The sequence below is a fragment of the Stenotrophomonas sp. SbOxS2 genome, from assembly GCF_013416715.1.
Classification (GTDB): Bacteria; Pseudomonadota; Gammaproteobacteria; order Xanthomonadales; family Xanthomonadaceae; genus Stenotrophomonas; species Stenotrophomonas lactitubi.
Window position 1 is genome coordinate 632,799 of record NZ_JAAVXD010000007.1, and the last position, 114,961, is coordinate 747,759.

Annotated in this window: 100 protein-coding genes and 1 pseudogene (1 of these 101 running past the window's edge); 43 read left to right on the forward strand and 58 right to left on the reverse strand. The window is 66.6% G+C overall.

Annotation, left to right across the window (positions count from 1 at the left end):
* The 3 genes from HFK18_RS17530 to HFK18_RS17540 all read right to left on the reverse strand — a co-directional run.
* Positions 1–548 carry the 5' portion of a FecR domain-containing protein gene (locus tag HFK18_RS17530; RefSeq protein ID WP_180167230.1) on the reverse strand. It extends 406 nt beyond the left edge of the window, so the window shows 548 of its 954 coding nt (coding positions 1–548); the start codon lies at positions 546–548; its stop codon lies beyond the left edge, outside the window.
* 82 nt (positions 549–630) lie between these two features.
* Positions 631–1,134 carry an RNA polymerase sigma factor gene (locus HFK18_RS17535; protein WP_180167231.1) on the reverse strand — a complete coding sequence of 168 codons (504 nt, stop codon included), beginning with the start codon at positions 1,132–1,134 and terminating at the stop codon, positions 631–633.
* 173 nt (positions 1,135–1,307) lie between these two features.
* A complete protein-coding gene (locus HFK18_RS17540; protein WP_180167232.1) occupies positions 1,308–2,234 on the reverse strand; it encodes a LysR family transcriptional regulator in 927 nt (308 codons plus the stop codon).
* A gap of 150 nt (positions 2,235–2,384) precedes the next feature.
* On the opposite strand from HFK18_RS17540, the gene HFK18_RS17545 reads away from it, so the two are divergent.
* The 4 genes from HFK18_RS17545 to HFK18_RS17560 all read left to right on the forward strand — a co-directional run bounded on the left by HFK18_RS17545 (position 2,385) and on the right by HFK18_RS17560 (position 5,201).
* Positions 2,385–3,251, forward strand: coding sequence for a pirin family protein (locus HFK18_RS17545; protein WP_180167233.1), 867 nt, complete (start codon positions 2,385–2,387; stop codon positions 3,249–3,251).
* A gap of 69 nt (positions 3,252–3,320) precedes the next feature.
* The gene (locus tag HFK18_RS17550) at positions 3,321–4,001 is read left to right on the forward strand and encodes a hydrolase (protein ID WP_100465562.1); all 681 of its coding nucleotides are present in this window, start codon (positions 3,321–3,323) and stop codon (positions 3,999–4,001) included.
* A gap of 79 nt (positions 4,002–4,080) precedes the next feature.
* Positions 4,081–4,722, forward strand: coding sequence for a hydrolase (locus HFK18_RS17555; protein ID WP_100465563.1), 642 nt, complete (start codon positions 4,081–4,083; stop codon positions 4,720–4,722).
* A gap of 80 nt (positions 4,723–4,802) precedes the next feature.
* A complete protein-coding gene (locus tag HFK18_RS17560) occupies positions 4,803–5,201 on the forward strand; it encodes an OsmC family protein (RefSeq protein ID WP_180167234.1) in 399 nt (132 codons plus the stop codon).
* A 78-nt stretch (positions 5,202–5,279) separates the two neighbouring features.
* Here HFK18_RS17560 and HFK18_RS17565 read toward each other — a convergent pair whose 3' ends face one another.
* From HFK18_RS17565 to HFK18_RS17590, 6 genes are all read right to left on the reverse strand, one after another.
* A complete protein-coding gene (locus HFK18_RS17565) occupies positions 5,280–5,609 on the reverse strand; it encodes a hypothetical protein (protein WP_100465565.1) in 330 nt (109 codons plus the stop codon).
* 97 nt (positions 5,610–5,706) lie between these two features.
* Positions 5,707–7,446 (reverse strand): putative porin, encoded by a 1,740-nt coding sequence (locus HFK18_RS17570; RefSeq protein WP_180167235.1) that lies wholly within the window; start codon positions 7,444–7,446, stop codon positions 5,707–5,709.
* Positions 7,447–7,488: 42 nt separating this feature from the next.
* Positions 7,489–8,187 carry a cell envelope integrity protein TolA gene (locus tag HFK18_RS17575; protein ID WP_180167236.1) on the reverse strand — a complete coding sequence of 233 codons (699 nt, stop codon included), beginning with the start codon at positions 8,185–8,187 and terminating at the stop codon, positions 7,489–7,491.
* Between the two features lie 3 nt (positions 8,188–8,190).
* Positions 8,191–8,604: a biopolymer transporter ExbD gene (locus HFK18_RS17580; protein ID WP_180167237.1), complete on the reverse strand. Its 414-nt coding sequence runs from the start codon at positions 8,602–8,604 to the stop codon at positions 8,191–8,193.
* 10 nt (positions 8,605–8,614) lie between these two features.
* On the reverse strand, positions 8,615–10,399 hold the full coding sequence (locus HFK18_RS17585; protein ID WP_180167238.1) for a MotA/TolQ/ExbB proton channel family protein: 1,785 nt from the start codon (positions 10,397–10,399) through the stop codon (positions 8,615–8,617).
* 37 nt (positions 10,400–10,436) lie between these two features.
* Complete coding sequence (locus tag HFK18_RS17590) at positions 10,437–12,059, reverse strand: ShlB/FhaC/HecB family hemolysin secretion/activation protein (protein ID WP_180167239.1); 1,623 nt, start codon at positions 12,057–12,059, stop codon at positions 10,437–10,439.
* A 201-nt stretch (positions 12,060–12,260) separates the two neighbouring features.
* Between HFK18_RS17590 and HFK18_RS17595 the strand changes: the two genes are divergently transcribed.
* Positions 12,261–12,602, forward strand: a complete 342-nt coding sequence (locus HFK18_RS17595) for a hypothetical protein (RefSeq protein WP_180167240.1) — start codon at positions 12,261–12,263, stop codon at positions 12,600–12,602.
* 7 nt (positions 12,603–12,609) lie between these two features.
* On the opposite strand, the gene HFK18_RS17600 is transcribed toward HFK18_RS17595, so the two are convergent.
* Entirely contained in the window at positions 12,610–13,068 is a 459-nt protein-coding gene (locus tag HFK18_RS17600; RefSeq protein WP_180167241.1) for a general secretion pathway protein, read from the reverse strand.
* Between the two features lie 116 nt (positions 13,069–13,184).
* Here HFK18_RS17600 and gspH point away from each other — a divergent pair, with 116 nt between their 5' ends.
* The 8 genes and pseudogenes from gspH (at position 13,185) to HFK18_RS17640 (ending at position 19,738) form a co-directional block, all read left to right on the forward strand.
* Positions 13,185–13,631 (forward strand): type II secretion system minor pseudopilin GspH, encoded by a 447-nt coding sequence (gene gspH / locus HFK18_RS17605; RefSeq protein WP_180167242.1) that lies wholly within the window; start codon positions 13,185–13,187, stop codon positions 13,629–13,631.
* Positions 13,628–13,990, forward strand: coding sequence for a type II secretion system minor pseudopilin GspI (gene gspI / locus HFK18_RS17610; protein ID WP_180167243.1), 363 nt, complete (start codon positions 13,628–13,630; stop codon positions 13,988–13,990). The genes gspH and gspI overlap by 4 nt, the downstream gene beginning before the upstream one ends.
* Positions 13,987–14,601, forward strand: coding sequence for a prepilin-type N-terminal cleavage/methylation domain-containing protein (locus HFK18_RS17615; RefSeq protein WP_180167244.1), 615 nt, complete (start codon positions 13,987–13,989; stop codon positions 14,599–14,601). The genes gspI and HFK18_RS17615 overlap by 4 nt, the downstream gene beginning before the upstream one ends.
* A 390-nt stretch (positions 14,602–14,991) precedes the next feature.
* A pseudogene (locus HFK18_RS17620) lies at positions 14,992–15,249 on the forward strand (GNAT family N-acetyltransferase); the annotation flags it as partial.
* A 215-nt stretch (positions 15,250–15,464) separates the two neighbouring features.
* Complete coding sequence (locus tag HFK18_RS17625; protein ID WP_180167245.1) at positions 15,465–16,712, forward strand: HlyD family efflux transporter periplasmic adaptor subunit; 1,248 nt, start codon at positions 15,465–15,467, stop codon at positions 16,710–16,712.
* Between the two features lie 82 nt (positions 16,713–16,794).
* Positions 16,795–16,971 (forward strand): hypothetical protein, encoded by a 177-nt coding sequence (locus HFK18_RS17630; protein ID WP_180167246.1) that lies wholly within the window; start codon positions 16,795–16,797, stop codon positions 16,969–16,971.
* 51 nt (positions 16,972–17,022) lie between these two features.
* A complete protein-coding gene (locus HFK18_RS17635; protein WP_053505629.1) occupies positions 17,023–17,211 on the forward strand; it encodes a Blp family class II bacteriocin in 189 nt (62 codons plus the stop codon).
* Between the two features lie 400 nt (positions 17,212–17,611).
* Positions 17,612–19,738 (forward strand): peptidase domain-containing ABC transporter, encoded by a 2,127-nt coding sequence (locus tag HFK18_RS17640; RefSeq protein WP_180167247.1) that lies wholly within the window; start codon positions 17,612–17,614, stop codon positions 19,736–19,738.
* Positions 19,739–19,809: 71 nt separating this feature from the next.
* On the opposite strand, the gene HFK18_RS17645 is transcribed toward HFK18_RS17640, so the two are convergent.
* The 16 genes from HFK18_RS17645 to HFK18_RS17720 all read right to left on the reverse strand — a co-directional run bounded on the left by HFK18_RS17645 (position 19,810) and on the right by HFK18_RS17720 (position 46,538).
* Positions 19,810–19,974: a hypothetical protein gene (locus HFK18_RS17645; RefSeq protein WP_257216291.1), complete on the reverse strand. Its 165-nt coding sequence runs from the start codon at positions 19,972–19,974 to the stop codon at positions 19,810–19,812.
* 242 nt (positions 19,975–20,216) lie between these two features.
* Positions 20,217–32,603 carry a filamentous haemagglutinin family protein gene (locus tag HFK18_RS17650; RefSeq protein WP_180167248.1) on the reverse strand — a complete coding sequence of 4,129 codons (12,387 nt, stop codon included), beginning with the start codon at positions 32,601–32,603 and terminating at the stop codon, positions 20,217–20,219.
* 201 nt (positions 32,604–32,804) lie between these two features.
* The gene (locus tag HFK18_RS17655; protein WP_089235825.1) at positions 32,805–33,995 is read right to left on the reverse strand and encodes a substrate-binding domain-containing protein; all 1,191 of its coding nucleotides are present in this window, start codon (positions 33,993–33,995) and stop codon (positions 32,805–32,807) included.
* Positions 33,996–34,222: 227 nt separating this feature from the next.
* Complete coding sequence (gene gspF, locus HFK18_RS17660; protein WP_180167249.1) at positions 34,223–35,422, reverse strand: type II secretion system inner membrane protein GspF; 1,200 nt, start codon at positions 35,420–35,422, stop codon at positions 34,223–34,225.
* A 7-nt stretch (positions 35,423–35,429) separates the two neighbouring features.
* On the reverse strand, positions 35,430–36,872 hold the full coding sequence (gene gspE, locus HFK18_RS17665) for a type II secretion system ATPase GspE (protein WP_180167250.1): 1,443 nt from the start codon (positions 36,870–36,872) through the stop codon (positions 35,430–35,432).
* The gene (gene gspD / locus HFK18_RS17670) at positions 36,869–39,244 is read right to left on the reverse strand and encodes a type II secretion system secretin GspD (RefSeq protein WP_180167251.1); all 2,376 of its coding nucleotides are present in this window, start codon (positions 39,242–39,244) and stop codon (positions 36,869–36,871) included. The genes gspE and gspD overlap by 4 nt, the downstream gene beginning before the upstream one ends.
* Positions 39,241–39,768 carry a type II secretion system protein GspM gene (gene gspM, locus HFK18_RS17675; RefSeq protein ID WP_180167252.1) on the reverse strand — a complete coding sequence of 176 codons (528 nt, stop codon included), beginning with the start codon at positions 39,766–39,768 and terminating at the stop codon, positions 39,241–39,243. The genes gspD and gspM overlap by 4 nt, the downstream gene beginning before the upstream one ends.
* Positions 39,765–40,931 carry a type II secretion system protein GspL gene (gspL, locus tag HFK18_RS17680; RefSeq protein ID WP_180167253.1) on the reverse strand — a complete coding sequence of 389 codons (1,167 nt, stop codon included), beginning with the start codon at positions 40,929–40,931 and terminating at the stop codon, positions 39,765–39,767. The genes gspM and gspL overlap by 4 nt, the downstream gene beginning before the upstream one ends.
* Positions 40,928–41,833, reverse strand: coding sequence for a type II secretion system minor pseudopilin GspK (gene gspK / locus HFK18_RS17685; protein ID WP_257216293.1), 906 nt, complete (start codon positions 41,831–41,833; stop codon positions 40,928–40,930). Before gspK ends, gspL begins: the two co-directional genes overlap by 4 nt.
* 9 nt (positions 41,834–41,842) lie before the next feature.
* Positions 41,843–42,280 carry a type II secretion system major pseudopilin GspG gene (gspG, locus tag HFK18_RS17690; protein ID WP_180167254.1) on the reverse strand — a complete coding sequence of 146 codons (438 nt, stop codon included), beginning with the start codon at positions 42,278–42,280 and terminating at the stop codon, positions 41,843–41,845.
* A 57-nt stretch (positions 42,281–42,337) separates the two neighbouring features.
* Positions 42,338–42,922, reverse strand: coding sequence for a hypothetical protein (locus HFK18_RS17695; RefSeq protein ID WP_180167255.1), 585 nt, complete (start codon positions 42,920–42,922; stop codon positions 42,338–42,340).
* 119 nt (positions 42,923–43,041) lie between these two features.
* Positions 43,042–43,593 carry a hypothetical protein gene (locus HFK18_RS17700; RefSeq protein ID WP_180167256.1) on the reverse strand — a complete coding sequence of 184 codons (552 nt, stop codon included), beginning with the start codon at positions 43,591–43,593 and terminating at the stop codon, positions 43,042–43,044.
* 53 nt (positions 43,594–43,646) lie between these two features.
* Positions 43,647–44,627: a DUF4880 domain-containing protein gene (locus HFK18_RS17705; RefSeq protein WP_180167257.1), complete on the reverse strand. Its 981-nt coding sequence runs from the start codon at positions 44,625–44,627 to the stop codon at positions 43,647–43,649.
* 69 nt (positions 44,628–44,696) lie between these two features.
* The gene (locus HFK18_RS17710) at positions 44,697–45,227 is read right to left on the reverse strand and encodes a sigma-70 family RNA polymerase sigma factor (RefSeq protein WP_089237960.1); all 531 of its coding nucleotides are present in this window, start codon (positions 45,225–45,227) and stop codon (positions 44,697–44,699) included.
* A 16-nt stretch (positions 45,228–45,243) separates the two neighbouring features.
* Positions 45,244–45,924, reverse strand: coding sequence for an STN domain-containing protein (locus HFK18_RS17715; protein ID WP_180167464.1), 681 nt, complete (start codon positions 45,922–45,924; stop codon positions 45,244–45,246).
* A 149-nt stretch (positions 45,925–46,073) separates the two neighbouring features.
* A complete protein-coding gene (locus HFK18_RS17720; RefSeq protein ID WP_025874361.1) occupies positions 46,074–46,538 on the reverse strand; it encodes an Lrp/AsnC family transcriptional regulator in 465 nt (154 codons plus the stop codon).
* A 124-nt stretch (positions 46,539–46,662) separates the two neighbouring features.
* Here HFK18_RS17720 and HFK18_RS17725 point away from each other — a divergent pair, with 124 nt between their 5' ends.
* From HFK18_RS17725 to HFK18_RS17745, 5 genes are all read left to right on the forward strand, one after another.
* The gene (locus tag HFK18_RS17725; RefSeq protein ID WP_180167258.1) at positions 46,663–47,397 is read left to right on the forward strand and encodes an AzlC family ABC transporter permease; all 735 of its coding nucleotides are present in this window, start codon (positions 46,663–46,665) and stop codon (positions 47,395–47,397) included.
* Complete coding sequence (locus HFK18_RS17730) at positions 47,394–47,708, forward strand: AzlD family protein (protein WP_049463977.1); 315 nt, start codon at positions 47,394–47,396, stop codon at positions 47,706–47,708. Before HFK18_RS17725 ends, HFK18_RS17730 begins: the two co-directional genes overlap by 4 nt.
* 117 nt (positions 47,709–47,825) lie before the next feature.
* On the forward strand, positions 47,826–48,653 hold the full coding sequence (locus HFK18_RS17735; RefSeq protein ID WP_180167259.1) for a hypothetical protein: 828 nt from the start codon (positions 47,826–47,828) through the stop codon (positions 48,651–48,653).
* Between the two features lie 147 nt (positions 48,654–48,800).
* Positions 48,801–49,229, forward strand: coding sequence for a PAS sensor domain-containing protein (locus HFK18_RS17740; protein ID WP_005409905.1), 429 nt, complete (start codon positions 48,801–48,803; stop codon positions 49,227–49,229).
* Positions 49,226–50,761, forward strand: a complete 1,536-nt coding sequence (locus tag HFK18_RS17745; RefSeq protein WP_180167260.1) for a sulfite reductase flavoprotein subunit alpha — start codon at positions 49,226–49,228, stop codon at positions 50,759–50,761. Before HFK18_RS17740 ends, HFK18_RS17745 begins: the two co-directional genes overlap by 4 nt.
* Before the next feature lie 92 nt (positions 50,762–50,853).
* Here HFK18_RS17745 and HFK18_RS17750 read toward each other — a convergent pair whose 3' ends face one another.
* The 11 genes from HFK18_RS17750 to moaA form a co-directional block, all read right to left on the reverse strand.
* Positions 50,854–51,522, reverse strand: coding sequence for an ATP-binding cassette domain-containing protein (locus tag HFK18_RS17750; protein ID WP_180167261.1), 669 nt, complete (start codon positions 51,520–51,522; stop codon positions 50,854–50,856).
* Positions 51,512–52,195 carry a molybdate ABC transporter permease subunit gene (gene modB / locus HFK18_RS17755; protein ID WP_089235839.1) on the reverse strand — a complete coding sequence of 228 codons (684 nt, stop codon included), beginning with the start codon at positions 52,193–52,195 and terminating at the stop codon, positions 51,512–51,514. The genes HFK18_RS17750 and modB overlap by 11 nt, the downstream gene beginning before the upstream one ends.
* Before the next feature lie 3 nt (positions 52,196–52,198).
* The gene (gene modA / locus HFK18_RS17760; protein ID WP_180167262.1) at positions 52,199–52,942 is read right to left on the reverse strand and encodes a molybdate ABC transporter substrate-binding protein; all 744 of its coding nucleotides are present in this window, start codon (positions 52,940–52,942) and stop codon (positions 52,199–52,201) included.
* A gap of 19 nt (positions 52,943–52,961) precedes the next feature.
* Positions 52,962–53,738 (reverse strand): helix-turn-helix domain-containing protein, encoded by a 777-nt coding sequence (locus HFK18_RS17765; RefSeq protein WP_180167263.1) that lies wholly within the window; start codon positions 53,736–53,738, stop codon positions 52,962–52,964.
* Positions 53,739–53,806: 68 nt separating this feature from the next.
* Positions 53,807–54,172, reverse strand: a complete 366-nt coding sequence (locus HFK18_RS17770; RefSeq protein WP_180167264.1) for a hypothetical protein — start codon at positions 54,170–54,172, stop codon at positions 53,807–53,809.
* Positions 54,169–54,717, reverse strand: a complete 549-nt coding sequence (locus HFK18_RS17775; RefSeq protein ID WP_343202976.1) for a molybdenum cofactor guanylyltransferase — start codon at positions 54,715–54,717, stop codon at positions 54,169–54,171. The genes HFK18_RS17770 and HFK18_RS17775 overlap by 4 nt, the downstream gene beginning before the upstream one ends.
* Before the next feature lie 174 nt (positions 54,718–54,891).
* A complete protein-coding gene (locus tag HFK18_RS17780; RefSeq protein ID WP_180167265.1) occupies positions 54,892–55,368 on the reverse strand; it encodes a molybdenum cofactor biosynthesis protein MoaE in 477 nt (158 codons plus the stop codon).
* Between the two features lie 3 nt (positions 55,369–55,371).
* Entirely contained in the window at positions 55,372–55,632 is a 261-nt protein-coding gene (locus HFK18_RS17785; RefSeq protein WP_100552692.1) for a MoaD/ThiS family protein, read from the reverse strand.
* Between the two features lie 2 nt (positions 55,633–55,634).
* Entirely contained in the window at positions 55,635–56,885 is a 1,251-nt protein-coding gene (gene glp / locus HFK18_RS17790; protein WP_180167266.1) for a gephyrin-like molybdotransferase Glp, read from the reverse strand.
* Entirely contained in the window at positions 56,882–57,880 is a 999-nt protein-coding gene (gene moaCB, locus HFK18_RS17795) for a bifunctional molybdenum cofactor biosynthesis protein MoaC/MoaB (protein ID WP_180167267.1), read from the reverse strand. The genes glp and moaCB overlap by 4 nt, the downstream gene beginning before the upstream one ends.
* An 8-nt stretch (positions 57,881–57,888) precedes the next feature.
* Positions 57,889–58,869 (reverse strand): GTP 3',8-cyclase MoaA, encoded by a 981-nt coding sequence (gene moaA, locus HFK18_RS17800; protein ID WP_180167268.1) that lies wholly within the window; start codon positions 58,867–58,869, stop codon positions 57,889–57,891.
* 577 nt (positions 58,870–59,446) lie between these two features.
* On the opposite strand from moaA, the gene HFK18_RS17805 reads away from it, so the two are divergent.
* The gene (locus tag HFK18_RS17805) at positions 59,447–59,821 is read left to right on the forward strand and encodes a hypothetical protein (RefSeq protein ID WP_180167269.1); all 375 of its coding nucleotides are present in this window, start codon (positions 59,447–59,449) and stop codon (positions 59,819–59,821) included.
* Positions 59,822–60,743: 922 nt separating this feature from the next.
* Here the strand turns inward: HFK18_RS17805 and HFK18_RS17810 are convergent.
* Both HFK18_RS17810 and HFK18_RS17815 read right to left on the reverse strand, forming a co-directional pair.
* Entirely contained in the window at positions 60,744–61,235 is a 492-nt protein-coding gene (locus HFK18_RS17810; protein WP_133120075.1) for a hypothetical protein, read from the reverse strand.
* Positions 61,220–65,935, reverse strand: coding sequence for an RHS repeat-associated core domain-containing protein (locus tag HFK18_RS17815; protein ID WP_180167270.1), 4,716 nt, complete (start codon positions 65,933–65,935; stop codon positions 61,220–61,222). The genes HFK18_RS17810 and HFK18_RS17815 overlap by 16 nt, the downstream gene beginning before the upstream one ends.
* A gap of 395 nt (positions 65,936–66,330) precedes the next feature.
* Here HFK18_RS17815 and HFK18_RS17820 point away from each other — a divergent pair, with 395 nt between their 5' ends.
* Positions 66,331–66,699 (forward strand): hypothetical protein, encoded by a 369-nt coding sequence (locus HFK18_RS17820; protein ID WP_257216298.1) that lies wholly within the window; start codon positions 66,331–66,333, stop codon positions 66,697–66,699.
* 38 nt (positions 66,700–66,737) lie between these two features.
* Positions 66,738–67,268, forward strand: a complete 531-nt coding sequence (locus HFK18_RS17825; RefSeq protein WP_180167467.1) for a nuclear transport factor 2 family protein — start codon at positions 66,738–66,740, stop codon at positions 67,266–67,268.
* Positions 67,269–67,305: 37 nt separating this feature from the next.
* Here HFK18_RS17825 and HFK18_RS17830 read toward each other — a convergent pair whose 3' ends face one another.
* On the reverse strand, positions 67,306–68,121 hold the full coding sequence (locus HFK18_RS17830; RefSeq protein ID WP_180167271.1) for a helix-turn-helix transcriptional regulator: 816 nt from the start codon (positions 68,119–68,121) through the stop codon (positions 67,306–67,308).
* Between the two features lie 77 nt (positions 68,122–68,198).
* Between HFK18_RS17830 and HFK18_RS17835 the strand changes: the two genes are divergently transcribed.
* The 5 genes from HFK18_RS17835 (at position 68,199) to HFK18_RS17855 (ending at position 73,147) form a co-directional block, all read left to right on the forward strand.
* Positions 68,199–70,133 (forward strand): FUSC family protein, encoded by a 1,935-nt coding sequence (locus HFK18_RS17835; RefSeq protein ID WP_180167272.1) that lies wholly within the window; start codon positions 68,199–68,201, stop codon positions 70,131–70,133.
* A gap of 4 nt (positions 70,134–70,137) precedes the next feature.
* Positions 70,138–70,353 carry a DUF1656 domain-containing protein gene (locus tag HFK18_RS17840; protein ID WP_099818682.1) on the forward strand — a complete coding sequence of 72 codons (216 nt, stop codon included), beginning with the start codon at positions 70,138–70,140 and terminating at the stop codon, positions 70,351–70,353.
* Complete coding sequence (locus HFK18_RS17845; protein ID WP_180167273.1) at positions 70,350–71,234, forward strand: biotin/lipoyl-binding protein; 885 nt, start codon at positions 70,350–70,352, stop codon at positions 71,232–71,234. Before HFK18_RS17840 ends, HFK18_RS17845 begins: the two co-directional genes overlap by 4 nt.
* Positions 71,231–72,673 carry an efflux transporter outer membrane subunit gene (locus HFK18_RS17850; RefSeq protein WP_343202977.1) on the forward strand — a complete coding sequence of 481 codons (1,443 nt, stop codon included), beginning with the start codon at positions 71,231–71,233 and terminating at the stop codon, positions 72,671–72,673. Before HFK18_RS17845 ends, HFK18_RS17850 begins: the two co-directional genes overlap by 4 nt.
* A gap of 123 nt (positions 72,674–72,796) precedes the next feature.
* On the forward strand, positions 72,797–73,147 hold the full coding sequence (locus HFK18_RS17855) for a hypothetical protein (protein ID WP_180167274.1): 351 nt from the start codon (positions 72,797–72,799) through the stop codon (positions 73,145–73,147).
* A gap of 52 nt (positions 73,148–73,199) precedes the next feature.
* Here the strand turns inward: HFK18_RS17855 and HFK18_RS17860 are convergent, their stop codons facing one another.
* Entirely contained in the window at positions 73,200–74,117 is a 918-nt protein-coding gene (locus HFK18_RS17860; RefSeq protein ID WP_180167275.1) for a M14 family metallocarboxypeptidase, read from the reverse strand.
* A 144-nt stretch (positions 74,118–74,261) separates the two neighbouring features.
* Between HFK18_RS17860 and HFK18_RS17865 the strand changes: the two genes are divergently transcribed.
* From HFK18_RS17865 to HFK18_RS17890, 6 genes are all read left to right on the forward strand, one after another.
* Positions 74,262–74,915 carry a DUF3348 family protein gene (locus tag HFK18_RS17865; protein ID WP_180167276.1) on the forward strand — a complete coding sequence of 218 codons (654 nt, stop codon included), beginning with the start codon at positions 74,262–74,264 and terminating at the stop codon, positions 74,913–74,915.
* A 10-nt stretch (positions 74,916–74,925) separates the two neighbouring features.
* Positions 74,926–77,190 (forward strand): DUF802 domain-containing protein, encoded by a 2,265-nt coding sequence (locus HFK18_RS17870; protein ID WP_180167277.1) that lies wholly within the window; start codon positions 74,926–74,928, stop codon positions 77,188–77,190.
* Positions 77,187–77,846, forward strand: coding sequence for an OmpA family protein (locus HFK18_RS17875; protein WP_180167278.1), 660 nt, complete (start codon positions 77,187–77,189; stop codon positions 77,844–77,846). The genes HFK18_RS17870 and HFK18_RS17875 overlap by 4 nt, the downstream gene beginning before the upstream one ends.
* Positions 77,836–78,213: a DUF2894 domain-containing protein gene (locus tag HFK18_RS17880; protein ID WP_180167279.1), complete on the forward strand. Its 378-nt coding sequence runs from the start codon at positions 77,836–77,838 to the stop codon at positions 78,211–78,213. Before HFK18_RS17875 ends, HFK18_RS17880 begins: the two co-directional genes overlap by 11 nt.
* A gap of 374 nt (positions 78,214–78,587) precedes the next feature.
* Entirely contained in the window at positions 78,588–80,888 is a 2,301-nt protein-coding gene (locus tag HFK18_RS17885; RefSeq protein WP_180167280.1) for a TonB-dependent receptor, read from the forward strand.
* A 22-nt stretch (positions 80,889–80,910) separates the two neighbouring features.
* Positions 80,911–82,371, forward strand: coding sequence for an esterase-like activity of phytase family protein (locus tag HFK18_RS17890; RefSeq protein ID WP_180167281.1), 1,461 nt, complete (start codon positions 80,911–80,913; stop codon positions 82,369–82,371).
* 158 nt (positions 82,372–82,529) lie between these two features.
* On the opposite strand, the gene HFK18_RS17895 is transcribed toward HFK18_RS17890, so the two are convergent.
* The 10 genes from HFK18_RS17895 to HFK18_RS17940 form a co-directional block, all read right to left on the reverse strand.
* On the reverse strand, positions 82,530–82,973 hold the full coding sequence (locus HFK18_RS17895; RefSeq protein WP_180167282.1) for a transposase: 444 nt from the start codon (positions 82,971–82,973) through the stop codon (positions 82,530–82,532).
* A 244-nt stretch (positions 82,974–83,217) separates the two neighbouring features.
* A complete protein-coding gene (locus HFK18_RS17900; protein ID WP_180167283.1) occupies positions 83,218–83,982 on the reverse strand; it encodes a 2,3-dihydro-2,3-dihydroxybenzoate dehydrogenase in 765 nt (254 codons plus the stop codon).
* The gene (locus HFK18_RS17905) at positions 83,973–87,851 is read right to left on the reverse strand and encodes a non-ribosomal peptide synthetase (RefSeq protein WP_180167284.1); all 3,879 of its coding nucleotides are present in this window, start codon (positions 87,849–87,851) and stop codon (positions 83,973–83,975) included. Before HFK18_RS17905 ends, HFK18_RS17900 begins: the two co-directional genes overlap by 10 nt.
* Positions 87,848–88,105, reverse strand: a complete 258-nt coding sequence (locus tag HFK18_RS17910) for a phosphopantetheine-binding protein (RefSeq protein WP_099818699.1) — start codon at positions 88,103–88,105, stop codon at positions 87,848–87,850. Before HFK18_RS17910 ends, HFK18_RS17905 begins: the two co-directional genes overlap by 4 nt.
* Complete coding sequence (locus HFK18_RS17915; RefSeq protein WP_180167285.1) at positions 88,105–88,737, reverse strand: isochorismatase family protein; 633 nt, start codon at positions 88,735–88,737, stop codon at positions 88,105–88,107. Before HFK18_RS17915 ends, HFK18_RS17910 begins: the two co-directional genes overlap by 1 nt.
* The gene (locus HFK18_RS17920; protein WP_180167286.1) at positions 88,737–90,389 is read right to left on the reverse strand and encodes an AMP-binding protein; all 1,653 of its coding nucleotides are present in this window, start codon (positions 90,387–90,389) and stop codon (positions 88,737–88,739) included. Before HFK18_RS17920 ends, HFK18_RS17915 begins: the two co-directional genes overlap by 1 nt.
* Positions 90,386–91,579, reverse strand: a complete 1,194-nt coding sequence (locus HFK18_RS17925) for an isochorismate synthase (protein WP_180167287.1) — start codon at positions 91,577–91,579, stop codon at positions 90,386–90,388. The genes HFK18_RS17920 and HFK18_RS17925 overlap by 4 nt, the downstream gene beginning before the upstream one ends.
* Positions 91,576–92,772 (reverse strand): MFS transporter, encoded by a 1,197-nt coding sequence (locus HFK18_RS17930; RefSeq protein WP_180167288.1) that lies wholly within the window; start codon positions 92,770–92,772, stop codon positions 91,576–91,578. Before HFK18_RS17930 ends, HFK18_RS17925 begins: the two co-directional genes overlap by 4 nt.
* A gap of 152 nt (positions 92,773–92,924) precedes the next feature.
* A complete protein-coding gene (locus HFK18_RS17935; RefSeq protein ID WP_343202978.1) occupies positions 92,925–93,254 on the reverse strand; it encodes a DUF3817 domain-containing protein in 330 nt (109 codons plus the stop codon).
* Between the two features lie 134 nt (positions 93,255–93,388).
* A complete protein-coding gene (locus tag HFK18_RS17940) occupies positions 93,389–94,324 on the reverse strand; it encodes a TIGR03571 family LLM class oxidoreductase (protein WP_180167289.1) in 936 nt (311 codons plus the stop codon).
* Positions 94,325–94,378: 54 nt separating this feature from the next.
* Between HFK18_RS17940 and HFK18_RS17945 the strand changes: the two genes are divergently transcribed.
* From HFK18_RS17945 to HFK18_RS17965, 5 genes are all read left to right on the forward strand, one after another.
* On the forward strand, positions 94,379–94,858 hold the full coding sequence (locus tag HFK18_RS17945; RefSeq protein ID WP_180167290.1) for a GNAT family N-acetyltransferase: 480 nt from the start codon (positions 94,379–94,381) through the stop codon (positions 94,856–94,858).
* Between the two features lie 98 nt (positions 94,859–94,956).
* Positions 94,957–96,480 carry a thioredoxin family protein gene (locus HFK18_RS17950; protein ID WP_180167291.1) on the forward strand — a complete coding sequence of 508 codons (1,524 nt, stop codon included), beginning with the start codon at positions 94,957–94,959 and terminating at the stop codon, positions 96,478–96,480.
* A gap of 221 nt (positions 96,481–96,701) precedes the next feature.
* Positions 96,702–97,331 (forward strand): superoxide dismutase, encoded by a 630-nt coding sequence (locus tag HFK18_RS17955; protein ID WP_180167292.1) that lies wholly within the window; start codon positions 96,702–96,704, stop codon positions 97,329–97,331.
* Positions 97,328–97,903, forward strand: coding sequence for a flavin reductase family protein (locus HFK18_RS17960; RefSeq protein WP_100552729.1), 576 nt, complete (start codon positions 97,328–97,330; stop codon positions 97,901–97,903). Before HFK18_RS17955 ends, HFK18_RS17960 begins: the two co-directional genes overlap by 4 nt.
* Positions 97,903–98,241, forward strand: a complete 339-nt coding sequence (locus HFK18_RS17965) for a hypothetical protein (RefSeq protein WP_180167293.1) — start codon at positions 97,903–97,905, stop codon at positions 98,239–98,241. Before HFK18_RS17960 ends, HFK18_RS17965 begins: the two co-directional genes overlap by 1 nt.
* A 4-nt stretch (positions 98,242–98,245) precedes the next feature.
* Here HFK18_RS17965 and HFK18_RS17970 read toward each other — a convergent pair whose 3' ends face one another.
* Positions 98,246–99,394, reverse strand: a complete 1,149-nt coding sequence (locus HFK18_RS17970) for an acyl-CoA desaturase (protein WP_100552731.1) — start codon at positions 99,392–99,394, stop codon at positions 98,246–98,248.
* A gap of 13 nt (positions 99,395–99,407) precedes the next feature.
* On the reverse strand, positions 99,408–100,517 hold the full coding sequence (locus HFK18_RS17975) for a ferredoxin reductase (RefSeq protein WP_180167294.1): 1,110 nt from the start codon (positions 100,515–100,517) through the stop codon (positions 99,408–99,410).
* 53 nt (positions 100,518–100,570) lie between these two features.
* Between HFK18_RS17975 and fabR the strand changes: the two genes are divergently transcribed.
* The 3 genes from fabR (at position 100,571) to HFK18_RS17990 (ending at position 104,109) form a co-directional block, all read left to right on the forward strand.
* A complete protein-coding gene (gene fabR, locus HFK18_RS17980) occupies positions 100,571–101,227 on the forward strand; it encodes an HTH-type transcriptional repressor FabR (protein WP_180167295.1) in 657 nt (218 codons plus the stop codon).
* 196 nt (positions 101,228–101,423) lie between these two features.
* Positions 101,424–103,583, forward strand: a complete 2,160-nt coding sequence (locus HFK18_RS17985) for a TonB-dependent receptor (protein ID WP_180167296.1) — start codon at positions 101,424–101,426, stop codon at positions 103,581–103,583.
* Positions 103,573–104,109 carry a thioredoxin-like domain-containing protein gene (locus HFK18_RS17990; protein ID WP_180167297.1) on the forward strand — a complete coding sequence of 179 codons (537 nt, stop codon included), beginning with the start codon at positions 103,573–103,575 and terminating at the stop codon, positions 104,107–104,109. Before HFK18_RS17985 ends, HFK18_RS17990 begins: the two co-directional genes overlap by 11 nt.
* 150 nt (positions 104,110–104,259) lie before the next feature.
* Here HFK18_RS17990 and mntR read toward each other — a convergent pair whose 3' ends face one another.
* Complete coding sequence (gene mntR / locus HFK18_RS17995) at positions 104,260–104,724, reverse strand: manganese-binding transcriptional regulator MntR (protein ID WP_180167298.1); 465 nt, start codon at positions 104,722–104,724, stop codon at positions 104,260–104,262.
* Between the two features lie 116 nt (positions 104,725–104,840).
* Here mntR and HFK18_RS18000 point away from each other — a divergent pair, with 116 nt between their 5' ends.
* Positions 104,841–106,172, forward strand: a complete 1,332-nt coding sequence (locus HFK18_RS18000) for an Nramp family divalent metal transporter (protein WP_180167299.1) — start codon at positions 104,841–104,843, stop codon at positions 106,170–106,172.
* Between the two features lie 89 nt (positions 106,173–106,261).
* Here HFK18_RS18000 and HFK18_RS18005 read toward each other — a convergent pair whose 3' ends face one another.
* From HFK18_RS18005 to HFK18_RS18020, 4 genes are all read right to left on the reverse strand, one after another.
* The gene (locus tag HFK18_RS18005) at positions 106,262–106,588 is read right to left on the reverse strand and encodes a thioredoxin family protein (RefSeq protein ID WP_089235895.1); all 327 of its coding nucleotides are present in this window, start codon (positions 106,586–106,588) and stop codon (positions 106,262–106,264) included.
* Positions 106,560–107,039 (reverse strand): flavodoxin, encoded by a 480-nt coding sequence (locus HFK18_RS18010; RefSeq protein WP_240196432.1) that lies wholly within the window; start codon positions 107,037–107,039, stop codon positions 106,560–106,562. Before HFK18_RS18010 ends, HFK18_RS18005 begins: the two co-directional genes overlap by 29 nt.
* Before the next feature lie 13 nt (positions 107,040–107,052).
* Positions 107,053–108,093: a ribonucleotide-diphosphate reductase subunit beta gene (locus HFK18_RS18015; protein WP_025878567.1), complete on the reverse strand. Its 1,041-nt coding sequence runs from the start codon at positions 108,091–108,093 to the stop codon at positions 107,053–107,055.
* 110 nt (positions 108,094–108,203) lie between these two features.
* Positions 108,204–110,531 (reverse strand): ribonucleoside-diphosphate reductase subunit alpha, encoded by a 2,328-nt coding sequence (locus HFK18_RS18020; RefSeq protein ID WP_257216330.1) that lies wholly within the window; start codon positions 110,529–110,531, stop codon positions 108,204–108,206.
* Between the two features lie 481 nt (positions 110,532–111,012).
* Between HFK18_RS18020 and HFK18_RS18025 the strand changes: the two genes are divergently transcribed.
* Positions 111,013–111,990, forward strand: coding sequence for a zinc-binding dehydrogenase (locus HFK18_RS18025; protein ID WP_180167302.1), 978 nt, complete (start codon positions 111,013–111,015; stop codon positions 111,988–111,990).
* 223 nt (positions 111,991–112,213) lie between these two features.
* On the forward strand, positions 112,214–114,835 hold the full coding sequence (locus HFK18_RS18030; protein ID WP_180167303.1) for a TonB-dependent receptor: 2,622 nt from the start codon (positions 112,214–112,216) through the stop codon (positions 114,833–114,835).
* Positions 114,836–114,961 lie beyond the last annotated feature (126 nt).

The following is a 114,961-nucleotide window of genomic DNA, read 5'->3' on the forward strand; positions in this document are numbered from 1 at the left end:
GTGCCGATGTCACGGATCTCGCCGCCGCCGGCCTGCACCCGGAACGGTCGTGCTTCGTGCGCGACCTGGAACCAGGCGCTGCCACGCAGCAGCTGCAGGCGGCGCTGGCCGGCGCTGAAATCAAGCGCCAGCGCGCTGCCTGCATCCAATATGGCGGTGCTGCCATCCTGCAGCTGCACCGTGCGCGGCGCGTTGCCGCTTCGCACATCGCTGCGGACCAGCAGCCACGCGTGCGGCGCCACCGTCACCGAAAGCAGCAGCACCGCCGCACTGGCCAGCAGCCAAGGCAGTCGACGACGCGGCTGCAGCGGCCGCAGCGCGGGTTCGGCGGTCAGTTCGGGAAGCGCAGCCAGGACATCCGGGCCGGCGGCATCCAGGCCTTGCCAGAAGGCCTGCTGCTGGCGCCAGGCATCGGCATGCCGGGGATCGGCCTGCAGCCAACGCTGCAGGGCGCGTTGCTGGCGCTCCGGCAACCGGCCCGCATTGCACCGTATCACCCAGCGCAACGCCTGCCTGGCCTGACGCGGCGAGGGTATGGACGTAGTCATGATTGTGGCCTGCGGCACCACCAACGGGTGCGCCTTACAGTTGAGACAACGGTAAGCGGCATCTGCCCACGGCACCTGCAGGTCATGCGCGGCTTCCCCGCTGGTGCTGCTGGATGAGCAGGGCCGCGCGCAGCACGTACTTGCCCACCACACTCTTGGAAATACCCAGGCGCAGAGCGATCTCGCGCTCGCTCAGGCCAAGGTAGCGGTTGAGCACGAAGCACTCGCGCACCTGTGGCGGCAACGCCAGGATGGTCTGGCTGATCTCGCGCAGCTGGGCCTGGTCCAACGCCTGCGCCTCGCCATCATTGCTGGTATCGGCCAGGTCGCTGGCGTACTCCGCCATCGCCCGCCGTTCGCGCGCGTCGGCCTGGCTGCGGTTGAGCGCGTGGTGATAGGCCATGCGGTACAGATACCCGCGCGGTTCCAGGATCGGCGGGTCGCCGGGCACGCTGCTGGCCTTCAGATAAAGGCTCTGCAGGGTGTCCTCGGTACTGGCCGGGTCGAGGTAGCGGGCGATGAAGCGGGACAACGCACGGCGCTCGCGGATCAACAGCTCGATCAGCGCCAGGGCATTGGGAGACATAAGTGCCAAGGCCGGACCGGGGAATGATGGGCGTGATGGCGACGGTCCGGACGTGGATTGTGGGCCGCGCAGCGATGCGCGGCAAGCGAAGTTCCGCACAGCATCCACGCATGGCGTGGATCTACCAGGCGACGACAGGTCCAGTAGATCCACGCCATGCGTGGATGTGGTGCCTACGGTTCCTGCAGCGCATCGAAGCGCTCGGCCAGATAGTCGATCAACGCGCGCACCGCCGGCAGCAGGCCGCGCCGCGAGGGGAACACGGCATGCACGATGCCGTGCCTGGGTTGCCACTGCGGCAGGATCGGCACCAGTGCGCCGCTGGCCAGTTCGTCGGTGATCATCATCCGCGGCAGCATCAGCACGCCGACACCGGCCACCGCCGCACTGCGCAGCGCGATCATGTCATCGCTGACCAGCCGCGGGCGGTGGTGCACGCTGGCCTGGACCTCCTCTGGACCGGCGTACTCCCAGGCGTGCACCTGGGCCGGCGATGCCAGGTCCACGGTGGGCATCATCGCCAGATCGGCAGGCACTTTCGGCGTACCCATCTGCTTGAGCAGGGCCGGGCTCGCAGCAGTACACCAGATGCGACGGGCCAGCACGCGCACCACCAGATCGCTGTCCTCCAGCGGTGGCGGGCGTACGCGGATGGCCACGTCCACGCCCTCGCCCACCACGTCCACGCGCCGGTTGGTGGCATCCAGCTGCAGGGTCACCTGCGGGTGCAGGGCCAGGAAGTCGGCCAGCATGTCGCCAATGCGCGCGTGCAGCAGGGCGATCGGACAGGCCAGCCGCAGGGTGCCCCGCGGCTCGGCGCGTGACAGCGCGATGGCCTCCTCGGCCGCCTCGGCTTCCACCAGCATCGCCTTGCAGTGCCGGTAGTAGTCCTGGCCGATCTCGGTGACCGAAAAGCGGCGGGTGGAACGTTGGATCAGGCGCACACCCAGCCGTTCCTCCAGCAGGGCGATGCGGCGGCTGAGCTTGGACTTGGGCATGGCCAGTGCGCGCCCTGCCTGCGAGAAGCCGCCGTGCTCGACCACCATGGCGAAATAGAACAGGTCGTTGAGGTCGCAGCGGCGGATGTCGGCGATGAACACGGGGCGATCTCCTGCGGCCCTTGCCGGGCCTTCATCGTTCACAAAATAGGACTATGACGGCAAATTCTGCCGACTACCGGGGCCATTGTCACGGCGATATCGTCTCCGCAACGAAAAACAGCGACCGGTTGCCCCGGTCAGGAGATCGCCATGAAGCGTGTCACCGGTACCTACAGCGCCCCCCGCCCGCACTGGGTGGGCGACGGCTTCCCCGCCCGTTCGATGTTCTCCTACAACACCCATGGCCAGCACCTGAGCCCGTTCCTGCTGCTGGACTACGCCGGGCCGTACAGCTTCCCGCCCAGCGAAACCCCGCGCGGGGTCGGCCAGCATCCGCATCGCGGCTTCGAGACCGTCACCATCGTCTACGAAGGCGAAGTCGCCCATCGCGACTCGACCGGCGCCGGCGGCACCATCGGCCCGGGTGACGTGCAGTGGATGACCGCTGCCTCCGGCATCCTCCACGAGGAATTCCACACGCCGGAATTCAGCAAGCGCGGCGGCACGCTGGACATGGTGCAGCTGTGGGTGAACCTGCCGGCCAAGGACAAGATGGGTGCGCCGGGTTACCAGACCCTGCTCGATGCGCAGATTCCTTCGGTGGCCCTGGCCGACGGTGCCGGCCGCGTACGCGTCATCGCCGGGGCATTCGATGGCCATGCGGGACCGGCACGTACCCATACCCCCATGGACGTGTGGGACATCCGCCTGCTGCAGGGCCAGCACGCCGAGCTGCCGGTGACCGATGGCCGCACCCTGGCGCTGGTGGTGTTGAAGGGAACGGTGCGAATCAACGGCGGCCAGGCAGTCGGCGAAGCACAGCTGGTGACCTTCGACCGCAGCGGCGAAGACGTGTTCATCGATGCCGACAGCGACGCCACCGTGCTGCTGCTCAGCGGCGAACCGATCGACGAGCCGGTGGTGGGCTATGGGCCGTTCGTGATGAACACCCAGGCCGAGATCAGCCAGGCCGTCAACGATTTCAACGGCGGCCGCTTCGGCCAGATCGCGCACTGATCCACTGCATTGCGGCGGGCAACCGCCCGCCGCCTTCCGGGCCTTCGCCCCCTCCCCAGGAGACTGACCATGAGTACCCCCGCCAACTTCAACGGCGCCCGCCCGGTGATCGACCCGGACAACGCCGCGATGCTGCTGATCGACCATCAGAGTGGCCTGTTCCAGACCATCGGTGACATGCCGTTCACTTCCGTACGTGCGCACGCCACCGCCCTGGCGAAGATGGCCACGCTGGCGAAGATGCCGGTGATCACCACCGCGTCGGTACCGCAGGGTCCGAATGGCCCGCTGATCCCGGAGATCCATGACGCCGCACCGCATGCGCAGTACGTGGCACGCCGTGGCGAGATCAATGCGTGGGACAACCCCGAGTTCGTCGCCGCGGTGAAGGCCACCGGCCGCAAGCAGCTGATCATCGCCGGCACCATCACCAGCGTATGCATGGCCTTCCCCTCCATTGCCGCCGTCGCCGACGGCTACCAGGTGTTCGCGGTGGTCGATGCTTCCGGCACCTATTCGAAGATGGCCGAGGAAATCACCCTGGCGCGTGTGGTGCAGGCCGGCGTGGTGCCGATGGATACCGCTGCGGTTGCCTCGGAAATCCAGCGCACCTGGAACCGCGAGGACGCCCAGCAGTGGGCGGCGATCTACACGCAGATCTTCCCCAACTACCAGCTGCTGATCGAGAGCTACCAGAAGGCGCAGGACGTGCAGAAGAACCACGAGCAGCTGGATTCGCAGCGCAGCTGAGCCCAGTGCATCCACGGCGATTTCCGCCTGCCGGCACGCCGCCGGCTCCACCGCAAGCCCCCCCGACCAGGACACCCTCATGGCCAGTGAACCGATCCGTGACCCCGTCAGCGACCACCTGCTGACCCCGCAGAATTCCGCCTTCATCATCATCGACTACCAGCCGGTACAGGTGAACTCCATCGCCTCGATGGACCGCCAGCTGCTGGTCAACAACATTGTCGGCACCGCCAAGGCGGCGGTCGCCTACGGCCTGCCGATCGTGCATTCAACCGTGAACGTGCAGACCGGCCTGAACAAGCCGCCGATCCCGCAGCTGCGCAAGGTGCTGGGCGACTACCCGACCTACGACCGCACCACCATCAATTCCTGGGAAGACGTCGAGTTCCGCAAGGCGGTGGCAGCGACCGGCCGCAGGAAACTGATCATGACCGCGCTGTGGACCGAAGCCTGCCTTACCTTCCCGGCACTGGATGCGCTGAAGGAAGGCTATGAAGTCTACGTGGTGGTCGATGCGGTGGGCGGCACCTCGCTGGCCGCGCATGATGCCGCGCTGCGCCGCATCGAACAGGCCGGTGGTCAGTTGATCAGCGTGACGCAGCTGTTCTGCGAACTGCAGCGCGACTGGGTACGGGCGGAGACGGTGCCGGCCTTCATGAATCTTTTCATCGAAACCGGTGGTACGGCCGGCATCCAGTTCTCGTACGATCGTACGGAGTGATTCCGTGGCGGCTCCGGCTCTGGCTGGCGCCGCCTTTTCCTGCAGCCGGGCATGGCTCGGCGCTACAACCGGGGATTCCCATGGCCTACGCACGCATTGTTTCAACCGCCGACAACTACCTGCACCACATCAGCAACGGCCATTTCGATGTCGCGGCCGATGAGCCCGTCTCGCTAGGTGGCCAGGGCAAGGGCTTTGCCCCGTTCGACCTGTACCTGGCCTCGCTGGCCGCGTGTACCGCCATCACCCTGCGCATGTATGCCCAGCGCAAGGGCTGGGAGCTGGGCGAGTTCCACGCCGAGCTGCGTTCCGAACGCGATGCGGACGGGCGTTTCCACGTGAACCGCGTGCTGCATGCCACCGCCGAGCTGAGTGATGCGCAGTGGCAGCGCCTGCTGGAGGTGGTGGAAAAGACCCCGGTGACGCTGGTGATGCGCGAGGGTGCACGGATCACCAGCGAGCGCGGGGCGGCAGCCTGATCGCCGGGCATGGCCCGGCGCTACCGGAGCAGCCTGGCGCCATCAGGTAGCGCCGGGCCATGCCCGGCGGCCCTGGTTTCAACGCCGTGAATGCAGCACGGTGCGCTGGCGCATGGCGTTGAATTCCTGTTCGACCTGCTGGATGTCTTCGGCCTGGAAGCCGGCGGCATCCAGCAGCTGATCGGCGGCCGCGGCAGCCAGCGGATCATCCTCGCGCTGGCGCCAGCAGCGTGCCGGCAGGAAATAGCCGACCTCGCTGCGCCCGCGCATGATGACGACCGGGCGCCCTGCATACAGCAGGAATTCGGCCAGGTGCTGGCGCAACCCCTCCACCGAGACATAGGCCGGCCCGATGCCCAGTGTGTGTGCGGCGGGCTCGGAACTCTCGAACAGCTTGCGACGGCTCATCCACTCCTCCTTTGTGCAACGCGTGGTCTTCCTTCCTTAGACGGGCGCGTCGCCGCGCCCCCGCCACACGTGTCGTGACTGCGATCACGCTGTCCGATCAGAAACCGGTGTTGAACTCCAGCTGGAACACGTCGATCGACAACGGCGGGCCCGACACTTCCTTGGCCGCCATCCACTTGCCGCTGATCCAGCTGCGCGCATCCAGCGCATAGGCGCCGCCGACGTAGTAGCCGCGCGCATTGGTACCGCCGAGGTGGAAGTTCGGATCGTTGTAGGCGTCGGGCAGCGCATCGGCCTCGATCCGCTTGTAGCCCAGCAGGGCCTGCCACTGGCCCTTCTCCTTCAGCTCGGTGGCGCCGAAGGTCGCCTGCAGCATCCAGGCGGTGTCGCCGCTGCGGAAGGTGTCGATGCTGGCACTGCCACCGGCGCCGTAGTTGTTGACGATGCCGTTGTTGGCCCGGGCGAACATGGCCTGCTTGTCATAAGCCAGGTTGCGGATGTAGTCCGCGTCCAGGCGCATGCCGATGTCCTGCGCAAGCTGTGTATCCCAGCGCAGGTTGAAGGTCGCCAGGCGGAATGCAGAGGCCAGGCCCACGTACTGTGGCGTGGGCGTATTGGCCGGATCCAGCGGATTGCGGGCGATGTCGCGGATCAGCATCAGGGTGTTGCCCTTCTGCATGAACGCCGGCCGCGACCAGTCGGTATCGCAACCGACCGCGCCCGCGTACAGCGCGCACGGCGACGACAGGCGCCCACTGATGTTCTTGAAATCGTAGTAGCCCAGCGCCGCACGCAGGCTGTTGTCATCGTTGAAGCGCCAGTTCACCCCCACCTGTGCACCGGACAGCCACTTGTTCTCGTTGGGCGTCTTCACCCGGCTCTGGCTGGGAGCGCTGTCGGAGGTGTACTCCAACGGCACCACCGCCAGGTTGCCGAACAGGCCGACGTCGTCAGCGATGTCGTACCTGAGATTGGCGGCCAGGCCATCGAAGTTCAGGTCGTTGGAGAACAGCGTGTCGCTGGTCCAGAACGGATTGCCGAAGCGTCCGCCACGCACCGTCACCCAGTCGGCCGGGCTGTAGGCCAGCCATGCCTGGTCCAGCCACACGTCCTTCTTGCCCAGGCCGCCGCCAAGCTGTTCGGTGGTGGACACCGGCCCGTTGCTGCTGCCGCTGGCCAGGCGCACGCCTGCGGTGGTGTGCTCGCCGATCATCGCTTCGATGCCCAGCCGTGCCCGGATGCGCCACAGGTTGCGGCGGTCCTGGCGGGTGTTGAGCAGCGGCGGCAGCTGCAGGTTGGTATTGTTGTTGGTATCGAAACCGTTGCCGGCATTCACCGAGGCCCAGTTGGTTTCGATGTCGCTGTTGCGCTCGGAGTAGAAGCGCGACTCACTGCGCACGCGCATGTCACCGGTCACCTTGATGCGCTTGGTCCACTCGGCCACTTCGTTCGGCGCGGCCCAGCCCTCGGCTTTGGCCTGCGCCATCACATCCTGGCGTACTTCATCGCGGATGCCATCACGCACGCTCTGCGGCACGTACGGCACACGTACGTCGCCGGCTTCCAGCGCCACGCCGCCGCTGTTGGCTGCGCCACTCGCAGTGACACGTTGCGCAGCCGCCGCTTCTGCTTCCGCCTGTACCAGCAGCGCCTGGCCGTCTTCGGGCTTGAGCGCGCCACTGGCAATCAGCCCCTTGATCAGCTTGACCATGGTGGATTCGGCAGCCATTGCACTGGCCGGCACGGCCAGGCTGAGCAGTACGGCGCAGCACAGCAGCGCCCGTCGGGCCAGCCGCGGGCGGCGGGATGCGGTTCGAGCGCGGTCGTGGTCGTTCATCACGGTTCTCATCGAAAGAAGGGAAATCACGGAAGTCATCGGTCAAGCGCCGGGGCGGCGCCCCTGGATCAGCACGCGCGCGGGGAAATCCAGCGACGCCGGTGGCATCTGGTCGACTTTGCCGATCTGCCGCAGCGCATCGAGCACGGCCACGTCGGCCTCCTCGTTGCCGCTGCCACGCACCAGCTCGACCTTCTCCAGCCGGCCATCCGGCGCCAGCCACACATTCACCTGCAGCTGGAAGGCCAGGCGCTTGACCCGCGCATCGCGCGAGATCGCCTGTTGCATCAGATAGCCCAGGTAGCGGCCATAGCTGGCATTGCCGGCACCGCCACGGCCGACACCGGACGAACCACCGCCGCTGCCGGACTGGATGCCGAAGCTGTCGCCGCCGGCCTGCGCATCGGCGTCCATGGTTACCGGGTCGGCGTTGTCCGGCGTCGACGTCGGCTCTTCGGCCGGCGTTGGCTGGTCCAGCGGTTCCGGCTCAGGCACGGTCTCTTCCGGCGGCGTCTCTGGCTCGGGCGGTTTTTCCGGTGGCGGCGGTGGTGGCGGCGGTGGTGGCAACGCCAGCATCGGCGGCTGCACCACCGGCCGGCGGGAGCTGGCAGTGTCCTTGAACAGCAGCCACCACAGGGCAACACCCAGTACCAGCAGCGCCGCCAGCACCAGCGCGATCGTCACCAGCAACTGGCGTCCGCGCGTACCAGGCTCCTGCAGGGGTGGTCGATGGCCGGCCATGCCTCAGCCCTGCGCCTTGCCGGTGACCAGGCCGACCTGGGCCAGCTCCAGCCGCCGCAGCAGATCCAGCACCTCGACCACGCGCGCGTACTGCACCTGCGCATCACCGCGCACGATCACCGGGAAATCCGGCGACGTCGCGCGTTCGGTACGCAGGCGGTCCTCCAGCTCGGCCATCGTCACCGGGTAGGCATCCAGGAATACCTGGCCGCTGGGGTCGATGGTGATCGCCTTGGTCTTGGGCTTCTCCAGTGTGGTGCTGTTGCTGGCCTTCGGCAGGTTGACCTCGATGCCGGGAATGGAGGCGTTGCTGGTCAGGATGAAGATCACCAGCACCACCAGCAGCACGTCGACGAAGGGCGTCACGTTGATGCCCTTCTCGCGTTTCTTGATGCCGAACTTCGCCTTGTAGGCCATGGCCGGTCCCTCAGCCCTGGACCGCGGCCGGGCCGCGTCCGTCCTGCTCTTCGGCCAGGCGGGCGGCGAACTCGTCGATGAACACCGCCATGTCGGCGCCGATCGCTTCGGCGCGTGCCCCCAGCCAGTTGTAGCCGAACAGTGCCGGGATCGCGACGCCCAGGCCGGCGGCGGTACACAGCAGCGCTGCCGCCATGCCCGGGGCCACCGAGTTGATGTCCACCGCACCGGCCATCGCCGCCACCACGAACACCAGCATGATGCCGATCACGGTGCCGAACAGACCCACATACGGTGCACCCTCGATGGTGGTCGACAGCCAGTTCATGCGCCGCGCCATCGCCTCCTGTTCGCGCACCATCACCGCGTCCATCGACGCGCGGATGGCGGCGATGGTCGCCGCGCTCAGATAGCCGGAGTTGCCGTCGCGCTGATGGCGCTGCTGCATTTCATCGATGGCGACCTGGTAGATGCGCCACAGCGAGCCGTCGTGCATTGCCGGCGGCACCTTGCCCTGCCGGTCCATCTCGGACAAGGTGCGCAGCGGCACGCCAGAGAGCTTGCTGAAGCTCTCGGTGAACACTGCATTGGCCTTGCTGGTACGGCCGAAATGACGGCTCTTGGCGATCATGATCGCCCAAGACAACAGCATCATCAGGCCGAGGATGGCCACCACCACCCAGGCGTCGAACGGCATCGCCTTGAGGATGAAAGCAAAGTGGCTCTGTCCGGCCGATTGCTCGTCAGCACCGTAGCTGATCAGGCGCGAATCGGCTCCCTGCGCCGTGGCATCGGCCAGCAGCAGCGCCGCCGGGCGCGCCACGCGTGAGATCCGCAGTTCATCCAGCGCACCATCGAAGTTGGCCAGCGGCTGCGTCGCACCCGGTGCATCGGCACCTACCACCGCAGCGGTGCTCAGTGCCGGCAATTCACCACTGAGCTGGGCCACCACGCGACCGTTCAGATACAGCTGCAGCGCCCCCTTCTCGGCGGTAAGCGCGAGATGCGCCCACTGTCCCTCCGGGATCGGCTGTGCCGGCGTGCTGCGTTGACCGTTGAGCTGCACGAACGGCACGCGGTTGTCGATGCCCACCACCAGCTCGGCGCTGCCATCGCGCCGGGCGTAGATCGCCTGCGTGGTGGTCTGCGCGCCCGGTTTGATCCAGGCCGAAACGGTGAGCGGCGCGCCCGCTTCCTGTGCCAGCGAAGCGCTGGCCGGCAGCGGCAGCGGGCCCGCGCCCAGCTGCACGCCACGCCCGATCACCGTGCTTTCCGCCGCAGGCACTACCGCACCGGCCGTGTTGCCGTAGGCCGTGGTATCACGCGCCGGCGCATTGGCTTCGGCAAAGTGGTAGACCAGCGTGTAGTCCGGATCGAACACCTGCTGGCCATTGCCGCTGGCCGGTGCCTTCGCGTTGCCGTAGTACATCCAGATCGTCTGCGGCGCGCTGGCGGTCAGTGCTGGAACGTCCACCCAGACCAGTGCCAGGCCCAGGTTCGGGTCGAACTGCTCGATCTGATGGGCCAGCACAGTGCGACCGTCGGCAGAAACGAAGCGCAGGTCGTTGCCACCCTCCTGGGTGCCATCAAAACCGAAATTGCCGGTATGCAGGCGCAGCAGCAGCGGTGTACGCCCGGGATTGCCGGCCAACCCCGCGCCCTGTGGACCGGCATCGACGGTGATCGGCTTGCGGTACTTCCATTCGGCCTGCCACCAGTTGGCATCGGCCGCGGCGGCGGGCAGCGCGATCAGCGCAGCCAGCAGCAGCAACATTCGGGAAAGCAGACGGTCCATGCAAAAGGTCTCCGGAGAACGCATCTCAAGGGAAGGGTCAGTAGCTGGTGCTGATGTTGAAATGCAGGCGCGGGTCGTCCTTGCGCGTGACCGGGCCATCGGCGTAAGGCCAGGCGTAGTCCAGGCGCAGCTGCAGGTGTTCGCCCAGGCGCAGCTGCGCGCCCAGCCCGACCGATGCCAGGTTGTACTTGTCGCGCTGTTCCGGCAGCGGCTGACGCAGGCGCAGGTAGGCTGCGTCGGCGAAGCTGTACAGCCGCAGGTCGGTACCGCTCCACAGCGACCACGCCGGGGTGCGCCATTCCAGGTTGGCCAGTCCACCGTAGTCGCCGATCGCTTCGGCCGAGAGGTAGCCACGCACGGTGTACATACCGCCAGCGGCGAACTGCTCGGCCGAGACCAGCGGTGCATCGGTCGCCTGCAGCGAGCCACGCGCATACCACTGCCAGTCGTTGCCGAAGGTGTGCGTATTGGAGACATCCGCCTTGAACGCCACGAAGCTCGGGTCGGCCCAGTAGCGTTTCTGACCGAAATCGGTGGCGTTGCTGCCATAACCGAACAGGCGCCGGGTTCCCGCCACCAGCTGCGTGTTGATGCTCAGCTGATCGTTCTCGCCCTGGCGCACACCGACGAAGGCCAGGGTGATCGGCGCGTACTTCAACGGCGTCTTCAGGCTGTCCTTGCCCATCTGCGTGTCTTCTTCGGTGTCCTTGAAGTCCAAGCCGAGGCTGAGCTGACGCCACCACTGGCTGCTGCCAACCAGGCGGTAGTTGAGCTTGAGGCCGATCGAATGACCATTGCCGATCACATTGGTGCCGGTGCCGGTGCCCGCGCCACCTTGTCCGCCGGCATTGAGCACCCGGCTGTCGGACTTGTAGCCCGATGCCTCCAGGCTCCACGGCGTGCCCTCGAAGGGGACCGTGTAGGACGCAGAGAACACTTTTGCCTGATCGGTGTCTTCCGGCGCGATGAACACGCCGATGCTCGCGCTGTGTCCACGCCGCCACAGGTTGTCGTGGGCCAGCGATGCACTCAGCCGCAGCTTCTCGGTGTCGGCACTGTGGTCGTTGTTGAGTGCCGCGCTCGCGCGCCACGGCGACTTCTCTTCCACCTGCAGGTCCACATCCATGGTGCCCGGCACCTGGCCTTCGCGCACCAGCGGAAGCACCTGGCGACGACCACCTTCGTTCAGCGCAGTCAGTTCCTTCTGCGCCTGGTCGAAGTCCGGCACCCGCCCCTCAGCCAACGCCGGTACCCGCTCGCGGATGCGTTCGGGTGAGTCATGGCGGGCACCGACCACGCGCAGCTGGCCAATGGGCGTCTGCTGCACCTTCAGCAGCACCACGCCCGCGTTGACCTGCTGTTCGGGCAGCTCCACATAGACTGATTGGTAGCCGGCCTGTTGATACAGCGCGTTGACTGCATCACGCGCCTTCTCGACATCGGCGAGCGTTTTTCCGGGGCCGAGGAACGGTTCGACTGCGCGTTCGATCTGGCGCGCATCGAGCACGGTGTTGCCGCGCACGATGTACTCGTTGATGTTCACCGTGGGCGCTGGCGCGGCGTCCTGCGCGAGCACTGGAAATGGCAGCGACGCCAGGGCCAGCATCAGAGGATGCAGGCGCAGCGGAAGGCGAGCGGCACGGCACGGAACGGGAGTCATCGAAGGCATCGCGTCGTATCGAAGGGAATGGCCAGGGAGCGGCGCGTGGGTCTACCAACAGGACGTGCAGGCCGCGTCAAAACCGCCAACAGTTTTGTGACAGCACTGTCATCTGTTGACGATGCTGAAACAGGCGCAGGCGGACACTTCGCCTGGTACACGTCTTCATTGCAGAACGCCTGCTGCCTCGGGAGATTCAACATGCACGCCATCCTGCTTGCGCCAAACCGCCCTGCCCTCTGTATGGCGCTGGTCCTGGGGCTGGCTTCGCCTTGGGCGCGGGCCGACCAGGCCGCCAAACAGGCAGACGCAGCGCCATGCATCGAAGTACAGGTCAATGGCGAGCGCATCCCCGCCTGGGACTGCCTGCAACGCAAGCTGGCGCCGAGGGAGAGCGCAGCCGCCCGCCCTGCTCTTCCCGAAGCCGAACGCGTGATGCGCAAGCCCGGCAACCAGATGCTGCAGTACAACCTGGAAGGCACGCGGCAACGCATGGGCGATGCGTTCGGGCGTTCGGTGGTACCGCAGCGCCCGGCGCGCTGAGCCGTGTTCAGTGCCGTCCCAGCGCGGCGGGAACGATGCCATCGGTGGGCAGCGGCGGCAGTTCGGGCACGGGCAGCGAGCGCGGCTGTCCTGCCTGCTGCAGTTCAACCGCGCTGGCGCTGATCGCTGCCAATACGGTGGATGGACCCAGCCGCTGGCCTGGAGCATAGGCCTGCGCAGGCGCCCCATCCACCGACAGCAGCGCCAGCGGCGCCTGTTGCCCGGCCATTACGCCCAGCACGCTCACATCGGTCTGCACCGCGCCGGGCGAGAGCAGTCGCACCAACGGTGCGCTCGCAGCGTTGTCGACGGCCGGGGCAGCAGGTACGGCGACCTGCACCGGGGCGGCGGCAACGCGAGCCGGCGCCATGAACAGGGCCATGCCCCAATATCCCGCCACGGCCAGCAGCAGCATGGCCGCCAGCAGGGTCAACATGCGATTGCGATCCCAACGCCTGCCGTCCATGTTCCGCACCTTCGCCAGGGTCCTGTGCGGCCACGCTAGCAGCTGTCGCTGACGCTTTTGTTTCATCATCCGCACCTACGCTGGCAGGTATCGGCAAGGACGGGAGGCGATGTCCGATGCAACGCAGGCCACGCGGCTTCACCCTGATTGAACTGATGGTGGTACTGGTCATCATCGGCATCTGCACGGCGGGTATCGGCCTTGGCCTTGGCAGCCTGCTCGACCCTGCGCGGCAGCTGCGCCAGGAATCGGAGCGGTTGGCGCAGCGCCTGCAGGTCGCGCGCGATGAAGCACGCATCGATGGTCGGCCGATCCGCTGGCAGGCCAGCGCAGAAGGCTATCGCTTCAGCCGCCGCGACAACGAAGGCTGGGTCGAGCTGCGGCGCGATGACCTGCTGCGCCCCCAGCAGTGGCAGACCCGCGGCATTGAAGTGCAACCAAAGGCCGCCATCGAGTTGAGCCCCGAATGGATCGGCGTGCCGTGGGAGCTGGCGTTGTCGCTGGACGGCCGTCGATTGCGTCTTCGTGATGATGGCAGTGGACAATTGCAGGTCGTGCAGTGAAGCGGAAGCAACACGGATTCACGCTGATCGAGGTGCTGATCGCGTTGGCCATCGTGGCCATCGCCTTGGCGGCGGTGATGCGCTCGGTGGCGGTGGCAACCGATGACCAGTCGCGCCTGCGTGACCGTCGGCTGGCCCTGCTGTGCGCGCAGGACCGCTGGCAGGAGCTGCGCCTGGCCGCACAGCCACCCGGCGATGCACGCCTGCTGTGCCTGCAGGGGCGCACCCGTTTCCTGGTGCAGCAGCACCTGGGCAGCGGTGCCGACGGGCAACCGCAGCTGGAGCTGAGCGTGGTGGCCGAAGATGCACCGAAGCAGTCGCTGGCGCGGATGCAGTTGCCATGGACGGCGATGCCATGAAACGCGCTGCGGGTGGCTTCACCCTGATCGAAGTGATGATCGCCATCGCCATCATGGGCGTGCTGGCGGTGATCTGCTGGCGCGCCCTGGACAGCGTTGCCAGCACCGATCAGCGCCTGCGCCAGGCCGATGCCGAGACCAGCACGGCGATGCGGGTGCTGCAGCAGTTCCAGCGCGATATCGAGATGCGGGCCGACGACGCGCTGATGAACGGCGCGGTGCGACCGGCCGATCAGCCTGCGCGGCTGCTGCCGCCGTCGTTGACCAGTGAGCGCCACCCCGATGGCGGCTTCACCTTGGAGATCACCCGCAGCGTCGGCAGTGATGGGCTGCAGTGGCAGCGCGTCCGCTGGTGGCGGCAAGGCAACACGTTGTGGCGTGCCAGCGGTGCGCCTTCCGATCATTATCCGCTGCCTGCGCCTGAGCCGACGCGCGGGCTGATGGTGGCCCGTGATGTGCAGCGCTTCGAGGTGCGCGCATGGCAGCCGGGGGTGGGTTGGGCGATGCTGCCCAGCCAGGGCGAGGTACTGCCGGCGACCGGTCTGGAGTTGCGGTTGGGGTTGCGCGATGGACGCGGGCCGTTGAGCTACCGGCGGGTGCTGGCGCTGTGAGAGGGACACAATGTTGGCCAGCCCAACCACCTGACGTTGTTAGTTTTTCCGGCCTGGACACCCGCAGAGTGTGTCCAAGGGAGTGTCCAATTTTAGCTGGCGTCGCCTTATGCAGCTAGTGGCAAGTGCCGCCTTCGTCCGATGACCGGTAGCTCCTGCTCCCAACCGTTGCACATGCCTTACACCTGCATCCTGCCCCTGATGTTCAGTGAACTCACTTTGGCCCAAAGCCCCACGGCGACACCGCCGAAAATCGAGACATCCTTGTTCAGTGACACGGACGATGCGTATCGTAAGAACCACGTCTCGGTGATCGGTGAACACGACGGATTCTATGGAAAGAATAACGTCGCCCCTCCGTAAGACCGACGGACGGCAGGCAGCGGCAACGACGAGGATCTGTGCCTGCATTTCTTCCAGGCGGTCAAGCACTTCAGCCACGAACTCATCGCACACCCGACCCAGCTGGACTACGCGCTCGATCGCATTGGCGGCGATTGCACCGCGCAACGGCGAGATGCTCGGTGCGGTTGACCGCATGCCGATGCGGACTACCACCGTGGCGAGTACGGCATCCTCATCCGTTCGGACCTGAAGGGCCGCGGCATCGGCTGGCGCTCGATGGCGATCATGATCGAGTACGCCAAGTGACTGGGCCTGGACGTGGTGGAAGGCCATCCGTTGGTTGCAGATCGCGCATAGCCAGTGCGCGTCAGAATGTTGACGTCACTGTTGAAAAAATGACTGCTGTGGGTATGTTTTTCGTTGGTTGATGACGATTTGGAATTTGCGGCGCGTGCTATTGCGCACCGCAAATCAAGTTGGCTAGTATCGATTGCACACAGGGGAAGTGTTACTGCCGAATGTCTTCAGATCTGTTTCGCAAGGAAGTGCTGCAAGCAAAGCGCGCCGGCTGGTTGGGATCGATTTCCATCGCGCAACCGATCAGGCTCTGGGTTCTTGCAATCGCAGCTTTTATCGCCGCACTAGCTGTAGTGCTGCTACTTTCTTTTGGCACCTATACCCGCCGTTCGCACGTCGGGGGGCAGCTTGTTCCAGTTAATGGCATCGCGCAGGTCATGGCTCCCGCCAATGGATTCATGTCGGAAGTCAGTATTGCCGAAGGTGAGCACGTCGAAGCGGGTGAAGTAATCGCGGTCTTGACCGTCCCGCGCGCCACCACCAACGATGGAGATACTCTGACTGCGCTTGAGTCCCGTTTCGAGCGTAGGACGACCGGTCTTGAGGCAGCGCAGGCGGCCAAGAGGATGCGGCTGGGCGCACAGCAGGAGGGATTGCGTGGCCAGCTTTCCAACGCACAGCGGGAGTTGGCGCAGATCGACGCGGAAGTGCTGACGAGGAAGGATCAGATCAGGATTGCACAGGAAACGTTGGAACGCCTCCGGCTCCTTGAAGACGATCGTTACGTCAGCATCCTCCAGATCAAGCAGCAGGAATCCGCAGCGCTCACGCAGAAGGGCGAGATGCAGGCATTGCAGCGACAGGCGATCGCCACGCGCAGAATGATCGAGCAGATCACGCAGGCTCTCAATGAACTGCCTGGAGAAAATGAGGCTGCGGAGGCGACATTCCAGCAGGACCTTGCATCGCTTGAGCAGGAACGCGTGGAGAATACCGCGCGTGGGCGGCTGGCCATTGTCGCTCCGGTTTCTGGAGTTGTAGCCACCCAGCAGATCAAGGCCGGCCAAGCCGTGCAGAGCGGCCAGCCAATCATGAGCATCCTGCCTGGGGATGGCCGCCTGGAGGCAGAACTGCTGGTTCCCAGCCGCGCGGTGGGCTTCATAGAGCCTGACGACAAGGTCCTGCTCAGATACCAGGCATATCCTTACCAGAAGTTTGGACATCATGAAGGGCGGGTTTCGCGGATCAGTCGAAGCACACTGGGTGCCACGCAGAATGGCGGCGCAACAGAGCCGATGTACCGAATCACCGTCGCTCTCGCAGCGCAAACCGTAAGCGCATACGGCAAACCCGAGACACTCAAACCCGGAATGCTGGTGGATGCGGATGTTCTGGGTGAGACGAGATCGTTTTTTGAGTGGGTCCTTGAGCCGATCTACTCAATCAAGGGAACTGTGTTCGGACAATGACTGCAGCATTGGATGAGACAGCGTGTCGCTGGCTGAGCCAGCCCATGCACACTGGACGTGTGCCAATTTCAGGAGATCGATTGTGCGTGAACTGACCATGGATGAAGTTTTCGAAGTCGAGGGTGAAGGTGCGATGGGCGCCTTTCTCAATGGTGCCGGTGCGGGTGGTTTTGCCGGTGCGCTCGTCGGCGGCCCGGCCGGGTCCGCTGCCGGTGCGCTCATCGGCGGTGGAATTGCCGTTGCGCTTTACCTGATGTAAGTACATCTTCTCTGAAACTCAAACAATCGTATTCAAATAGGGGGAATCATCATGCGTGAACTCAACAATGCCGAAGTTGCCAATGTCGATGGCGCGGGTGAAGGCGCTTCGAACGGCTTTGCCGGTGGTGTGGTCGCCGGTGCTGCAATCGGGTTCCTGGTGGGCGGCCCGGTGGGCGCGTTCGCTGGCGCCGTCAGTGGTGGCATCCACGGTGCGATCGTGGGTCACTACCTGATGTGATGGGTGTCGCGCAGGGGTGCTCGCGCGCCCCTGCGCGATCTGTTTGGAGCCATTGGCTTCGGAAAATGTTGGCACGAGGAGAGCAGATCATGAAGTTTCCGGGTATCGACGAAAAGACATTCGCCATCTGTGTGTGCTGCCTGGCCGTGGTCGCGGCATCTTCAGACCGCCGGATTTGGCCACTTCTGTGCGTTGGTGCGGTGGTGGTTGCCATCGCCAGATTCGCGGATGCAAGGCGCAAGCGGATTCAGCGAGAACACACGTCGAATTAAACTCCTGTGCGGGGATGTATTCACGCCGCCTGGGTTCGTGCGGCGTGCTCAATAAAGGCCATCGGCACTGATGATCGTGCCAAGGCCTTCTGTTTCAGATTGACTGGGATCTTGGGCTTGTCATCGGAATGAAAGCGATACTGCAGTCGGAGGCAACGGAGTGTGGGCTGGCGTCGATCGCGATGATCGCCGATTTCCACGGAAAGAGGATCGGCCTGAGCGAGATCCGCCGACGCTATCCGTTGTCGCTCAAGGGCGCCAAGTTGGGCCAGCTCATCCACATTGGCCAGCAATTGGGGTTGTCTTCGCGGCCCTTGCGGCTTGATATGGAGCATCTTTCCCAGCTCAAACTGCCTTGTATCCTGCATTGGGATCTGAACCACTACGTGGTGCTGGCAAAGGTTGGCCGCAGCAATGTCAGGATTCTTGACCCCGCCATCGGGGAGCGGGTGCTTCCGATGGAGGAAGTGTCCGAGCATTTCACAGGCGTGGCACTTGAGCTGGCCCCCACGGCGGAGTTCCAGAAGGAGGCCAGACCAGCTTCGATCTCGCTGCGGCAGCTGACGGGGGAGATCAACGGCCTGTGGCCCTCATTGGCGCTGGTCCTGCTTCTCTCGCTCGCACTCCAGGTCTTCGTAGTCCTTGCGCCGTTCTTTACCCAGTGGGTGGTTGATCAGGCACTGGTCTCGGCAGATCGGGATCTGCTTACGGTACTGGGAATAAGCTTCGGGCTTGCAATGCTGTTGCAGGTGGCCATCGGGCTGTTGCGCGGATGGTCTGTCATCTATCTCTCCTCTACGCTTGGGTTGAGATGGATGGGAAACGTTATCGGGCATCTGTTGCGCTTGCCGCTGGACTTCTTCGAGAAGCGCCACCTGGGTGATATCACCTCCAGGGTGTCCTCGGTGCAGTCCATCCAGAAGACGTTGACCACCAGTTTCGTCGAGGCGCTCATCGACGGCCTGATGGCGATCGTCACGCTCGGTGTGATGGTTCTCTACAGCTGGAAGCTGGCGCTGGTGACGCTGGCGGCAGTGGTGCTGTACACCCTCGTCCGCGTCACCGCGTACACGCCGGTTCGCGATCGTACCGAGCGCCAGCTCGTTGCCAGCGCAAAGCAACAATCGCATCTGCTCGAGTCGATCCGCGGCATGCAGAGCATCAAGGTGGCCGGCCAGGAGTCGATGCGGACGGCAACCTACGAGAACCTGATGGTCAGTACGGTCAATGAGGAAGTCAGGCTTTCGAAGCTGACGCTCGGATTTACCAGCACCAGTCAGTTGATCTTCGGCATCGAGAGAATTGCTGTTATCTGGATTGGTGCAATGCTGGCCATGAACAATGTGTTCTCGGTCGGCATGCTGGTGGCCTATCTTGCGTACAAGGATCAGTTCGCACTGCGAATGGCGGGGCTGATCGACAAGGCTGTCGAGTTCAGGATGCTTAGGCTGCATGGGGAGCGATTGGCTGATGTCGTTCTCAGTGCACCTGACCAGGATTTCGATCGAATCGAGACGGTGGTACCGATCGCGTCCTCCATTGAGGTCAAGGATCTTTCCTTCCGTTATGCCGAAGGCGAACCCTGGATCATCCGCAATTGTTCCTTCCGCGTAGAACAGGGTGAAGCGGTGGCCATCGTGGGCGCATCCGGCTGTGGCAAGTCGACCCTGATGAAACTACTGCTCGGATTGCTCAAGCCCAGTGAAGGAAGCGTAAGCATCGGCGGCGTGGATATCCAGAAGCACGGTCCACGCGGCATCCGCTCCATGATGGGAGCAGTCATGCAAGATGACCAGTTGTTTGCCGGAAGCATTGCCGACAACATCAGCGGCTTTGACAGCGGCTTCGATGAACAGCGCATTGAGGAAGCTGCTCGAATGGCCGCCGTGCATGATGACATCGCGGGTATGGCGATGGGTTACCACGGTCTTATCGGCGACATGGGCAACTCGCTCTCAGGCGGTCAGAAGCAGCGCGTGATTCTGGCCCGCGCCCTCTACCGCCGGCCACGGATTCTGTTTCTAGATGAGGCCACCAGCCATCTTGATGTCATGCGCGAGCGCTTGGTCAACGAAGCCGTGCAGCGTATGGAGCTGACCAAGGTGATCGTGGCCCATAGGCCGGAGACCATAAACAGCGCCGACCGCGTGCTCGTGATGGAGCAGGGACGGATCGTCCAGGAGGTGCGGCCCCAGCGTGCAGCTTCGCCGGCACCTTCCGCCGATGCCGAGGAATGCGTTGCAGCAACCGCCTGACGGGCGACACGGAACGAGTCTGGCCCTGTGCGGCAATACAGTACTTGTCTTGGGGAAGCGCCCGGCCCGCCCTACAGACTGGTGGCGCGCCACGCGCGCCCGATCAACCCGCCCATCAGTGGCGCAATCGGGAAGACGGCGTAGAGGGCGGCCAACGCCAAGGGCGGAACGGACACGACAAAGTTGCGTTCAGATTCGATCAGGCCAGGGTAAAAGATCCCCAGTCCGATACGCATGGCGTGGATCTACTGAACTGCGTCCACGCATGGCGTGGATCTACTGCCCCGGTCGCCGGGCGCTGTCCCGCGCCCGGCGACGCCGTGTCGGTGGTCCTCACCGCTGATGGCTGCTCCCTGCCCTCCGTGCCGTCCTGGCTGGGGCCGCCACCGTTCCCTGGCAGCTGGCCCGATCCTGTGTTCTGCGCGTGGTGGGTGCGGGCCTTGGTCCGCACCGTTCCTCATCCACGCATGGCGTGGATCTACTGGGTCGGCTGCTTGCCTGCGTCTGCCCGGGCCTGCGGGAACTGGAAGGCGCTGTTGACGTCGTAGCCTGCGGCGGCGGCCGTGTTTCCGCGTGCTGGCGGGTCGATGCTGCTGCTGGCACTGCCGAAGCCGAGAATCTGCACGCTGATCACCGACGGCTGGTTGCGCCGCGCATCGTCCTGGCTCTTGCGCATCACGTCCTGTGCGGCCTGGCTGGCGCTGTTGGCCGCAGCGCTGGCCGACGCCAGCGCGTTGACGTTCACCGAGGCCAGTACCGGCAGGCCCTTGCTGTCGCCCTGCACCTGGATGTTGGCGGCGTTGAGCACCTGCAGTGCCGCCAGGTTGATGTTGCCCGACACGCGGATACCTGCCTCGCCCGCGTCGATGGTGCCCAGCGGCGCGATCAGGTCGACATCGCCCGGCGCCACTTCGGCGATCGGGTTCAACGTTGCGATGCCTGCACCGCTGGCAGGGGCCTGCGGCGACAGGATCACGTTGCCCCAGGTGTCGTAGACGCGACGCGGCGGGGTGTACAGCAGCGTGGTCTGCGAACCGCGGCCGGCATTGATGTCGCCCTGCTCGGACCACGCCAGGATGTCGCCACCAAAGGTGGTCATCACCCGCGACAGGCCCAGCAGCACGCTGTCCTGGCTGAACAACCGGATGTCGCCCTGCCCCTGGGTGACCAGGCCCGCGCTGGCCGGAGGCACCACGCCCTGCACACCCACCACGATCTGCCCGCCCGGTGCCATCAGCTCGATGTTGCCGCCCGCTTCGGTGCGCACGCCGGAACCGCCGTACATCACGATATCGCCAGTACGGTTGATGGTTGCGCCATTGGCATCCTTGTCCGGCATCAGCGTGGCGATCGCTTCGCGCCCGCGCAGGTAGGAACCGAACCGCGGCCCTTCTGCATTGGTGTACTCACGACCACCTTCGCGCAGTTCAGCGTAGTAGACCTGGCGCAGGAAGATGCGCTGCTGCTCTTTCGGCAGCGCATCGAACGCGGCCAGTGCATCCGTACCTTCGGCAGCGGTGCCGAAGCGCTGCTGCAGCCACTGCTTCAGTTCCTTGTCGTAGATCTTCACCGCCTTGCCCGGCTGCGAGGCCAGCGACTGTGCCGGGTCGGCCAGGTTGGCCGGGTCGAGATAGCGCGCACGCAGCGCGACGAAGTCGATCTGCTGGTTGCCGGCGGTCAGGCCGACACTCGCCCCGGGGCGGGTATCGCCCTGCACGATACCGCCCAGCGTCACGATGCTGCCCACGTCCTCCTGCCGCAGCTGACGACCTGCACTGACCTCCAGATTGCCGGGACCGGCCACCACGGCATCCAGTTGCACGATGTCGCGGCCTGCCTCCACCACCGAAATATCGGTGGCCGTACTGTTCAGGGCGGTCAGCGAAACACCCAGGATGTCGCGCCCGGCGCGCATCTGCACCGCACCGGCCGCCTCGAACAGAGCAAACTGCGTGCGCTGGCTGCCGGAGCGATCCAAGGTACGCTGCGCGCCCGATTGCAGGCCGATGATGTCGCCGCCCACGGCATAGAAGCGGCTGGGCGATAGCGCACCCGGCAGATTCGACAACGGTGTATTGGGACCGAACGCGAACAGCGGCAATGCCGCCTCCGGCGTCGCCGAATGGCCATCCACCGACAGGTTGTGGTGCGGCCGCGTAAGGCTGCCGCTGCCATCGCCCACCTGGGCCATGAAGGCCGGATCGAACGGCCCCGGCACGCGTGTATCCGCGGCCGAACGTGCGATCTGGGTAGCACCCGGCTGGGCGAAGATGCCGCCGCCGGTCAGTACATCCAGGCGGCCACTGGCCGAGGGTGCCAGCAGCAGTACGTCCTGGGTGTTGTCCTGCATGCTCAGGCGGTCGAAGGTGATGTTGCCCTGCGCGGCAACCGCGCTGAACCGCGAAGGATAGAGCCAGTACTGCAGCAGATCGCGCCCGCCGGCCTGCAGCTGCACCTGCTCAGGCGCGAGGTTGCTGCCGCTGAGATTCAGGGGGCCGGACACACCCGGCGAAAGATCGCCTCCGGCACTGAACAGGTCCACGGCGGTGGATGCGGTCCACAGCGAGAACCAGGTGGTGCCTGCGGCGCGGCTGCCGTTGTCCTGGGTCACACCGCTGTAGTTGGCCACCGCTACCCGGCCGGCATCGCCAACACCGCCCAGCACCACATCCCCGCGCGCCTGCAGCGATGCCGTGGCATCGCCCAGCACCAGCACCGGACCGCCCATCGCGCGTGCACTGTCGGCGGCGAACAGGTCGGCCGCACGCTGGCGGCCGAGCGTGCCGTAGTTCTCCAGCGTCACGCCCATGCCACCGATGCGGTCGGCCTCCAGCAGCAGGCTGCCCCTCAGGTTGCTGAAGGTGCCGTTGAGGTCAAGGTCCTGCGCGGCCCTGGCCGTGTTGAGGCTGGAGAACGTGGCGGTCAATTGCGGATTCAGCACACCGCCGGTGCGCAGGCGCAGATCGCCGCCGCCGGTCAGGTGCAGCTGGCCATCGCTGACCCGGCCGGTCGAGCCGACTGCGGCAACGATCGCACCCGAGTGCGGCGCGGTCATGAACCCCAAGGCATCGCCCATCGCCTCGCGCACACCGGCGTTGCGGCCGGCATCGAGCGTGAGATTGCCGCCACCGAGCGTACCGAAGCCGGTGAAACCGACCATCCGCGGTGTGCTGCCTGCGGTGGTCGAGACGTTGGTGTAGGTACCGAAGTTGACCCACCAGCTGGTCGGCACCGGCGTCACCCCGGTGGTGCTGCCGGTACCCTGCCGCCAGAGCCAGTTGCCCACGGCGGCACTGCCATGCAGGGCCATGTCGCGGTCGCTGCTGCCCGATTCGGCGCGCGCGGTCCACACATCGCCGACGATGTCCCGCCCGGCCTCCACGCGCAGGTTGCCACCATGGTCCGGATACCACGCCTGGTAGCCCGCCAGTGCAGCGTCGTAGCTGCCGGGCACCACGTCCTTGCCGAGCAGGGCGCTGTTCCAGGGCGCCGGCGCACGCGGCGAATTGAAGGCCGCATCACGCCCGTTGCCAAGCGAGGTGGGTGTGCCGGCGGTGTAGACGCCGAATCCGGATTTCATCACCACGTCGCCGGCCGCCAGCAGTTCCAGGTCGCCCTTGCCGGTGCGCAGCACGCTCCACGCGGGTGTGCCGGGGCGCTGGCCATAGGTGGTCACCTCGGTCTGCGTGCCTCCGCCGAAGCAATAGGTGGGCGCCGAGCCGCAGAACTCGTCTTCGGTCATGCCGAAGATCGCCGCGAAGTCCTTGGCCGATGTGCCGACGTAGGATTCATCGCCCCAGAAATCCAGCGAACCCTGTGCGGCCACCTGGCGCGGTGCGGGGCCGCAGTAGCCGTCTGCCAGCGCACAGAACTCCTCTTCGGTGTAGCCGAAGATATCGGCCAGTTCGGCGATCGGTCGACCGGCATAGGAGGTATCGCCCATCCAGTCCAGCGAGGCCTGCTCGGTCAGCACGCGGTCGCCCACGAAAATGATCTCGGTCTTCACCGTGCCCACCGATCCCTGATGGGTATCGGCCAGCACCACGCTGCCGTCACTGCCCCAGCGACGCGTGCGCGGATCGGCGGCGTCGCTGTCCGCGCCGGCCACGGCGGTCAGGTCCCACGACGTCGTGCCTTCCGCCAGCATCGGCGCCAGCGCCCAGTTGCGGCCCTGGCTGCCATTGGCATCGGCAGGTCGCAGCTTCACCGGTGCATCGCCGGCCAGCTCCACCTTGGTCATGGAGGGAATGTATGCGCCTGGTTTCAGGTCTACCGCGCGTGCCAGGCGCAACGCGATCGGCAGCACGGCACCGGCGGGCCACTCCTGTGCGGCCATCTGCACGCTGCTGCGAAGCCGGAAGCCGCCGCCCAGGCGCGCGCCTGCTTCCAGCTGCAACGGCTGGTCAAGCAGGGTGCCGGCGGCGAAGGTCTGCCCATCACGGGTGGTAACCGCCGCACCGAGCACGGTGCCGGCAGGCAGTCGCAGACTGTCGGCCAGTGTCATCGCTGCGGGCAGCACGGTACCGGCGGGCAGCACGGCCGATTCCACCGGCACCGCATAGTTCAGCGTGGTGCCCGCCGGGAATTCGGTACCCGGCTGCAGCTGCACGCCATCCACCGGCACCACCAGGCCGCCACCGAACGGTGTGTTGGCGCCGCCGCTGCTGCGACCCTCGATCAGTTCCCAGCCGGCTTCATCCGGGTTGGCGGGCGGTGGCGCGAAGCCATCGTTGATGCTGCCATGGATGTTGATGTTGCCTTCGGCCCGAAGCACCAGCGAGGCCGATTCGCCAAACCCGCGCCGCGCCGCGTCGAGACGGTCGGCGTCGGGACCGTAGCGATAACCGGACAGGTCGATGTCACCGGAAACTGTCAGGTCGCCGCCGGGGTTGTCCGCACTACGGCGCGCCACCGCCTGCACACCCGGACGCAGGCGGTGGCTGCCCAGCGCTGCGGTGCGCTGTTGCAGATCGGCATTGGCCAGCGCCCCGTCCATCCACGTGCGGTTGTCCGGATCGACGATCTGGTCCAGCCACTGCTGGGTAACCACCTGCGGCCGGTTGCCGTGTACATCCACGCTGGAGGCCAGCGGAGCATCGTCATAGCGGCGCACGCCGTTGACCTGGATGTCGGCCGCACCGGTGATGCGCATACCGTTGGCAACGGCAATGGCCGCATCATCAGTACCGATCCGCGGCACGTCGATCTTCAGCGTGCCTCGCGCAGCGCCGTCGTTCTGCCCGGCCTGGCTGCCCACGGCGACGCCGCTGCCGGCACGCAGGTCGATGGCGGCGCCGGCGCCGATGCTGACCTGGCCTGCGGCGCTGCCCAGTTCGACTGTCGCCCGGTTGGGGCTGTCGATGATCTTGCCGTAGCTGTCCACGCGCAGGCCACTGCCATGCGCGTCGAGCGTGCCGTTCACCTGCAGCGCGTCGCGGGCGTACAGGCGGATGCTGCCGACCTGCTCGCCGCTGGCGTCGATGCGCCCGGCCACGGTCAGGCTGCCCTTGTCCACGCTGATGTCGACCCGTCGCGCCTTCACCTCGTCACCGATCTGCAGATCCCCCTCGCCGATCTGGAAGGTGCGCGCGCCGGTCACGCCGCTGCTGTTCAGCCGCTGGTTCAACCCTGCGAAATCCTGCAGCTGGCGTGCACGCACCACCAGTTCGCCCGCGTCGTAGGGCACCACGGTGCCACCGGCGTCGTAGCGGCCGCTGGCCGCGCCGTCCACACGCCCGGCCAGATCCGCGCGACCGGCCAGGGCATTGACCGTCAATCGCCCACCGCGGTTGTTGCGCGCCGACACATCGATGCGCGAGGCGGTATCGGTGGTCACCTCGCCACTGTCGCTGGACAGCAGCACATCACCGCCCCAGCTGTATTTGTCCACGTCGAACAGGCTGATCTTGCGACCCGCCAGATCCAGTGCCGCATGCGCACCCACGCCGATGCCCTGGCGCGCACTGGCCGACAGGCGGCCGGAGGCCAGCGCGATCGTGCTGTCCAGCAGGATGCGATCAGCGTCGATGCTGAGCTCACTGCCCAGCGCATCACCGCCAGCCCTGCCGTTGCCCCCGTGCAGGGCGAAACTGCCGCCGGTGCGCAGGGCGAGCTGCGCGCCCGGGTCTGCGGTCAGCAGGGGCGTGCTGATGGCCACGCTGCCACCGCTGTACTGCCAGCCCTTGTCGGCCAGGTACTCGCCGCGCTGCTGGTACGCATCCAGCGTTCCCTTCGCCGAGAACACCATCTGTTCCGACGCCCCGAGGTTCAACGCGCTGAAGCCAAGTACCTGACGGTTGGCCGCGACCTCGGAGCTGGGCCTGCTGTACGGCGCACGCCCCAGCGTCAGGGTGCGCGTGACGATATCCAGCTGGCCATCGCCCAGGCGATCCACCATCGGCTCTGCCGGCGGCACGGCCGCGTTGCTGCCCGTGGCCTGCGTGGCCGCCAGCGCACCATCCCACACCAGCGTATCCACCAGGATGCGCGCACGGTCGCTGGCGTTGCCATAGCCGTGGATCGCCTGCGCGCCCAGCACCAGGGTGCGCAGGCTGCCAACGCCGGTGGCGCTGTCGCGCGCATCCAGGTCGACGCTGCCGAACACATTCACCGAATCGCGCGCCACCAGGCTCAGCGTGTCCAGCGCGGGTGCGCCGGTAGCCGCGTTGCCACGCAGCAGCTGCTGCAGCACCGTCTGGTTCATGGTCATGCCGGCGGGCAGTGCACCCGCTGCCGCCGCCTGTGCGATGGCTTCGGCGCTGCCGAGGTTCAATGCAGCCATGCTGACGCCCAGCTGGCGCGTGCCGTAGCTGGCCGAATCGCGCAGTTGCAGGGTGCCATCGGTGGCGACAGCGATGCTGCCGTCGGACACCAGCCGCGCTTGTCCCTCGCACGCGTCCTGGCAGCCGCCGATATCGATCGCCACCGGACCGGCGGCAACGCCGGTGGTGCCGGTGATCAGGTTCAGGCGCTGGTTGGACACCGCCAGCAGGCCGCCCGTGACCTGGTAAGGCAGCGTGCCGACGGCGTCGCCACCGGCGCGTGCGTACGGCAAGGTGTTCACGGTCGCCCCGGCTTCGACCAGAATGCCGGCGCCACCGGCGGCTGCCGCCACCAGGATTTCCGGTGCCTGCAACGTGGCCCCGGAACGGATCGCCACGCTGCGGGCCTGGCCGGTCACCGTCACCTGCGACGCCACCTGGTTGATCTGACCACCGATCACCATGCGCGCCGGCTGGAATGCATTGAGGGCCTGGTCGGTAACGGTCACGCCTCGGTCGCGCGTTTGCGCAACGCCATCGGTAGCGATGACCTCCAGCGTGCCGATGGCCGGATTGGCCATCGAAGCCACCAGGGTGCCGCCCCGCCCCTTGTCGTTGGCCGCGGCAAACCGCGCGGTACCGGCGAAGTCGATTGCCGCCGCGCCCTGGCGTCCGGCGCCCTCACCCAGCGCCAGGGTCAGGCCCAGCGCATCGATGGTCTGCCAGCCGCGCGATTCGCCGCGGCGGTCGGCCGTTGCCTGCACGAAGGCGTTGTAGCTGGTTTCGTTGTAACCCGAATGCCGCCGCACCACCGCCGCCGGTGTCAGCAGCACGTCGGTCAGCAGCGGCGATTGCACAGCGCCCAGACCGCCACGCTGGTGGCCGGACACGCGCCAGGTGCCGGTGCCGGTCGGCAGCGGCTGGGAAACGCCGGACGCACCGGTCGCGCCAAGCTCGACACGGAACGCACCGGGCTGCAGCGCGAAGTTGGCCGGCAGCAGCGTGTAGGTGCCCGCCGGCAACCCGGGAACACCCGCCGGCACGGTGATCTGCTGACCGATACCGGGCGCGGCGAAGCCATCGGTGCTGGTGGGCGCGAACGCGCCCGTATAGCCGGGCACGATGGCATACACCGGGTTGCCCGAGGCACTGAACGCGTAGCGGGGGTTGGCATCGGCCAACGCGGTGCGCAGCACGTCCACCGAACCACCCCGACCGGAGATGAATGCTGCGCCGGTCAGGTCGCCGCCACCGGACATGTCCAGCAGCGCGCCCGGGCTCACGTTCACCTGGTTGGCTTTGAGGGTGACGCCCATCGAGGTGATGCCACCGGCGGTCAAGGAATCCACGCTGCGGCTGCCGATGCGCCAGTTGACCCCATCGGCGGTACCGCCATAGGGCAGCGCCAGGCCGGCACCGCTGGTGGAGGTGATGCTGCCGGGCAGCAGTTCCACCCGGCCGCCGGCCGTACCGCCCATGGCCAGACCACCCAGCTGCAGGGTTCCCATCGGCGCCCACACCGCACCGCCCTGCTGCACGGTAGCGGCCACCAGTCGCAGCGAGCCGAACGCCGATGCAGGGACACCCGCTGCCGTGCCGTTGCCCTGGATGCGCAGCACCGCATCCGGGTTCGCCCAGTAGTCGACGGTGTCCACGGTCTGCGCCGATGCGCCCGCCACCACCCGGCCCACCGCCCCGGACGTCGGATACAGGCGCGCCGCGGTCAGGTCGATCGAGCCCGGTGCCAGCAGCGAACTGACCGCCGCGTTGCTGGCGATGCTGGAAAGAAGGCGCACATCACTGCGGCTGTTCAACGAGAGATGGTCGAAACTGGGCAGCCAGGTGACATCGCGAAGATCGATGAGATCGCCATTGACCGCCAGCGCATGATCGCCCGCAGTCGCTGACACCGCACCCTGGGTGAACTGCAGGCTCTCGCCCGACAACTGCTTCCAGCGCGCCTGCGCCAGGCGCACATACGGTGCCGACAGCGAGATCGCGCTGGGCGCGCTTGCGCTTGCGCCTGCGGCCACGCCCAGACTGGACTGCCCCTGCCCGTAGATGCGCAGGGACTCGGCCATACGCAGGTCGACATTGCCGAGCGTGCGGAGGTCGCCGAAGACCGAGAGATTGTCGAATCCGCCGGCCTGGATCTGCTGCACCGACAGTGTGGCATGCCCATAGTCCAGCCGCGCTGGCAACGCCGTCTCGGCCGCGGTCTGCTGGCTGAGCGTGATCGCCCGTTCGCGCAGCACCTCCTCGGTTGCTCCACGTGCATGCACGCTGCCGCCAAAGGCGAGGCCCAGCGTGCCACCACGCGCCCCACTGCCACCGGCCGCCGCATCCATCGCCCCATGCAGGTACAGCGCATTGGCCGAACGCAGCACTATCTGGCCGCCGTCGCTGTCGACCCGGGTACGGCCCTGTCCATCAATATCCAGCTCGGCCGAGGCACCGCGCGCGTCAAGGCGTGCACCGCGTTCGACTACGACGAAGGCTTCCGGCGGCCGGTTGTCGACGAAGGCCGACGTCTCCCAGTCGAGCGCGCCACCGATCTCGATGCGCCCGCCCGTCCGCACCTGGCCGCGCAGGCGGCCAGCAGCATCGACCATCGAAACCGAATCGGCGCTGGCATCCAGTACCGCACGGTCACCGATCCGCCAGGTACGCTCGGTGCGCTGGCCGGCGTACAGCGCCGTGTCCGGGCGCACATCGTCGATGCTGATGCGGCCGCCGCGTGCCTGCAGCGTCCCCTCCACGTCGATGTTGCCCGCGCCCAGCAGCGAGATGGCCTGGCCCGGATCCACGGCGATACGCGCGTCGCGTCCCACGCGCAGGTCGCCGCCCACGCTATTGCGGTCCGAACGCAGGGTGATGCTGGCGCCGCTGCGCTGGCGGATGCGCCCGTTCTGCGGATCAGCCGCGTACAACGGCGCCGACCATGCCTGCAGCGCACTCGTCCGATCCTGCGCCGTGCGCGCGTCTTCGGCCAGGCGCAGACCCGGCGTCTGCACGATCAGCTCGGTGCCGTCGGCGATATCCAGGCCCTGATGGGCATTGATGTCGTACTGCGCGAAGCCACTGCCGAACAGCGCCGTGTCCAGCCGCAGTGCGCTCGCGTCCTGCAGGGCTGTGCCGACCGCAACCTTGCCGCCGGTGCCCAGGGCGAACGTGCCACCGCCCTCGCCACGGCCGCTGAAATAGCTGCTTTCGCCCAATCGCACGCGACCACTGCCATCGGTAGCCACCTCGGCAGTGTTGGCCTGCAGGTTTACGCTGCCGCCCTTGCCGATGCGGCCCTTGCCCTGCATGTCCAGCGCAGCACCGGCGTCGACATCGACAGCCACCTGGCGGCCCACCGTCACGTCATGGCTGCTCTGCAGGCGCAGGCTGCCACCCTCGGTCCACGCCGCGCCGCTGTCCAGCCCGATGCCAAGCGCCGCATTGCTCCAGCCGCCGGCCAGATCAATCCGGGTACCGTCGGCAATGGCAACGTCGGCGCGGCCGTTGCGCAGCAGCGCCGTCGGCCGGCCCAGCACATCCAGCAGATTGCCCGCCTGCAGCCGGCCACCCACGATGTGGATGTCACCGGCCAGGTTGACGGTGCTGCCGATCAGGTTGAGTGCGCCGCCAGCCTGCAGCGTCAGCGGCGCATCGACGGAGGCGCGGCCGGCAGTAGCCAGGTCGATGGCACCCCACTGCTGCGCGTTGAGCAGCCCGGCATCAAGCCACACGGTGTCGCGCCGCTCGCTGCCGATCGGCGACTGCAGCGTCAGGCCGGGGATCGCTGTACCGCCCTGCACGCGCACATCTGTATCGAACGCGCCATTGCGGCCCAGGCCGTCATAGCGCCCCAGATACAGCCCGGCGTTCCGCGCCACCGCCGTCTGCGCCTGCGCATAGCCTTCCAACGCAGCATCGGGCCGTCGCCCCTGCTGCGCGCCCTGGAAGGTGGTGGTCTCCACCTGGCCGTCCAGCACTGCGGTCGGCGCGGACACTACAAGGCGCCCGGCATCGCGGCCGACGGTGTAGCCGTTGTCAGTCCGCTGCGCAGCGAAAACGATGGGGTTGCGGAACGCCTCGGTGACACCCCAGCGCTCCTGCTTTACCTCGTAGCCCTTGTACAGACCATCGAACAGCATCTCCGCCGGCGCGCCGTCCAGCCGGTATACCTGCCCGTCGACACCGCGCAACCAACTCTGCTGTATCGCCCCGCTCTGCACGTCCAGGCTGCCGCCCGCCAGATTGATCCGCGAGCCTGCGCCGGTGACCACCTCGCTGCCGCCCAGCAGCACCGTGCCGCCCTGCGCCGCCCATTCGCTGATCGAGTGGCCCTGGTTGTCCAGATAGCCGCCCACTTCCAGCAACCCGCCGGCGGCATACCAGCGATCGCCCTCGTAGCCGCCAGTGCCGGCCGGCACGTGGATCAGCTGCCGACGGTCGATCCAGACTTCGCTGCTGGTCAGCTTGCCGCTGTCGCGGTTGTCGGGCGAATCGCGCAGTTCATTGCCCTGCACCTTGACCTGTACGTTGTTGCTTTCCATCGCCACCTTTACACCCACCGCGCCGGAGACATCCACACGCGCGGCGTTGTCCAGGTGGCTGCGGCGAGCGGCATCGGCAATCACCTGGCCGCCGGTGGCCACCGTCAGCGAGTTGGCCTGGAAATGGATGTCGCCCCCGGAAACGATCTCCACCCGCGACTGGTCGCGTCGATCGCTGTGCAGGGACAGATTGTCGAAGGTCGTCGTCCGCGACGCTGCACGAAGCGCGTCCTGTTCGGCCGACTCCTTCAGCAGTGCATCGCGCTGGGTATCCAGTGCGCTGGCCTTGCCATCGTCTTCGATCAGCACCGCCGTGGTCGAGCCCTCGGCCAGGGTGACCTTGGCCCGGGTGTCACTGGCCGAGGCCAGCAGGTGCACTGTGCCGCGCTGGCCCAGCGTTGTGCTGGCCACGGCCACACCGGCCTGCTCGACGCTGCGTCCGGCCAGGGTGATGTCGCCCTCGCGGGCCAGCAGCAGGCCGGTATTGCGGACGCTGCCGGCGCTACTGTCGGTGAGCAGGCGCGGCGCGATCTCGTTGCCGCGTGTGGTCGAAGCGGTATTGGCCGCCGTACCCACGCCGCGACGGATCACGAAGCTGTCGCCGGCCGCCATCTGGGCCTGGCCTTTGCGCGTCTCGATCTGGCCCGCGTTCTCCACACTGTGGCCTGCCAGCAGCACATAGCCGCCGCCACGCGTTGCGCTGGTGGGTTCATGCGTGGTGATGCGCGCGCCCCGTTCAACCATGACCTTGCCCACGGCATCGGTGAGGGCCGAGGTGTTCGCGTCGGCACTGTACAGGCCGTTGTCACGGAACTGCGCGTCGCTGATGCGTGCTGCAGCAGCAACCAGATTGCGGACATTGACCTGGCTGTTGTTGCCGAACACCACGCCGTTGCGATTGGCGACGAACACCGTGCCGTTGGCCTTCAGCTGGCCAAGGATCTGGCTGGGCCGCGCGTCCGGATCATTCACCCGGTTCAGCACCGCCCAGTCGGGGTTCTGCAGGAAGTTGAGGGTGGTGTTGCCACCGATGTTGAAGGATTCCCAGTTCAGGATCGCCTGGTCAGCTGTCTGCTCGATGCTGACCTGTACGCGGCCATCGCTGCCCTGCGACTGGATCGCCTCGCGCGCATTCACCCAGCCGCGCGTCAGGGGGTTCTCATCGACCTTCAGTCCATCCTTGCCCAACCCATCGGCCACCACGAAGCCGGCCTCGCGACGCGACTGCCGGGCCTGTTCCTGCATGCGTTGCTGCAGAGCGATCGCCTGCGCCGCGGTACCAAGGTTGTCGATCGACTGCTGCAGCTTCTGCCGCGCGGCGTCCTGCTGCTGCGCGGGCAACTGGAACTGGATGGGCACGCCATTGGGCATGCGACCGCTCTGTGCGGCCGCGCCCTGCGCCGCGCCGCGGTCGGCGAACCAACCCGGACTGAACGCCTGTTGCGCGTGGCTGGCGGGGGCAGCCAGGGTTCCCAACGCCACCGCGATGGCCCAGGCCATCGGGTGGTTGCGGCGCATCGGCGCAGCCGAATGAACAGCGGACGTGTGCGGGAGCGACATCGGAACCTCATCAACCTGGTGGGCCGCAGCTGCGGCAGCGATCGGGAGGCACGCGCAACGCATGCCCTGCCACTGATAGACGGTTCACGTGACATGAAGCCGACAGCAATGCACTGCACTGGCCCGCACCGCCGCCGGAAAAGGAGACGCCGGCCCAAAGGGCCGGCGTCGGGTAACGCAGATTTCAACTACCGGACGCGATTACAGCGGACGGCCGATGCCGGCGCAGGTGCTCGGGTTGTTCAGGCCAGCGGCGTTGCCGGCGAGCACGAAGCGGTTGCGGATCGCGTCGCGCCACACCTTGGTCAGCGGGATGAAACCGTGGTCGGTGATCGCCTTGGCATGGGCCACCAGCGCCGGGGTGGCGGTGTAGTCAGTGGCGTAGTGGCGCATCAGGAAGCCACGCAGGCTGTTGGCGACGGTCGAATCCTTGTAGCACTGGCCGATGATCAGGTTGGTGTAGCCGGCGATCGGATAGCCAGCCGACGGATTGCCGAACACCGGCACCCAGTTGGCCGGATTTTCGGCAGCAGTGCCGGTCGGCGGAGCGACGGTTTCCAGGGTGGCCTGCACGCTCACCTGGTCCGGCGAGAAGCCCTTGACCTTGGCAACCTTGGTGGCATCGGTCAGGCTCGGGATCACGTCCGGACCCACATAGCCGATGCGGCCGGCCTGCGCGTACACGGCGTTGTACAGCGAGGTGCCGCCGGCGGCCGGCGCGGCCACCAGGAAGGCCGGCAGGTTGTTGTTGGCATCACGCTTGTACAGATCGGCGAAGGTCGACTTGATGGCGAACTTGCCATCGACCAGGTTCGAGGTGGCGGCCAATTCCGGCGCACAGGCGGCGGTCAGGAAGCGGGTGAACATTTCGCTGGTGCCACTGCTTTCCGGACGGTAGACCACCTGGATCGGGCCACTGCGGTTGGCATCGATGGTCGACCAGTCAGTGATCGCACCGGAGAACACGCCACAGATCTGTGCCACGCTCAGGTCAACCGCCGAACCGGCCTTGTTGAACGGAATGGTCACCGAGGTAGCCACCGACGGCACCTGGATCAGGTTGCCATAGCGATTGGCATTGCTGGCCTGGTTGTAGGTGGCGGTGTAGGTGCTCAGTTCGGTCGAGCTCAGCACCGAATCGCTGCCGGCGAAGTGCACGGTGCCGGTGGTCGAGAACAGCTGCGAATCATTCTGCAGGAAGGCCTTCTTGCCGGTGCCCGAACCGGTCACGGCGTAGCTGAAGTTGCTCGGCAGGATGCTGTCGGCCTGACCCTTGTAGAGGTCGGCCGGCAACGAAGCGCCGCCACCGGTAACGGTCTGCGCCGACGCGGCACCGGCAGTGGCGAGCAGCGCGGTAGCAACCAGCGCGGCCAGGGTCTTGTACTTGTTCATGATCTTCTCCTGAAGGGTTTACTGCGAAGGTGAAACACCAAGGGAGGAACGGTCACTACACGCCTGCTGCCGCCGAGGGCCTCCCAGCCCACTCTGCGGCGACAGGGACATGCTGGTCGTCGCCGATGACAGGCCGCTTAAGAAACCTGTGGAAGATCGAGAAAAGGTGTGGAGGATTGTGTGGAGAGACCGGGCATCAGTAGATCCACGCCATGCGTGGATGCACGTCATTGCACCAGCTGGTTCATTTCCATGATCGGCATCAGCACGGCCAGCACGATGGTCAGCACCACGCCCCCCATCACCAGGATCATCGTGGGCTCCAGCAATGCAGTGAGTGCCATCGCGCGGCGTTCGATCTCGCGCGAGATGGTCTGTGCAGCGCGGTCGAGCAACGGGGCCAATGAACCGGTCTTCTCGCCACTGGCCACCAGATGCACCAGGATCGGCGGATACACTTTCTGCACCTTCAGCGCAGCGCCAAGCGAAGTACCTTCGCGCACGCGCGCGGCCACATCATCGGCACAGCGCGCCAGCAGCGCGTTGCCCAGTGTCTGTCGTGCGGCGTCCAGTGCGCGCAGCAGGGGCACGCCGGCATCCAGCAGGATCGCCAGTGTCGATGCAAAGCGAGCGCTGTTCACGCCCAGCACGAATCGCCCCACCATCGGTAAGCGCAACAACAGGCTGTCCCAACGCAGGCGCAGATCCGGCCGCCGCAGTGCCAGCCGCCAGCCGACCACGAGTGCGCCGATGCCCAATCCCGTCCATACGCCCCACGCGCGTACGAAAGCACTGGCCGCCAGCATCACCTGGGTCAGCATCGGCAGCGTCTGCCGTGCCTGCACGAACGCCGTCACCACTTGGGGCACCACGTAGCTGAGCAGGAAGATCACGATCGCCACCGACACCAGGCTGATCGCCGCCGGATAGATGAACGCCGTCAGCACCTTCGCCTGCAGCGCGTTGCGCTCTTCGATGTAGTCGGCCAGACGTTCCATCACCCGCGCCAGATCGCCGGAATCCTCGCCGGCCCCCACCAGGGCACGATAGATCCCAGGGAAATCGCGCGGCCGCGCCGCCAGCGCCACGGTCAACCGCTGGCCAGCGCGCACATCGGCACGCACTGCGGTGAGCGCCTGCGCAACGTGCGGACGTTCGGCCTGTTCGATCACCGCACTCAATGCGCTTTCCAGCGGCAGGCTGGCGGCCAGCAGGCTGGCCAGTTGCCGCGTGGCCCAGGCCAGTTCGCTGGCCGACAGTCTGCGCGTGCCCCAGCCACTGCCGGCATTGCGTGCGGCTGATACCTGTACCGGTGTCAGCCCGCGCACGCGCAGTTGCTGGCGCACGCCGCGCGCGTTGTCGGCGTCCAGCTGTCCCTTCTCTATGCGCCCCTGTGCGTTGGCGGCCTGGTAATCGAACAGTGCCATGCGCGCCTCAGTCGTCACCGGTCACGCGCAGGATCTCCTCCAGCGTGGTCACCCCGCTGTCGACCCAGCGCTGCCCGTCCTGGCGCAGGCTGCGCATGCCGGCACGCCGCGCGGCCTCGCGTAGCGCGGGTTCGCCCTGCCCTTCATGGATCAACGCGCGCACGCGCTCATCCACCACGAACAGTTCATGGATGCCGGTGCGCCCACGGTAGCCGCTGTTCGCGCAGGCGGAGCAGCCTACGGCCCGCCACACTGTGCGCCCCTCGGTATCGGTCTCGGCACGCCTACACTGCAGGCACAGCCTTCGCACCAGTCGCTGTGCCAGCACACCGCGCAACGATGAGGCCAGCAGGAACGGTTCCACGCCCATGTCCGCCAGTCGGGTCACCGCCGAAATCGCATCGTTGGTATGCAGCGATGCCAGCACGCCGTGACCAGTCAGCGACGACTGCACCGCGATCTGCGCCGTTTCCAGGTCGCGGATCTCACCGATCATGATGGTGTCCGGATCCTGGCGCAGGATCGCGCGCAATGCCGTACCGAAGCTCATGCCGATGCGCGCGTTGACCTGGATCTGGCCGATGCCGGCGAAGTCGTACTCCACCGGGTCCTCCACGGTGAGGATGTTGCTGGTGCTGCTGTCGAGCTGCCCGAGCGCCGCATACAGCGAGGTGGTCTTGCCGCTACCGGTCGGCCCGGTCACCAGCACGATGCCATGCGGCTGGCGGATCAACCCGGTGAAGGTGGCCAGGGTATCGTCGGCCATGCCAAGGCGTTGCAGCTGCAGGCGCCCAGCGTCCTTTTCCAGCAGGCGCAGCACCGCGCGCTCGCCATGTCCGGTCGGCACCGTGGACACACGGATGTCCAGCGGTCTGCCCCCCACGCGGATGGCGATGCGCCCGTCCTGCGGCAGGCGCTTCTCGGCGATATCCAGGTGGGCCATGATCTTGATGCGCGAGACCAGCGCCGCATGCAGCGCACGCCGTGGCTGCACCATGTCACGCAGGGTGCCATCGACGCGGTAGCGCACCACCGAATGGGTTTCGAAGGGTTCGATGTGCAGGTCGCTGGCGCCATCGCGCGCGGCCTGCGCCAGCAGCGCGTTGATCATGCGGATCACCGGCGCGTCGTCCTGCGCATCCAGCAGATCGGTCACCTCGGGCATGTCCTGCATCAGCCGGTCGAGATCCACTTCACTTTCGGCCGCACCGACCACCGCAGCAGCATCGCCACCGTCACGATACTGTTCGCCCAAGCGCTGCTGCCAGGCCGCCCCTTCCAGTACCTGGAACGGCAGCGGCCCGTGCCGGCGGCGCAGCTCGGCCACCGCCCAGGCGGCGGTCTCGGTGGTCCCCAGCAGTACCGGCGCGCCCCCTGCTTCGGCCAGCATCACCCCGTGGCTTCGCACCCAGGCATACGGCAGCAGTGGCAACGGCACGGGCGTGCTCATGGGCCGATGACCAGTTCCGGGGTGTAGCCCAGCCCGCGCAGCTGCTGCAGCGCCGGGTCGAGCGTGGCCGGATCGCGCGCCACCCGCACCCGCAGACGCTGTCCCGTTTCACCCGGCGTGGTCTCGGCATAGGCCTGCAGGCCAAGCGCGCGTACCTGTGCCACGGCCTGGGTGGCACGTGCCGCGTCCAGCCCCTGTGCAAACTGCACCACCTGCACATTGCCCTCGCTGGCCGGATACAACGCCGCAAGGCTGCCGTTCTGCAACGGCTGGCCCTGGCCATCACGCGCATTGCCCTGGCCAAGCACCGACAGGTCCTGCGGCGGCAGCTGCGGTGCCGACAGCGCCGGCAACGCCCAGCTCTGCACCGGCTGCGCAGCGGCCTGTGCATTGCGCATGTAGTCATAGCGGTCGCGGGTCAGGCGCTGTCCGGCGGCCGGATCGCGCACCACGTGCGGGCGCAGGAACACCATCAGGTTGGTCTTGGCCCGCTTGCGCGTATCGCTGCGGAACAGCGCGCCCAGCACCGGGATCTTCCCCAGCCCCGGTACGGCATCGCGGCCATGGCTGACGCTGTCTTCCAGCAGGCCGCCCAGCACCATGATCTGGCCGTCATCGAGCAGCACGCTGGTATCCAGCGCCCGCTTGTTGGTGATGATGCCGGCGCTGCCCGAGCTCTGCGCATCGATGCTGCTGACTTCCTGGTAGATGTCCAGCTTCACCGTGCCGCCCTCGGAAATCTGCGGGCGCACCCGCAGCTTAAGGCCCACGTCCTCGCGTTCGATGGTCTGGAACGGGTTGTTGCTGCCACCGCCACCGTCGGTCACATAGCGGCCACTGACGAAGGGCACGGTCTGCCCGACCATGATGCTGGCCGCCTCGTTGTCCAGGGTCATCAGGTTCGGCGTGGAGAGGATGTTGGCGCCGCCCTTGCTCTGCAGGGCATTGGCCAGCGCCTTCATGTTGAGGATCTGGCCGACGCCCGGCAGGTTGATCGTGCCGTCGATCACGCCGATGTTCAGGCCGTCCTTCGGCAGTACATCCAGCGTGGTGCGCGCAGTGGTGCTGATGCCACTACCACCGGTGGTGCCGCCGAAATGGGTGCCACCGAACGTGCGGCCGTTGCCCAGCATCCATTGCACGCCCAGTTCAGCGGCATCGGTCTGGTTGACCTCCACGATCAGGCTCTCCACCAGCACCTGCGCCCGGCGCTGGTCGAGCTGGTCGATCACCCGCCGCAGGTTGCGGTACACCGGCTCCGGGGCGGAAATCAGCAAGGTGTTGGTGGCGATGTCAGCCTGCACCGAGATGCCGTTCTGGCTGAAACCGCTGCTGCCGGCATCGATCGGATCACGACGCCCCGGGTCAAGCCGCGGCGATTCCAGCGCATTGCCCTTGCTCTTGCCCTGTGCGGGTTGCGCCGGCGTGCTGGCGCTGCGGTTGGTCTCGCCCGGCAGTGCGGTGATGCCGTCGCTGCTGCCCATCGCCGGCGCATCGCTCTGCCCCGCCACTACGCCACGCAGCACCCCGGCCAGCTGCGTGGCCTGGGCATTGCGCAGGTACACCACATGCAGGTTGCCGGACTCGTCCTGGGCCTTGTCCAGCTTCTCCACCAGCTGCCGCGCCAGGCGCGTGCGGCCCGGGCTGCTGGAGCGCAGCAGCACGCTGTTGCTGCGCGGGTCGGCCATCACCACCACCTTCTGCGCCGGCTCCGCGCCCTGCGCGTCCAGCAACGGTGCGACCATCGCCGCCACGTCCACGGCAATGCCCTGCTGCAGCTTGACCACGTCGGTGTCCATGCCGGCCGGCGTATCCACGCTGGCGATCACCCGCGCGATGCGCTCAAGGTTGTCGGCGTAGTCGGTGATGACCAGCGTGTTGTTGCCCGGGTTCGCGGTGATCGGATTGTCCGCGGTGATCATCGGCCGCAGCACCGACACCAGTGCCGCTGCGCTTTCGTAGCGCAGGGCAAACGTGCGCGTGGTTATCTCGCCTCCCGCACCGCCGGCACCAACGCGCCCGCCCAGCAGCTTGGCGTCGGCCTGCGGCACCACCCGGCTGACGCCTCCACTTTCAACCACGGCAAACCCGCGCATGCGCAATGCACCCAGCAACAGCTGGTAGGCCTGCACACGGCTGACCGGCCCATCGGAGACCACGGTCATCTTGCCGGTCACCCGTGGATCGACCAGGAACTGGCGGCCGGTGAAGCGTGCCGCCATGCGCAGCACCCCACCGATATCGGTATCCACCAGGTTCAGCTGTACCGGTTCGCCACTGGCGTCCTGCGCCTGCACCATCGCTGGAAGATGGGCCAGGCCCACCACCAGTGCCAGTACCGCGCTGCAGCCCAGGCTGCGCATTGACTTCATGGATGGCCACCGCCATTGGCGGCCATCACGATGTTTCCGGAAATCCGTGCCGCCGGCATGTTCGCGTCCCCTGTGCGTTGCAGTTGCAGTTGCTGCAGTTCGATGGCCGGGTCGGCCAGCAAGGGCAGCAGCCAGTTCCAGAGCGCATCGGCGGGCACGCTCTGTACCCGCAGGTGCCAGCGCCCGTCACGCTGTTCGATGTGCAGGCTGCCGGCCAGGCCGGCAGCGGTGATCTGTTGGCGCAGCCCGGCAAGCGTCGGCCGCTGACCTTGCGCATGCCGCTGTTGTTCACGGGCGCGCAGCAGCGGTGCAAGTGCCGCCGACTGCGCCTGCAACCGCGGAAGTTCAGCCTGCCAATGGCTGCGCTGTTTCAGCAGCGGCTGCAGCCAGCCCAGCCACAGTGCAGCCGCCACTATCGCGGCAGCCATCAACAGCAGCATCGCGCGTTCGCGCGCCACCAGCCGCTGCCAACGGTGCTGCAGTCCACGCAGGGAATCCGCTGGGCGCAACCCGGCTGCGGTCACGGCGCAGCCCCGCTGCTGATCCGCAACTGGCCACCGGCTTCGCGCGCAAGCTGCAGCCCGTGTGCCTGCGTCGCCTGCTGCCAGCGCTCCAGCCGTTGCGCGTCCTCGGCCAACGCCTGCGCGTCGGCATCCAGCTCCATCTCCAGCTGGCCCGGCTGATAGCGCAGGCTGCGAACCTGGCCCGCCAACTCAGGTATGGCCTGCAGCACGCTGGCAACCTGCTGCTGCACGGCAGGAAGTGCCCGTGGCGCTGCCGGCACCGCCAGCGCCCGCCGTGCCTGAAGCACCGGATCGACCACATCGTGGATCTCCGGGAAGTGCGTGCTGAAGCCCTGCGCCATGTCCTGCCGCAAGGCTTCAGCCTCGCCATGCCAGCGCGATACCTGCAGTTGCAGACCCAGCGCAGCCAGCACCGCCGCCGCCAACGCAAGACCGATGGCCAGCCGCGGCGCGCCTGCACCCATGGCCGGCAACGGCAGCGACCAGCCAGGCAGCAGACCGCTGGACTGCGCCGCCTGCGCCAACACGCTGGCTGGCAGGCGCTCGGCCCAGGCAGGCGGTACGGCATCGATCCACTGCACCGCCTGCACCCCGGCCTGCTGCAAGCGTACGGCAAGCATCTGCATCACCGAGGCCAGGTCGCGCCCGCTGCACCATTGCACGAAGCCACGATCACGGCCGCAGCGGACCAGTACATGCTCGCCACACACCTGCAAAGTGGCCTGCCCGGCCGACCACGGCAGCAGCAAGGGCGTCGGATGCAGCGCCTGCAACTGCAGCCCACAGTCCTGCAACTGCTGTTGTACCCGCGCAATCGCCTGCAGGCCAAGCCACGCCACCGGCACCGTGCCATCGGCCGCCTGTGTCCCATGGCCGAGCACTACCTCCTGCAGATCATCCAGCAGCATCGCTTCCACTTCGCCCTGCAGGGCCGCCTGCAGGCGGCGCCCGGACAGCGGCGGCAGCTGCAGCTCCAGCAGGATCAGGTCCTGCGGGTCCAGGCTCGCATGCACCATCGCCTGCGGAAAGCGCTGGCCCAGCGTCGACAGACGGTCGCTGCCCGTCGCCAGCACACGTTCCTTGTGCAGCTGCGCCCATTCGACCGCGCTGTCCTTATCCAATCGTTCCAACGCCGGCAGGCGCATTCTCAGTTGCGTGCTCATGCACCGATCCTTGTCCATACCCGTTGCACACGCACGCTGTCGTCGCGGTACTCGCGCCAGATCAATGCGCGGAAATCCACCGATGCGCCGTCTGCCTGTACCTGGCCAACCGCCAGGAACCACTCGCTGTGGATACCCAGCGGCATCAGCGCCATCTGTTCGTTGCTCAGCTGCAGCCGGTTGGCGATGTCACCGCGATTGAGCAGCCAGTGGCCACGATCGCGCTCGCCCAGCAGCGCCTGCAGGCGCCCGGCGTCCACCCCGGGTGCAATCGCCTGCAGCACGGCGATATCACTTGTATTGGCGTTGACCAGGGTCTGCGCAGGCAGCACCACCGTGCGACGTGCCAGTGCCTGTACCGCCACCGGATCGGCGCCGGCCAGTACCTGTTCGATCAGCGACTCGCGCGGCAGCGGTGCGCGCGCCTGCCGCGCGCCATCGCGCAGGCGCGACTGGATCTGCGTTGCGGCACTGGCACAGGCGGCGCGAGGCAGCCCCTGCCCGGCACACAGCGTGGTGAACGCACGCAGTGCCTCCGCTGCAGGTTGGCCGTCGGCCAGCAGCGTGCGCAGGTTGAACCTCGACTGCGTGTCCACCAGCTGCAGGTGCACCGGCAGTGGCACCTGCAACTGCAGCGGACGCGCCCAGCGTCCGCTGCCAACAGTGGTCAACTGCTCGCGCGCGTCGTCACGCAACTGCTGCGCCGCGCGCTCCAGCGTGGCGTCCACCGCCATGCGCACCTGCATGCGCAGCTGATCGCTGCGCACCGCACGCAGCTGAGCCGATTGACGGGTCAGCAGTGCCGTGGCGATCACCGCCACCAGTGCCACCACCAGCATCGCCACGATCACCGCCATGCCCTGCTGGCGGGCAAACGCACCTGGAATTTTACGGCGTGCCATTGTCTGGCCTCACAACTGCCAGGAGCCGATGTCCGCGTTGCCGGCCTCACCGCCGGGCTTGCTGTCGGCCCCCAGTGAGAACACATCGATATCGCCGTGCGTGCCGGGGTTCTGGTACTGGTACGGGTGCCCCCACGGGTCATCCGGCAGGCGGTCGAGGTAGGGCGTTACCGGCATCGCGCCGCTCCCCTGCGGCGGTTTCACCAGCGCCTGCAAGCCCTGCTCGGCGCTGGGATAACGCCCATTGTCCAGCCGGTACAGCTTCATGGCCTGCATCAGCGCGGCGATGTCCTGGCGCGCGGCCACCACGCGGGCCTGGTCGGGGCGATCCATCAACCGGGGCACGATCAGTGCGGCCAGAATGCCGATGATGACCACCACCACCATGATCTCGATCAGGCTGAAGCCCTGCTGCCGAGCCCTGCGACCACCCATCTGCATTGCCATTGATCCGCCCTCATCATCCTGGAAGAGACCGCTGCCCCATGGTCAGCGGCGCATGTGTCAGTACGATAAACATCCTGCGGAAATCCGCTGTTCCTGCAGCCGATCACCCACGCGACGTGCGTTCGCCATGCAGACGGCATCCAGCAGCGACGAAGGAACACGCGCAAGCGTGTCGTCCACGCAGTGCTGCAGCAGTGGCGTGGCGCACGCCTGCAGCAGGCGCATGCACTCCAGAGGCGACCAGGCCATGCCATGGTCGAAGCCGATGAACTGCCGATACACCTGGTGATAGCGAAGATCGTCGTGCAGGCGTTGCACGCTCGCAGGCGCTCGCAGCGCGACCAGCAAGACCGCACGCTGCACCATGCGCACCTCCCCGCACTCCTGTGCCAGCGTGGCCAATGCCGATTCCGGCCACGGCTGCAGGCGCGCGTCCAGCGCCTGCCGCAGCAGCATCAACGGATGCCCGCTTGCATCCAGCGCTGACCACCTTGCAGCGTCGGCCCAGGCGTCGCTGGACAGCATCCACACCCACGGCTGGCCGTAGCGCTGCACATTCACGGGTGCATGCCGTGCCTGCTCCAGCGACTGGCTCAGGTGGCGATCCAGCTCCAGCATGCTGATCCTGCGACTGTCGGTCATCGGCGTCGCCTGCGCTCCGCGACGCGGGAGCGTCGTACTCTGCAGAAGACGTCAGCAAGGCAGCCGAAGCGACAGCACGAATGCGATGTTGAGCAGTGCGTGGCAGCATCGCGGGAATGTCACCGCAGCGTCATCCGCCTGCAGGCTTCCAGGTCCAGGCGCGGAGCATCGCCGCCACAGCGTCGGGCCAACACGGCAACGTCGCTGCGCTGTGCGAATGCGGCCAGTGCGTGCATCGCATCCGGGTCATCCAACAGTGCCGCCATCGAGGCCTGCAGCAACGGCAGCTGCCATCCCTCCATCTGCGCATCGCTGGCGGCCACGAACCAGTGCCACAACCGGTGGTAGCGCACGTGATCGTGAAGCGCCGGAAGCCCCTCGATGCCATGCATCGCCATCAACAGCAGCGCGCGCGCCAGTGCAGCGGCAGGCAACGTTCCCGATTCCGAAAGCGGCAGCGCCTGCCGCTGCAACCGCAACAGCATCGCCAGCGGATGGTCCTGCGGCTCGAATTCCAGCAGCACCGCCTGCTGTCGCCACTGCGCATCGGACACCACGCAGACCCACGGCGCGCCGTAGCGGTGCACCATCAACGGCCGGCGCTGGGTGGTTTCCAGCAGCGCCGACAGGTTCCGGCGCAGATCCAACACACCGATGGTCTCGTTGCGCATCCTTGGCCTCTCCATGCATGCAGCGGCCGTGCGCGTCGCGCGCAGCCAGGGTCTTACCCCAAGACGGCAATTCCACCGGGAAAGCGACGCAGGCCGAGCGACATCGTCTGCCCGAGCTGCTCCAGCGCAGCATCTGGATCATCGATACGGAAGCGGCCGCTGACCGGGGCGCGCGCCAATGCCGATTCGCCCAGCAGCACCTTGCCGCGCCGGTAGCGGTTGATCTCGGCCACCACCTCACGCAGCGGCGCGCGGCGGAACACCAGCATGCCTTCGGTCCAGGCGCTGACTTCGGCCGCCACCGCTTCGGCCACCACGCCGCTGAGGCGCTCGTCATACACCGTCTGCTGGCCGGCCTGCAGCTGCAGGCGACCCTGCGGATGCTCGATGCGAACGCTGCCGCGCAGGCAGGTCACACGCACCTGGCCGTCGGTGTTGCGCACATCCAGGCGTGCTGCGCCCTCGTCGGCTACAAGGCAGCCCGGCCCGGCAAACAGTGCCAGGCGGGTCCCCGCTGCGGCGTCGATCGCCGCCTGTCCCTGCACCAGCTCGAAGCCCTCACCCTGCGCGTCGCTGCGCCGGCGCAGGCTGCTCTGCGTATCCAGTTCGATCTTCAGATGCGGCGTCGGCGCAATCAGCAGCCGCTCGCCGGTACCGGTATGGAAATCGGCCGTCATCGCCGTCACCGAAGGCCACAGGCCCAACGGCGGGTGCAGCGCAGCCACCACGGCCAGGCTCGCAGGTGCCGCTACCGCCGCCCCCAGGAATGCGCGCCGGCTCCAGCGTTGCGCCGGGGTTGCCGCCTGCGGCTGGCGCGCGGCGGCAGGCAGCTGCTCGCCGGCCAGGCGTACCTGTTCCCATTGCCGCTTCGCGCGGGCAAAGGCCTGCCGATGGCCGGGATCGGCCTCGCACCATTGGCGGAATTTCCTGCCATCGGCCGCCGTGGCCTCGCCCGAGGTCAACCGCACCACCCACGCGTGGGCCTGGCGCTCCACGGCGTCGAGCGGGCGGTGCGGTTGATCGTCAGCGTCCATGAGGGCTCTTGCCGTCCCCGCACGCTGCGGGGTTCTGCTCGGCGTCAAAGTGTAGACGGATGCCGTGCCTCAGAACCGCACCTGCCGCCCCTGCCCACTGCGTTCGGCCAGGTAATCCTGTGCGGCTTTCAGCTCACGCTGCACCAGCCGCAGCGACACCCCCAGGTGCTCGGCCACATCGCGCTGCTGCAGGCCGTCCACGCGGATCGCCAGCAATATCCGGCGGCGGCGCTCAGGCATCCGCTGCAGCAGGCCGACCATGTCTTCCAGTGCCATTTCCTGCTCGGCCGCCTGTGCCGGCCCCGGGCCGGGATCGGCCATGTCCATCAACGTATCCACTTCTTCCAGGCTCAGCAGGCGATGGTCGGCGCGCTGGCGGTCGATCACGGTGTTCATCGCCATGCGCAGCAGATACGCCGCAGGGTTCTGCACCGGGTCCAGGCGGTGTCGGCGCGTGCTCAGGCGCATCCAGGTGTCCTGCAGCGCGTCGCCGGCCAGCTCTTCCGAGCCCAGCTTGCGCACCAGCCGGCGCTTCAGTTCGTCGTAGGCGCCCAGCAGATGGTCCATCAGGTCTACCGCCCCAGCCGTGCTGTTGCTCATGTTCGATTCCTTGACGTCATGGTTGGGGCGGGCGCCGGCCACAGTCGTGGCCCGCGCTGGAAGGACGGATCTGCAGAGTCACCGGCTGCGGCAGCGCGGCAGCATCGGCGCCCAGCCGCAGGGCCTGCATCGCCTGCAGAAGGCGCGCATCGCGGCGTGTGCTGCCGCTGCCGGCAAGCAGTTCGGGTTCCTGTACCTGGCCATCGTTGGCGATGCGGAAGCGCAGCGTCGCCGCATAGGCGCCCGGTGCAAGGTCAGGGTCGCCACAGAAAGCAGTGCGCAGCCGTTGCTGCAGGTCGCCGAAGCGGCGACGCTGCCCCAGGTCGGCGGCCACATCGGTCGGGGAGGATCCAGTGCCCGCGCGTGCACCGCGGCGCAGCACCACGCGTTGTGCACCGATCAGCTCGGCCTCGACACCCGTGTCCTGCAGCACCACCTGCAACGCCTGCAGTGGCGGCAGGCTGGCCTGCAGCGGATGGCTGCTGCGGCCGGTACCGAGATCGCCGGGATACATCACCGACCACCCGCTGACGACACTGAAGCGCTCGACCGCCTGCTCAAGCGGTTGCGCGGGAATGTCATAGGATCGGATGTCGTCCTGTGCGGCAGCAGCGAAGGCGAACAGCAACCCGGCGGCGGCAGCCACCCTCCAACGTCTGATCGCATGCTGTCCATTCAGCCCCCTGACGTAGAACACATGACCCTCGGCAGCGACATCAGCTGCAGCGGCGGAGCGCGGTGCGACCAGGTGGGTCGACCTGCACACGGCCGGCAAGCGGGTCACACCGTAGCGGCGTCACGTGTCATTGCGATGACGGCGGCGCGCAGGGGACGCGCCGGGCCGGTTCAGACCGGCAGTTCAGTGGTCTGCTTGATCCGCTGCATGGGGATTTCGGTCTTGGTGTTCTGCACCCCTGCGATGCGGTTCAGGTGCTGGATCTGGAACTGCCGGTACGCGTCGAGGTCGGCCACCGCCACCCGCAGCAGGAAGTCACAGTCGCCAGCCATCAGATGGCATTCAAGCACTTCCGGGAAGGACTTGATGCTGTTGATGAAGTGATTGGTGGTGTCTTCGTCCTGGCCGCGCAGCCAGACACGGACGAACACGGTGAAGCCCCGTCCGATCCTGGCCGCATTCAGCAGGGCCACGTAGCGATCGATGTAACCGCCCTCTTCCAGCAGACGAACCCGGCGCAGGCAGGCCGACGGCGAGAGCCCCACCTGGCGGGACAGCTCCAGGTTCTGCAGGCGACCATCGCGCTGCAGGGCGTCCAGGATGCGACGATCCAGGTTGTCGAGCTGGTACTGCATGGAATTCCACTCCTTGACCGGATCACCGCATGATATTGCACATTTGGCCGAACCAATGGCATCAACGCAACCCGATTTCGTGATCGGACCGTTAGCATGGGTCACCCCCACTCGCTGTTGATCCATGGACGCCCGAACCACCCTGCCCCTGCCTGATCCCACCTGCGACACCGCACCACGCGCCGAATTCCTGCGCGGCCTGCGCGCCGCCGTACCGGTGATGATCGGCTTCATTCCCTTTGCCCTGGTGCTCGGCGCCCAGGCCGCGCAGAAGGGCCTGTCGGCGCTGGAAGTGCCGCTGATGACCGGCCTCAACTTCGCTGGCGGGTCTGAATTCGCCGCAGTCGAGCTGTGGACCTCGCCGCCGCACATCGCGCTGATCGTTGCGATCACCGCGCTGGTCAACAGCCGCCACCTGTTGATGGGCGCCAGCCTGGCACCGTTGCTGCAGCACCTGCCGCGCCGTCGCGTGCTGCCGGCGCTGTTCTTCATGTGCGATGAAAGCTGGGCGCTGGGCGTGGCCGATGCGCGCCGTCGCGCACTGGGCTTCAGCTTGGCCTACTACCTCGGCGTATCGGCCGGCCTGTACACCGTGTGGGTGCTGTGCACCGCGCTGGGCGCGATCGTCGGCCCGCTGCTCGGCGACATCCATGCCTACGGCTTCGACATGGCCTTCCCCGCCGTGTTCCTGGTGCTGCTGCGTGGCATGTGGCAAGGCATGCGCGCCGCCCGGCCATGGCTGGTCAGCCTGGTGGTGGCAGCGGGCACCTACCTGCTGGTGCCCGGCGCCTGGTACGTGGCCAGCGGCGCGCTGGCCGGCCTCGCCGCCGCCTGGCTGCTGGCGGAGGACGCGGCATGATCTTCAACGGCCTGATCCACTGGACCTCGGTGCTGACCATCATCCTGATGGCCGCCGCCACCTATCTCACCCGCATCATCGGTTTTCTCGCGCTGCGCAACCGTACCCTGAGCAAGCGCGCGGTGACGGTGATGGAGGCCGCCCCAGGCTGCGTGCTGATCTCGGTGATTGCCCCGGACTTCGTGGCCGACAAGCCGGCCGACCTGGCCGCGCTGGCAATCACGCTGCTGGCTGCCACGCGGCTGTCGATGCTACCGACGGTGCTGATCGGCGTGGTGTCGGCCGGTGTGCTGCGGTATCTGATGGGGTGAGCGGCAGAGGACAACCGGCGCCGACAGTCAGCCTCCAGATGCAACACGTCTGATTGTGCGTGCGCCGGGGCGTCTGCAAGGATGCATCCACCGCCTTGGAAGGGTGATCTCCTGCAGATGGAATCCTGGTTGCGGCACGCCACAGGCGCAGCAGCGCTACTGCTCTGCACCAGTGCGTGCACTACCCTCGATATTCCCCCGCGCGATAGTGTCGGCGCGGACGGAGCGTTTGCCACGCTCACGCGCGGCAACGCCTCCCAGCTGAGCGTTGGCACCGCGTCGGTGCTGCCCGGCCAGGAGAGTTCGGAACAGACGATGCACTCTCATGCTTGCCAACTGGAAACAATCGCAGTGGTGGTGCGCTGGGTCGAACCCAGCCTATCCGCTGGGCAGGCCGTGAATCTATGCACTGCTGCCGCACACGCCGCGAGACACCCGCTCCACGCCGCAGACCTGAACGATACGCCGGTCCGCTATCAGGTCACGATCGTCAGCGACGGTGGCGGCATCTGGCAACAGCCCGCCAGGCCGGCACGACCAGAACTGGTGGTGGCGTTCTGGTTTCCCGCCGGCGACGATGCCGATGCACTGCGCGAGCGCGTGATCTCCACCACCGCGCACGAATTCCACCATATCGCCACCGCGATGGCAGGCCAGCGTCGATGGGGCGCGCACCGGGAACCGGAGGCATACCTCGCCGGGGCATGTGCGCTGCTGGCGATTGAAGGTGAGCTTCGGCGCGAACAGCTTCCCGGCCGCCATGATCCCCGCGCTGACAGCCTGCTGCCGGCGGCTGCACGCCGCTCTGGAAATGCCGGCAACGCGATCGGCCGGTCGTTGCAGGCATTCTTCAGCGGTGATCATATGCAACGCGATGACGAAGACGGGCGCGCACTGCTGCGGTACTGCCAGCAGAGCATCGGATTCCCCGGCATCGCCCGCTAGCGCCGGCCCTTCGCCCCCCCTGCGACAGCCGGTCGCAGCCCCCTCCCGGCACACGCTTGACCTATATCAATCCGCCCACCGCCACGGGCGCGTATCTCTATGCAGGAACCCAACACGCCGGCGTCACCGGCATCCAAAGGACCTGCGATGAGCTACACCCCCGACAACGCCCAGCTGCTCAACGCCATGCAGAACGTGATGGTGATCTCCACCACCGACCTGCAGGGCAACATCACCTATGCCAACGACCTGTTCTGCACGCTCACCGGGTTCGCGCGCGAGGAACTGATCGGCCAGCCGCACAGCATCGTCCGCCATCCGGACGTGCCCAAGGCCGTCTACAAGGACATGTGGGACACCATCAAGGCCGGCAAGACCTGGACCGGCATCGTGCCGAACCTGGGCAAGGGCGGCGTGCTCTACGTGGTCGACACCACCGTGCAGCCGCTGTTCGATGCCGATGGCAACATCACCTCGTACATCAGCATCCGCCGCGTGGTGAATGACCTGATGCAGAACTACGACCTGGTCGAGTTCAGCAAGGAAAAGTTCGACGACTTCTACGAGGCTGCGTGAACGCCCTCCCCACACGCACGCCCATCAGCCGGCTGCTGGTGGGTTTCGCCTCCGAGTCGGGCAACGCCCGCACCCTGGCCCAGCGCCTGGGCGCGGACCCGGACCTGCAGCCGCATGGGCCGCAGGTCCTGCCGTTCAATGACATCGATGTGGCCAGCCTCGGCCACGGCGATGTGCTGCTGGCCATCTCCAGCTCGTTCGGCGACGGCGAGCCGCCGGCCAATGGCGAGCGCTTCTTCGAATCGCTGCGGCAGGCGCCGGCCCTGCCCGGTCTGCGCTACGCGGTGTTCGGCCTGGGGGATACCGGCTACCCCAGCTTCTGCGGTTTCACCAAGGCACTGGATGCAGCGCTGAGCGAGCGTCAGGCGCAACCACTGCTGCACCGTGTCGACGCTGATCTGGGCTACGAGCAGTTTTTCCAGCAGTGGCGCCCGGTGCTGGGCCAGGTGCTGGAGGGTGATGCAACCGCAGGCCAGGATCTGCGCCTGCAGGTGACGGCCTATGGCGAAGACAATGCCTTCAACGCCCGCATCGTCGAACGGCAACGTCTGAGCCATGGTGACCCTGCGGCCTGGCACCTGCAGCTGGACATCGCCGGCAGCGGCATGGTCTACCGGGCCGGCGACACCCTGCATCTGGTTCCGGAAAACGATCCGGCATTGCTGCAGGCACTGGCCACCTGGTTGGACGATTCCAGCGCCGTCGACGCCCTGCGCGACCGCGAACTGCGCCTGCTCAGCAAGAGCGTGCTGCGCGAGCTGGCAAAGCTGGGCGGCAGCGACGTACTGAAGGGCCTGCTGAAGATCAGCCAGAAGCGCGAACTGGACGCCTACCTGCATGGCCTGGACTTGCTGGACGTGCTGCAGGACCACGCCAGCCCAGGCAGCGTGCCACTGGCCCGCCTGCGTGAACTCCTGTCACCACGCCTGCCCCGCGCCTATTCCATCGCCTCGCATCCGCACGACGATCAGCTGAGCCTGTGCGTGCGCGAAGTGCGCTACACTCTGCGTGGCCGCGAACGATTCGGCACTGCCACCGGCAGCCTGCTGCACGGCGGCGACACAGCCCGCGTGTACTGCCGCTCTAATCCGGGTTTCCACCTGCCCGACAGCGGCAACGCGCCCCTGCTGCTGATCGGCACCGGTACCGGCATCGCGCCGCTGATGGGCCTGATGCAGGAACTGCAGGCTACCGGCGATGCACGCGAGGTCCATCTGGTGTTCGGCGAGAAGCACCGCGAGCACGACTTCCTGTACCGCGAGCAGCTGCAGGACTGGCAGGCGCGTGGCGTACTGGCTGGCCTGCACACCGCGTTCTCGCGCGATGCGGCGCAGAAGGTCTATGTGCAGCATGTGCTGCAGCAGCAGGCCGCGCAGATGCAGGATGTCCTGGCCCGTGGCGGCCACATCTACCTGTGTGGCAACAAGAGCCACCTGGAAGGCGCGGTCCGTGCAGCCATCGACGCGATCGGCGGTGACGGCCATTGGGACACCCTGCGCGGCGAGGGCCGCACCCACTGCGAGCTGTATTGAGGGGGGCCTCGCTCAATGGTAGAGCCGGCCGCTGGCCGGCTGCTCTTGGCGCTACGAAGCAGCCGGCCAGCGGCCAGCACTACCACCACGCGTCAGCCGCCGACGATGCGCCCATCAACCACCCGTGCCACCTGCTGGCCAAACACCGCCACATCCCGCGGATCGTGGCTGATCAGCAGCAGCGGAATACCGGTTTCATCCAGTACGGCTTCCAGCTCCTGACGCAGGTGCTGGCGCAGGTCGTGATCGAGCGCTGCGAACGGTTCGTCCAGCAACAGCGCCTGCGGCCGCGTCACCAGCGCACGCGCCAACGCCGTACGCTGGCGCTGGCCACCGGATACCTGTGACGGCAGCAGATCCGCCACATGCTCGATACGGAATGCCTGCAACCACTGCTCCACCGCATCGATGCGGGTACCGCGCTGCGGATTCAACCAACCCCGCTCAAGCCCGAACGCCACGTTCTGGCGCACGCTCAGGTGCGGGAACAGCGCGTAATCCTGGAACACATATCCCAGGCGACGACGCTGCGGTGGCAGATCAATCCCAGCACCTGCATCGAACAGCGCCTGCCCGTGCAGGCGCACATGTCCATGCTCCGGGCGCAACAGGCCGGCCACCGCTTTCAGCGTCAGGCTCTTGCCGGCGCCCGAGGGCCCGAACAGTACCACCTGCCGCTGCGTGCACTGCAGTGCCACGTCCAGTTCGAAGGTCTGGCCGGACGCCTGCAATCGCCGCTTTACCTGCAGGTCAAGCCACATCGCGCAGCTCCCGGCGGCGCCCGCCCACCAGCCGTGCGGCCAGCAGCAGGATCACGATGCATACCACCGACGTCAGGATCACCAGCGCATTCGCCTTGCCGTCCTGCCCCGCCTGCACGGCTTCATAGATGGCGATCGACAAGGTCTGCGTACGGCCGGGAATGCTGCCGGCCACCATCAGCGTGGCGCCGAACTCACCCATCGCCCGTGCGAACGCCAGCAGCAGGCCAGCCAGAATTCCGCGCCATGCCAGCGGCAGGGTAATGCGGAAGAACACCGCGGCTTCGGACACGCCCAGCGTGCGCGCGGCCTGCTCCAACTGACCATCCACTTCTTCGAATGCGGCGCGTGCCGGCTTGAACACCAGCGGCAGTGACGCTACCGCGGCAGCGATCACCGCCGCCTGCCAGGTAAATACCAGGTTGATACCGAACCACGACTGCAGCCAGGCACCGATCGGGCCATTGCGCCCGATCAGCACCAGAAGGTAGTAGCCCAGCACCGTCGGCGGCAGCACCATCGGCAGGGTCAGTATCGAATCCAGCAGTTCCCGGCCGGGAAAGCGCCGTCGCGCCAGCAGCGCGCCAAGTGCCACGCCTGCAACGAGATTGATCGCGGTGGCCCAGCCGGCCACCTTCAACGACAACCCCAGTGCGCTCCAGTCCAGGTCCATCCGTCAGGGCTTGCCGAACCCGTGCTTCTGCAGGATCGCCTGGCCCTGCGCCGAACGCACGAACGCCGCGAAGCGCTTGGCTTCCACCGGCTGCTTGCTGGCCTGCACCACCGCGAGCGGATAGGCGATGCGTCCGGCAACCGGAACGTCGAACGCGCGCCGCACGCGATCCGGCATCGCCTGCGCGTCGGTAGCGTAGACAAAGCCCGCATCCACCTCGCCCCGTGCCACGTAATCCAGCGACTGCCGCACGTTCTGCGTACTGATCACCTTGCCCTGCACTGTCGGCCACAGCTTTGCGGCCTGCAGCGCACCCTGCGCGTAGCGGCCCACGGGCACGCTGTCCGGGTTGCCCAGTGCAATGCGCTGCACGCCGGCACCCGCCAGATCGGCCAGTGCGCGCGGCGGCGCCTTCGCCTGCGGCGGCACCACCACCCACAGCGCGTTCACTGCGAAGACCGCACGCGTACCCGCTGCCAGCAGCTTCTGCTGCGCAGCCTGGTCCATTGTTGCTTCATCGGCCGAGGCGAATACATCCACCGGCGCGCCCCGCGCGATCTGCTGCAGCAGCACGCCGGAGGCAGCAAAGTTGAAGTCGACCTTGCTGCCCGGGTTTGCCTTCTCGTAGGCGGCGCCCAGCTCGCGGAAGCTCTCGGTCAGGCTGGATGCCGCCGATACGGTCAGCTCGGCCGACCACGCTGGCAGTGCAGCCAGCATCCCCAGCAACAACACGCCCAGCGTCTTCATATCGGCTCCTTGGCCGTGTTCAGTCCGGTTCGGAATCCCTGGCCACGGCCAGCGCCGCCAGCCGCTCGGGTTGCAGCAGCAGCATCTCACGTTGATTGACTGCAATGACACCCTCATCGCTCAGCCGACGCAGCACCCGGCTGACCGTCTCCGGCGCCATCCGCAGGTAGTTGGCGATCTCGGTGCGGGCCATCGTCAGGTTGAAGCGGGTCGCGGAGAACCCGCGCCGTGCATAGCGCTCGGACATGTCCAGCAGAAAGGCGGCCATACGCTCGTCGGTACGATGATTGGCCGCCAGGGTGGCGACCTTGCCGATCTCCGCGCTGAGCAGGCTGAACAACTTGGCCTGCAGACCCGGCATGCGGGTGGCCAGCAGGCTCAGCTTGGGGAAGGAAATGCGGCACAGGTACACCGTGTCCAGCGCGACCGCGTTGCACGGAAACCGCGAGCCGTGAATGGCGTTGAGCCCGATCACCTCGCCCGGCAGAGCGAAGCCCAGCACCTGCTCGTTGCCCTGGCTGTCGTCGACGAAGGTCTTGACCATGCCCGCGCGCACCGCCGCGATCGAATCGAACGGCTCGCCCGCACGGAAAAGGTACTCGCCGGCATGAAACGGACCGACATGGTCGACCAGCACATGCAGCTCGCCCAGGGCGGCCTTGTCGTAGCCCTGCGACGTACACGCATCCGAGAACGCACAGGTACTGCAGAAATGCAGTGCATCGCCGTCATCGGCGGCAGCGGGATTGGGCGTTGCCCGGCCGGGGCGCAGCTGCGGGGGCGGCATCGAAGACATCACAACAACGCTCGAACGGAAGCGTCCATCATACGGCACGGCCCGCCGCCGCCCGGGCGTTGCGTGCGTCACGCCGCGGGCGAGGTCCCGCGCCGGCCCGGGCCGCGCTGACGCACGCTGTCGCGCACATCCACATCGAACTGCAGCTGCAGGGTGGTGCCGTCATCCAGGTACAGCGCAAACGCCAGGCCATCGCGGCACGGCAGGCGTCCGGCAAGATCCTCCACCGAACCGCGTGGCAGCACCAGGCGGCAATCGGTGCCGCTGTCGAGCAGCACGGCCGATTCGCCACCATGCAGCGAGACGGCCGTACCCCAGCCGCCGCTGCCGCCGAACCGGGTCAGGTTCTCCACCGTTTCACCGGCCAGCAGCGTGGCCAGCTCGGCCTCGTCCAGGCGCAAGCGCATTGTCTGTTCCTGCAGCTGCACCTTCATGAGACAACGCCCTCCCACTGGGTGGGAGTGTTGCAGTTGACCAGGGCGCTTTCATCAGCGTGGGCCAGGCGCAGGGTCTGCGCATCCAACCGGTGTTGCAGGGCCTGCAGGGAACGCGGGCCGAGGGGTTCGTGGATCATGGTTTCGAGGATCGTGCGGCTTTCATTGCCTACATTAAACAGCATCGGAAGCGGATGCCCCTCAAAGATCGTGCAAGCGCTGCGATGCCCCGCACGCAGTTGCTGCAGCAGCGCGGGGGTCAACCGGGGCGTATCCACCGGCACCACCCAGGCCGGGCCATCAGGCATCTGCATCGCCACGCTGTACAGGCCACCCAGCGGCCCACAGCGCGTGACCTGGTCGGGCACGCCGCCGAAGGCCGGGTAACGCCCGCTCACCCAGACCCGGTCTGCCCCGGCCAGCCGCAACGTCCCGCGCATGTGTTCCAGCAGGGTTCGCCCCTGCCAGGGCAGCAGCGCCTTGTCGCGGCCCATCCGGCTGGACAGGCCGCCGGCCAGCACGATGCCGGCGATGATCGTGTTCACGCGGGACGCCCGACCACGCCATGCGTGGCTGGCCCTACCGGGCGCGAGGGGGAGGCCCCATCCACGCATGGCGCAACCGTGCAGGTACGCCTCAGTAGAGCCACGCCATGCGTGGCTGCTTCTGCCGGGCGCGCGGAGAAGGCGCCATCCACGCATGACGTGGATCTACTGCCGTCAGTGGTGCTCATGTGCCGGTTCACTGTCGGCGTGGCACAGGGTGCAGCCTTCGCTCCACTCGCTGTCGCCGTCTTCGTAATGTTCCTGTTTCCAGATCGGGCACTGGTGTTTCACTGCCTCGATCAGCTGCCGGCACGCGCGGAACGCTTCATCACGGTGCGGGCTGCCTGCGGCCACCACCACCGCCACATCGCCAATGCCCAAGCGGCCCTTGGCATGTGCCACATACAGCTTCAGCTTCGGCCCGAACGTCGCCTCGATCTCCGCCGCCACGCGCTGGATCTCGTTCAGCACCAGCGGTTCGAACAGGTCGTAGGTGATGCCGGTCACCGGCCGCCCCACATTGAAGTCGCGCACCTTGCCGATGAACACATCGATGCCGCCGAATGCCGGGTCGGACACCGCTGCGATGCCCTCGGCCGGATCGATGGCGCGCTGCGCGCGGTCCACCACATTCGCAGTCACGTTGCTCATCGCTCAGCCCCCACTCACCGGCGGCAGGATCGCCACCTTGCCATCGGCGGGCAGCGCGTCGTGGTCACGCAGCACGCGCTGCTGGTCGGCGAAGGCCGAATAGTCCAGCAACCCGGCGCGGAAACCGGGAAAGCGCACCGGCAACAGCTCACGCAACGCCTGGCGCAGATCGGCCACGGTGCCGCCGGCCACCTCCAGCGCGATCTCGCGGCTGGCATCCAGATCGGAAAACGCACCGAACAACTGCAGATTCACCTGTTTCATCATCACTCCTGGTTCGCCAGCTGCAGCGGGTCCTGATGGCCCCAGCCCTGCACGCGCACCGGTGTGCCGGCCGTGGCCAGGTCACCCTCGCCCTCCAGCACCACCCAGGCGTTGGCCTGCAGCATGGATTTCAAACGGAACGATTCCTGGCCGGCCAGCACGCGTGCGCTCAAGCGCCCCTGCGCGTCCACGTCCACCCGCGCCCGCGCGTGGAAGCGCAGGCCCGGCGGCTTGCGCACGTCGGCCTGCAACGGCACGTGCAGCAGCGGCTCGGCGGCCAGGCCCAGCAGGCGCCGCAGCACCGGTTCAACGAAGAAGCGCTGCCCCACTGCCGCCGATACCGGGTTGCCGGGCAGACCGAAATACAGCGCGCCATTGGGCAGCACTGCAAACAACAGCGGCTTGCCCGGGCGGATCGCCACTTTGTGGAACACGATGCGGGCGCCACGCGCGCGCAGCGCATCGGGAATGAAATCGTAGCGGCCGGCCGACACCGCGCCGGTACTCACCAGCACCTGTGCCCCTGCCGCCAGCGCGTCATCCAGCACTGCATCAAAGGCAGCCACCTCATCGCCCACCGTGCCCTGCCACACCACCTCGGCACCGGCGGCCTGCAGGCGGCCGATCAGATAGGGCCGGTTGCTGTCACGGATCTGCCCGGAGTCCAGCGCCTGCGCCGCTTCGGTCACCAGCTCCTTGCCGGTGGCAATGACAGCGACCTTCGGCCGTGCCACCACCGCGACCTCGGCCACGCCGATCGCATGCAGCAGGGTGCGTGCATTGATGTCCAGCGCCTGCCCGGCCTGCAGCACGCGCTCGCCTTCTTCCACGTCCTGTCCACGCAGGCGCACGTTCTGGCCTGGCTTCACCACGCTCTTCAACGAAATGCGCGTCGTTCGGCCATCTTCACTGGCGAGGATCTCCACGTTCTCGATCGGCACCACCGTATCCAGCCCAACCGGCATGCGCGCGCCGGTCATGATTTCCCAGGCACCTTCGCCGCCCTCGGCACCGGCATCGCCTGCGGCCTGCCAGCCCTGCACCGCAAACCCGGTACCGCTTTCGAACGGCGTGCCATTGGCGCGCAGCGCGAAGCCGTCCATCGCCGAATTGTCGAACGGCGGCAGCGACTGCCCGCTGATGATGTCCGTGGCCAGGATGCGACCACCCGCCTCATGCAGCGCCAGCCGCTCGGCCGGCAGCGGTGTGGCTGCCTCCATCAAGTGCTGCAGCGCTTCGCTGTAGGCAATCATGCGTGGCCACCGCCATCGACCATCGCCAGCGCGTGGCCCAGCACCGGCGCCAGAATGTCCAGGCACTGCGCAGCCGCGCGCGGGCTGCCCGGCAGCGCGAACACCAGCATGTCATCCAGCTGCACCACCTCGGCACGGCTCAGCCAGGCCATCGGCGTGTGCTGCGCGCTCAACGCGCGCACCATCTGCGCCAGGCCGTGCACCGGGCGCGCGTTCAACGAGCGCAGCGCTTCCGGGGTCAAGTCGCGCGGGCCCAGCCCGGTGCCGCCGGTACACAGGCACAGGCGTACGCCCTCGCCCGCCAGCGCACGCAGGCGACCCGCAAGCGGTTCGACACCATCGGGCAGTACCTCGGCAGCCACCACCTCGCCACCGAGCGACTGCAGCCCGCTCACCAGCTTCGGCCCGGACTCGTCGGCATACGTGCCCTCGCTCGCGCGATCGCTCAGGGTGATCACCGCGCAGGCCGCACCGTTCAAGCCCTTCGGCGGACGCGGCCTGAAGCGCTCGCGCTCACCATCCTCCATGCCATCAGGATGCAGCCACAGGCCGCGCTTGCCGCCTTCCTTGAACAGCAGACGGATGCCCTCAATGCGCAGTGCCGGCTCCACCGGCTTGCTCAGGTCGTACAGGGTCAGCAGTGCGGCGTTCACCCCGGCCAATGCTTCCATCTCCACACCGGTGCGGGCCTCGCTGGCGCACTCGCACCACACGCGGATCGACTGCCGTTCCGGCACCGGCGCGCAGTACACCTGCACCAGCTCCAGCGGCAGCGGGTGGCACAGCGGCATCAGCATCGAGGCCATCTTCGCGCCTTGCAAGCCAGCAATCTCGGCCATCACCAGCGCATCGCCCTTGGGCAGGCGGCGCTCGACAATCAGCGGGTAGGCCACCGGTCCGGCATGCAGCTCGCCCACCGCCACCGCGCGGCGGCGGGTAACGCGCTTGTCGCGCACATCGGCCATGTGGAAGGCCGCAGTCAATTCACCACGCATCGTGTTCCTCATCCTCCAATCGACGCCAGATGCGGGGTCAACCCGGTCTGGCCCTGGTGCAATCCGTGCCCGGCCGCTTTCAGGCCAAGCTGTGTGGTGATGCGTGCCAGCAGCGCGTCCTGGTCATCGTCGCTCTGCAGCAGCGGGCGCAGCGGCACGCCGAATTCGCCGAACAGGCACAGCCGCAGATCGCCCTTGGCGGTCACCCGCAGGCGGTTGCAGCCCTTGCAGAAGTCACGCGAATACGGGGCGATGATGCCCACCGTGCCGCGATGCTGCGGGTGGCTGAATTCACGCGCCGGGCCGGCATCGGCCGCGCGCGGGCGCTCATGCCAACCGGCGGCATGCAGCTGGTCGATCACGTGTTCGGCACGCAGGTGGTGCCGCTGGAAATAGGCTTCGTTGTCGCCGGTACGCATCAGTTCGATGAAGCGCACGCTGAAGGGACGGTCGCGCAGGAAGTCCATCCATTGCGGCAGCTCGTCGTCGTTCAGGCCGCGCAGCAGCACCGCGTTGAGCTTGATGGCCGGCAGGCCCAGTGCCTGCGCCATCTCCAGCCCCTGCTGGATTTCCGGCAGGCGGTCGTGGCCGGTGATGGTGCTGAAGCGCTCGCGCTGCAGGCTGTCCATGCTCACGTTCAGCGCGGTCAGGCCGGCGCGGTGCCAGCCCGGCAGGCGACGCGGCAGCAACGTGCCATTGGTGGTGATGGCCACCTTGCGGATGCCAGGCACGGCCGCCACCGTGGCGATGATCTCGTCCAGGTCCTTGCGCAGGCTGGGCTCGCCCCCAGTCAGGCGGATCTTGCTCATCCCCAGCATGGCAAAGGCGTGCACCAGGCGCGCGATCTCGTCCACCGCCAGGAAGCGCGGGCGGCCGTCGGCCTGGTAGCCATCGGGCAGGCAATAACTGCAACGGAAGTTGCAGGCCTCGGTCAACGACAGGCGCAGATACGGGAAGCGGCGCCCGAATCCGTCGGTGAGTTGGCTCATGGCTGTTCCACCTCCTGACTCCACCGTGCCGCTGGGCGCCTGAACGGGTTGTCGACCCGAGCACTCAGAGTGCGCCGGGGCGCTGAAAGCGTCAACCCGCGGCCCCGACGGCGAATGCACCGATTGGTAGGGCCGCCAGCCCTGTCGTTTTCGAACCGCCTGCCGTCCCCCACTCCTTCACCCAACCACGACGCCTGTCGCAGATTGCCTGGTCGCAGTGGACCAACGCGGCAGCCAGCGCTGCCAGTACTTAACAGCGTGGTTCAATGCCGAAAGCGTCTCCAATCGTGAGCTATTTGCAACTCTTCTGATTGGCATTGCACAGCGACGCGGGCTCAGATGGCGTGCCACCGAAAACGGGTGGCCGGGTTTCGAATCCCGTGTTGACCTTGAGTGATTGCGCTTGCCAGCCGGCGTCCACATTCCGTGGCGCCGGCTGGCAATCCGTCTGCCGGCTATGGCGGGCGGTGCGTGGGGGCGTTCGCGCCCGCCGGCTTGAGGTCAACCCGGATTCGAACCACGTACCGTCCGCCACCTCTGTGTGGCGGCTACCGATTGCCTTGCACGGAGCCTCGCCATGAACGGATCTGATCTTCCCCACCTGCACGCCTACCGTGACCCAGCCAACGCCGATGACCTGGCAGAGGCTGTGCCCTGTGCGGATACGAATACCCTGATTGCCAACCTGAAGCGCATCGGCAAAGGCGCTGCGGCCGACGGGCAGCCTTGGCCGGAGCGGCATCAGTTGCCCGGGCGCTGCATGGCGCTGGCCGATGCCGATTGCGCATTGGCCGGGCTGCGGGTGGTACAGGAGGTGCTGCTGGCGGCAGAGCGGACCCGGCAGAACGGCGAGCCCGAGGACTATGTGGGCGACCGGGTGATGGAAGGGCTGATGCTGGCGTGCCTGGCGTTGAGTGCGCAGGCTGTGGGGCGGTTGCAGGTGGAGGGGTGAATGCCACACGCAACGCTTCAGCGAAGAGCGCTTTCAGCAGGCGTCAGTGCCCGCTGAAAGCGCTCCTCGGATCGAGGCAGATGATCGGTGAGAAGTCCACCGCCCACAATTCGAGCTCGAAGAGCTGATCGTGATCGTCCACATACATGGTGGCCATCACCGGCATACCGCGACATCGACAAGCGTTGCGGTGGCAGCGTCACGGCCAAGGACCTGAGTCTTGCTGGAGAGAAACAGCACGCCCCGAGTCCGAGGACATCCGCCTGGGCGAGCGCCAGATCCTTCAACAGCTGCTCGGACAACTCGGTAGTCCCAGGCAGCATCCTCTGGATGAGGGAGACCTCGTCGGAGGTGAGCAATCTGGGCATCGGACGTCCTTCAGAGAACCGTATGCGCCATCGACAGGTTCTCGACCCGCCATGTCCTTGCATAGACGAGAATGACGCTTCCGGTCGAGCAGGCCTCGATACGGAAACACTTCAACCCGGACGACGGGTAGCCTACCGCCTTCCAACGATCAAGAAGATCGATGAGCCCCGGCTCGTCATCGTCAACCGGGGGGAAATCTATTCTCTATTCATCTACCGGAATTTCGGATCGCGATCCCCAGGCGCAGGGCTGAAATGCTCACATTTCTGGTCCAATTGGTAGTGGGAGTACTTCTGCCCTTTGGTACCCGGCGGCGTCGCCGGATCTATACGCAGTCGCTCTTGACACTTGCCACCCACCATCTCACCGAAGCTTCCAGGCCCATGGGGATTTTGAACGCAGCGGAACGCACCCGGCAGAACGGCGAACCCGAGCCGTACGTGGGCGGCCGGGTGATGAGGGGGTTGGTCATCTTCTGCCAATCGTTATGCGCGCAGGCGGCGGGGTGGTTGCAGCGGGAGGGGTAGCGTAGTGCATACCGCTCCCAGCGGCGTCAGCCAGCATCTCGCGGACGAGAGGCATTCCTGCCAATTCTTCGCCCACTCTCCTTCCCGCCACAGGATCTCTTGAGCTTCAACCATGCAGCGCAGAAAGAAAGTGCCCCAACAGCCCAGCTGCCAAGTAGCAGCGATACCGGGACGTCCCAAAGAGCAGCAATTGCCCCATATCTTTCGAAGCTGACAACGAGCCGCTGAAAGCCATCAACGATTACCAAATTGGACAGCGTAATGGCGAATGTCCCGCCTACAACGCCGGCAGCAGCCCCGATCCCAGCAACCGCGAGCACCGTCCATTCTTTGCGAATCAATGCAAAGCCATAGAATGCGAAAGACAGAATTAACGAAATCAGCACGACGTATGGAATCCGCATCCCCTCAATCTTCACAAATGCCGAAACCCATCTCCATGCCGCAATGTTGATAACAACACAAAGCATGAAACAAACTGAAGATGCCACCAACCTATCTTTCACTTGACCGGGCATTCGGCCTCCTTCGCCATATCATTCAGGACACCAGGACGGAACGTTTGAGTGATACCACACATTCCACTCAACGCACCCGACACAGAGGCTGCACACCCGAAACCACGAGGATCGCCCCATTCCTCTGCATTCTGGACCAGAGTAGCTTCCTGCTCCGGCGACAGGTGAATAACGGTGAACTCAACACGGCTTCCAGTCGCGCGCTGATACCTGCTGTATCCAGCCAAGCTAGCATCATCCCCCTCGAAAAGCCCACCAGTTCCCCGACGTCCACCGGGCGCGTACGAACCTGCTGGATCGTATAGGAAGTCGGGTTGTCCGGGCCTTGCGACATGGATCGCAGAGTGACTCCCAATTCCAAAATCGTAGGTGGTTATCAAGGTGGTCTTTAGCCCCCTCGGATCGGTGAAATTCATCGGCCTTGAAAATACATAAGCATATGTATTCACACCAGAATTCAACCCAATCGGATCACTCTGGGAATAGCGTCCCACTGCCGGGTCGTATTCCCGCTGGTAGTTGTAGAACAGCCCACTCGCATCCGTCGACTGTTGCCCGGGGAAGCGCAGCGCCAAGTCGAACGCCACGCCATCGCCATCCGGATCAGCACTAGGAATCTGATCACCGAACACTTCGCTCTTGTTGCTCCACTCCCAGATCGCAACATCGCGCACGGAGTCGATCACCACGCGCGGCGTGCCCAGGTGGTCCGGCTGGATGTAGGCCAGCTCCGGCACGCCGGTGCCCGGCACATTGATCAGTGCCACCGGATAGTTGTCCAGCCAGATCGCCTGTTGCTGCGCCTCCCCCGTGGCCGAATAGTTGCCCAGCCACTGCCCTGCCTCGCCATACAGCGTGAGCTGTGCTGCACCACCGGCTGGGGTGCGCAGCACGCGCTCGCCGCGATGGTTGTACGCATAGCTCTCCAGCACGGCGCTACCCTGCTTCACCGCGTTCATCCGGTTGGCATCGTTATAGGTGAACACCTTGCTGCCAATGCTGGTGGTGTTGCCCGATGCGTCGTGATTCCGCACCTCGCCATCCACCGCAGTCAGCCGGTGGCTGGTTGCCGGATAGGTATAGGCGGCCGTTCCAGCCGACGTAGTCAGCGAGGTCCGGTTGCCGGTGGCGTCGTAGCCGTAGGTTTCAATCGGCGTGCCGGTCGTACCGTCCTGGGTCTGGGTCAGGCGGCCGAGCGCGTCATAAGCGTACTTGGCCAGCACTTCGGACCCTGCGCCGTTCTTCAGCTCGGTGATCGAACCCACCGGATCATAGCCATAGCTCAGCGACAGGCCCCCTGCGGCCGGGTCATGCACGGCCTGCGGGCGGTAGTCCAGGTCCAGCGGCCGCTGCAATTGACGGCCGTTGCCATAGGTCCAACCGGTCGCCGGGCCGAAGGCTGCATAGCTCACGTTGTTCACCACGATCTGGCGCGCTTGGCCAGGCCGGGTCAGTCCGATCTGGCTGATGCGCCCTTGGGTATCGCGCAAGTAGTCAGCCACGCTGCCGTCCGGGTAGGTCAACGACGTCAAGCGGCCCGACTTGCTGTAGGCGTAGCGCAGTGTACTGGCGACACCGTTGACAGCCTGCACCTTGCGGGTGATCTGGCCGAAGCGGTCGTAGCAGTACTGGGTGCTGCCACTGGCGTGCAGCACCTGCCCCAGGCGCCCCTTGGCGAATCGCTCATCAGCCACGCAGACGGCCGGCGCCACATCATAGCTGTAGCCCACGTCCAGATTGGGGTCCGGATAGGCAATACCAGTCAGGCGGTTAAGTGCATCGTAGTGATAGGTGGCAGTGATACCGCGCGCGTCGGTGGCGGTCTTGCGGTTGCCTGCCGCATCCACGGTGAAGCTGCTGGCGCCACTGTCCGGGCTGACCTGGCCGGTCAGATCGCCAAAGCCGTTGTAGGCGTAGGTGGTGTGCAGGCCCTTCGGGTCGGTCACCTGGGTGACCTGGTCCAGCGCGTTGTACTGGCTGCGGATTTCCGCAGCAACACCTCCCACGTCCTGCAGGGTCCGAGCCAGCCGGTTCAGGGGATCGTACTGCTGGCTGGAGACGCGCTGCAGGGCGTCGGTTATCGTCTGCGGGTTGCCGTTTGCATCGTAGGTGAAGCCAGTGGCGTGGTTGCCGGCGTCTTTCAGCGCCTTAAGCTGGCCAATCGTGTTGAAGGTGCGTGCCAGGGTGCGGCGCAGGGTACCGCCCGCATCCAGGGTGTCCTCCTTCAGGCGATTGCCGACATTGTCCAGCGTGTAATGAATGGTGTTGCCTGCGTTGTCCTCGATATCGGTCAGTCGCAGTGCTGCGTCATACACGTAGGTCACGCTGCCGCCATCCGGCTCGGTGATCTGCTGCACCTGGCCGGTGGGCCAGTAGCTGATCTGGGTGGATCGATCCTCGGCGGTGGTGGCGCCGCGTACGGTCACCGAGGTGGGCCAGCCGCGGGCATGGTAGGCGTAGTCGGTGACCACCCCATTGGCATCCTTCACCGACAACGGTCGCCCGTAGGCGTCGTAGGCCAACGTCTCCACCGTCTGACCGAGTGCATTGGTGACGCTGCGCAGGTCGCCCTTGCGATAGGTGCAGACCCCATTGGTCGCGCACCCTGCGTCGTCTGCGGCGTAGTAGGCATAGGTGCTGACGTCGGCCACGTCGGTACGTGCGCCGTCCACGCTCTTCAGCAGCCCCTCCACGGGGCAACTGCCGGCTGCGGCTACATCCGCGGCCTCGCAATAGGTATACGTGGCCGTACGCGTCTGCCCGGACGCCAGGTCCTTCAGGGTCACGCTCACCGGCTGTCTACGGGCGTTGTAGGCGGTACGCGTCTCACGCTGAGCGATGGTCGTAGCCAGCACCGCGTTGGTAACACTGTCGCGCGTGGTCTGCACAACACGCTGCTCAGGCAGGCCGACCGCATCGGTAATGGTATGTGTGTTGGCCGGTCGGCCCGTCACCGCGTCGACGCCTTCGCTGTAAGTGTGCTTGGTCTGGACGCCGCGCCGGTCCGTATAGGTATCCAGACGCCGACGGAAATCGACCGCGCCATCATAGTAGGTGCGACTGATCGAACCCTGGGCATCGGTCGTGCCCGACACCTTGCGGGGAGGTGCGCTGTCATCACCGGCTGTCAGCGTGTAATCGGTCTGATGGCCCAATGCATCGGTGACCACCGCACCGCCATTTGGGCTGTAGGCAAGGGTTACGCCATCAGCGCCACCCGCGTGCTGGCTCGAAATGACGCGACCGATGGTGTCATAGGTGAAGGTGCTGTAGCGGCGCCCATCCTCGGCGGTAATGCCGGTCAGGTGCTGGGGGAAATCCTGATTCTCGTAGTGATAGGTGCGCACCCCGCCGCCCGCGTAGGTGACGGTAGCGACCTGCCCATGCGCAGTATAGGTATAGCTCGCCTGCGGCACGCCCGCGACCAGAACGGAGCTGATCAGGGCTTCGTAGTCGTTGGATTGATAGACGAATTCAAGCGTACGGCCACTGCTGTGCACAACGGCAGCTAGGCGCTGGCTGTTGTCATAGACGAAGGTGAGCGAGGTACCGTCCACAAAGCGCTTCGCGGCGAGCCGACCCGCATCGTCGAATGTCGAAATGGCGTCGGACGCGTACAGCGTCCAGTTTCCATTCTGGACCAGGCGATCGCCACTGCTGTCAGCAGCCTCGTAGACCTGGCCGATCTTCTTGAAGGCGCGCTGGAAACCGGTGGCTTCAACGATGCCTGCGCCACCCGCCCCATCCAGTGCCAGTTGCGCTCCAAGCGAATGTGTCCAGCCGTGGCCGAAGCCTCCGGACGAGGTGGATATTCCCGAATGGTAATAGCGCGTCAGTGCGATCCAGCCCAGATCGAAGTCCTGGGCGATCTCGTACTTCTCGCCGGTCTTTACGTCGCAGGGGTTGCCTACCGTACCAGTGCACGGAGGCTCCTGCGATGCCGGAGTGCTGGAGGGGTTCGGGCTCATGCCACTCATGGCGCTGTTACCCGAGGTCGGGCAGTTGCCGTTCCCGCCATCCTTGTCGCACTGCGTCGTCTTGGAGGTAATGGTTGCTACGAACTCTTCGCTGACACACGCCTCATGCTTGTTGGACCACTGGGTGAGGGGGACCGGGCAGTTCAGACGCCGGGTCCGCGTCATATGGGCATCGCTTGGATAGGGCGTGCACGGCGACTCCGCCGTATTGTAGCCGGTCATGTAAGTCGCTTGAAAATCGCGGGTCTCGATCGTCCCTTCCATGTCGGGGCTGAGTGCATACCATTCACTCGTCGGGGTGACCGCCGCTCCGGGACATACAGGATTTGCCTCCTGAACTTTGGCCAGGTAGGCGGCAACCATCGCCTCTTCGGTCGGGAATATAGCGGTACTCAGATACGACCAATCAGGGTCGGAGGGCTGGGACTTGCCCATCCAGTACGTGATTGAGGTATTTCCCTCCAGGTCCACGACCTTCGACTTGATCGAATTGACGGACTGCCAACCGAACTGGAGCTCAGGCGGGAACGGACTCGGCGCGGGCAGGCTCTTGATCGCCTGCACTGCCTCCTGCTGAGTCTTGTACTGGGTCGAATTCCCGCTTGGCTGGGAGATGCGCCAGGTTGTCTTGCTCTCCTGCGCCTGCGCGGCAAGGGGGGCCGCGCAGCCAAGCGCGGCCATCGTCAGCGCCACACACGCCAGCTTCATTGTCCGTTCGAACATCCGTGTTCTCCTTCCTGGGCGAATACCGCGCCGGGAGGGACGAAGGCGCACAGGCGGATCACCGCCCTGTCGCGCCCTGCTTCGGATCGTCCCTGTTCCGGAATGCGACAATGCCGCACGGGGCAGTTATCGCGCAAGCCCATTACATAATCAAGTCAAGCCGTGGGATGTCGGTCACGATTATCGATATCGGCAACGATCCTGCCCTGGTGATCAAAGTACTCCCCCCAAACTGCTTCCAGTCTTCATTAGTGCTAGCGTGCACCGTCAAGCCAGTGATGCAAGGGTGCGCTGCAGGATCGTCTATGACCCCGACATTACCTCCATTTTCAGACCGCATGAGGCTGCTCCTCCTCTTCGCACTCTGCTTAGTACTCACCTCCTGCGATCTGGTAATGGACAGCTCCTACGCCACGAAGCAGGAAGCCGTCGACGCCGAGATGATTGCCAAGGGCTGGATTCCCGCGTGGGTGCCCGAGGAGGCGACCGACCTGCGCGAGGTGCACGACCTCGATTCAAACGTGAGCGCGCTTGCCTTCACCACGCCACGCAGTAAGCAGCTGTTGTTGCCATCCGATTGCCGGCCCGTCGACCACAGCGCTGTCCAGCCGGCACTGTTCAATCGAAGCTGGTGGCCGAGTGAGACCGCTCTGAAGCGCTCCTATACCTTCTTTCGTTGCGAGCCCGAACTCGGCAAGTCGATCTTCGTCGCAACAAGCAGCACAGGCAATCGCGTGCTCTTCTGGCGCACGTACGCTCGCTGATGCGCATGCCCGCCCTCCCCTTCAACCCGACACTACCGATGCACATTCCAGGAACGGTCCTCACCACCCTCGCCCTTTGCCTGTTGCCCTGCCTTCCGGCTTGCGCAGAGCAAAGCACGCCTGCCGATGTAGAAGCGATCGAACAGGTGATCGAGTCCTTCCGCACCTCGCTGATCAACAAGGACAAACCGACCTACATGAGCTTGTTCTTCTCGGATAGACCGGAAGACATCGGCTGGCAGTTCGTGTCCGAGGACCGGCGATTGGCGGACATCCGCACGGCCAAGCCCGATGCGATCAAGGCACGAAAGATCCCATCGAACAACTTCATTTCGCTCATCGATGAGGCCGTGGCCACTGCAGCGCCACGAGAGGAGAAGTTCTTCAACACGAAGATCGACACGGACGGCGATGTGGCATCGGTGTCGTTCGACTACAGCTTCCACGCCAACGGTGCGAAACAGAACTGGGGCAGGGAAATGTGGCAACTGGTCCGCACCGAGCGGGGCTGGAAGATCTTTTCAGTGATCTATTCGATACGTGACAAACGCAGTTCCGCAGAGAGCTGATACTTCCTTTCAGCCAATCAACGTCAGCCAGTCACCATCAACCACCACGCGCAGCAGAATCCTGCCCACGCAGCCGCGCCGCAAAATACCGCGTAGGCGACTGCCCCAGCGCTTTCTTGAACATCGTGATGAACGCTGTCACCGACTCGTAGCCCAGGGTTTCAGAAACCCGCTGCACCGCCGCGCCGCCGGCAAGCTCGCGAATCGCAACCAGCAGGTGCAGTTGCTGCCGCCAGCGCCCGAACGACAGGCCGGTTTCCCGATCAATCAGGCGCGTCAACGTGCGCTCGCCCAGTGCCAGGCGTTTGGCCCATTCACTGATGGTGCTGCGGTCGGCCGGATTGGCCGACAGCGCCGCAGCCAGCGCACGGATCTTGGGGTGATCGCTCACCGGCAGGTACAACCGCTCGGCCGGCATCTGCACCAGTTCGTCCAGCAGCACCCGCGCCAGCCGCTCGACGTGCCCGCCGCGCGGGTAGTCCTGAGGCACATCGGCCAGGTGCAGGATCATCTCGCGCACCATCGGTGAGATCGACAGCGTCACGCAGTGCAGCGGCAGGTCGACGACGCCCGGCTCGACGAACAGATAGCAGAGGCGCGCGTTCGCCGTGGCGCGATTGCTGTGCGGCAGGCTGCCGGGAATCCACACGCCGCACTGCGGTGGCACGATCCACAGGGCATTGGCCACCTCGCAGGTCACCGCGCCATGAAGCGCCAGGATCAGCTGTCCCTTGCGGTGGTCGTGCACCGGAATCTCGGCATCGTGGTCGGCCACCTGCAGGCGGCTGGCCACTGCCGGCCGATCCGTCGCGTCCGGGTCCAGATCAAAGCCAGGCAACGAGATGCGAGTCATTCTCAATGACCAGATTCAGCGATAGGCTGGCATTCTAGCGAAATTCGGCTGCAGGCCTCGCTGAATACGATGGCGGCATGCAGATTCCCGCCCCCACCCGCCCCTGGCTTTCGCGCCCCAGTGCGCTGCTGACGTCGCCGGCATTGAAGGTCGACCGCGAAGCGGTGCTGTTCTCGCTCAAGTGCCTGCTCGCCGCGATCCTCGGGCTGTATGTCTCGCTGCGCATCGGCCTGACCCGCCCGTTCTGGGTAGTCGGCACGGTCTACCTGGTGTCGCAGCCGATGTCCGGCGCAACGCTCAGCCGGGGCCTGTTCCGCCTGCTGGGAACCGTCGGCGGCGCGGTTGCTACGGTGTTGCTGGTGCCGCGGCTCGCCAACGCGCCTTTGGTCCTGAGCGTGGTGCTGGCGGCCTGGATGGGCCTGTGCCTGTACCTGGCCATGCTCGACCGCACACCGCGTGCGTATGCCTTCCTGCTGGCCGGGTACACCACCAGCCTGATCGGTTTCCCGGCGGTGATGGTGCCCGGTGACGTCTTCACCATTGCCATCACCCGCGTGCAGGAAATCTCGATCGGCATTCTTGCGGCAACGCTGGTCCACGGGCTGGTGCTGCCACGCCGGGTCTCGCCGCGCGTGCACGCGCGTGTGGCGTCGATCCTCGGCGATGCGGAACGCTGGACGCAGGACATGCGCGCAGGCGCCAGGGACACGGTACTGGCGGAGGACCGCTCCAAAGTAGCCGCGGACCTGCTCGAACTGCACACGCTGTCCATCCACCTGCCGTTCGACAGCGCGCACGGCGTTGCCCAGGTGCAGATCCTGCGCGCACTGCATGACCGGATGCTCGATGTGCTGATGCAGTCCAGCGCGGTGGATGAATCGATGGCCCAGCTGCGCGCGCAGCCTGCTGGCACGGCAGCATGGCTGGACGTGCTGTGTGCAGCGCTTTGCACACGTCAGGCCGAACTCGATGCTGCGCATCACGACTGCCGGCTGCTGGAAGAGCAGCTGCACGCCGCCCGCCCGGACTGGCGCCGGCGAGTGCCCGTGCACCTCGCCAGCAAGGCGAACGGCCATGTGCTGCATCGTGATCACCGGGTCGCCCTGCGCAGCGCTTTGGGTGCCTTCGTCGGCATCGTGCTGAGCTGCACGCTGTGGATCGCTACCGCGTGGTCCGATGGTGCAACTGCCGTCTCCATCATCGGCACGGCCTGCGTGTTGTTCGGGACCGCCGAGGCACCTGCCGGGCATGTCATGCGCTACCTGATCGGGTCGACCATCGGCGTGGTCATTGGGCTGTTCTACGCACTGGTGATCTTTCCGGGCCTGTCCGATTTCGTCGGCCTGGCCATGGCGCTGGCGCCCGCGCTGCTGGTGTGTGGCTCGTTCCTCGCCCGCCCACCGTTCATCATGGCGGCGTTGGGCGTGGTGCTCACCTTCCCGCTCATTGCAGGATTGGGCGCGACCAATGCCAGCAACATCGTGGGTGCGCTCAACAGCGGCGTCGCGCTGTTCGTCGGCACGGCGGCGGCGCTGTGCAGCATGTCGCTGTTGCAGACCCTGGACAGCAATCGCAGCCGCGCGCGCCTGCAGGATGTGATCAGGCGGGACATCGCCCGTCGGGCGGCCGGGCAGGTGCGAAATGCCAGCGACTGGACAAGCCGCATGGTGGATCGGCTTGCGCTGCTTGCTCCTCGCCTGCGCGGCCATCCGGATGCGGCCCGCACATTGCGGACGATGTTTGCAGACATGCGCGCGGCCAGTGCCGTGGCCGAACTGCGTGTGATCGGCAGGACGCTCAAGGACCGTAGCAGCCGCGAGTGTCATGCGCTGCTGATGCACAGGGCCACCGCCCACTTCCGCACTCCCACTCCCCGCCTGGTGAATGCGCCGCTGCTGGAATCGCTCGAACGCACACGCGACGCCGTCAGCACTGGCAGCGCGCCCGGAACCGAGCATGTTCTTGCACTGCTTTCCGGCCTGCGCCGCGACCTGCTCGCTCATGAGGACTGATGCGATGTTCTCCGATATCTCCATCGATGGCGTCTTCGTTCCCGGCCTGCTGGCGGTGGCGCTCATCGCGTTGGCCCTGTCGATGATGGCCTCGCGGCTGCTGGCAAGCCTCGGGCTGTACCGGCTGTTCGCCTATCGCCCGCTGGTGGGCCTTTCGCTGTTCGTGATCCTGGCGGAGCTGTTGATCCAGCTCGCGCCCCTGTTCGAGAAACTGAAATGAAACACGTGCTGAGTGTCCTTGGCCGCTGGAGCGCAACGCTCTGCCTGTTCGCCGTCGCCGTCATCGCGGCCCTGTCCCTCTGGAACCGATACGAAACGCAGCCCTGGACGCGCGATGGCCGGGTACGCGCGGATGTGATCCGCGTGGCGTCGGACATGGGCGGACTGGTGACCCAGGTGCTGGTGCAGGACAACCAGCGAGTGAAAGCCGGGCAGCTGCTGCTGGTGCTGGACCAGCCGCGCTATGCCGCCGCGCTGGAGAAGGCCGATGCCGCAGTGAGCAGTGCGCAGGCCACGCTCACCCTTGCCCGCCGTGAATCGAAGCGGGATATCGCGCTGGGCAATCTGGTCGCCTCGGAGACACGCGAGCGCAATGCGGCCAAGGTCGATACTGAAGTGGCCGGTCTGGCCCAGGCCCGTGCGGAGCGGCGGGTGGCACTGTTGAACGTGCAGCGCACCGAAGTGCGCGCCAGCGCCGATGGCACCGTCACCAATCTTGATCTCCATCCCGGTGACTTCCTGCAGCCGGGCGCCCAGGCCCTGGCCCTGATCGACAGCAGCAGCGTGAGGGTCGAAGGCTATTTCGAGGAAACCAAGCTCAACTGCATCAGCGAAGGCGATGCCGCGGTCGCGCGCCTGATGGGCGATGGCCGCGACGTGCGTGGGCATGTCGAGAGCATCGCCGCCGGTATCGCCGACGACCAGCGCTCGAGCACCCACAACCTGCTGCCGTCGGTCGCGTCGACCTATACCTGGGTGCGGCTGGCGCAGCGGATACCGGTCCGCATCCGCCTGGATGACGTTGCCCCGGACAGCCGCCTGATCGTGGGCAGAACCGCCAGCGTGACCATCACTCCGCGCGCGCAAGGGGCCTGCAAGTGATCGGCACCGCATCACGCGCGGGCGTGCTCGCCTGTGCGCTGTCGCTGGCCGGCTGCGTGTCCGGCCCCGACTACACACTTCCGGCCAACGCGGTCGCCGCCGCCCCGGCGGCCCGCCGCGCATTCGTATCGGGGCACGAGGCTGCCTACATACAGGCCGAGCCGCCGGACCGCTGGTGGCAGCTGTACGACGATCCACGGCTCGATGCCTACGTCAGCGAAGCGCTGCGGGCCAACACCGATCTACGCGCGGCCGACGCCAACCTGCGGCGCGCCACGGCGATGGTGCTGCAGGTCCGGGCCGAGGGCTCGGTAGGCACCGACGCCGACGCATCGGCCACGCTGGCCCGCGCCGGGGGATACACCTCCCCTTCCTCGCCACCGCAGGTGTACGCGCTCGGCATCCACCTGTCCTACCCGCTGGATCTGGCCGGTGGCATCCGCCGCGGTATTGAAGCCGCCAGCGCGGATGCAGAGGCCGTCGCTGCGGCACGTGACCAGGTGCGGGTGGTTGTCGCCGCCGCCGTCACCCGCGCCTATGTCGGCATCTGTTCGACCAACCTTACCCTGGCGGCGACGCAGCGGGTGCTCGATACGCAGCGCGCCACGTTGGACGCCACCACCCGCTTGGCGGCCGGCGGACGCGGAACCGAATTTGACGTGAGCCGGGCGCGCGCGGCGGTCAACCGCAGCGCGGCGGCTGTGCCGCATCTGGTTGCCGAGCGGCAGGCAACCCTGTTCGAACTGGCAGCACTGATGGGCCGACTACCAGCGGACTACCCGCAGGACGTCGCCAACTGCCAACAACCGCCGCGCCTGCAGCAGCTGATTCCTGTCGGCGATGGCAGCCAGCTGATCCAGCGTCGCCCGGATATCCGTGCGGCGGAGCGCAGCTTGGCGGCCGCCACTGCGATGATCGGCGTGGAAACGGCGGCGCTGTATCCACAAGTGAGCATCGGCGCGTCCGCTGGCATGGCAGGTTCATTCAAGAAGCTGCTGGGCAGCGACAGCATCGGCGCGTCCATCGGACCGCTGCTGTCGTGGCGCTGGCCGAACCGCCGCGCAACCCACGCACGGATCGACGCTGCCGGGGCCAACGCCGATGCTGCGCTGGCATCGTTCGATGGCGCGGTGCTGGATGCGTTGCGGCAGACCGAAACCGCGCTGTCGGCGTATGCGCAGGAGATCGATCGCGAGCACAGCCTTGCCCTCGCCCGCGACGACGCGGCACGTGCGAGCGGCCAGGCCGGGCAGCTGTACCGGTTCGGCAGGATCGGCTTCCTCGATGTGCTGTCTGCCGAGGCCGCGCTGGCCGATGCAGAATCCGCACTCGCAGCGTCGCGTGCGCAGCGGGTGGACCGTCAGGTGGATCTGTTCCTGGCGCTGGGTGGGGGTTGGGCCGGTTCCGGGCACGAGGGGCGGCCAAGCGTTGTTCCGTAACGCTGCCCATCATGAAAGGATGCGAGCTTCGCGATGATTTCGACATCGACGTATCCAGCATTGAAACTACACCGGTCTCCACCCCGCCACTTGTGGCGCTGCTCGCTGAGGATATCGTTCAACATGCGGCCCACACCTGAAACCCTTTCACGCGTCAAGGAAGTCATCAATGCATGGGGTGACCCTGCCGCTCTCGCCGCCTTCGCGCTGAAGCGGCAGGGATGTGTTGATTCGAACGGAGGCTTCGGCATCGTCTATCCCGACGACCTGGATGAATATCAGCGGGAGGTGGAAGGGCTGTTCATCCCCGACGGCCAGGTCGAGCTCTACGGCTTCTGGGGACCAGCGCATGGCGGGTACGCGTTTCTTGTGGCCGAGAAACGGTACCTTGCCGTTCTTGCCGAACAGCTGCAGTCACTTGGGCTGGTCGACGACGCCGACCGCCTTCGCGCGCAGGCCGAACGCATCGACTGATCCTGCAGCCGACCGCAGCAGCCGGGCGTGGCCCGGCGCTACGGCACAGCCATCAATTGGCCAGGGCGAAATCCAACCCCGCACACACCGCCGCAACCTGGGCGTCGTTGCATTCCTGCGGATTGGTGCGCGGGCTGTCCGGGTACACCTCAGTGGTGGTGGCATACAGCGCATCGGTGAAGCCAGCACATGCACCGATGGAACGCGACTCGCCCCACACCACGCCCGGCGACTGCAGCGGCATGCCCACCAGATTGCCTTCGGCGTCGGCCGGGGCAATGTGGGTGATCGGGGCCACGGCGGCGATCAGTGCCTTCTGGAATTCGTGCTGCGGGTCTTCGCTGTTGCCGATCACATAGAAGCCATCGGGAATGGTGTCGCGCTCGAACGGCTTGCCGTCGCGGGCGCAACGAGCCGGGTCGAACTCGTGCAGGTCGCTGTCGGTGGTCTCGTGCAGGTCCAGGTGGACGCGGATGTTGGCCTTGCGTTCGGCCACCCAGCGCATCAGCGAGGCGGCTTCCTCGATCAGGCCGCCGTCACGGAAGCTGCGGTTGGGGTCGATGGCATTGGGATTCCAGCGCTGGATGCGCTCGTAGCCCCACGGGCTCACGCACGGGGCGACGATCAGGTTGAAGCGGCCCAGGTAACGCTCGGCGTGCTGTTCCAGGAACTGCAGGGCGCCATGCACACCGCTGGTTTCGTAGCCATGCACGCCGCCGGTGACCAGCGCGGTCGGCAGGGCCGGGTTCCAGTCGTGGTTCACCACCGCAAACAGCGGGTAGTGGTCCGGCGCGTAGTCGAGCTGACCGTACTGGACCACGTCGAAGCGCTCGTCCAGCCGCTCCAGCGCGGTCACCACGTCTTCATGGTAGCTGCGCTGCCGCTGCTGGCGGGCCAGCCACTGCGCGCGTTCGGCGTCGCCCCAGGGCTGTCCGGGGGTGCCGATCGGGTAGAACTGCGCAACGGTCATCTCAAGCTCCAGAAGTCGGGGTGCGGTGGTACAGCCGACCATTTTAAGCCCTGCGGCCCGATCGTTGCTGCCCCTCCGCCCCGCCTTCATACGGCCGGCTTCATCTGGTTGTAAAATCAACGGTTTTTGGCCCCCACCCCCTTGATGGCGAACGCAGCGCAGCCGGTCCTGGGTGGACCGGACTTCCTCCGTCTGCTCGCCCGTCTCAGCGACGGCGCGATGCCGGCCTCCAGTCCCGCCCTGACCGATCGCCTCGGCCAGTGGGTGGACTGGAGCCGTGCCGTGGCCCTTGCTGGGGCGCTGGATGGCCGCCTGGCTGAACCGGCCGAGGCCGCCGAAGCGCTGGATGATCTGCTGGCCGACTGCGCCCAGGCCGAAGCTAGTCTGTTGGCCTCGCTGAGCGAGGATGCCGAGGCCGAGCGCCTGCTGGACCTGGCCGAGGCCGCTGCGGCACCCAACTTCGCTTCGCTGCGGCAGCGCTACCGCGTGCTGCAGCAGGCCATCCAGACCGCCACCGGCCGCCTGCGCGGCCGCCTGCGTGACCAGCTGGTGCTGGCATCACCGGAGCTGGCGCGGCTGGCCGAGGTCGATGCGGTGATGGAACAGACCTTGAGCCCGCGCGAGCACAGCCTGCTCGCCACCGCCCCGGCGGTGCTGGGCGCCCGATTCGAACGCGTGCACGGCCAGCCCGGCTGGCGCGCGTCCTTCCGCCACGACATGCGCACGCTGCTGCTCGCCGAGCTGCAACTGCGCTTCCACCCGATCCAGGGGCTGCTTGCCGCCCTGCGCTCACACTGACCGGAACACCATGTCCAGAACTGTTTTCCACGTCCTTGTCTTCCTTGCTGGCCTGCTGGCCGTGTGCTGGATCGGTGTCGGCTATGTCTCGGTTCACCCGCTGGGTGCGGCCGTGGCCGCGATCATTGCGGCCTGCTACATCGCCGGTGGCGTGGAGCTGTACCGCTACCGGCAGGCCAGCAATGGCCTGCGCGCCGCGCTGAATGACGTTTCGCTGGCCAGGGACAGCCTGGCGCCGTGGCTGGAGCGTGTGCCGCTGGGCCTGCGCAATGCGGTGCGCCTGCGCGTGGAGGGCGAACGCACCGCCCTGCCCTCTCCGGTGCTGACCCCTTATCTGGTGGGCCTGCTGGTGCTGCTGGGCATGCTCGGCACGCTGCTGGGCATGATGGACACCCTGCGCGGCACGGGCCTGGCCCTGCAGAGCGCTACCGACATGGCCGCCATCCGCGGCTCGCTGGCCTCGCCAGTGCAGGGCCTGGCGGTGGCGTTCGGCACGTCCATCGCCGGTGTCGCCAGTTCGGCCATGCTGGGCCTGTTGTCGGCGCTGCTGCGCCGCGACCGCCTGCAGGTGGTGCAGCAGCTGGACCGCGCCATCGCCACTGACCTGCATCCGTATTCGCAAGCCTGGCAGCGCGCCGAGTCGCTGCGCCTGCTGCAGTCGCAGTCCGCTGCGCTGCCTGCGCTGGTCGATCGCCTGCAGGCGATGACCAGCACCTTCGAACAGCACAGCGCGGCCGCCAATGAGCGCCTGCTGGCGGGCCAGGCCGAATTCCTGGCGCAGAGCCAGGCGTTGCAGGAACGCCTGGCCACCTCGCTGCAGCAGTCGCTGCGCGAAGGCGCCGAAGCCAGTGCCGCCGCCATCGGGGGCGCGCTGCAGCCGATGGCCGAAGCCACGCTGGCCGGTCTGGCCAGCCACGGCCAGGCGCTGCATTCGCGCGTCGAACACGCGGTGCAGCAGCAGTTGAACGGCCTCACTGAAGGCTTCGAGCGCAGCCGTGTGGCCACCGAGGCCAGCTGGGCCAACGTCGTGGCCGAGCAGACCGGCGCGCAGCAGGCACTGGTGTCTGAACTACGCCAGCATCTGCAGGCCTTCAGCGAAGGCCAGAGCGCGCAGAGTGAAGCGCTGGTGGTGCGCATCGGCGAGCGCCTGCAGGCCGACGCCAGCGGCAACGCCGACGCCTGGCGTGCCGCTGCCGAACAGCAGCATGCATTGAACAATGAACTGGTCGAGCGTCAGCAGCAGGCACTGCAGCGTGCCAGCAGCCACCTGGACGAACGTGCGCAGGCGCTGCTGCAGGCGCTGGATGAGCGCCACGCCGCCGGCCAGTCGCTGCTGCAGGACCACGAACAACAGCGCCTGCAGGACTGGCAGGCTGCACAGGCCGCCACCGCCACGGCGCACGCCGAACTGCAGGCGGGCCTGGATGCACGCGAACAGCAGCGTCAGGCACGCTGGGACGCGGTGAGTACCGAGCTGCAGCAGGCGCATGCCGCATTGCAGGCTCAGCTGGTGGCCGCTGACGAACAGCGCCTGCAGCGCTGGAGCGATGCGTTGCAGAACGTTTCGACCGACCTCGCCGAGCGCCTGCAGGCCGATGGCGAACGCTTGTCCACGCAGCAACAACAGGTGTGCGACACGCTGGCGCAGACCGCGCAGCAGATCGGCGAGAACGGCCGCGCACAGGCCAGCGCCACGCTGGCCGAAGTGTCCACCTTGTTGCAGACCGCGGCTGAAGCGCCGAAAGCCGCGGCCGAGGTCATCAACGAACTGCGCAGCACCCTGTCCGAAAGCCTGGTGCGCGACAACGCGATGCTGGAGGAGCGTGGCCACCTGCTGGCCACGGTGCAGACCCTGCTGGAGGCGATCAACCACGCCTCGCACGAGCAGCGCACGGCCGTGGACGCGCTGGTCGGTGGTTCGGCTGAACTGCTGGAACGCGTCGGCAACCGCTTCACCGACCACATCGCGGCCGAGACCGGCAAGCTCGATGGCATCGCCACCCTGCTCAACGGCAGTGCCGGTGAGGTGGGTCAGCTGGCCGGCACCTTCGGTTCTGCGGTCGAGCAGTTCGGCACCGCCTCGGCGGAGCTGTCGGGACGCCTGGAGCAGATCGGCGGTGCGTTGGATGCCTCGCTGGCGCGCAGCGATGAGCAGCTGGCGTACTACGTGGCACAGGCGCGCGAGGTGGTCGACCTCAGCCTGCTGTCGCAGAAGCAGGTGATGGAAGAACTGCAGCAGCTGGCCGCGCGCCGCGGCAAGGCCGGCAGCGCATGAGCGACGAGCTGGAGGTCGATGGCGGCTCGCACGCCCCGATCTGGGCGGCATTCGGCGATCTGATGTCGGTGCTGCTGGGTGCGTTCGTGCTAATCCTGGTCGGCGTGGTCGCCGTGCAGCTGGAGCTGTCGCAGCGGCTGGACCAGGAGGTCAAGCAGCGCCAGGCCGAGGCCAAGCGCCTGCAGACACTGGAACAGGCGCTGGCCGGTCCGCTTGCCGCCGGCCGGGTGACGCTGGTGGACGGTCGCATCGGCATCAGCGGCAACGTGCTGTTCGCGCTGAACTCCGACCAGCTGCAGCCGGAAGGCCAGGAGCTGCTGCGCAGCCTTGCCGGGCCGCTGGCGGCGTACCTGGGTTCGCGCGAAGAAATCCTGATGGTCAGCGGCTTCACCGATGACGCGCCGGTACGCCAAGGCAACCGCCGCTTCGCCGACAACTGGGAACTGTCCGCGCAGCGCTCGCTGACGGTGACCCGGACCCTGATCGCCGACGGTGTACCGGCCGATGCGGTGTTCGCCGCCGCCTTCGGCAGCGAGCAGCCGGTCAGTTCCAATGCCAGCGAAGATGGCCGCGCGCGCAACCGCCGCGTGGAGATCGCGCCGATTCCCAAGCCCAAGGCGGCTGCACCGGGTGAAAAGAGCGGCGATGGCAGCTGAGTCCTCGCCATTGGATGGACTGCGTGCGCTGGTGTGCGAACTGGATGCCGGCTCGCGTGCACTTGCGCACTATCCGCAGGTGCCGATGCTGGAAGAGGTGCGCCGAGAGTGGTCCGAACTGCGCAGCGAGCTGCAGGTGCGCCGCTCGCTGCGCACCGAGGCCCCTGCCGACGGCGGCCCGCTGAACTCGGCAGTGCTGGTGCAGCGCATGCTGGACACGATGCAGGCAACCAGCCCCGGGTATCTGCGCCACTTCATCGACTACGTCGATACGCTGTCGTGGCTGCAGGCGTTGCAGGATGGTGCAGCCAGCGTTGCGGATACCGCAAAGCCGAAACGCACACGCAAGCCACGCAAGGCGGATTGAGCGCGCGTTGACGCCGACCTCGATCGGCACTTCTGGACACGGCAATCTCGATCCGCGCTTCTGGTAGATGCCAACCTTGGTTGGCGCTCCACAAACCGGGTAGCGCAGCGTCCATTCGACGCTGCGCATGCCAACCTAGGTTGGCATCTACCACAGCAGTGCGCCGGTCGATCCAACGTTCAAAGCAGTGCCGCCACCCGGCCCAGTCGCAAGCACAGATGACGATGTCACCAGACAGTCATCTGTCTAGCGCACCATTTTCACGTTGATCGAACGGCGCCTCCGGCGTCTGTGATCGCATCGCGTGTTTCCCCTTTCATCTGCCTGAGCTCCGTTTCCACGCGGCGGCTCGCGCCTGCCTGAGTGCCTGCTCCATGACCAAGACCCTGTTGGCTGCTGCGTTGTCCCTTGCCCTTGCGCCGACCGCATGGGCGCAGCAGGCGCCGTCGGCCACCGACCTCGATGCCGTTTCAGTCATCGGCAGTGGCGAGGCGCGCCAGGTGCAGCGCATCACCCGCGAGAACCTGGACATCCTGCCGCCTGGCACCAGCCTGCAGAAAACGCTGAACCTGCTGCCGGGCGTCAACGCGCAGTCGGCCGACGCGCTGGGTACCAACGAACAGTCGATGACCCTCAGCCTTCGCGGCTTCAACGCCACCCGGCTGGGTTACACGCTGGACGGCGTGCCGCTGGGCGACGGTGCGTACAACAACTACAACGGCCTGACCATCAACCGTGCGCTGATCAGCGAGAACATGGCGGGCGCCGAGCTGGCCGTGGGCATCGGCAGCCTCGGCACGCCGTCCACCAGCAACCTCGGCGGCACCATTTCCTATACCTCCGACCGGCCGGCGCAGGAACTGGGCGGCCGCGTGGTGCAGACCTTCGGCAGCGATGCCAACCGCCGCACCTTCGTGCGCGTGGACAGCGGCGAGTACAACGGATTCTCCGGCTACGTGTCGGGCATGAACGCGGTCTCGGACCTGTGGAACGACCAGACCGCGTACAACACATCCACCACCAGGCAGTTCAACGCCAAGGGCGTGTGGAACTTCGGCAGCGGCCAGATCACCGGCTTCGTCGACACCTCGCGCACCAGCCAGGCCGACTACTTCTACCTGTCCAAGGACGAGATGTCCCGCGGCCTGGGCTGGGACTGGGGCGGCTACGCACCGGACTGGAACAAGGCCGTGGCCAAGGCCTACTGCAACACCGCCAGCCTCAACGCGAAGAAGTGCGACAACAGCGGTCCGGGCAAGGACGCCGACGGCGCCTTCACTGCCGGGCAGATCCTGCGCGATGACAACCTGTACTACCTGGCCGGCGACTTCTTCCTCGCCGACGGCTTCGCCCTGCGGGCGCTGGCCTACCACCACGACGATCGCGGCGAAGGCCACAACTGGAACAGCGGCGCCTGGTCGAACAAGGGCACGGCGCAGGAAATCCCGATCATTTTCCGCAACACCATCTACACCATCGACCGCGACGGCGGCACGCTGTCGTTCGACTGGGAGCTGGGGGCGCACCGCATCGAAGGTGGCGTCTGGTACGAACGCAACACCAGCAGCGCCGAACGCTACCAGACCGCAGTGGACGGCCCACGCGACCTCAGCGGCATGAACACCCTGCCCTCGGATGTGGGTGTGTTCGCCCAGCGCACGCGTTGGAAGACCCACCAGTTCTTCCTGAAGGACACCTGGCGCCTGCTTGACGACCGTCTGACCCTGGAATTCGGCGCCAAGAGTCCGCATGCCACCTCCGACGCGCAGGCGCTGCCCGGCGATGCGAGGACACCGATCTCGCCGAGCTCGAACAACCAGTTCGCCACCGGCTCGCTGAAGGCCAGCAAGAACTTCCTGCCCAGCGTTGGCGCCAACTTCCGCCTCAGCGAGCATCACGAAGTGTTCGCCAGCTACGCCGAGAACATCGCCATGTTCCAGGGCGGCTTCAAGCTGGGCCCGCAAGCGGTCAGCCAGGCCACCTGGAACGCGCAGGGCAACCTGAAACCGGAAGAATCGCGCTCTCTGGAAGCGGGCTACCGCTTCGTCACCGACACGCTGCAGGCATCGGTCGCTGCCTACAGCGTGCGCTTCGACAACCGCCTGCTGCAGTACAACCCCTGCGACTCGCGGCAGCCGGTCGGACCGACCTGCGGCAACCGCTTCTACAACGTCGGCGGCGTCGACAGCCGCGGTGCCGAACTGACCGTGCTGTGGACACCGAACGAGCACTTCAGCTGGTACACCTCGGCATCGCTGAACCGCTCGACGTATGCCTCCAACTACGTCCAGGCTGGCGTCGAGCAGCAGATCAAGGGCAAGATCCAGACCGACACGCCCAAGCAGCTGCTGGCCACCGAGATCACCTGGCGCGACAACGGCTGGTTCGCCAGCCTGCGCGGCAAGTACACCGGCGAACGCTTCTACACCTATACCAATGACCAGGGCTTCGGCGGCTTCACCGTGTTCGACCTGGCCGGTGGCTACGATTTCGGCCAGGTCGGCTTCGCCAAGGGCATGCGCCTGTCGCTGAACGTCACCAACCTGGGCGACAAGCGCTACGCCAGCAACCTGGATTCGAGCGTATTCGCACCCAGCGACCCGTCGGGCAAGTTGTATGTGTTCCATGCGTCGGCACCGCGCCAAGTGTTCGGTACCATCGACGTCCGCTTCTGATCGCCGGCCGAGGAGTCCATCGATGTCCGCTACTGCCCTGCTGCTGGCCGCGCTCTCGGTCAGCGGCTACAACGCACCGCATGAAGCCCGCGGCATGCCACCACGCGCGGTGGACGTAGGCAGCTTCACCTACGTGGACAAGGGATTGGTCGCCGCCGGGCGATTGCCGGCAGGCACCGTGGACTTCCTCGGCGATACGCTGGGCTCGTTCTCGTCGTTGGCGATACAGCCGGGCACGTGGCGGCGCACCGCGCGCGGCTACCAGGGGGTGCTGTGGACGCTGCCCGACCGCGGCCGCAACGATCCGGAGGCCGGCCTGTTCTACGACTACGCCGGCCGCCTGGAACGCATGAAGCTGCGCATCGACTGGCCGCAGGGAACGTCCAAGGGCTTCGGCGTGGTGGCGATGACGCCCGACAAGGGCCTGGTGCTGAGGGACTACAACGGCCAGCCCTTCACCGGTGCCGACCCCGGTGATCACACGATCAACCAGCGTGGCGTGGTGCTGCCCTCGCCCGCCGTGGGCCCGGGGGCCGGCAAGGTCGCGCTCGATGCGGAATCCCTGCAGTTCACTGCCGACGGCCACTTCTACATCGGCGACGAGTACACCGCCAACGTCTACTACTTCGATGCACAGGGCCAGCTGCAGGGCGTGATCGTGCCGCCGCTGGCGATCCAGCCACAACGTGATGGCAAGCCTGCCTTTGGATCGTTGACTCCGCCGCAGACCGGGCGCCGCAACAACCAGGGCGTGGAAGGCATGAGCCTGTCGCCCGACGGCACACGGCTGTTTGTTGCCCTGCAGAGTGCGCTGATCCAGGACAGCGCGGTGGGCAATGCCGCCGGCCGCATCAATACCCGCGTGCTGGTCTACGACGTGTCGGCCAACCCGACGCCGACGCAGCCGGTCGGCCATCACGTGATGGTCCTGCCCGCCTATGCCCATGACGGCAAGGGCAAGCTCGACCGTACCGCTGCACAGAGCGAGCTGCGTGCGCTGGACAACGCGCGATTCCTGATGCTGGCGCGCGATGGCAATGGCCTGGGCAAGGATGGCGACGACCCGATCGTCTATAAATCGGTGCTGCTGGTGAACGTGGCGCAGGCTTCCAATCTGGTGGATACGGAATATGAGACCGGCACGGCATCGGTGCTGGCCGATCCGGCTGATGCGATCTTGAAGACCGGCATCGTGCCCGCCAACGTTAAAGAGGTGCTGAACCTGCTCGACCGGCCACAACTGGCCCGGGCCGGGCTGGACCTGGATACAGGGCGCGGCCCGCACCCGGGACTGCTGTCGGAGAAATGGGAAGCGATGGACGTATTGCCGGCGCTTGATCCAGAGCACCCCAACGACGTACTGCTGCTGATCGGCAACGACAATGACTTCATCGCACGCAGCTGCCGCATGCAGGGCGAGCACTGCGACAGTGCGTACGACAACGACAACCGCGTGCTGGTCTATCGGCTCACCCTGCCATAGTGCCAGCCGCTGGCCGACAGCCTCATGAATCCCGCCCCCTGCTAGTGCCGGCCGCTGGCCGGCAGCCTTATGAACCCCGCCCCTGGTAGTGCCGGCCGCTGGCCGGCAGCCTGGCGATGCTTCCGGAGATTCATGAGGTTGCCGGCCAACGGCCGGCACTACCAGATCGACCACGCGTAGGGATATTCGCCAATCTCCCTGGCCAGGCCGGCTCGAATGGGATTTCCCAGGATATACAGAGCCTGGCGATGCAGCGACTCCTCGGCCCTGACCGCGTGATCGAAGTATCCGGGCTGCCAGACCACGCCACGATGACCAGCCAACCGATTCAACGCCAACGCACTGGAGGACTTGAACCGACGGGCGATGCCCGACAGCTCAGACGCGCGCAGTTGCAGCATCCAATGCACATGATCCGGCATCACCACCCAGGCGAGCGACTGAACAAGGCCTTGTCGCTCCAGTTCCTGAAACTGGCGGGACACACAGCCTGCGGTGGCGTCGCATTCAAAGCGACGGTGGCGTTGGCTAGTCGTCGTGGTCAGCACGTAGATCTGGCCGATGATGGAACGCCGCCCGTGGCGCAGGAGATTGCTGCTCATGGCCCATCGTGGATCAGGCAATCATCGCTGGCTGTCGGGGAACATCGCGGCATTGCATGAGGATGGTGCTGATAGTTTGCTGAGATTGCCGTCCAGCGGCCGGCACTACCCGACACAGAAATCCATCGCAGCTGACCCATGGTAGTGCCGGCCGCTGGCCGGCAACCCCATGAACCTCCGGACGCATCGCCTGGCTGCCGGCCAGCGGCCGGCACTACCTGCGCCCCTATCGGGGCTCTGCATCTCACCCGCGCAGCGTGGCGCCACCATCCACGTACAGGTCACTCATCGCTACGTGGCCGGCCTGCTCGGACAGCAGGAACATCACCGCTTGTGCGATGTCCTCCGGCGTGGCCAGCTTCCGCAACGGAATGCCCGCCTTGTAGGTGGCGGGATTGCCAGCGATCACCCGCGCCGCGCCCTGCTCGTCTTCCCACATGCCGGTCTGCATCGGGGTCAACGTGGAGCCCGGCGCAACGATGTTGCAGCGGATGCCCAGCGGCGCCAACTCCAGGCCCAGACAGCGGGTGAACATCGTCGCTGCCGCCTTCGAGGCGGCATAGGCGGCCATGCCGTGCCGTGGCACGCCCGCCGCGTTGGAGCTGACGGTCACGATGGCGCCTTGCCTGCGCGGTGACATCACCCGCGCCAGTGCGCGACCGACATGGAACACACCATCGGCATTGACCGCGAACACCCTGCGCCAATCCGCGTCGCTGGTGTCCACGACTTCGCCGACATGCAGCACGCCAGCCACGCTGGCCGCCAGCATGATCGGCCCCACCGTGGCTTCCACCTGGTCGATCAGGGCTTCCACGGCTGCACCGTCGGTAACGTCAAGTGCGAAGGCCTGCACGCGCCCATCGTCGGTCGCCAGCGCAGGCCGCTCACGATCGGTCGCCACCACCCGGCACCCTGCGTCCAGCAGCTGCCCCACCAGTGCCGCGCCGATACCGCCGGCTGCGCCGGTCACCAGCGCCACGTTTCCTTCAAAACCCGTCAACTGCACGTTGCATTCTCCTGTTGCCTGTCCCACTGCTGCAGACGCGCCGATAGCCAGGGTGCCAGCTGTGCCACGGCATCACGCCCGGTCAGTTCGGCGTGCAGGAACGGCAGCTCGATGGCATCCACCTGCAGCGCATGGGCCTTCCACAGTGCGGACTGCAACTGTGGCCGTGCCTGATGATCGCGTCCGGCGCGCACATGCGCCAGCGTTCCCACGAAGGGTCGGTGCTGGTGTTCGCGGATCAGTCGATTGGTTCCGGTCACCGCCCGCACCACACCGTCGAGCACCACCTCGGGCAGGCTGCCCAGCGCGCTGCCGCCGCGCCGCAGGAAGGCGAGGATGCGCGCGCGGTCGTCCAGCTCGGGATGCGCGTCAGGATCGTGCCCGGCGATGGCCAACAGCGCCCGCAGCGCCGCGATCGGGTCGGGCTCCGGTTCGGCACGCCAGCAATCGCTGGGATAGGCATCGAGCAGCACCAGTTCGCCGACCTCGCGGCCGATGTCGTGCAGACGCACCGCCATCGCCTGCGCAAGGATGCCGCCGACCGACCAGCCGAGCAGATGGATCGGCCCCTGCGGCTGCAGCGTGATCACCCGCTGCACATAGTCGTTGGCCATGGCCTCGATGCTGCCTGGCAGCGGTTGCGTGGGATCGAGTGCCGGTGATTGCAGCCCGTAAACCGCGCGCGTTGGCTGCAACGCCCGCGCAAGCGCGCGGTAGTTCCATGCAATGCCGCCGGCCGGGTGCAGCACGAACAAGGGCGCCACGGTTGCCTCGTCGGACGCAGACAGCGCAATCACCGGTCCCAACGCGTGATCGGCACGTGCCGGAGGCTCAGCAATGCGTGCCGCCAGCGCGGCAACGGTCGGCTGCGCGAACAGCGCGCCGAGGCCCAGCTCGCAACGCCAGCGCTGCTCGATGGCCAGCAGCAGGTGCACGGCCGAAAGCGAGTCGCCACCGAGACTGAAGAAATCCACATCGACGGCCACGGGCGATTCACGCCCCAGCGCCTGCGCGAACAGCCCGGCCAGTTCCTGCTCCAGCGGCGTGCGCGGTGCCTGCCCTGCGACTTCCTGCTGCGGCGGCTTCGGCAGCGCAGCGCGATCCAACTTGCCATTGGCAGTCACCGGCCACTGATGCACGCCTACGAACGCAGACGGCACCATGTAGTCGGGCACCCGCGTCAGCAGATGACTGCGCAGCACCGCTGCATCCGCCTGAGTCGACGGCACATAGGCGACCAGCCGCGCCTCGCCGGGAAGATCATCGCGCAACAGCACTTCCACCCGGTCCATGCCAGGCAGCTCGCGCAACGCCGCTTCGATCTCGCCGAGTTCGATGCGCAGGCCGCGCAGTTTCACCTGGTGGTCGCTGCGCCCCAGGTATTCGACAGCACCGTCGGCCCGCCAGCGCGCCACGTCGCCAGTACGATAGATGCGTTCACCCGGCAGGAACGGATCGGCCAGGAAGCGCTCGGCCGTCAGGTTGTCGCGGCCGAGATAGCCGCGCGCCAACTGCACACCACCAAGGTAGAGGTCACCTGCCACGCCCACCGGCACGGGCTGCATCCGTGCGTCCAGCACATACAGGCGGGTGTTCCAGACCGGGAAACCGATCGGCACCGGGCGCGAGCAATCATCGGCCGACGCCGGCCACCAGCTCACATCCACAGCAGCTTCGGTCGGCCCGTACAGGTTATGTAGTTCGGATTGCATCCTCGCGTGGAAGCGATCACGCAGGGCGGCATCCAGCGCCTCGCCACTGGTGAACACGCGCCGTAGCTGCAGGTCCTGTGAGGCCGGTGCAGCCAGGAACGCATCCAGCATCGACGGTACGAAATGCGCGGTGGTGATGCCATGCACGCGGATCAATCGCGCCAGCTCGGTCGGGTCACGGTGTGCGTCCGGCCCCGCCAGCACCAGCGTCGCGCCACACAGCAGTGGCAGGAAGAATTCCCAGACCGATACGTCGAAGGTTGCCGGGGTCTTCTGCAGAATCCGGTCGTCGGCACCGATGCCGTAGTGCTCGCGCATCCACAGCAGGCGATTGACGATGGCGCGGTGCTCGATCACCACGCCCTTGGGCTCGCCGGTCGAACCGGAGGTATAGATCACATAGGCCGCATCGTCGCCCATCGGGCCCGGCCAGGGTGCGGCGAAGCTCACATCGGTCCACTGCTCCGGCGGCAGCACCGGTTCGTCTGCCATCCGGGACTGCGCGCTGGCCTCTGCCAACACACAGACCGGTTGCGCCGACGCCAGTATGCGCGCCAGGCGCTCAGCCGGATGCGCAAGGTCCAATGGCAGGTAGGCGCCACCTGCGCGCAGTACCGCCAGCAGCGCCACCACCAGTTCCAGCGAGCGCGGCAGTGCTACGGCGACGATGGTGCCCGGCCCCACGCCCAGCGAACGCAGCTGCGCGGCCAGGGCGAAGCTGCGCGCCTCCAGCGTGGCATGGTCCAGCGTCGTATCGCCGAACACCAGCGCCGGTGCCGACGGATCACGGTCCATGCCCTGCTGCAGCAGTTCGACCAGGGTGGTGTCAGGCAGCGGATGGGCGGTGGCATTGAAGCCATGCAGGACCTGCCTGGATTCTTCCGGCGTGGCCAGCGGCACCGCCGCGATGTCTTCGGCCTGCAGCGCCGCCGACACGAAATGCAGCAGCCGCCGGGCATGCGCCTTCACCTCGTCCAGATCGTACAGGGCGGGGTTCGCTTCAATCTCCAGATCCAGCAGGGTCTGTCCATCTCCACGGAAGCCCAGTGTCAAATCGTCCACCGGCCCGGTGCTCAGCACCTCCAGCGAGGCCCGCACACCCGGCAGCGCCAGCGGCTTGTAGAAGGGCTGTACGTTGATCAACGGCCCATGCAGGCGGTGCTGTGCGCCGACCAGCCCAAGGTCACGACGCAACTGCTCGCCACGGTAGCGACCATGCTTGCGGCCCTGGCTAAGCTGGCGCCCGATGCGCCGGCAGAATTCCTCGACGCTGTCCTCGCCGCCCGCCACCCGCAGCGGCAACACGTTCATCACCATCGCCGGCACCCGCGCCGCGACGCTGCCCAGCCGCGCCATGTAGGGCACGCCGAGCACGACTTCCCCGGACGCGCTCATGCGGCGCACATACTCGGCGGCCAATGCAGCGAGCACATCCGGCCACGGCTGCAACCACGATGCCGAAACCTGTAGCAGGCGGTCGCGGAAAGCAGGGTCCACCGGCTGCACCCAACGCACGGCATCGTCACTGGCAGCGGCGGTTCCGGCCAGGCCGGTGGAGGCCGGCGCGCCCTGCAGTGCCTGCAGCCACCACTGCCTGTCGGCGTCGCGGCGCGCATCGCTGCGGTAGCTGGCATCGTCGGCCAGCACGCCCGCCAGCGCTGGCAACGCGCTACCGGTGCGGCCCGCATACAGTGCGCATACACGGTCAGTAAACAGCGCCATGCCATAGCCATCGGTGGCCAGGTGATGCACGCGCAGGTACCAGGCCCAGCGCTGGCCGCCCAGGTTGAACAGCACCTGCTGGCTCAGTCGATCGCGGGTCGGATCAACTACGCTGGAGCGATCGGCCTGCATCGCGGCGCGTGCCGTCTGCTGCGGATCGGCCGCAGCAGCAACATCGCGCAGCTGCAGTGATGGCACCCGCGTGGATTCATGCCATTGCACCGGCTGGCCGTCCTCGGCCTCGGCGAAACGCAAGGCCAGCGCCTCGGCCTCGGCCGCGGCCTGATTGGCGGCGGCAGTGAACGCCACTACATCCAACGGACCCTCGATCCACACCGCATGCGCGGTATTGAATGCAGGGTTTTCCGGTGCAAGCCGCTGGGCAAACCACAGCCCGGCCTGCGCCTCGGTCAGCGGCAGCGGCGATCCGTTCATGCCGTCTGCGAAGCCTGCAGCTGCTGCACCACCGCCCACCATTGGCGCAGCGTGGTGTGTTCGGCCAGCTGCGAGAACTCCAGTGGCAGCCCGGTGTTGCCCCAGGCCAGCACCAGTCCCAGCATGCGCATCGAATCCAGATCCAGATCGATCAGGTTATCATCGTCACCGATGTCGGCCGCCTGGCAGTCCAGTACGCGGGCGACGTCGGCGCGCATGCGCTCCAGCGTCAAGGTTTCGGTCGTCGCGTTCATCACAATGCTTCCAGCAGCTTGTCGGTGGTCATCGGTACGCCGCAGGTGCGGGCAATCCAGTGCAGCGCCTGATCGTGGTCGGCACGCGAGAAATCAGCCACGGCATCGGCAGCGATGAAGGTCTCTATGTCGCGCTGGAACGCCTCCACCGCCGTGGCGGTGCATCCGATGTGCGCGTACACGCCGGTGATCAGCAGCTGATCGCGGCCACGCACGCGCATCAGCGTTTCCAGATTGCTGCGCTGGAATGCGCTGTAGCGGTGCTTGACCAGCACATGCTCGCCCGGCGCAGGTGCCAACGCGTCGATGATCGGCTCGTGGTCGGCACGACGGCCCATGCCCGGGCCCCACAGGTCTGCCTGCAGGCCGCGGTCACGGCGGTCCTGGTCGCCGTGCTGGGCGGTGTAGAAGACGGGAATGCCGTGTGTACGGCAATGCCCAAGCAGCCGCGCGATGTTGTCCACTGCCGGCCGCAGCGGCGCATTGCCCGCATCGAAGGCGGCAAGGAAATAGCGCTGCATGTCGTGCACCAGCAAGGCAACACGATCACGCTGGGGGCGCCAGGCGCCACGCGCCTGCGGCAGTTCCGCGGCGGTCGGCAGGGAATACGGGGCAATACGGGGCAGCGCCATCAGCGCGTTCCTCCTGTCTGTTGCAGATGACGCGCACGCAGCTGCGCGCGCAGTTCGCGGCGGCTGATCTTGCCAACCGCCGTGGTATCGAAGCTGTCCACGAAAACAATCTGATCGGGCACCTTGAACGCGGCCAGGCCACGTCCGCGCATCCACGCCTTCAGCGCTGGCGCCTTGATCGCCTCGCCCTGCTGGATCACGAAGGCACAGCTGCGCTCGCCCAGATAGTCGTCGGGAATGGAGACCACGGCAGCATCGAACACGCTGGCATGGGCCAGCAGATGGTCTTCGATCTCCTCGGCAGAGATCTTTTCGCCCGCCCGGTTGATGTGGTCGCCGGCACGGCCCTGCACCACCAGGTAGCCTCCGGGCAGCTGCTGCACGCGGTCGCCGGTGCGATAGAAACCATCGTCAGTGAACGAGCGTGCATTCGCCGCCGCATCGTTGTGGTAGCCGCGGATGGTGTACGGGCCCCGCGTGAGCAGATGGCCAACCTCGCCTTCGGCAACAGGCTGGTCATGGTCATCGACCACGCGCACTTCATCATCGGCGCTGATCGGCCGCCCCTGGCAGGCAACGATCAGTTCCTGCGGATCATCCAGCCGGGTGTAGTTGACCAGGCCTTCGGCCATGCCGAAGACCTGCTGCAATGTGCATCCAAGGCCATCAATGACCCGCCGTGCAGCCTCCGGCACCAGCTTCGCGCCACCGACCTGCAGTACCTTCAGGCTGGACAGATCGTGCTTGCTGGTCGCCGCCGCCTGCGCCCACAGCAGCGCCAGCGGCGGTACCAGACCACAGCAGGTCACCTTCTCGCGCGCGATCAGCGGGAATGCCGCATCCGGGCCCGGGCCCGGGCTGAGCACCACGCGGGCGCCGGCGTACAGCGCACCGAAGAAACCCGGTGAACTCATCGGGAAGTTGTGTGCCGCTGGCAGCGCGACCAGGTACACGCTGTCGCGGTCTATACCGCAGATTTCGTTGCTGGCGCGGAACGAGTAGATGTAATCGTCATGCGTGCGCGGAATGAGCTTTGACAGCCCGGTGCTGCCACCGGAAATCTGCAGGAACGCCACCGACTGCGGATCAGGATCGGCCGGCAGCTGACTGCGGTCGCCCTGCAGTGAGTCCAGCGCGACGAACTCGGCTGCGTCGCCATCGATCAGCACGTGGCGCACCGCCGGCACGTCCGCCTGCAGCGCGCGCGCCAGGCCCCGATGATCGAAGCCCTCATGTACATCGGTGCTGATGTAGGCACTGGCCTCGGCCTTGCGGGCGAAGTGGGCCAGCTCGGTGATGCGATGCGCCGGCAGTGCGTACACCGGCACCAGCCCGGCGCGGAACAGCCCGCAGATGGTACTGATGAAACTGGCGCTGTTGCCCAGCTGCACCAGCACGCGCTCCCCGGGTTGCAGGCCCAGCGCGAGCAGGCCGGCACCGATGCGCCCGGCCTCATGCCAGAGCTGCGCATAGCTCAAGCGCACATCGCCAGCCACCACCGCGATGTCATCGGCATGGCGCTCGGCGCGTTCGCGCAGGAAACCGGGGAAGGTTTCGCCGCGCCAATGACCTGCGGCCCGATAGCGCGCAACCAGCGCTTCGGGCCATTGCTGCTGCAGCGGCAGGCGGGAATCAACGGTGGACGGCGTCATGCGGATACCTCGATCAGGGGCAGCGGGTCCTGCACGCCCAGTGCGTTCAACAGCGCAGCGAATTTGGCGGCGGTCTCGGCGACCTCGGCGTCAGGCTGCGAGTCGGCGACGATGCCGGCGCCGGCATACAGGCGCAGCTGGGTGCCCTGCAGGCGCGCGCAGCGGATCGCCACATACCAGTCGCCGTCACCCTGTGCATCCAGCCAGCCTACGGCGCCGGCATAGAAGCCGCGCGGTACCGGTTCCAGCGCACGGATGCGCTGCAGTGCTTCCAGCCGCGGGGTACCGCAGACGGCCGGGGTGGGATGCAGCTCGGCCAGCAGGGTCGCCGCCGAGGTGGCAGCGTCCTTCAGCGTGGCGTGGATGCGTGTTCCCAGATGCCACATGCTGGCGGTAGCGTGCAGCACCGGGCGCGGCTGCGCCTCGATGTGGCTGCACCACGGCGACAGGCCATCGACGATGGCCTCCACCACATGGCGGTGTTCGTCGTGATCCTTTGCCGATGCCAGCAGCGCCTGCGCGGCGCGCTCGTCGGCGGCCGGGTCAGCACTGCGTCGGGCCGAACCGGCAAGCGGGTGCGACAGTACCTGCGCACCGCGTTTGCGCAGCAGCAGCTCCGGCGTCGCCCCCACCAGCCACGCCGGCGCCTGGCCGACGTCCACCGGCAGCGGCACGGCGTAGGTCGCCACCGCAGGATCGGTGCCCAGGCGGGCCAGCAGCATTTCCGGCGACAGCGCCTGCTGCGTGTGCGCCACCAGGCTGCGCGCCAGTACCACCTTGTGCAGCGCCGGGTTGGGTGTGCGCATCACGCTGACCGCGTCGGCCACCGCCGCTGCATAGTCCTGCGCGGACGGCTCGGCGGTCAGCGCTCCGGACAGCGCTGGCGCTGCCTGTGATTGCACGGGCAGCGCCGGCAGCAGCCGCTCGGGCTGGTACAACGCATCATCGGCACGCGGCTCGAACGGCACCGCGCCGACCAGCAGGCCCGGGCCACCGCGCTGCTGCGCGAAGAACGTCGCCACGCGCTCGGCCAGCGTGGCCAGCGCGCCCGCCGGCAAAGGTGCGCGGCAGCCCCGCGCGTGCATCTGCTGATCGGCCTGCCGCAGCAGGAACAGCGGTGCTTCAGCGCTGGGCTCCGGCAGCATCGACGCAGCCTCCGGCCACGCGCCCTGCATCAGGGAATCGTTCATGTCGTCTCCTTCATCCGATACGCTGCGGCAAGCACGCACAGCACCAGCAGCAGCACGCCGACCAGCAGATAAGGCAGGCTGGCCCCGCCGCGATACAACAGGGTGCCGAGCATCGGCCCGGCCACCATGCCCAGGCCCTGTGCCGCCGCGACCGTGCCAGCCGCCGCGCCCTGTTCGTGCGCCTGCACCGCATCGGCGGCCAACGCCTGGAACGAGGGAAACACGAAGCCCATGCCGAACGCCGCGAGCGCGTAGGCCGCCGGCAACTGCCAGGTCTGCTGCACCGCGGCCACCGAGGCGAAGCCGATGCCGGCGATCAGTGCGCCGAGGATGATCCAGTGCCGGGGATGCACGTCCAGCTTCATCACCAGCCCCTGCGCGAGGATCAGGCCCACGCCCACTGCAGTCAGGGCGATGCCGGCCATGCGCGCGCCTTCGGCTGCATCCAGGCCGAAGCGATCAATGGCGAAGAAGCCGACCGTGACCTGGGCGATGGTGACCGAGACCATCGCCACGAATGCAGCCATCTGCGGCAGGCGCAGCCGCGGATCGAGGCGCGACAGTGGTACGCGGTTGCGGTTGTGTGCGGCTGCCAACGGTGGCGTGGCCGGCAGGCGCCAGGCCAGCAGGCCCAGCGCGAGCAGCGGCAACAGCGCAGCCACGTACAGCGCCAGCGGCAGGTTCTTGTAGGCGAGCCATCCGGCAGCAGCCGGACCCAGCACCATGCCCAGCGCGTTGGCGCTGCCCAGGCGGGCGAGGAATTTCGCACGTTGGCCGCTGGGTGCCTTGTCGGCAATCAGCGCAGCAGCGGTCGGCGGCACGGCCGCGTAGAACAGGCCGATCAGGCCACGCGCACCTACCAGCACCAGCACCGAGACCAGCACGGGCGGTATCGTCTGCAGCGCGACATCGATGAACACCGCCAGCGCGATGTAGACCACGGTGTAGGCACTCATCGCCAGCATCAGCACGCGCTTGCGGCCGATGCGGTCGCTGAGCTGGCCCCACGGGCGCGCGGCGAGCATCCACAACACACCCGCGGCCGTGACCGACAGACCGGCATGCCATTCGGACAGGCCCAGCAGGCGGACGACCGGGCCGATGACGGCGACGAAGGACATCATCGCCATGGTGCCGATCAGGGCAGCCAACACCAGCGCCGGCAAGCCGGGAACCACGGGACGTGCATGCATGGAACACCAACCGTAACCAAGGAGGGAACGCCGGGCGCCTCCGCACCCCGCGCGACGTCGCCCTGTCAGGCGGCGACGTCATCCTTAAATGATAACGGCTCGCATTTGCATTTGATACCCATTCGCTTAACGGGCATGCACCCGCAGATGCATCACTGCCCTGCGCGTACCGACAGCAGGCCGCGACGCTTGAACCACCACTCCAGCGGCGGGGTCACCAGCGGCGGAATCGCGGCCAGCAAGGCCAGCCCCGTTGCCCACCATGGCCAGCGCAGACGCAGCGCCGCGAACAGGGTCACCGCCACGTAGACCATGAACGCCACGCCATGCAGCGGCCCGAACAGCTTCACCAGCGCCACGTTGGCCTGCGGGCCGTACTTCAGCCACATACCGGCCAGCAGACCGGCCCAGGTGATGGCCTCGATGAAGGCCACGATCGCGAACAGGCGTCCGGTCGGATGCAGCGGGTTGCGGTGGGTCACGCAAGGCTCCAGCAGTGGATATCAAATGCGAATGATACGCAGATGCGAACATTCCGGACACCGAGGGCAGCGCCGGGCCATGCCCGGCGAACGGTAGAGGCGAACGTTAGAGCTGTGTCCACCAAGGTGGACACCTACCGAAGCGTGTCCGGCAGGATCTGCTCGCCGATCTCACGCAGCACCTCGTCCATCGGCCGGCCGTTGTCGACCAGGTTGAACATCACATGGGCCACGCCCTGCGCGTGCACCCGCAACAGGTAGTCGCGCAGGCCATCGCGGCCCACCTTCAGGCCCAGCGGCAGCGGCTCTGCCGGCGCAGCAGGGTCGGTCTGAAGGTCCAGCAGCATCGACTGCACGAACGGCTTGGGCGCGCCACCGCGCTGGGCCAGGGCCTGCTGCCAAAGGCCAATGCGCCCTTCCTGTGCTGTCTCTTCGCGGTGATAGGTCGCCCAGCCTTCGGCTTCGCGCGCGATCCACTGCAGGCTCTGCCGTGCAGTACCGACCACCAGCAGCGGAATGCGCCTGGCCGGCGCGGGAAGTACATCGTATCCACCGGTTGCCTGCAGCACCGGCGCACGCTCGGACGGTTCGGGCGACAGCGCTGCACGCAGCAGCGACCAGCGTTCGCGGAAGGTCGCTGCCCTGCTTTGCAGATCCTCGCCGAATGCCGCGAACTCCTCGGGTCGATCACCCGAGCCCAGGCCCAGCACGAAGCGCCCACCACTGATCCGGTCCAGGCTCAACGCCGACTTCGCCACCTGCAGCGGTTGCCGCAATGGCAGCACGATGGCCGCAGTGCCGATCACGATGCGTTCGGTCGCCGCGGCCAGCATGCCCAGCCACAGAAATGGATCATCCAGCGCGCTGGCAGTCGCATCCGGCCCCTGCGGCACCATCAACGGCACATCGCGGGTCCACAGTGCGGCGAAACCCAGATCGTCGGCCAGCCGCGCAATGCGTCGTGCCTCATGCGGATCGGCCAGGCCGTGTGCGGCCACTGGCGTCATCAGGCCAAGGCTGAGGCCCTGCGTTGGAAACAGGCGGGCATGGGCGGGATTGAAATCAGTCATGCCGCCAGCTTAGCGTGGGGCATTGATGCCGTCCCGCCACAGGAAGTACCGCGCATGACCACGATCCGCCCCGCCCATGTCGATGACCTGCCCGCGATCAGCGCGGTGTGCATGGCCGCCTTCAACGCAGCCGTTGCGCCCATGCTCACTGCCGAGGGCATCGCCACGTTCGGCACGGTGGCCGCAGCGTCTGCGTTCGCCGAGCGGCTGCAGGGCGACAACCACATTCTTGTGGCCGAACAGGAAGGCCAGGTGGTCGGCGTGGTGGAACTGAAGGCCGGCCAGCATCTGGCAATGCTGTTCGTCGCGCCGGAACTGCAGGGGCAAGGCATCGGTCGTGCCCTGCTGCAGGCGGTGCTGCCGCAGGTGCGAGGCCCGCAGATGACCGTGCGCGCCTCGCTCAACGCGGTGCCCGCCTACGAACACTATGGATTCGTGCTGGATGGTGACGTCGGCCTGTTCAACGGCCTGATCTACCAGCCGCTGGTGTTGACGGTGCCCGCTTCGGCGGGTGCGGGCCTTGGTCCGCATTGATCTCCAGCACATGCCGTGCTGCGCGGGCGACATAAGCAAACTGCATCAGCCAGCACCCTGACCGTTCCTACAATGGCCCCATCACCCTGTCCTTCGAGATGCTGCCGATGCGCGTCGCGCTTTCCATGTTGCTGCTGGCCTCGGCCCTGAGCGCCTGCTCACCCGCTTCCGCTCCGGTACCGACGGCGCAGGCGGCAGCCACCGCCCCGGCCTCCGCCATCGCCTGGCGCCAGGGCGATGTGGATGATGCCTTCAACGAAGCCGCCGAGAGTGGCAAGCCGGTGCTGCTGTACTGGGGCGCGGTGTGGTGCCCGCCGTGCAACCAGCTCAAGGCCGGGCTGTTCAAGGATCCGGCCTTCATCGCCCTGACCGGCAAATTCGTGCCGGTTTATCTGGACGGCGACGAGGAAGGCGCGCAGGCGTGGGGCGAACGCTTCGGCGTGCGCGGCTATCCGACCCTGATCGTGCTCGACCCGCAGCGCAACGAAATCACCCGCGTGGCCGGCGGCAATGACGCGGCCGAACTGACCCGGGCACTGACCGTCGCCGCCAGCCGCCGCAGCGCCGTTGCGGAAACGCTCGCAACCGCGCTGGCCACGCCGGCCAAGCTTGGCGCCGAAGACTGGCAGGTGCTGGGCGACTACGGTTGGGAGGTGGATGCCAACCGCCTGGCCGGCAAGCGCAGCACCCAGGACGTGCTGCAACAGCTGGCCAAGGCCGCACCCGAACCTGCGCTGCAGCGTCGCTTCGCGCTGCTCGCCTTGGCTACAGCCGGGAAACCGACGACATCGCCCACCCAGGTACGCGAACTGTTGCAGGCCGTACTGGCGCAGCCGGCGGAAGTACGTCGCAACCGCGAGCTGCTGGGGTATGCCGGCGCCGGGCTGGTCAAGCAGGCCAGCGCCGGTCCAGCCAGCAGCAATGCCCTCGGCCAGCAGCTGCTGGTCGCGCTGGAACGTGCCGATGCCGCGCGTGGTGATCGTGCTGACGATGCCCTGTCACGCGCGCTGACCGAGCTGGCGCTGGCCCGCCAGCAGCAGCCCGAAGGCGCGCTGCCGGCAGCCCTGGTTGAGCGGGTGAAGCAGCGCGTGGCCGCCGCCGATGCCGCCGCCACCGACGCGCATGCGCGCCAGGCCACCATCAGCAGTGCCGTCTACGCGCTGCGACAGGTCGATGACGATGCAGGCGCAGAGGCCTTGCTGCTGGCCGAGCTGAAGCGTAGCGAGCAGCCTTACTACTACATGCCGGAGCTGGCCGAACTGGCCGAGCAGCGCGGTGATACCGCCGGCGCCCTGGAGTGGTTGAAGCGTGCCTACGAGGGCGCGCAGGGTCCTGCCACGCGCGTGCAGTGGGGTGTGTTGTACGTGGAAGGCCTGCTGCGGCTGGCGCCCGACGATGCGCCGCGTATCGAGCAGGCCACCGAGGCGTTGATCGCCGAGCTGGACAAGCAGCCCTCCGGCTACCACCAGCGAACGCGTCAGCGCTTCGAACGGCTGGCCGCACAACTGCAGGCGTGGAGTGCGAAGCACAAGGGTGCGGAGACGCTGGCACGGTTGCAGCAGCGGATGCAGACCGCCTGTGGTGATCAGGTTGATAGCGCGTGCAAGGATTGGTTGAGCTGACGCCAGACGCAGGATAAGACGGATACCGGTAGTGCCGGTGAGGGTTCCAAAAGCGGGTTCAGTAGTGCCAGCCCATGGCTGGCAGCTCGGAGTGTATGAAGCTGCCAGCCATGGGCTGGCACTACTGAAGCTTCGTTGCTGCTTGACCTCAACCAATGTTGAGGTGCGATAACAGTCTCCCCACGGCCACACCCTTGGCCTTCCCCACGGAGACTGTCTCGATGTCGTACTCGCTTCCCGCCCTCCCCTATGCCTACGACGCCCTCGAACCGCACTTCGATGCGCGCACGATGGAAATCCACCACGGCAAGCACCACCAGGCTTACGTCAACAACCTCAATGCCGCGCTGGAACAGGCGGGCCTGCCGGCGCAGCCGGTGGAAACCCTGATCGCCGACCTCGATGCCCTGCCCGAATCGATCCGCGGCGCCGTGCGCAACAACGGCGGCGGCCACGCCAACCACAGCCTGTTCTGGACCGTCCTCAGTGCCAACGGTGGCACGGCCGACGACGAACTTGCCGCGGCCATCGATCGCGACCTCGGCGGCTACGACGCCTTCAAGGAGACATTCAGCAAGGCCGCTCAGACCCGCTTCGGCAGTGGCTGGGCGTGGTTGACCGTCGATCGCGATGGCCGCCTGCAGGTCGAAAGCAGCGCCAACCAGGACAGCCCCCTGATGGGCGCAGCGGCGGGTGCCTCCGGCAATACCCCGATCCTTGCCCTGGACGTCTGGGAGCACGCCTACTACCTGCATTACCAGAACCGCCGCCCGGACTACATCGGCGCGTTCTTCAACCTCATCAACTGGGCCGAAGTCGGCCGGCGCTACCGCCAGGCCAGGGCCGCATGAACGCGGACTCTGGCGCATACGCCGGGCCGTGGGCAGGGGTCTTTCCCGCTCCGGCACCGGTGCCGTCGGTCAGTCTCCCGCCGCGTGCGCTGCGGCGGTTGCTCGGCCATTTCCCTACCGGTGTGGCGATCGTGTGCGCGCGTGATGCACAGGGAAAGCCGCAGGGTCTGACCATCAATTCGTTCGTGCCGATCTCGCTGCAGCCGCCACTGGTGCTGTGGAACCTGGCCCTGCATGCGCAGAGCCTGTCCACGTTCCAGCGCGCCACCCAGTTCGCGATCAGCGTGCTCGGCGCCGGACAGGAAGCCCTGGCGCGCCGTTTCGCCGACCCGCAGGTGCGCCATCGATTCACCGACGTGCCTTTGCTGGACGACGGCGAAGACGCGCCACCGCGTATCGCTGGTGCCGTCGTCCACCTCACCTGCACCCGCCACGCGCAGTGGCCGGTCGGAGATCACCTGCTGCTGGCCGGGCGCATCGTCGACGTGCGGGAAGAAGGCGGCGCACCGCTGCTGTTCCATCGCGGGCGCTTCCAGGCGGGTCCGGTGGAAACCCTGGTGGAGGTGCGCTGATGGACATCAACACGCTGGAAAAGATGCTCGCCGCCGGCAAGGACAGCGCGCTGCTGCGCTTCGGCCTGGGCAAAAGCTGGCTGGACGCCGGCGATCCGGTGCGCGCAGCCACCCATCTGGGGCGCTGCGTGGTGCTGGACCCGGACTATTCGGCGGCGTGGAAGCTGCTGGGCAAGGCATGGCTGGCCGGTGGCCAGCCGCAGGCGGCGCGCGGGGCGTGGCAACGTGGGCTCAGCGTGGCTGGCAGCAAGGGCGATCAGCAGGCGCGCAAGGAAATGCAGGTGTTCCTGCGCAGGCTGGACCGCCAGTCGCCTGCGCTGTTGGCGAAGGCCGGCTGAACAATCAGCCGGCGTTGGCCGACGCCGGTGCCGGCATGATGTCCGGCATCGGCAGGCGGCGCGGCTTGCTCGGGAACGCGTGGCGCAGGATGCGCCAGACCACCTGGGTGAACTGCCGCGGCAGCGAGCCGTTGTTGTAGTGCTGGCCGTAACGACGGCAGATATCCTTCACTTCCTTGGCGATCGCCGCATAGCGGTTGGCCGGCAGATCCGGATAGAAGTGGTGCTCGATCTGGTGGCTGAGGTTGCCCGACAGCACGTTGATCACGAAACCGCCGCTGATGTTGGACGAACCGCGCAGCTGGCGCAGGTACCAGTGGCCGCGCGATTCATTGCGCAGGCATTCCTTCGGGAACGTTTCCGATTCGGCAGTGAAGTGCCCACAGAAGATGATCACGTAGGTCCAGATGTTGCGCAGGCCGTTGGCCACCATGTTGCCCAGCAACACCGGCAGGAAGAACGGACCGGCCAGCAGCGGGAAGAACACGTAGTCCTTCAGCACCTGGCGGATCATCTTGCGTGCCACCGGACGGGTCTGCAGCCACATCGCGCGGCTGCTGATGCGGCCCTTGAACCAGCGGCCCAGGCGCAGATCCTGCGCAGCCACGCCCCACTGGAACAGCAGCGCGAAGATCGGCGCGATGATCGGCTGCAACAGGTAGAACGGCTTCCAGCGCTGCTCCGGGAAGATGCGCAGCAGGCCATAGCCGATGTCATCGTCCATGCCACGCACGTTGGTGTAGGTGTGGTGGCGGAAATTATGGGTCTTGCGCCAGTTGTCGGCGGTGGCAACGATGTCCCATTCGTAGGTGTTGCCGTTGAGCTTGGGGTCGCCGGTCCAGTCGTACTGGCCATGCATGACGTTGTGGCCCAGCTCCATGTTTTCCAGGATCTTGGCCAGCGCCAGCAGCAGGGTGCCGGCGATGCAGGCCGGCCACAGCAGCGGCGCCCAGAACAACGGCGAGAACGCGCCAAGGAACAGGAGGCTGCGGCCAAGCACGCCGGACCAGCGCACAGCCGCTGCGACGCGGCGGATGTAGCGGGTGTCGGACGCGCCGAGGCTGCCGATCACACGGTCGCGGATCGCATCGAGTTCCTCACCAAACGTCTGCATCTCGGCAGGGCTCAGGGCACGGTCGGTAGCGCGGGTCATGGCAGCGGGGTCCTCAGAGATCCAGGGTCAGGTCGGTGGTCGGCGCGCTCACGCAGATCCGCACCGGCACGGCCGTTTCGGACTGGGTGTCGCCGGTGCGCAGATGGCGGGTGGTGCCACTGACGCGTTCACAGGTGCAGCTGTTGCAGATGCCCATACGGCAGCCGTGCTTGGGCGCGATGCCCTGCGCCTCCAGGCTTTCCAGCAGCGAGCGGCCACGCGGCACGATCAGCCGCCGGCCACTGCGGGCCAGGGTCAATGCGACCTCGCCCAGACTGTCGGCATCCCTGAGTGCGGCCGGTGGGGTAAAGGCTTCCGCCTGGAAGCCGGCCACGTGCTGGGCCAGCCGCGTGCGCGCGGCGGCAACGAAACCGTCCGGGCCACAGGCCAGTACATGGCGCTGCGCCAGCGGGGTGTCGTCACCGGGTACGGCCAGCGTGTGGCTGTCGATACGCGCAGCCGGTATGTCGCCTTCGCGGGTGGCCAGCAGGTGCACGCGCAGGTTCGGATGCGCCGCAGCCAAGGCCAGCAGTTCATCGCGGAACTGGAACGCCGCAGCGTTGCGCTCCCAGTAGAACAGATCGACCGGCGCAGCCAGCGGGCGCTGGCAGGCGTCGCGCAGCAGGCTGCGCATGGGCGTGATGCCGCTACCGGCTGCCAGCAACAATACCGGCGCTGCGGCAGGCATGTGGAAATCACCGAAGGCCGCGTCCAGCCGGAACAGATCGCCCGGCTTGGCATGTGCGACCAGATGCTGGCTGACCTTGCCGCCTTCCACCGCCTTGACGGTAATGGCCAGCTCACGGCGGCCCAGGCGGGTCGGGCTGTAGCTGCGGCGCAATACACGCCCCTCAAGCTCAACGCCGAGGGTGACGTGCTGGCCGGCGCGCATCCCGGCCCAGTGCCGGTTGCAGCGCAGGACCAGGGTCGCGGCGCCCTCGCCGGCCGGCTCGCGCCGTACCAGGCGGGCCATCGGCTCTCGCAGGGTCCACAACGGATTCAGCTGGCCCGCCCAGAAGTCGAACAGCGACGGCGACAGCCAGCGGTACGGAGAAAGCAGGGAAGGTCGGACGACAGCGCTCATGGACGCACTATACGGCCGCACACACAGCTGTGTATACATGTGTATATTGCACCGGATTGGGTATGATTCAGCCTTGCCCCTCCGGAAGTGCCATGGCCGCCGCCACCGTTCTGTCTCCGCCTGAAGATGCCAACAGCCCGGCCCGCCGTACGGTGAGCCGCGAGGATCTGTTGGCCGCCGCGTTGAAACTGATCGGCCCGCATCGCAGCCTGTCCACCCTCAGCCTGCGCGAAGTCGCCCGCGAGGCCGGCATCGCACCCAACAGTTTCTATCGACAGTTCCGCGACATGGACGAACTGGCCGTCGCCCTGATCGACGTGGCCGGGCGCTCACTGCGCACCATCATCGGCGAAGCCCGCCAGCGCGCAACGTCCAGCGCCACCAGCGTGGTGCGCGTGTCGGTGGAAACCTTCATGGAACAGCTGCGCGCCGACGACAAGCTGCTGCACGTGCTGTTGCGCGAAGGCGCGGTCGGCTCGGATGATTTCAAGCACGCGGTCGAACGCGAACTGCACTACTTCGAAGAAGAGCTGCAGCACGACCTGGTGCGCCTGGCCGCACTGGATGGCGCGGTGCTGTACAAGCCGGAACTGGTGTCGATGGCGATCACCCGGCTGGTGTTTGCGATGGGCGCTTCGGCCATGGACCAGCCTCCGGAGAACGACCCGGAACTGATCGAACAGATCTCCACGATGATCCGCATGATCATCGTCGGCGCGCGCACTCCCGCCGCCTTCCGCCGCGGCTGACCCCTCCCGGTGCATGACCACCGGCACGCTTCCGTGCGCATTATGTAATGTTATAACACTCGGATTCGAGTAAAGACCCCGCTTCCGCTGCAGGCTGAAACCGCAATATAGCAATTGCTATGTTGATGAGCTTCTGCTTTCATGTGCGCCAGCCAGGTTGCCCTCGCCGCCCTCCCTCCCCAAGGACGACGCCCTCATGCACATTGCTGCCTCCCTTCTCCGCCGGCTGCCTCTGGCTGCCGGTATCGCCGCCGCCCTGCCACTGGCCGCAGTCGCTGCACCGCCCTCACCCACCGAGCTGGACCGGGTGCAGGTGAAAGTCAGCACCGCCACGCGCAGCGAACGCCTGCTGTCGGACGTGCCGATCCGCACCGAAGTACTGCGCAAGGAAGACATCGCCCTGCGCGCGGCCACTGATTTCTCCCGCGCGGTGGAGCTGATCAATGGCCTGCGCGTGGAAAGCAACTGCCAGAACTGCAACACCAGCGAGGTGCAGCTGCTGGGCCTTCCCGGTGCCTACAACCAGCTGCTGTTCGATGGCATTCCACTGCTGTCCACGCTGGGCAGCGTGTACGGGCTGGAACAGATTCCCGCCGGCTTCGTCGACCGCATCGAAGTGGTCAAGGGCGGTGGTTCGTCGCTGTACGGGCCGGGCGCGGTGGCCGGTGTCATCAATCTGATTCCGCCGCTGCCTGCACGCAGCGGTGGCCATGTGCAGGCCGGCGTGGATGTGCTGAAGGGCACGCCGCAGAAAAACGCTGACGTCCGTCTGGATCTGGTCGCCAGCGAAGCCGACGCGGGACTGTCGGTGATCGCCCAGCGCAACTGGAACAGCGGCATCGACTACAACGGCGACGGCTATACCGAGATCACCCGCAAGAACCTCAAGGTGGGTGGCCTGCAGGCCTGGTATGCACCGAATCCGGGCACGCGCCTGCGGCTGGACCTGCAGGTGACCGATGAGAGCCGTCGCGGCGGCAACCGCCTCCACCAGCCCGAACACCTGGCCAACATCGCCGAATCGCTGGACACGAACTACCGTCGCGGCAGCCTGTCATGGGACCAGGAAGTGAACAGCGACGTCGACTTCCGTCTGGCCTACGCCTTCGCTGACATCGACCGCGACAGCTTCTATGGCGGTCTTGGCGATGTGGTCACCGATCCATCGGCGCCCGGCTACGACCCTTCGCAGCTGGACCCGAACGTGCCCGGCAGTGCCGCATCACGCTCGTGGCGCCAGTACGGGCGCACCCACAACCCGCTGCACTACATCGACAGCCAGTTGAACTGGCGGTTGGGTGCACACACGCTTGCGTTCGGCGTGCAGTACAAGCATGAGGGCCTGCGTGACGACAACCGCGATGGCGCCGGCCAGCGCCTGGCCGTGCTCGAGGATGCAACCTTCCACAACCTCGGCGCGTTCGTGCAGGACGAATGGAGCGTACGTGATGACGTCGACCTGGTGCTGGGTGCGCGCGTGGACAAGAGTTCGGAACTGGACAGCGTCGTGTTCTCACCGCGTATCGCCCTCGCCTGGCAGGCGACTCCCCGGCTGAAATGGCGTGCGGGCATCGCCACCGGCTTCCGTGCGCCGGAAATCTTCGTCGAGGATGTCCACGTCGATACCCTCGGTGGCGAACAGGTGCGCGTGCGCAACACCCGTGGCCTGAAGGAGGAGCGCGCGCTGACCACCCTGTTCGGATTCGACTGGCGCTCCGACCCGGCCGACCCGGTATGGAGCTGGGATGCCACCGCGTCCTACGCACGCATCCGCGATACCTTCGCGCTGGGCGAGATCCAGCGTGGCGATGATGGCCAGCTGACACAGCTGCGCTACAACGCGTCCGGCTCGAACGTGCTGGGCATGGAAACCAACGTCGGCTGGCAGCCCTCTCCGCAATGGCGGCTGACGGCCGGTGCGTCGTGGTACCGCTCGCAGTTCCGCGCGCCGCAACGCATCTTCGATGACACCGCCGACGGCGGCGATACGGTGATCGACAGCCGCGACTACCTGAAGACGCCTCGCTGGACCGGCGTGGCCCAGCTCAGCTGGATGCCGGCCGAACCCTGGGAGACGTTCCTGGCGCTGCGCCACACCGGATCGATGCCGGTACTCAACAACCGGCTGGGCGAACTGCACCGCACCCGCGCCTTCCTGGTCACCGATCTCGGCGCGCGCTGGCATCGCCACCTGGGCGCGCAGGCACAGCAGGAAGTGTCGGTGGCGGCCGGAGTCAAGAACGTGTTCGACCAGCGGCAGAAGGATCTGGAAAGCGGCGCGCTGCGCGACAGCGACTACGTGTACGGTCCGCGTTTCGCCCGCTCGTGGTACGTGAACCTGCGTTATGCGTTCTAGGTGGCTGCCCGCCCTGCTGCTGGCACTGGCATCGCCGGCGGCGGCGGCCGACCTGCACGCGCAGGTCTCCGCGTCGCTGATGCGGCCCGAGCCACGTTCCCTGCGGCCGGTGCAGTGGTCGCCACCGCCAAAGCTGATCGCGCTGTACTTCGGTGCCGACTGGTGCGCGCCCTGCCACGCCTTCGTGCCGACCCTGCGCGGCGTGCGCGACGCACTGCGCGAGGCCGGCGCCGATACCGAAGTGGTGTATGTCAGCCTGGATGAAAGCGAGGCGGCGTTGCGGCGCTACATGCAGCTGCAGGACATGCCGTGGCCGGTGCTGGACCCGCGTCGCGCGAAGCGCATGCCGGCGCTGCAGGCGTTGGCCGGCCCGGCCCCGCCCAACCTGGTGCTGATCGATGCGCAGGGCACGGTGCTGGCCAATGGCTGGCAGGGGCGCCATTACCGCGGGCTGCAACCGGTATTGCAGGAATGGCGGAAGCAGGCGCGTGCTCAGGAACAGGCGCGTTGCCCGCCTGAATTGTAGAGTCGAGCCATGCTCGACTCATTTCATCACCGCGCGAACAGCAGCCGAGCATGGCTCGGCTCTACAGAAAGCAGATTCCGCGAGTAGATCCACGCCATGCGTGGATGCACTCATTCCATGCCGCGCGAACAGCAGTACAGAAACCGCGACTCAGCCGCCCTCGGCCTTGCGTACGAATGCGTCGAACAAGGCCAGGGTCTGCTCACTGACATGGTGCTCGATGCCTTCGGCATCACGTCGCGCGGTATCCGGGTCCACGCCCAGCGCCAGCAGGAAGCGTTCCACGGTCTGGTGGCGCTGACGGCTGGCATGGGCCAACGCCTCGCCCTCGGGGGTCAGGAACACGCCGCGGTATGGGCGCTGCACCACCCAGCCGTCACGGGCCAGCCGTCGCAGCATCTTCGCCACCGTCGGCTGGGCCACGCCCAGGCGGGTGGCGATGTCGACCTGGCGGGCCTCGCCGCCGTCGGCCAACAGGTCGGAGATCAGCTCGACATAGTCCTCCACCAGTTCCATCCGGTGTGCCTCGCGCACTTGCCGGAAGCTCTCGACCTGGCGCTCGGCCTCGATCAAGGGGGTGTTTTTCAGCGATGTCGAATCGTCCGTCTTGCCCACGCGTGTGCCTGTCCTGCAGTTGTCATCGGGTGCGAACCTGAATTCTGGACCAGTGACGCAGCAAAGACGATTGTTTCACATTGCTATGCGATATAGCAGTGGCTATATTGGCAGCCATGAACACCGTCGTACCCACCGATTCTGCCGCCTCCACTCCGGCCAGCCTGGGTGCGCTCAACGCTTCGATTGCCGTACCCGACAAAGGCCATTGGTGGTTCCGGCTGCTGGCCTTCCTTGGCCCGGGCTACATGGTGTCGGTCGGTTACATGGACCCGGGCAACTGGGCCACCGATCTGGCAGGCGGCTCGCGCTTCGGCTACCTGCTGCTGTCGGTCATCCTGATCTCCAACCTGATGGCGGTGATCCTGCAGGCGTTGTCGGCACGGCTGGGTATCGCTACCGGCATGGACCTGGCGCAGGCCTGCCGTGCGCGCTACCCCAAGCCGGTGAACCTGGCACTGTGGGCGCTGTGCGAAGCGGCGATCATCGCCTGCGACCTGGCCGAAGTGATCGGCACGGCCATTGCCTTGAAACTGTTGTTCGACCTGCCATTGCTGTGGGGCGCGGTGATCACCGCACTGGATACGCTGCTGGTGCTGCTGCTGATGAACCGCGGCTTCCGCGCGCTGGAAGCCTTCGTGATCGCGCTGCTGCTGGTGATCTTCGGCTGCTTCATGGTGCAGATCGCGCTGGCCGCGCCGCCGGTGATGCAGGTGCTGGGCGGTTTCATTCCGCGCGCGCAGGTGGTCACGGATCCGCACGCGCTGTACATCGCCATCGGCATCATCGGCGCCACGGTGATGCCGCACAACCTGTACCTGCATTCGTCCATCGTGCAGACCCGTGCCTATCCACGCACCGATGAAGGCCGTCGCAGCGCGCTGCGCTGGGCCGTCACCGACAGCACCGTTGCCTTGACCCTGGCGCTGTTCATCAACGCCAGCATCCTGATCCTGGCGGCGTCGGTGTTCCATGCCAATGGCCGCTTCGATGTGGAAGACATCGAGCAGGCGCACCAGTTGCTGGCGCCGATGCTGGGCGTGGGTCTGGCCTCGACATTGTTCGCCGTGGCGCTGCTCGCTTCCGGCCTGAACTCCACTGTGACGGCGACACTGGCCGGGCAGATCGTGATGGAAGGGTTCCTGCGCCTGCGACTGCCGCCGTGGCTGCGGCGCTTGATCACCCGCGCGCTGGCCATCATCCCGGTGGTGGTGGTGATCATGCTGTTCGGCGACCAGGGCGCAGTGAAGCTGCTGGTGCTGAGCCAGGTGGTGCTGTCGATGCAGCTGCCGTTCGCGATCATCCCGCTGGTGCGGATCGTGACCGACAAGGTGACGATGGGCGCGCTGGTGGCGCCGCGCTGGCTGGGCAGCATCGCCTGGGTGATCGCGCTGGTGATCGTGGTGCTGAACGTGAAGCTGCTGGTGGATACCTTCGCCGGCGGTTGATGCCAAATGCCGGGGTCGGATTCCTTGCCGCAGGCAAGGGCTCTGACCCCAGTAGATCCACGCCATGCGTGGATCTGGCATGACCGGCGCTACAGGAACTCCGCGATCGCCGCTTCGATCTGCTGCGGCGACTGGAAGCCCGGCATGCGCATGCATTCGTCGCCATCACGGAACAGCGACAGCGTGGGGGTCTGCCGCAGGCCCAGCTCGCGGAAGAACGCCTCGCCCACCACCTCCAGCTGCACCCGCAGCAGGGTCGTGCCCTGCCCTGCAGTGCCGCTGGCCACCCGCTGCAGCGACATGTCCAGCATCCGGCAACCCGGGCACTGGTCCTTGTGGAAGTCCACCAGCACGCGCGGATGGTCGGCCAGCAACTGCTGGAACTGCTCAGGCGTGGTGGCGTCGATGATCTGCATCGGTGGTACTCCAGTAATGATCCAGGACCGCGTCGGTCCAGCTATTGATGGCCGTGGCATGCCGACGGCCATGTGGCATCTGTTCGATCTCCAGCGGCGGATAGCCGCTGTGGAAATAGCGGATCAGCCGGTGCACCGCACCGCAGTAGTACTCCTGCCCCCACTGCGTTTCGCCGGTACCGAACACCGCCACCTGGCGCGGCCGCTGGCCGCGTTCGGCGATGCCTGCCACCCAGGCCTTCATCTCCGACGGCGTGCGCCCGGCGTTGTCGGTCCAGCAACCCAGCAGCACCAGGTCGGCCTCGTCCACCGGCAGCGGCGGGCACTGGCGCGGGTCGTCAGCGTCCTGCCAGTGCACGGCGTGGCCTGTGGCCCGGCATCGCTCGGCGATGTGGCGGCCGAGCTCGCGGGTGTTGCCACTGAGGGACGCCACCACGATCAGGATGCGCAGCGCCGGGCCGCGCTCAGAGGTCGTCGAAGCCGTTGTCGACGTTGGTCTTCTTGTAACTTGCATTGCGCATCTCGAAGAAGTCGGTCTTGGTCTCGGTGAAGTTGTCGGCGTAGGCCTTGATCCACGGCATCACGTTGTCGGTGGTGTCGCTGTACAGGCGCTCGATGCCGAGCATGCCGGCCATCTTGTTGGCGCGGTACTTCACGTAGCGCACCATCTCGTCCACGTCGATGCCGTCGATGCCATCAAGCACCTCCGCCGACCATTGGGTTTCCAGTTCGATGGCATGTTCGAACGACTGGTGCACGTAGGCGGTCAGCTCGTTGGTCTGCAGCTCCGGGTTCTCGCCGATGATGGCGCGGATCAGCTCGCTGATGAACTTGGTGTGGGCCAGCTCGTCACGGTTGATGAAGCTGATGATCTTGCCGGTGCCGTTCATGCGGTTCTGCCGCACCATGTTGTAGAAATAGGCGAACCCGGAATAGAAGTTGATGCCTTCCAGGATCGAGGACTGGATCAGCGACTTCAGCAGGGTTTCGGCGGTCTTCTCGCGCATGAAATCGTCATACGCCCCCATGATCGGCGCGTTGCGCTTGATGATGGTCGGGTGGGTGCGGGCGATCTCGAAGATGCGGTTCTGGTTGGGAAGATCGGTGATCGAGGCCAGCACGTAGCTGTAGCTCTCGTTGTGGATCACTTCCTGCTGACCGATGATCGCCGCGTTGGCGTGCGCGGCTGGGTCGGTGATGTATTCGGCGACGTTGTAGATGAAGCGCGTCTGCGGCGAATCCAGCGTGGCCAGCAGGCCGATGATGGAATCGTAGGCGTTCTTCTCGCGCGCGTTGAGCTCGCCGTACTGGCGTGCATCCACCTTCATGTCCACCTCGTCGGGGATCCAGAAGTTGGTCGACAGCTCCTTGTAGGCGCGATAGAACGACGGGTAGGGAATGTCGTTCCAGTTCAGGATGCCGCTGGTGCGGCCGTTGATGATGCCGGTGCTGCGGTTGGGGTGGCGCGGTTCGAGGATCTTGATGCGGTCGAGGGGCGTTGCCATGGTCTTCTGCCTTCGTATTGCGTGCGTTGCGGATGTAGAGCCGAGCCCATGCTCGGCTGCTCTTCGCGCCTGAGCCGAGCGTGGGCTCGGCTCTACAGGGGGCGCAGCGGTCAGCTCGAGCACCACTCGCATTCGCTGATGTCGATGTCGTTGGAGCGCACGTAGTAGGTGGTCTTCAGCCCTTCCCGCCAGGCACTCAGGTGCAGCTCCAGCAGCGTGCTGGCGCGGATCGTGCTCGGCACGTAGAGGTTGAAGCTGATCGACTGGTCCACATGGCGCTGGCGGCGCGCGTTCTGCCGCACGCTGGCGAACTGGTCGACCTTGTAGGCACCCTTCTCGTAGTACGGCCAGGTTTCCAGCGACAGCCCGGGTGCAGCTACCGGCCGCCGGAAGTCCTTCTTTTCCTCGTAGTAGAACGCGCTGTAGATCGGATCGATCGACGCGGTGGAACCGGCGATCTGTGCGGTGCTCATGTTCGGCGCCACTGCCAGCAGCCAGCCGTTGCGCAGGCCGTTGCTCGCCACCTCGCGTGCAAGACTGTCCCAGGCCGCGCCGCTGTAATCGCGGTCACGGAAATAGTTGCCGTTGTGCCAGTCGCTGCCGACGAACATCGGGTAGCTGCCCTTTTCCCTGGCCAGCTGCGCGCTGGCCTGGATGGTCAGGAAGTTGATGCGCTCGAACAGGCGATCAGACAGTTCCTCGGCCTCGGGCGATTCCCAGTGGATCGACTGCTGGGCCAGCAGATGGTGCCAGCCGAACGTGCCCAGGCCGATGGCGCGGTACTTGTGGTTGGTGATGGTGGCCTGCGGCACCGGCAGCGCATTGAGGTCGATCACGTTGTCGAGCATGCGCACCTGGATCGGAATCAACCGCTCCAGCACATCGGTGGCCAGCAGATCCTCAGGAGCGGTGATGGCACGGCCGAGGTTGATCGATGACAGGTTGCAGACCACGAAGTCACCGGCACGACGGGTGGTGACGATCTGGTCGCCGCTGACGATCTCCTGGATCATCCGCGTCGGGCTCATGTTCTGCAGGATCTCGGTGCACAGGTTGCTGGAATAGACCATGCCCGCGTGCTTGTTCGGGTTCTTCCGGTTCACTTCGTCGCGGTAGAACAGGAACGGGTTACCGGTTTCCAGCTGGCTGAGCATGATCCGCTTGAACAGGTCGATCGCCTTCACCGTGCGGCGGCTGATGCGCTCGTCGGCGACCAGTTCGGCGTAGCGGTCGCGGAAGCTGCCCTGCCCGCGCTTCTCGTCGTAGAAGTCCTGCAGGTACCAGCCCTTGGCCTGCTTCACCTCGTGCGGATCGAACAGGTACCAGTCGGCCCGGCGCTCGACCGCCTCCATGAACAGATCGGGCACGCAGATCGCGGTGAACACATCGTGCGCGCGCAGGCGCTGGTCGCCGTTGTTCAGGCGCAGGTCCATGAAGGCTTCGATGTCGCGATGCCAGATGTCCAGGTACACCGCCACCGCGCCCTTGCGCTGGCCGAGCTGGTCGACCGACACCGCGGTGTTGTTGAGCTGCTTGATCCACGGCACGACGCCGCCGGACGAGTTGGGCACGCCGCGGATCGGCGCACCACTGCTGCGCACGTACCCCAGGTACGCACCCACACCGCCGCCGTGCTTGGACACGCGGGCAATATCGGTGTTGGAGTCATAGATGCCCTGCAGGCTGTCATCGACGGTATCGATGAAGCAGCTCGACAGCTGGCCGCCGACCTTGCCGGCGTTGGCCAGGGTCGGCGTGGCCACCGTCATGTACAGGTTGGACAGTGCCCAGTAAGCCTCGCCCACCAGCTGCATGCGGCGCACGCGGCCGTTCTCACCCGGCCCGCCCTCGTTCTGCATCAGGTACAGGGCGATGGTCAGCCAGCGTTCCTGCGGCAGTTCATACACCTCGCGGCTGCGATCGGTGGCCAGATAGCGCGTGGCCAGCAGGTACAGGCCGTTGTAGGCGAACAGACGATCGCGCTCGGGGTCGATCATCTCGCCGGCCTGCTGCAGTTCTTCCTTCGAATAGCAGCGCAGGATGTCGTTGCTGTAGATGCCGCGGTCGGCCAGGCTTTCCTGCAGGCCCACGTAGGAGCCGTATTTCAGGCTGACATCGTAGAAGCGATTGCGGCTGGCACGCTTGTACAGCCGGCGCAGGTACAGGCGTGCGGCAAACTGTTCCCACTCGGGCGCGACAAGATCGACGCGCGATTCCGCTTCGCGGATCAGCAGATCCACCAGATCATCGGCGCTGATGCTGGGCTTGCGCTCGACCATCGCCAGCACCACGCGGCGGTAGTCGGCCACATCCAGCTGCGGCAGCTCGGCATGGATCGTGTCGATGCTGCGCAGCAGGCGTGCCGCATCGTACGGCAGGCGACGATTGCCGGCTTCCTTGGTGATCCAGGTCGGCACGCGCTCACCGCTGGCGCGCATGGCGTCGCCGGCGCCGGCCAGGTCGGCCACGCGGAAGGTACTGTCGGTCATGGTGGTGGAACTCCAGGCTCGTACGCGCGTCGGCGCCCGATGCCATGGCGGCCCTGCACGCGATACCGGCGCGCGGAGCGAACGGGTGAAGTGCCAGGGTGCAGGAACGTAGGTCGTCGGCATCTGCCTGCGCCTGCGGCCGGTATCCGGGCCGTGGGGGCGACCTGCGTCCGCACCATGGCGGCCGCGTCGACACGGCAAGCCTTCAGGGGCGGGCCGCGGGACGTTTGCTGCATGTCCGGCGGCGGCGGCTGACCGGGAGTGACGGCCACAACATAGTGGGGATGCCCCGAGCCGTCAACACAAGATGCAGTAATCACGTCATGTCGCGACCATCGGTCGCAGGATGCCGTGTTGCACCGCCATCACCTTGTTGACGCCGCACACGTCCCCAGTTCGGTATCACATCAACTTTTCCGGAACACCGCTCATGCGCGCTGCCCAGTACTCCTCCTTCGGCGACCCGGCCGACGTCCTTGCCGTTGCCGACGCCGCACTGCCCGAACCCGGCCCCGGCGAGGTGCGCATCCGCACCGTGCTGGCCTCGATCCACAACCACGATCTGCTGACAGTGCGTGGCCTGTACGGCTACAAGCCGACGCTGCCGGCGATCGGTGGCAGCGAAGCACTGGGCGTTGTCGATGCGCTCGGCGAGGGCGTCGATGACCTGCAGATCGGCCAGCGTGTTGCCGCCGCCTCGGTGCACGGCACCTGGGCCGAAGCGTTCATCGCGCCGGCACGGATGGTGATCCCGATGCCGGAGTCGATCCCCGACGAGATGGCCGCACAGCTGATCGCGATGCCGCTGAGCGCGCTGATGCTGCTGGAGTTCCTGCGCGTCGAGCCGGGCCAGTGGGTCGTACAGAACACCGCCAACGGTGCCGTCGGCAAATCGCTGGCGATGCTGGCAAGGGCCCGCGGTGTGCACGTGGCCAACCTTGTGCGCAATGGGGAAGCTGTGGCGCAGCTGCAGGCGCTCGGCATCGATCACGTGTTCGATACGTCGGTGGACGGCTGGAAGGACCGCGTGCGCGAAGCCACCGGCGAAGCACAGGCGGCGGCTGCAGTCGATTCCATCGGTGGCGATGCCAGCGGCGACCTGGTCGACCTGCTCGGTCACCACGGCACCCTGGTCTCGTTCGGCGTGATGAGCGGCGAGCCGATGCGCATTCCCGCCGGTGGCCTGATCTACAAGGAAGCCACGGTGAAGGGCTTCTGGGGCAGCAAGGTCAGCCAGGCGATGGCGGTGGAAGACAAGCGCAGGCTGGTTGGCGAGCTGCTGAAGCGCGCGGCCGGTGGTGAACTGACCTTGCCGGTGGAGCGGATCTTCGCCCTGGACGACATCGCCCAGGCCGCAAAGGCCGGTGCTGGCTCGGGTCGCAATGGCAAGGTGCTGCTGCGCCCTTGATGGCTTGGCACACCTTTCTGTAGAGCCGAGCCATGCTCGGCTGCTTTCCCTCTGGCGTGGGGACCAACGGTCCGCACCCACCGGAGCACAGGCCATTCCACCAAGGGCGCTGACTTTCGTTAAGAACCTGTGATGTATAACTGAATGCGCTTTCGTCATTGGAAGGCGCACAGACCCGCGTGCGGTACTGACGGCTCCTCCCCCGTTTGGCGTAGTCGCTTCCATGTATCGCACCACCCTGCTTTCCAGCGCGGTCGCGCTGGCCCTCGTCGCCGGCACTGCCGGCGCCGCTGAAACCGCCGATACCGGCAAGGACAGCACCACCCTCGGCACCGTGCTGGTGACCGGCTCGAACATCAAGCGCAGCGACACCGCCGGCCCCAACCCGGTGCAGATCGTCACCCGCGAGCAGATCCTGCAGACCGGCCGCTCCACCCTCACCGACGTGCTGCGCAACCTGTCGGCCAACGCCGGCAACAGCTTCGACGAGCAGTACACCGGCAGCTTCGCTGCAGGCTCGGCGTCGATCGGCCTGCGCGGCCTGTCACCGAAGAACACGCTGGTGCTGGTCAATGGCTACCGCGTGGCCAACTTCGGCTTCGCGCTCAACACCCAGGACACCTTCGTCGACCTCAATGCGCTGCCGATCAGCGCGGTCGAGCGCATCGAAGTGCTGAAGGATGGCGCCTCGGCTGTATACGGCTCGGATGCCATCGCCGGTGTCATCAATATCATCCTGCGCCGTGATTTCCAGGGCGTGGAGGTCGGCGGCGGTTTCGGCACCGCCACCCAGGGCGGTTTGAACGAGCGCAAGGCCAACCTGCTGGCCGGCTTCGGTGACCTCGAACAGCAGGGCTGGAACGTGCTGTTCGGGCTGGATCTGCTCAAGCGCGACCGCCTCGACGCCGACCAGCGCGCGTACACCCGCGACGGCGATTTCCGCGACAAGCCCGGTGGCCGTCTGGCCGGCTGGTCCACCGCTGGCGGCAACACGCTGGCCAACCCGCGCGCGCCGCAGCCGTTCTCGTCCTGCCCCGATGGCAGCGAGCTGCGTCCCTACAGTGACTTCGGCAGCACCCTGCCCGGCCAGGCCTGCGCCTTCAACGCACAGCCGTTCAAGACCCTGCAGCCCGGCGCCGAGCGCCTGCAGGCGTCGTTGAGCGCGACCTACCGCTTCAACGACAGCATCGAAGCCTTCGCTGATGTGCTGTACAGCCACAACAAGGCCGACCAGATCTTCAGCGCGCCGCTGACGGTCGGCCCTGGCCTGCGTGCCTACAATCCCGCCACCGGCACGTTGACCGATATCGCCGCCGTGCTGCCGGTCGGCCATCCGAACAATCCGGGCAGCGCGCCGCTGCCGTTCGAATACACCTTCTTCGATCTCGGCCCGCGCCTGAAGGACAACACCCAGGTGTTCTACCGCGCTCTGGCCGGCGTGCGTGGCACCGGTGAACGCTGGGACTGGGAAGTGGCCGCACTGACCTCGCAGAGCGCGCAGCGCGAGTACGTGGACAACTTCGTGGACCGCTACGCCTTCCAGCAGATCCTGCGCGATGGCAGCTACAACTTCCTCGATCCGTCCAGCACGCCGGGCGCACTGGACGACCTGCGCCTGCAAACCAAGCGTCCGGGCTGGTACAAGCTGCATTCGCTCAACATCAAGGCATCGACCTCGTTGTGGGAACTGCCGGCCGGTGCGATCGGCTTCGCCTGGGGCGCGGAATTCCGCAAGGAATCGCTGGACGCGCGCACCAGTGCGCAGGTGCTGTCCGGTACCGAGCTGCGCCCGGCGATCAACATCGTCGACGGCGAACGCCAGGTCAGTGCCGCCTATGCCGAGTTCAGCGTGCCGCTGCACCGCACGCTGGAGCTGCAGGTGGCCGGTCGCGGTGACCACTACGATGATTTCGGCAAGGCGTTCTCGCCGAAGTTCGCGCTGCGCTGGCAGCCGCTGGACAGCCTGCTGCTGCGCGGTTCGTTCTCGCGCGGTTTCCGTGCACCGTCGCTGCCGGAGATCGCGCCGGGGCAGACCATCAGCTACGGCTCGGTAGTCGATCCGTTCGATCCGCTGCAGCCCGGTGGCAGCCGTGGCGTGACCAACCTGCGCACCGGCAATCCGGACCTGAAAGCCGAACGCTCGCGCAACCTCAACGTCGGCGCAGTATGGTCCCCGGATGCCGATTCCAGCATCGGCCTGGACTGGTACCGCATCGAGCAGGACAACCTGGTCAAGCCGGACAGCGCGCAGTTCATCGTCAACAACCCGGACCTGTTCCCCGGCCGCGTGCAGCGCGATGCACAGGGCCGCATCCAGATCATCACCAACCAGTACGCCAACCAGGGCGAGCTGACCACCTCGGGCATCGACCTGGAAGCCAACCGCACCTTCCGCACCGATGGCTGGGGCAACTTCACCGTGGCTGGCAGCTGGACCCACCTGCTCAGCTTCAAGCAGCCGCTGGTGGCTGGACAGGCACCGTATGACGGTGCCGGCAACAACCGCCATGGCGCCCTGCCACGCACGCGCGGCACCACGTCGTTGAACTGGGCGGCAGGTGACTGGAGCAGCACGCTGAGCCTGCAGTACGTGAGCGGCTATGACCAGCGCGTGGCCACCGCCACCAGCAATCCGGGCCTGCGCGACAAGGTCAAGCCCTACCATCAGCTGGACCTGTACGTGGCCTACGAGGGCATTCCGAAGACCACGCTGTCACTGTCGGTGCTGAACCTGACCGACAAGGATCCGCCGTTCGATCCGGCCGGCGGCTCCAGCGGCTTCGACATCAGCCAGTACAACCTGCGCGGTCAGTTCGTTTCGCTGGGCGCACGTTACCGGTTCTGATTGAACGGCAGGGGCGGCGGTGATGCGCCGCCCCGTTCGCGTTGCCGGCCAGCGGCCGGCACTACAGGCGTGTGCGGACCAACGGTCCGCACCCATCGAAGGCCGGGCCATGCCCGGCGTGGCTGC

Coding starts and splice junctions, on each gene's coding strand:
- HFK18_RS18025 (WP_180167302.1), top strand. CDS start 111,013: ATGCGCGCTGCCCAGTACTCCTCCTTCGGCGACCCGGCCGACGTCCTT.
- HFK18_RS17710 (WP_089237960.1), bottom strand. CDS start 45,227: ATGAGCAACAGCACGGCTGGGGCGGTAGACCTGATGGACCATCTGCTG.
- HFK18_RS17705 (WP_180167257.1), bottom strand. CDS start 44,627: ATGGACGCTGACGATCAACCGCACCGCCCGCTCGACGCCGTGGAGCGC.
- HFK18_RS17860 (WP_180167275.1), bottom strand. CDS start 74,117: ATGACCGTTGCGCAGTTCTACCCGATCGGCACCCCCGGACAGCCCTGG.
- HFK18_RS17945 (WP_180167290.1), top strand. CDS start 94,379: ATGACCACGATCCGCCCCGCCCATGTCGATGACCTGCCCGCGATCAGC.
- HFK18_RS17565 (WP_100465565.1), bottom strand. CDS start 5,609: ATGAGCCGTCGCAAGCTGTTCGAGAGTTCCGAGCCCGCCGCACACACA.
- HFK18_RS17580 (WP_180167237.1), bottom strand. CDS start 8,604: ATGGCCTACAAGGCGAAGTTCGGCATCAAGAAACGCGAGAAGGGCATC.
- HFK18_RS17730 (WP_049463977.1), top strand. CDS start 47,394: ATGATCTTCAACGGCCTGATCCACTGGACCTCGGTGCTGACCATCATC.
- HFK18_RS17810 (WP_133120075.1), bottom strand. CDS start 61,235: ATGCCCGGTCAAGTGAAAGATAGGTTGGTGGCATCTTCAGTTTGTTTC.
- HFK18_RS17635 (WP_053505629.1), top strand. CDS start 17,023: ATGCGTGAACTCAACAATGCCGAAGTTGCCAATGTCGATGGCGCGGGT.
- HFK18_RS17855 (WP_180167274.1), top strand. CDS start 72,797: ATGCGGCCCACACCTGAAACCCTTTCACGCGTCAAGGAAGTCATCAAT.
- modA (WP_180167262.1), bottom strand. CDS start 52,942: ATGAAGACGCTGGGCGTGTTGTTGCTGGGGATGCTGGCTGCACTGCCA.
- HFK18_RS17880 (WP_180167279.1), top strand. CDS start 77,836: ATGGCAGCTGAGTCCTCGCCATTGGATGGACTGCGTGCGCTGGTGTGC.
- HFK18_RS17645 (WP_257216291.1), bottom strand. CDS start 19,974: ATGCGTATCGGACTGGGGATCTTTTACCCTGGCCTGATCGAATCTGAA.
- gspE (WP_180167250.1), bottom strand. CDS start 36,872: ATGAGCACGCCCGTGCCGTTGCCACTGCTGCCGTATGCCTGGGTGCGA.
- HFK18_RS17550 (WP_100465562.1), top strand. CDS start 3,321: ATGAGTACCCCCGCCAACTTCAACGGCGCCCGCCCGGTGATCGACCCG.
- HFK18_RS17650 (WP_180167248.1), bottom strand. CDS start 32,603: ATGTCGCTCCCGCACACGTCCGCTGTTCATTCGGCTGCGCCGATGCGC.
- glp (WP_180167266.1), bottom strand. CDS start 56,885: ATGATTGCCTACAGCGAAGCGCTGCAGCACTTGATGGAGGCAGCCACA.
- HFK18_RS17600 (WP_180167241.1), bottom strand. CDS start 13,068: ATGGACGGCAGGCGTTGGGATCGCAATCGCATGTTGACCCTGCTGGCG.
- HFK18_RS17940 (WP_180167289.1), bottom strand. CDS start 94,324: ATGACTGATTTCAATCCCGCCCATGCCCGCCTGTTTCCAACGCAGGGC.
- HFK18_RS17950 (WP_180167291.1), top strand. CDS start 94,957: ATGCTGCCGATGCGCGTCGCGCTTTCCATGTTGCTGCTGGCCTCGGCC.
- HFK18_RS17770 (WP_180167264.1), bottom strand. CDS start 54,172: ATGAAGGTGCAGCTGCAGGAACAGACAATGCGCTTGCGCCTGGACGAG.
- HFK18_RS17920 (WP_180167286.1), bottom strand. CDS start 90,389: ATGACGCCGTCCACCGTTGATTCCCGCCTGCCGCTGCAGCAGCAATGG.
- HFK18_RS17910 (WP_099818699.1), bottom strand. CDS start 88,105: ATGAACGCGACGACCGAAACCTTGACGCTGGAGCGCATGCGCGCCGAC.
- HFK18_RS17615 (WP_180167244.1), top strand. CDS start 13,987: ATGAAACGCGCTGCGGGTGGCTTCACCCTGATCGAAGTGATGATCGCC.
- HFK18_RS17595 (WP_180167240.1), top strand. CDS start 12,261: ATGCACGCCATCCTGCTTGCGCCAAACCGCCCTGCCCTCTGTATGGCG.
- HFK18_RS17820 (WP_257216298.1), top strand. CDS start 66,331: ATGGACAGCTCCTACGCCACGAAGCAGGAAGCCGTCGACGCCGAGATG.
- HFK18_RS17585 (WP_180167238.1), bottom strand. CDS start 10,399: ATGGACCGTCTGCTTTCCCGAATGTTGCTGCTGCTGGCTGCGCTGATC.
- HFK18_RS17990 (WP_180167297.1), top strand. CDS start 103,573: ATGCGTTCTAGGTGGCTGCCCGCCCTGCTGCTGGCACTGGCATCGCCG.
- HFK18_RS17840 (WP_099818682.1), top strand. CDS start 70,138: ATGTTCTCCGATATCTCCATCGATGGCGTCTTCGTTCCCGGCCTGCTG.
- HFK18_RS17720 (WP_025874361.1), bottom strand. CDS start 46,538: ATGCAGTACCAGCTCGACAACCTGGATCGTCGCATCCTGGACGCCCTG.
- gspK (WP_257216293.1), bottom strand. CDS start 41,833: ATGGCACGCCGTAAAATTCCAGGTGCGTTTGCCCGCCAGCAGGGCATG.
- HFK18_RS17965 (WP_180167293.1), top strand. CDS start 97,903: ATGGACATCAACACGCTGGAAAAGATGCTCGCCGCCGGCAAGGACAGC.
- HFK18_RS17895 (WP_180167282.1), bottom strand. CDS start 82,973: ATGAGCAGCAATCTCCTGCGCCACGGGCGGCGTTCCATCATCGGCCAG.
- HFK18_RS17825 (WP_180167467.1), top strand. CDS start 66,738: ATGCACATTCCAGGAACGGTCCTCACCACCCTCGCCCTTTGCCTGTTG.
- HFK18_RS17625 (WP_180167245.1), top strand. CDS start 15,465: ATGTCTTCAGATCTGTTTCGCAAGGAAGTGCTGCAAGCAAAGCGCGCC.
- HFK18_RS18005 (WP_089235895.1), bottom strand. CDS start 106,588: ATGCAGATCATCGACGCCACCACGCCTGAGCAGTTCCAGCAGTTGCTG.
- HFK18_RS18030 (WP_180167303.1), top strand. CDS start 112,214: ATGTATCGCACCACCCTGCTTTCCAGCGCGGTCGCGCTGGCCCTCGTC.
- HFK18_RS17695 (WP_180167255.1), bottom strand. CDS start 42,922: ATGACCGACAGTCGCAGGATCAGCATGCTGGAGCTGGATCGCCACCTG.
- gspG (WP_180167254.1), bottom strand. CDS start 42,280: ATGGCAATGCAGATGGGTGGTCGCAGGGCTCGGCAGCAGGGCTTCAGC.
- HFK18_RS17930 (WP_180167288.1), bottom strand. CDS start 92,772: ATGCATGCACGTCCCGTGGTTCCCGGCTTGCCGGCGCTGGTGTTGGCT.
- HFK18_RS17535 (WP_180167231.1), bottom strand. CDS start 1,134: ATGTCTCCCAATGCCCTGGCGCTGATCGAGCTGTTGATCCGCGAGCGC.
- HFK18_RS17780 (WP_180167265.1), bottom strand. CDS start 55,368: ATGAGCAACGTGACTGCGAATGTGGTGGACCGCGCGCAGCGCGCCATC.
- HFK18_RS17700 (WP_180167256.1), bottom strand. CDS start 43,593: ATGCGCAACGAGACCATCGGTGTGTTGGATCTGCGCCGGAACCTGTCG.
- gspL (WP_180167253.1), bottom strand. CDS start 40,931: ATGAGCACGCAACTGAGAATGCGCCTGCCGGCGTTGGAACGATTGGAT.
- HFK18_RS17655 (WP_089235825.1), bottom strand. CDS start 33,995: ATGAACAAGTACAAGACCCTGGCCGCGCTGGTTGCTACCGCGCTGCTC.
- HFK18_RS17890 (WP_180167281.1), top strand. CDS start 80,911: ATGTCCGCTACTGCCCTGCTGCTGGCCGCGCTCTCGGTCAGCGGCTAC.
- HFK18_RS17955 (WP_180167292.1), top strand. CDS start 96,702: ATGTCGTACTCGCTTCCCGCCCTCCCCTATGCCTACGACGCCCTCGAA.
- HFK18_RS17575 (WP_180167236.1), bottom strand. CDS start 8,187: ATGGCCGGCCATCGACCACCCCTGCAGGAGCCTGGTACGCGCGGACGC.
- HFK18_RS17735 (WP_180167259.1), top strand. CDS start 47,826: ATGGAATCCTGGTTGCGGCACGCCACAGGCGCAGCAGCGCTACTGCTC.
- HFK18_RS17835 (WP_180167272.1), top strand. CDS start 68,199: ATGCAGATTCCCGCCCCCACCCGCCCCTGGCTTTCGCGCCCCAGTGCG.
- HFK18_RS17750 (WP_180167261.1), bottom strand. CDS start 51,522: ATGTGGCTTGACCTGCAGGTAAAGCGGCGATTGCAGGCGTCCGGCCAG.
- HFK18_RS17555 (WP_100465563.1), top strand. CDS start 4,081: ATGGCCAGTGAACCGATCCGTGACCCCGTCAGCGACCACCTGCTGACC.
- HFK18_RS17830 (WP_180167271.1), bottom strand. CDS start 68,121: ATGACTCGCATCTCGTTGCCTGGCTTTGATCTGGACCCGGACGCGACG.
- HFK18_RS17725 (WP_180167258.1), top strand. CDS start 46,663: ATGGACGCCCGAACCACCCTGCCCCTGCCTGATCCCACCTGCGACACC.
- moaA (WP_180167268.1), bottom strand. CDS start 58,869: ATGAGCCAACTCACCGACGGATTCGGGCGCCGCTTCCCGTATCTGCGC.
- HFK18_RS18020 (WP_257216330.1), bottom strand. CDS start 110,531: ATGCGCGCCAGCGGTGAGCGCGTGCCGACCTGGATCACCAAGGAAGCC.
- gspF (WP_180167249.1), bottom strand. CDS start 35,422: ATGGCACTGTTCGATTACCAGGCCGCCAACGCACAGGGGCGCATAGAG.
- HFK18_RS17560 (WP_180167234.1), top strand. CDS start 4,803: ATGGCCTACGCACGCATTGTTTCAACCGCCGACAACTACCTGCACCAC.
- HFK18_RS17925 (WP_180167287.1), bottom strand. CDS start 91,579: ATGAACGATTCCCTGATGCAGGGCGCGTGGCCGGAGGCTGCGTCGATG.
- gspH (WP_180167242.1), top strand. CDS start 13,185: ATGCAACGCAGGCCACGCGGCTTCACCCTGATTGAACTGATGGTGGTA.
- HFK18_RS17640 (WP_180167247.1), top strand. CDS start 17,612: ATGAAAGCGATACTGCAGTCGGAGGCAACGGAGTGTGGGCTGGCGTCG.
- fabR (WP_180167295.1), top strand. CDS start 100,571: ATGGCCGCCGCCACCGTTCTGTCTCCGCCTGAAGATGCCAACAGCCCG.
- HFK18_RS17975 (WP_180167294.1), bottom strand. CDS start 100,517: ATGTATACACAGCTGTGTGTGCGGCCGTATAGTGCGTCCATGAGCGCT.
- HFK18_RS17545 (WP_180167233.1), top strand. CDS start 2,385: ATGAAGCGTGTCACCGGTACCTACAGCGCCCCCCGCCCGCACTGGGTG.
- HFK18_RS17570 (WP_180167235.1), bottom strand. CDS start 7,446: ATGAACGACCACGACCGCGCTCGAACCGCATCCCGCCGCCCGCGGCTG.
- HFK18_RS17915 (WP_180167285.1), bottom strand. CDS start 88,737: ATGGCGCTGCCCCGTATTGCCCCGTATTCCCTGCCGACCGCCGCGGAA.
- moaCB (WP_180167267.1), bottom strand. CDS start 57,880: ATGCGTGGTGAATTGACTGCGGCCTTCCACATGGCCGATGTGCGCGAC.
- HFK18_RS17960 (WP_100552729.1), top strand. CDS start 97,328: ATGAACGCGGACTCTGGCGCATACGCCGGGCCGTGGGCAGGGGTCTTT.
- HFK18_RS17765 (WP_180167263.1), bottom strand. CDS start 53,738: ATGTCTTCGATGCCGCCCCCGCAGCTGCGCCCCGGCCGGGCAACGCCC.
- HFK18_RS17590 (WP_180167239.1), bottom strand. CDS start 12,059: ATGACTCCCGTTCCGTGCCGTGCCGCTCGCCTTCCGCTGCGCCTGCAT.
- HFK18_RS17845 (WP_180167273.1), top strand. CDS start 70,350: ATGAAACACGTGCTGAGTGTCCTTGGCCGCTGGAGCGCAACGCTCTGC.
- modB (WP_089235839.1), bottom strand. CDS start 52,195: ATGGACCTGGACTGGAGCGCACTGGGGTTGTCGTTGAAGGTGGCCGGC.
- HFK18_RS17875 (WP_180167278.1), top strand. CDS start 77,187: ATGAGCGACGAGCTGGAGGTCGATGGCGGCTCGCACGCCCCGATCTGG.
- HFK18_RS17870 (WP_180167277.1), top strand. CDS start 74,926: ATGTCCAGAACTGTTTTCCACGTCCTTGTCTTCCTTGCTGGCCTGCTG.
- HFK18_RS17805 (WP_180167269.1), top strand. CDS start 59,447: ATGAACGGATCTGATCTTCCCCACCTGCACGCCTACCGTGACCCAGCC.
- HFK18_RS17865 (WP_180167276.1), top strand. CDS start 74,262: ATGGCGAACGCAGCGCAGCCGGTCCTGGGTGGACCGGACTTCCTCCGT.
- HFK18_RS17740 (WP_005409905.1), top strand. CDS start 48,801: ATGAGCTACACCCCCGACAACGCCCAGCTGCTCAACGCCATGCAGAAC.
- HFK18_RS17905 (WP_180167284.1), bottom strand. CDS start 87,851: ATGAACGGATCGCCGCTGCCGCTGACCGAGGCGCAGGCCGGGCTGTGG.
- HFK18_RS17815 (WP_180167270.1), bottom strand. CDS start 65,935: ATGTTCGAACGGACAATGAAGCTGGCGTGTGTGGCGCTGACGATGGCC.
- HFK18_RS18015 (WP_025878567.1), bottom strand. CDS start 108,093: ATGGCAACGCCCCTCGACCGCATCAAGATCCTCGAACCGCGCCACCCC.
- gspD (WP_180167251.1), bottom strand. CDS start 39,244: ATGAAGTCAATGCGCAGCCTGGGCTGCAGCGCGGTACTGGCACTGGTG.
- HFK18_RS17970 (WP_100552731.1), bottom strand. CDS start 99,394: ATGACCCGCGCTACCGACCGTGCCCTGAGCCCTGCCGAGATGCAGACG.
- HFK18_RS17985 (WP_180167296.1), top strand. CDS start 101,424: ATGCACATTGCTGCCTCCCTTCTCCGCCGGCTGCCTCTGGCTGCCGGT.
- HFK18_RS17785 (WP_100552692.1), bottom strand. CDS start 55,632: ATGAAACAGGTGAATCTGCAGTTGTTCGGTGCGTTTTCCGATCTGGAT.
- HFK18_RS18000 (WP_180167299.1), top strand. CDS start 104,841: ATGAACACCGTCGTACCCACCGATTCTGCCGCCTCCACTCCGGCCAGC.
- HFK18_RS17885 (WP_180167280.1), top strand. CDS start 78,588: ATGACCAAGACCCTGTTGGCTGCTGCGTTGTCCCTTGCCCTTGCGCCG.